Genomic DNA, 115,343 nt, shown 5'->3' on the forward strand with positions numbered 1-115,343 from the left:
CGTGGATCACGTGGATCACGTGGATCACGTGGATCACGTGGATCACGTGGATCACGTGGATCACGTGGATCACGTGGATCACGTGGATCACGTGGATCACGTGGAATACGGCATGCGAGATGTGACGCACTGAGTGGGGCGATGAGCGCCTTGCTGCACAAACGTGTCGATTTCGTGTCAGCGCACCGGAACCCGTGACATTCGGCGCTCCCGCAGCGCTGAACCCAGTGACCCCGGGCGGGGTCGGGCCGCCTGCTCTCCGGGGGGAGGTACGCGGGCGGCATCATGCAGGGGCAGGCTCGTTCGCACCCCCCCGTGGCGGGTCTGCCCCTGCTTCATCACTCGGCCGGCGCTCCATCACTTGGCCGGCCCGGCGGCCGCATGAGCCCGCCGCCGGAGCGCTTCCCGCGAATGTGCCTGGTCGTGGCGCTGCCGCGCGAGCCGGGGCGGATGGCGGCGACCGCCAGGACGTTCTTGGCCACGACCGCCCGCCCCCAGGAGGCCGTGATCGGCCCGGCGGCAATACGACGGCGCCTGAAGCAACCCGGTCCCCAACTGCTACCGTCTACCAATCTGTAGACGTTCATCCCTCGGACGGCCCGGCTTCACGAGGGTTCCACTTCTGCGTCCGCGTGTGTTCACACGCGTTCCCCGGAGCGCTCACGCACGTGGACCCATGGCCCGGAGATCCACCTGATGACGACTTCCTCCCCGCCCGCCACGGGGCTCGACGGCGCGGCCATCGACGGCGGCCTCTACACCGACGTCACCAACTTCGCTCGGGACACGCACTGGCTGAACGAGCCCGCCGCGCTCTTCTCCGACCTCGGCATGGGCCTGTTCGCGCTCTTCCTGCTGGTGGCCTGGTGGCGCGCCCGGCGCGAGGGGAACACGGTGATGGCCGCCGTACTGGCCACGCCGTTCGCCGTGGTCCTGTCGTACGTCGTCAACAGCGGGATCAAGAACGTCTTCGAGGAGCCGCGCCCCTGCCGGGCCCTCCCGCACGGCTTCCTCATCGAGGCGTGTCCCCCGGTCGACGACTACGCCTTCCCCAGCAACCACACCACGGTCGCCTTCGCGTTCGCGGTGGCCCTGCTCGTCATCAGCCGGTGGCTGGGGTCCATCGCCCTGCTCACGGCCGTGGCGATGGGTGCCTCGCGCGTCTACGTCGGCGCCCACTACCCCCATGACGTCGGCGTCGGCGCCCTGGTGGGGACCGTCGTCACCCTGATCGTCGTGCTGATGGCGCGCCGGTTCGCGCCGCCTCTGGTGGAGCGGCTGGGCACCGGGCCTCTCGGTCCGCTGCTCGTCGCCCGGACCGCGAAGCGGGCCCGGCCGACGGCGCGCTCGGGCCGGGCGGCGGCGCGGGCCCGGATCTAGCGCTGTGACCGGAAAGGTTCACCGGCTCGCGACGCCCGGCAAACCTTCCCGGCCACAGCACTAGCGCCTCTCTTGTTGCCCTGGCCGGTGTCGTAGCCGAAGGCGGGCCGGTCGCTCCTGCTGGACGCGGCCGGCCCTCCGGCGCACCTGGACGACGTGATCGGCCGGGTCGTACGGTCCCGTGGTCGCCGTCGTCGAGGCTCGCGCCGGGCCGGTGGGCGAGGCCGACGCCGGGACCGCCGGCGCGGACCGGGGAGCGGAGCCGGAAGGCGGCCCGCCGGCCGCGCGCACGGCGATGTTGGAGGCGGCGGCCAGGAGCACCACCGCCGGCCGACGCCGGCGCGACCGGGCACCGGTCATGTCCCGCCTTCTCCGCCCCGCTCCCCGGCTCCGCGGGAGCCGGTCACTCCTCGTAGTAGTTGTTGATCACCACGTCCGGCTCGTCGTCGTCGAACGCCTCGTTCAGCAGGGCCCCGCCGACCAGGCCGGCCGCGCCGGCGCCGATGAGCGCGCCGGTGCCGAAACGGCGACCGCCCTGCTGCTGGTCGCCCTGGGGAGCCGGGTAGCCCTGCTGCGGGTACCCCTGTTGCGGATAGCCCTGCTGGGCCTGGGGGTATCCGGGGCTCATCGGCTGGGGCGGGGTGTAGAACGGCGGCGCGGTGGTCTGGACGCGCTGCGCGCACTCGGCGCACGCCTGGACCGGCCGGGGCACGCCCCACTGCGGGTACCAGCTGACGCTCGTCGTGCCGGGGCCGTGGCCGGGGTCGAAGAAGCAGGTCATGTCGGGACTCCTCGTGGGCTGCGGTGGTGCGGCGACGATCGGCGGCTGGGGGGACACCAGGGTCGGCGTCGGTGTCACAGGGAGTGGGGGCGGGGGCGTGTGCGTGGGTGCGGGCGGGGCCGGCGGAGGCGGGCCGTACGCTCCCGCACCGGGGTCCGAGGCGGACGGGGCCGGGTCCGGGGCCGTCGTCTCCCGCAGGACGTCCACGCCGTAGTCGGCGGCGATGCCCGCGAGGCCCGAGGCGTACCCCTGGCCGACCGCCCGGAACTTCCACTCGGCGCCGTGCCGGTACAGCTCGCCGAAGACCAGCGCCGTCTCACCGGCCAGGCCGCCGGCCACCAGGTCGTACCGGGCGAGTTCGGCGCCGCCCTCCTGGTCGAGCACGCGGATGTGGGCGCGCTGCACCCGGCCGAAGGACTGCCCGCGGGCGGCTCCCTCGTAGAGCGAGACCGGGAAGACCACCTTCGTGATGTCGGCGGGCACACGGGTCAGGTCGACGTCGATCCGTTGGTCGTCGCCGCCGACGGGGCTGCCGCCGCCGCTGTGGCGGACCGAACCGTCGGGGCTGCTCAGGTTGTTGAAGAAGACGAAGTGCCGTTCGGACAGCACCTTGCCGGACGCGTCGCACAACAGCGCGCTGGCGTCCAGCTCGTATCCGGCATCCGCCTGCCAGCCCAGCCCGACCGTGACCGCCGTCAGGCCGGGAGCCTGCTTGCTCAGCGAAACGTTGCCGCCCTTGGTCAAGGGCACACTCATCGAACTCCTCCGCAGCTTTTCCGGTCCCCCGTGTTCACGGAGGTCAACGCGCGTGCCCTCCCCGGCAGTTCCGGGGTTGCGCAATAATGAAAATATGTGGCTGGATGCGGAGCGGCCAGGCAACCACGGGCCCCATACCTCGCGTCCTGGCCATAGCAGGCATCCGGAACCATGCGATCGGGCAACCAACACTCCTGGAGGACAGGCGACGTGAGCATCATCGGCTGGATCATCCTCGGGCTGCTAGCCGGGGCCATCGCCAAGATCCTTCTGCCGGGGCGGGACCCGGGCGGACTGATCGGCACCACTCTCATCGGCATTGCGGGCGCGTTCGTGGGCGGCTGGCTCTCCGCCAGGTTCCTCGACCGGCCCGTGGAGAGCAACTTCTTCGACCTCTACACCTGGGGTGCGGCCATCGGCGGCTCGCTCGTGCTGCTCATCGGCTACCGCCTCCTGTTCGGCAACTCGCGGAACTGATCCGGCGGCACCGCCCGGGAGGCGCTCACTCCTCCTCGGCCGGCGACGGGGACCGGTAGGCGTGGGCCCTGCGGCGGTCGCGGCGGACCAGAACGGTCGTACTGGCCGCCACGATCAGCGTGGCGGTGCTGAGCGGAACCAGGAAGGGCGTCATCAAGGCCATCGCCGCGATGACCGCCGTCATCGTCTCCATCGTCGTCACTCCTCCTTTGCGCGCTCGGCCGCGTGCCGGGCCCGGGAGCCGGTGCGGCCGGTCAGGGCGGCCTCGATGGCGCCCATCCGGTCGGCCAGCAGGGCAAGAGCGGCGGTCGCGCGCGTGAGGGGATCCCCGGCCGGACCGCCGAGGGTCTGCGCGCGGACGTGGGCCGACTTCACCTCGGCCCAGCGATCCGCCTGTTGTGGGGTCAGGGCGCCGCGCAGTTCGGCCAGTTTCAGCAGGTTGGCCTCGGCTCCCGTGGTGAGGGTCTGTGCCTCGGCGGTGAAGTGGTCGTCGAGGACGGCGGACAGTTCGGCGTCGTTCATGACGGGCCGCAGCCGCTGGGCGATCTTGTTCATGGTGCGGTAGGAGCCCTGGAGCCGGAACGGCGGCTCGGTGCGCGTCGCGTCGGACTGGGCGGCGGAGGCGATGTAGGCGGCGTTGACCGCGAGGACCGCCTCCCGCGCGCCGAGCAAATGGCGCAGCACGGACACGATCTGCTCGACCTCGGCGGGCGCGTAGGGGTGCTTCAGCCGGTCGGCGCGGGCCGCGGGGTCGTTGTCCGCGAGCCGGAGGAACAGGTCGAGGTCGCCGCGGTCGCGGCCGGCCAGCGGGGCCAGCACGGGGTTCGCGGTGAGCGCGTTCTCCAGGAAGCTGAGGGCGAAGACGTCCTCCTTGCCGGTCAGGACGTCGCCGAGGTTCCAGACGTCGGCGCGGTTGGCGAGCATGTCGGGGACGCGGAAGCGTTCGCCCGACTCGGTGTAGGGGTTGCCGGTCATGCAGACGGCGAACCGCTTGCCGCGCAGGTCGTAGGTGCGCGCCTCGCCGTTCCGGACGCCCTCGACACGGCGGGTGGCGTCGCACAGCGGGATGAACTTCTGGAGCAGCTCCGGTGAGGTGTGCTGGATGTCGTCCAGGAGGAGCAGGGTGTTGTTGCCCGCCGCCAGCGCGAAGTTGATCTTCTCGATCTCCTGTCGGGCCGTGGCGTTCGGGGCCTCGGCCGGGTCCAGCGAGGTGACGGCGTGGCCGAGCGCCGGGCCGCTGATCTTGACCAGCATCAGGCCGAGGCGGTCGGCGACGTACTCCATCAGCGTGGTCTTGCCGTAGCCGGGCGGCGAGACGAGCAGCAGCAGGCCGCCGGTGTCGGTGCGCTTGGTCTCGCCCGCGGTGCCGAGCTGGCGGGCGAGGCTGTCGCCGATGAGCGGCAGGTAGACCTCGTCGATGAGCCGGTTGCGGACGAACGCGGCCATGGAGCGTGGACGGTGGTCGTCCAGGCGCAGCCGGGCACGCTCGGTGTCGACCAGGGCGGTGCGGCGGCGCTGGTAGGCACGGAAGGCGGGTGCCTCCCGCGTCTCGAAGCGTTCGGTGCGGGCCAGGAACTCGTCGATCCGCAGGGTGAGGTTGCGGCCCTCGATGCGCGGGTGGGTGCCGAGCAGGCCCTCGACGGTGGTCACCGGGGAGACCTCGGACTCGTAGCGGGGCAGGTCCGGGCACAGCTCGGCGGCCACCGCCTCGGCCAGGTCGCCGGCGGTGATCTCGGTACCGGTGGAGGTGACGTACGCCGACAGCCACGCCTCGGCCAGCTGGCGGCGCGCGGCGAGGCCGTCGAGCGCGGCCAGGTCCTCGTCGTAGGCGGAACTGCCCACGGTGCGCCGGAACTTGTCGAGCAGGGTGCGGGTGGCGGCGCTGATGACGAACCCGTCGGGCCCGCTCGTCAGCTCCTGGAACAGATACGCCGCGGCGGCGGGCGCCAGGTCGCCCGCGCCCAGGGAGGCCGGTCCGTGGCCGCCCGGGGCGGCCGGCCAGGTCGCGAGGGCCGACGCGAGTTCCGCGGCGAGTTCGGCGATGGCGGGGGACGGGCCGAAGGCGTCGCGGGCGCGGGCCAGGGAGGCCGCTCGCCGGGTCCAGGCCGTGCGGGCCTCGGCGGTGGTGCCGTGCGCCCAGAACAGCTGGGCGGCGGCCCGCGCGGCGGGTTCGTGGCGCAGGGGCCCGGCCTGCTCGTACAGGGGGAGCAGGGCGGTGAGGATCGCCGTCGCGTCGTGATCGTGGACGCCGCGCTCGTAGCCCTCGTCGTACGCCTCCTCCGCGGCCCCGCGCACCAGGGCCGGCAGGTCGGCCTGTGCCGGCGCGGCCTCGCCGTGGCGGCGCAGCAGCCGGGCGGCGAGGTGTTCGGCGCGGTAGACCTCGGGCGACTCGGACGGCAGCCGCCGGTCCCAGTACGGGCGTGTGTCCGCGAAGCCCGGGTCGGTGACCGGGGCGCGGTAGTCGGTGCCGGACAGGGCGAAGGCGAGGCCGTCGCCGTGCGGGACCAGGGTGAGGTCGAGCGGCCGGGTGGTGACGGCGAAGCGGTGGGTTCCCAGGCGGAGGGTGCGACCGCCGTCGTCGTACAGGTCGGTGCGGTCGCGCAGCGCGCGGGCCGCCTCCTGGCGGGCGGACTTCAGGCGGCCGCTCAGTTCTTCCGCCCGTACCGGATCGCCGAGTTCGCGCAGTTCCCCGGTGGTGCGGCGGACCTTGGCGACCAGCGGGTCGGAGGCGAAGAAGGTGCTGACGGCGTCGGCGTCGGCGAGTGTGGCCGCACGCCGGGCGATCGTCTCCAGCACCCGGTCCGCGGACGCGGCGAGTTGTTCGGCGCGGCGGGCGCGGGCGTCCAGGAGGCCCTGCTTGCGGCCGGAGAAGGCCTCGTAGATCTCTGTGCGCTTGTCGGTCAGCTCGCCGAGGAAGTCGTCGAACTCCGCGAAGCGGGACTCCAGGTTCTCCAGCCGCACCAGCATGGACGCGAGTTGCTCGTCGCAGGCCTCGGGATCGTCCGCGGCCGCGAGCGCGCCGGTGACGGCCTGGCCGAGCAGCGCGAACTCGGCCGCGAACTCGGCGCGTCCCTCCTGGTCGCGCAGTTCACGGCGGCGGGCGTCGAGCAGGGCGCGGGCGCGGTTGACACCGCCCAGCACCTCGGCGATGCGTTCCAGGACGGAGGTGCGCACGGTGGCGTCGCCGATGTCGAGGCCGGCGACGACCTCGGTGACCGTGCGCAGCGAGCCGGCGAGGTCGTCGAGCCGGCCGGCGACCGGTGCCGCCTCGGCGACGCTGCCGATCGACTCGGCGTCGGAGGCGAGGCGTTCGACCTCCTCGTGGTGGTCGGCGAAGGCGTCCTCGCGGGCCAGGAAGGCGACCGCCCGCTGCCCGAACGTGGCGAGGTCGGCCTCCGTCCCGGCGGCCAGCTCGTCGATGCGGGCGGTGTCGGCGTACCGCATCTCCTTCAGGGTCAGCAAGTGACCCTGGGCCTGCCTCAGTTCGCTCAGGCCGCCGACCCAGGCGGCGGCGCCGCGCGGTGCCTCGCCGCGCAGCCGGCGCACCACCGCGGCGAGCCGGCCCACGGCCGCTTCGAGCGCGTCGGCGGCCTGCCGGGTCAGCGTCTGGACGGTGCGGAACTCCTCCAGCACCTGCTCGGCGGTGGCCCGTACGGCGTCCAGCGGGGTGCGCAGGTCGCCCAGTTCCTCCTCGCCCAGCCAGTGGTGGCTGTCGAGGGCGCGGACGCAGGCGGCGGCCAGCGCCTCGTACACCTCGGCGGTCGGCGTGGTCTCGGCGACGGCGCGGCTGATGGACAGGCAGTCGGAGATGCCGCGTACGAGGTCGGCGTTGCCGATCCGTCCGAGGGGTCCGGTGCCCGTGGCGCCCGCGTGGGTGTCGGAGACGTAGGGGGAGCTCCAGAGCTGGAGGGGGTGCACGCGGCCCGGCTCGTCGGGGCCGGCCGAGGGGTCCGTGCGCAGCGCCATCAGCGTGCCGTCGTCGAACAGCGCCCAGCCGTGGCAGGACAGCGGGGTGGCGACCTCCTCGCGGATGGTGTTGTACGACAGCAGCAGGCTGCGGCCCTCGGCGGGCGCGTGGAAGGCGTACAGCACGTCCTCGCCGTAGGGCGAACGCACCTCGCGCTCGAACTCCAGGCCCGTGCCGTCGAGTTCGTAGGTCTTGTGGACGCCCGTGGCCAGGCAGTAGCCCCCGGGGAACACGATGCCCTGGTCGTCGGGCAGGCGGCGGCAGGCCTGCCCGATGCCGTCGAGGCGGACCACGGCCCTGGTGAGGGTGTGGAAGACGAGGTAGCGGTGGGCCTGCTCCTTGTAGGGGCGGATCCGCAGCAGGATCAGCGGGCCCACGCTCGTGTGCGCGACGTCCGCGTCGGCGAGGGACTGGAGCGGTTCGTCGACCGGCTCGCTGTGGACGCCCTCGCCGGTCTCGGTGTCGTCCTCCGTCTTGACGGTGAGGTGGCCGCCGACGGTGGAGACGAAGATCTCGCCGCGCACGGAGACGTGCGGGTGGCGGCCCAGGACGTGGTCCTCGCGGCCGGTCGCGGTCCACTCGAAGTCGTGGGACGGCGGCGGCACATGGTCGCGTTCGCCGCGCCCGTCCAGGAACTCCGCCCGGCCGTCGGGGGTGATCGTCCAGCGCAGCACCCGGATGTCGCCGGGCTTCTCGCCGGTCCGGAAGACGGCGAGGAGCCGGCCCTCCACGCGGCGCAGGCTCAGCAGCCGGGCCTGCCGGTAGTAGCGGTGCAGAGCCCCGAACTCCCGCACGAAGGCGGGGTCGTCGAGGAGTCCGGGCACCGCGTCCTCGGGCAGCCGGTTCAGTTCCCGGTCGTGCAGCGCGAGGACGTCGCCGACCTCGGGTTCGGGCCGGTTGCCGTTGTATCCGAACAGCAGGCGGTCGCCGACTGCCACGACGTCGCGAGGCACACTGGGGTGCTCGGTGCGCAGCCGGCCGGTGCCGGTGAGGTCCAGGCGCGTGGCGCCGAACTCCTCGGCCCGTCGGGCGTTGAGTCGTTCGGCACCGCGGGCGAGCTCGGCGGCCTGCGCGGTCAGCCGGTCGCGCAGCACCTCGTACGTTCCGGTGTCCACGGAGTCGTACGAACCCGTCTCCAGGGCGGTGGCCATGGGTGGTGCGTCCCTTCGCGAAGAGGTGCGGGCCCGGGGCCCGGTCCGTCCGGCGGATCAGGCCGGCTCCCGTCGGCGGGGCTTTCCGGCCCCGTGATTCCGGCGTGTCCACGGGGCGGGCCCTCGACCGCCGTCTTTCCGACGGTGGGTTGGGGCCCGTCCCCGTGGTTCGTCAGACCCGGGCGGTGCCGTTGAGTGCGGTGAGCGGGGTGTCGGCGAGGCCCAGCTCACCGGCGCGGTCGAGGAGTTGCTGGAGCTGACCGGCGTTCGTGCCGCCCGACTGCATCATCTTCATCAGCAGCGCGGAGACCGTCAGGTTCTTGACGCCGGCCGTGTTGACCTGGCCGAGGATCCGGGCGAGGTCGTCGGTGAAGTTCGACGAGCCGTCCAGCCAGGGCCCCGCCAGGGCCTGCGCGGTCCGGGAGTTCTCCACAAAGCCGTCGACACCCTTGCCGAACGAGATGGCGCTCATCAGGCGGTCGAAGAAGACCGACTCGCCGCCGACGATGTCGATGTCGGCGTGCTCCAGGCCGGTCGCGATGACCGTGGCCTGCGCCTCGGCGACCTGCCGCTGCGCCTCCAGGCCGGCCAGCCGGATCTCCTTCTCCGCCTGGAGCCGCAGCCGGTACTCCTCGTGCTCGCGGGAGGCCTCGTCCAGGGCGGCCATCGCGGCCGCCTTCTCGGTCAGGCCCGCCGCCTCGGCCTTCAGCTTCTCGCCGATCGCGGCCGCCTCCGCGAGCGCCTTGGCCTGGGCTCCCTCGGCCTCCGCGCGCAGCCGGGCCTCGGTGCCCTGGGCCTCGGCGAGCGCCTTGGCCTGCAACGCCTCGGCCTCGGCGCGGCCGGCCTTCTCGATGACCTCGGCCTCCTGCTCGCGGACCTGGACGGCGGCCAGCCCCTCCGCGGCGGCCTCGGCCTTGACGGCCTCCGCCAGGCGCAGCTTGGCGCGGGCGTCGAGGTCGGCGGTCTTCAACCGGGCCTCGGCCAGGGTGAGTTCCTCGGCCGCGCGGTGGGTGGCGGCCTGCTCGGCGGCCTCGGCGGCCTTGATGTCCTTGACCAGCTTCTCCTGCGCCTCCGCCTCGGCGGCGATGATCACGGCCTGGCGCTCGCGCTCCGCCTCCTCCACGGCGCGCAGCTTCTTGATGGACTCCTCCTGCTCGGCGACCGTACGGTCCACCGCGACCCGCTCGCGGACGACCTCGGCGATCTCCCGCTTCTCCGCCTCGACCTCCTTGTCGGCGGCGATCCGGGTGAGCTGGGTCTCCCGCTCCCGGGCGATGACCTCCAGGAGGCGGTCCTTCTCGATGCGCTCGTTCTCGATGGCGATGACCCGCTCGCGGTTCTTCGCGGCGACCGCGACCTCACGGGCCTGGTTCTCGCGCTGGACGCCGAGCTCTTCCTCGGTGCGCAGGAAGGCGCTCTGCGCACGCAGCCGCTCCTCCTCCATCACGCGGGCGGTCTCGGCCTCCTCGCGGGCGCGGGAGGTCTCGATCTCCCGCTTCTGCTTGATCTCGGCGTCCGCCTGGCGGCGCTCCAGCTCCAGGATGGCCTCGCGCGCGTCGACGTTCTGCCGGGTGATCTCCTTCTGCTCGGTGCGCTGCGCCTCGTTGGTGCGCACGTGCTCCACGGCCGTCAGCTCGGTGATCTTCCGGATGCCCTGGGCGTCGAGGACGTTGCCCGGGTCGAGCTGGGTCAGCGGCGTCTGCTCCAGGTAGTCGATCGCCGCGTCCTCGAGGTGGTAGCCGTTCAGGTCGACACCGATGACCTCGATGATCTGGAACCGCAGTTCCTCACGCTTGGTGTAGAGGTCGGTGAAGTCCATCTGCTTGCCGACGGTCTTCAGCGCCTCGGAGAACTTGGCGTGGAACAGCTCCTGCAACGTGTCCCGGTCGCTGGCGCGGGCGGTGCCGACGGCCTGGGCGACCCTGACGACGTCCTCGACGGTCTTGTTGACCCGCACGAAGAACGTGATGCGGATGTCGGCGCGGATGTTGTCCCGGCAGATGAGCCCCTCGCGGCCGGTGCGCGTGATCTCGATGGCCTTCACCGAGATGTCCATGACCTCGGCCTTGTGCAGCACCGGCAGGACGACCTGGCCGGTGAAGGTCACGTCGACCTTGCGCATCTTGGAGACGATCAGGGCCTTGCCCTGCTCCACCTTCCGGAACAGCCGGGAGAAGGTGAACAGTACGAAGAGAACGAGGAGCAGGCAGGCCGCGACGAGTGCGCCGATGACATCCATGGCATACGTCCTTGACGGTAAGGAACGGTGAGTAAGGGAGAGACCGGGTGGCCGGGTCCGGCCCCCGCCGTGTCCCGGCGACTCGGGCGCCGGGACACGGCGGGCGGCGGGTGCGCCGCGGAATCGTCGAGCCCCCTCTTCCCCCTGCGACGCACCGGGCGGCGGTACTTCCCCCCTGCCGGCCCCGGCACCGGACATCTGCCGGTGTCCGGCACCGGAACCGTCCGCGGTGCTCCCCTCGCAACATCATGCCCGACCGGGCTCACCTGGCACATTGCCGGTTTCCGGCAGTGTTCGGCGGTCCTTCCTGCCGGTGACCTGACAGTGCAGCGTCAAGATCGGGGAACCGGGCTCGGAAAGTCCGGAGAGCGCCGCCGCCTTCGCGGGCCGTACCGGATGCGGCACGGCGCCCCCCCGCTGGCCGCCGGCACCCCGCGGTCACGGGGAGGGCGGCCAGCGGGGGGCCGTGCGGGCCCAGGCGCTGTCCCAGGCGGCCAGGTTGCGGCGGCGGAGCAGCAGGCCGGCGGCGCCGTACACCGCGGCGCCGGTGACCGGGACGGCCAGGGCGGCGAGGATCGCCCAGCCCGTGCTGTGGCTGCGGACCTGGGCGGTGGTCAGGGGCGGCTCGGTGATGCGTCCGTCGGTGTCGGCCCATATGTCGACGGAGCTGCCGGCCGGCAGGCCGGGCTCGACGTCGGTCCTGTCGGTGCGGGCGAGCCCGCCCGGGTCGGTGAAGCGCACCGGTACCGGATAGCGGGTCTTCTTCGCCTCCTCGGAGCCCGGCTCGGGATGGCGGGGTGCGGCGTGCAGGAGGACCGCGGTGGTCTGCCGCCGCGTCTTCTCCTGGTGCTCGGCCGCCTGTTCGTAGTGGCGCAGGGCGGTGGCGCCGACGAAGAACATGGCCACGGGTGTGCCGGCCAGTACGGCCAGCAGGACGCCGAGGCCGATCCACGCCTGGAGCAGGTCGCTGGGGCGGCGCACCGGGTTGCGCCGCAGGCGCCAGAGCATGCGGCTGGGGAGTTCGTCGGGAAGCGGGTCGTCGGGGAACAGCCCTTCGGGGGGCGGCTGGGCCCGAGGGATGCCGCCGGCCATGGTGCGGCCCTCCTTTCGTGTCCGCGTGGTCCTCGCAGTCCGCATGGGCCTCGTAGGCTTCGTGCTCCTCTTTTCCGTGCGCGGTGGGGACGGGCTTTTCCGTGCGCGGTGGGGACGGGGGCTGGCCTACGGGGTCTAGCGGGCGGGCGGCCCGGAGGACGCGCCCGCCGGGTCGTCGGGGTGGTCGTGCGCGGCCCGCAGCAGGGTGGCGGCGCCGCGGACGGCGGCGGTGTGCGGCGCCGCCACGGCCTTGAGGGGTGCGTGCAGCCTGCCGGCGAGGTGGTAGGTGATCTCCGGGCGCAGGGCTCCGCCCCCGGCCAGCAGGGCGCCCCGGCGCAGGGCGTCCACGGTGAGCGACGTACGGTCCTGCCGCAGCATCGCGGTCACCATGGTGGCCACCGCCTCGCAGATCTGCACCGGCGAGGCGGAGTCGAGGTCGCTGGTGCCCAGCGCGGTGCGGCGCGCGTCGACGACGGCGCCCTCCGACAGCAGCACCACCTCGGTCAGATGCGCGCCGATGTCCACCACGAGCAGCGGGCGGGACAGGTCCGCGCCCGCTGCCAGGGCGACGGCCCGCGCGCTGGGAATGGTCAGCACGCCGCGCGGCCGCAGCACCTCCACCGCCGTACGGGCCTCATTGCGGAAGGCCACCCCGTCCAGTACGGGGGCGGTGAGGACGACCAGGGGACGGGTGAAGCGGGGCAGGCGGTTGCCGAGAAGGCGGTCGAGCATCCGGGCCGTGCCCTCGGTGTCGATGATCGTGCCGCGCTGGATCGGGTACACCGCCCCGGAGCCGGGGAACGTCACCGTGGGGACGTCCAGGACCAGCCCCCGCCCGGCGACCCAGGCGCGGGTGCGGGCGCTGCCCATGTCGAGGGCGACGCCCCAGCCCTGCCGGCCCAGCGGCCACGGCCGGTGCCGGGTGGCCGCGGCGGCACGCGAACGCTGGGTGACGGTCACCGTCCGGCCTCCCTGACCTGCTGGCAGCGCGCGCAGTAGCGGGCCTGCGGCACGATCTCCAGCCGCTCCCGCGCGATGGGACGCCGGCACAGGTGGCAGGTGCCGTAGCCGCCCTCGTCCATGCGCGCCAGGGCCGCCTCGACGTCGGCGAGGACCATGCGGGCGGAGGCCGCGAGTTTCACGCGGACCTCCACCTGCGAGGCGGCCTGCTGCTGGAGCAGTGCGTCCGCGCGGGACGTCGCGGCGGCCGAGATCTGCTCCAGCTGTTCCTGGCGGAACATGCGCTGGTCGTCGAGGTTCGCGCGGAGCGCGGCGAGGTCCTCGGCCGTCAGGTACGTGTCGCGGTCGCCGATGATCTGGTTGTTCACCGTTTCACCCCTTGGGCAGGGCGGAGGACGAAGGCAGGACGGACGGGGCGGGCGGGGTCAGGCGGTACGGCGCCGGCAGGCGACGCAGTGCCCCGTGTACGGCAGGATCTCCAGGCGCTCCGCCGGAACCGGCTTGCCGCATTCCAGGCAGGTCCCGTAGGTGCCGTCCTCGATCCGGGCGAACGCCTCGTCGATCTCCTTCAGGACCCGCTGGATGGCCTCACGCTGGGAGGACATCAGGTGGTCGTCCGCCGTCTGCCCGGTCTCGCCGAGGGCTTCCAGCTGGACCAGCCGGGTCCCGCGGGCGTGTTCAAGGCGCCGGCGGGCCTCCTGAGCGGACAGGCGCTCGCGGGGTTCGGTCCGGGCGGCGTCGAGCGACATCGTCAGTGCCCTACTTTCTGCAACGGGGGACGGGGGTCGGTCACACCTCAACCCTGGTCGAACCCGCCGCGGTTTCCCATCGGGTCCAGAGCCCATTTGCGGCCGGTCCGGGGATCCACTCGACACGCGGATGGGTAGGCCGCACCCTGCGAAATGGGGACCGTGCCCCATCGATCCCGGCGGCCGGCGGGAGGCACACTGGCGGCAGGCCCGGTCGGGACCAGGGGGCCGCGGCTCGTCCAGGATGCGCGATGCCCGACAGTAGAGGCAGACCGCATCACGGAAGGAGGCTCAACCCTGGTGTCCCTGTTCTGGCGGATCTTCGGGCTCAACGCCGTGGTGCTGGGCACGGCCACCGCGCTGCTGCTCTGGGCCCCCGTGACCGTCTCGGTGCCGGTCGTGCTGACCGAGGCCGTCATCCTCGTGGGCGGCCTGGCCGTCATGCTGGTCGCCAACGCCGCCCTGCTGCGCTGGGGACTGGCCCCCCTGGACCGGGTGACGAAGCTGATGACCACCGTGGACCTGCTGCGCCCCGGCCAGCGACTGCCCGAGCAGGGCGGCGGCGAGGTCGCGGAGCTCATCCGCACGTTCAACGCCATGCTCGACCGACTGGAGAACGAGCGGGCCACGAGCAGCGCCCGGGTCCTGCTCGCCCAGGAGGCCGAGCGGCGCCGTATCGCGCAGGAGCTGCACGACGAGGTGGGCCAGAGCATGACCGCGATCCTGCTCGCGCTCAAGCGGGCCGCGGACGAGGCGGACGCGCCGCTGCGCGACGAACTGCTCCAGGCGCAGGAGATCACCCGGGGAAGCCTGGACGAGGTCCGCCGGCTGGTGCGCCGACTGCGGCCCGGGGTCCTGGACGACCTCGGCCTGGTCGCCGCGCTGACCTCGCTGACCACCGACTTCGCCACCCACACCGGGCTGCAGGTGGTGCGCCGCTTCGACACCGACCTGCCCGCCCTGGAGCCGGAGACGGAGCTGGTCCTCTACCGTGTCGCCCAGGAGAGCCTGACCAACGTGGCCCGGCACGCGGACGCCGAACGGATCGAGGTCAGCCTGCGGCACACCGACGGCGCCGTGGAGCTGGCCATCACCGACGACGGGCGCGGCATCAAGGCGGCGCACGAAGGCGCCGGCATACGCGGCATGCGCGAGCGGGCCCTGCTCATCGGGGCCGGCCTCGACATCGCCCCCGCCCCCGCGGCCGGAACCGAGGTCCGGCTCACCGCGCCCGTCGTCCCCAGGAAGCAGAGCTGATCATGTCCGACCCGACCACGATCCGCATCCTGCTCGCCGACGACCACGCGCTGGTACGACGGGGGGTGCGGCTCATCCTCGACCAGGAACCGGATCTGGAGGTAGTCGCCGAGGCCGGCGACGGCGCGGAGGCCATCGAGATGGCCCGCACCCACGACATCGACCTCGCCGTGCTGGACATCGCGATGCCGCGGCTGACCGGGCTCCAGGCCACCCGCGAGCTGATCGCGCTCAAGCCGGACCTCCGGATCCTGATGCTCACCATGCACGACAACGAGCAGTACTTCTTCCAGGCCCTCAAGGCCGGTGCCAGCGGGTACGTGCTGAAGTCCGTCGCCGACCAGGACCTGGTCGCCGCGTGCCGGGCGGCGATGCGGGACGAGCCGTTCCTGTACCCGGGCGCGGTGACCGCGCTCATCCGCAACTACCTGGACCGGGTCCGCCACGGCGAGGAGACCCCGGACCAGGTCCTGACGCCCCGCGAGGAGGAGGTCCTGAAGCTGGTCGCGGAGGGGCACTCCTCGAAGGAGATCGGCGAGATCCTCTTCATCAGCATCAAGACCGTCCAGCGGCACCGCGCCAACCTGCTCCAGAAGCTCGGTCTGCGCGACCGGCTCGAACTCACCCGCTACGCCATCCGGGCCGGTCTGATCGAACCCTGACGGCCCGCCCCACGACCGCCTGGGGTCCCGGCTGCCCACTCCCCGGCCGGGATCCCGGGTACGACACCCGCGTCCGCCACGAGTGCCACCACGAACACGAAAGGGGACGGTGCATGCACCCAGCGCCCAGCACCGCTCCCTCGTCCCGTGCCCTGGCCTTCCTGACGGCCGCGCTGCTCACTCTGCTGGCGGTCTTCACCACCGACAGCCCTCCGCCGCTGCCCGCGCCCGCCACCGCGGCGGCCTCCGTCGCGGACCTCGCGCCCGGACCGCGCCCCGGCTCCGCGCCCGGCGGCGGCCACTCCGGCTTCGACGAGCGTCCCGCGGACGCCCCGCACGCCGGACAGGGGTGCACCGTCGTCTGCTCCGGGCAGGACGGCACCCGGCAGGAGTTCCACGGGGACCGGCCCGTCGCGCACGGGCAGTTCGCCACCGCCGAGGACGTCACGGACATCCCCCTCCCCGCACCCGGGCGGACGCGACCGGTCCCGGTGACCGTCGCCGCCCGCACGGTGCACGTGGTGCAGGACGGCGGCCGGGCACCGCCGCGGGCCTTCGGCATCTGACGTCCCCCGTTCGCCCCTCGACCGCCGTGACCGCGTCGGCCGCAGTCTCGGCGTGCCTGCCGGAGGCCTCCGTTGAAACGTACGAAACCCAGTACTTCCCTGAACCGCACAAAACGCAGTACTTCCCGGGTGAGAGCGCTGTTCGCCCTCGCCGTGATCGCCCTGTCCGTGTACGTCACCGCCACCGTCCCCGTCCGTCTCGGACTCGATCTGCGGGGCGGCACCCAGATCGTCCTGGAGACCCGCTCCACCCCGACCGCCAAGGCCGACCGCGAGGCCACCGACCGCGCCCTGGAAGTGCTGCGCGGCCGGGTCGACGCGCTCGGCGTCGCCGAACCGACCCTCGTCCGCTCGGGCAGCAACCGGATCATCGTCGAGCTGCCCGGCGTGCAGGACCCCAAGAAGGCGGCCGACGTGCTCGGCCGTACCGCCCAGCTGACCTTCCACCCGGTGGTCGGCGTCGCCGACGGCACCGAGGACCCCGCCACGTCCAAGCCCGAGGCGTCCAAGGAACCCAAGGACCCCAAGGAGCCCGGCGCTTCGAAGGAACCCGAGGCGTCCAAGGGACCCGACGCGTCCAAGGAACTCGTCCTGCCCGACGAGTCGGGGCAGAAGCTGCGCCTTCAGGACAGCGCCATGACCGGCAAGGACGTCAAGGGCGCTCAGGCGCGCTTCGAGCAGGAGACGGGCGCCGGCTGGACCGTCACCGTCGACTTCGACAAGGCGGGCCGGACCTCGTGGGCCAAGCTGACCAGTGAGGCCGCCTGCCGTGAGGTGGGCGACCCCGCGCGCCGGGTCGCCATCGTGCTCGACGACCGGATCATCTCCTCCCCGCAGGTCGCCCCGTCCGTCGCCTGCGGCACGGGCATCGCGGACGGCTCCACGCAGATCACCGGCTCCTTCGACGACGCCGAGGCCCGCGAGCTGGCGCTGCTCATCAACGGCGGCGCCCTGCCCGTGCCGGTCGAGACGGTCGAGCAGCACACCATCGGCCCCACCCTCGGCGCCAGCGCCATCGAGGCCACCGCCTGGGCCGCGGTGATCGGCACCGCCCTGACGATCCTGTTCATCAGCATCGTCTACCGCCTCACCGGCTTCCTCGCGGCGGTGGCCCTGCTCTGCTACGGAGTGATCTCCTACGCCGCCCTGGCCGTCCTCGGCGCGACCCTGACGCTGCCGGGCCTGGCCGGTTTCGTCCTGGCGATCGGCATGGCCGTGGACGCCAACGTGCTCGTCTTCGAACGAGCCCGTGAGGAGTACGCCGGCATGCACCGGCCGAGCCCGCGCTCGGCCCTCACCGCCGGATTCCGCAACGCCTTCAGCGCGATCGCCGACTCCAACATCACCACGCTGATCGCGGCGGGACTGCTGTTCTTCCTGTCCACCGGTCCGGTGCGCGGCTTCGCGGTCACCCTCGCCATCGGTGTCGGCGCGTCCATGATCAGCGCGCTGGTGATCACCCGGGTGCTCGCCGAGTTCGCCGTGGACCGCGCCTGGGTGCGCCGCCGCCACCTGCTCACGGGTCTGGCGACCACCGGACGGGTCCGCGATCTGCTCGCGCGCCGCAACCCGGATCTGATGCGCCACCCGCGTCGCTGGCTGGCCGCCTCCGCGGTCCTGCTCGTGCTCGCCGGTTCGGGCATCGCGGCCCGGGGCCTGAACTTCGGCCTGGAGTTCACCGGCGGCCGGCTGATCGAGTACACCACCGCGACCCCCGTGAACCCCGACCGGGCCCGCACCGCCCTCGCCGACGCGGGCTTCCCCGGCGCGCTCGTGCAGTCGTCCAACGACAACGGCCTGACCGTGCGCACCGAGGACCTGACCGACGCCGAGGCCGCCAAGGTCACCGGGACCATCAGCGAACTCGGCGGCAAGACGGAGAAGATCCGCGACGAGCTGATCGGCCCGAGCCTGGGCGAGGAGCTGCGCCGCAACGCGCTCATCGCACTCGGCGTCGCCCTCGGCGCCCAGTTGCTGTACCTCGCGGCCCGCTTCCGATGGCTGTTCGGCACGGCGGCGGTCGCCGCGCTCGCGCACGACGTCGTCATCCTCGTCGGCATCTTCGCGTGGCTCGGCAAGCCCATCGACGGTGTGTTCCTGGCGTCGCTGCTCACCGTCATCGGCTACTCGGTCAACGACTCGGTGGTCCTGTTCGACCGCATCCGGGAACTGCTCGGACGCGACCGCAAGACACCGCTGGAGCAGATCACCAACAAGGGAATCCTGCAGACGCTGCCCCGCACGATCAACACGGGCATGGGCGCGGTGCTGATCCTGATCTCCCTGACGGTCTTCGGCGGGGACTCGCTGACCGACTTCGCGCTCGCGCTGCTCATCGGTCTCGTGGTCGGCACCTACTCCTCGGTGTTCACCGCCTCCCCGCTCGCCATCGAGCTGCACCGCCACCAGCGCGGCGGGCGGCGCCACGGCTCGGGCGGCGGCGCGGGCGGCGGCAAGCCCACCCGCCGGAGCGCACCGGCGCGGGTCTGAGGCCCTGACGGTGGGCGGCGGTGCACCCCGCCGCCCACCGGAAATGGGTACTGCGACCGATGGCCGCATCCCGCGCGCGCGGCCACGCTGGAGGGTCAGGAGGGGGCCGTACGCGGCCCCCTCGTCACCGGCTCTTTTGCCAGAAGGGACCGTATCGCCGATGTCGTGGGAGACCACCAGCAGTGCCTCCGCGGCCGAGCGCCTGAGCGCGCACGATGCCCGGCAGCGCCTCGAACACGAGCGCAACTCCCGCCTCGCCCAGCTGCGGGCCGTCCAGGAGACCGAGGACGGCGGTCAGGAGGCCGACGACCTCCTGACCGCGCAGAAGAACGCCCTGCAGCAAGCGCTGAAGGACATCGAGGCCGCCTTCGCCCGGCTGGACGACGGTTCCTACGGGAACTGCGAGGACTGCGCCAAACCCATCCCGGTGGAGCGCCTGGAGATCCTTCCGTACGCGCGCTGCTGCGTGCCCTGCCAGCAGCGCGCCGGCTGATCCGGCTCCCGCGCCCGACGGCGCCGCAGCGCGGCGCGGCCCGCGCCCGCGTCCCCTGTCCGAGGTGAAGGAGGCCGACCGGTGATCCTCGGCGACAGCACGTCGACCGCCGCCCCGGAGGGCCGCAGGCCCACCGGGGCGGTCCGCGGGCGCGGTCCGGGCATCGCCCTGGACCTGGGCAGTGCCCGGACCCGGGTCTGGGCGGAGGGCCTCGGAGGCATCCTCGACGTGCCCACGGTCACCCATCAGGGCTCCGCCGCCGCCCGCCCCGTCCGGCGCGGCACCGTCGTGGACCCGGCCGCCGCGACCCGGCTCGTCTGCCGACTGCTGGCCGACCGCGTCCCGCACGACGCCCGGCCCGTCGTCGTCCTCACCACCCCGGTCCTGAGCGGGCCTCGGTCCCGCGCCACCACCGTCGGCGTCCTTCAGGTACTGCGACCGCGGACCGTGCTGACCATCGACAGCGTCCGCGCCGCCGCGCTGGGCGCCGGCGCCGACCTGGCCGGCGCGCTGCTCGTCATCGACGTCGGCGCCCAGCTCAGCGAGGTGGCCCTGCTCACCGACGGCCGGGTGGCCGCCGCCCGCCGGGCCACCATCGGCACCGACGACGTGTGCGCCGCCACCCTCGGCGAACTGGTCACCGCCGTCACCACGCTGGTCACCGGGCTGCTCCGGGACGATCCCCGGCCCGCACTCGTCGACGCTCTCGACCGCGGTCCGCTGCTCGCCGGCGGCGGCGCCCTGCGCCCCGAGCTCACCTACCGGCTGTCCGCGCGGCTGCGCAGCCACGTCCGGGCCGTGCCGCGGCCGCAGACCGCCGCCGTGCGCGGCGCCGTCGAAGCCCTGCGCTCGGTCCTGCGCCATCCCGCCCTGAGCCCGCCGCTGCCTCTGCCGCCGCTGTGACGCCGTCTGTGGGAACGCGGCGGACTCGATTACGGTCCATACGGTTGTGCGCACGGTGGGGTGGGGGAACTGCTAAGGAGCCGAACGGCGGTGCAGCAGCGCAGCAGTACGCAGCCATGGACAGAGGAGCCGGGGGAGCCGGGGGGACCGGCGGACGACGAGTGGCGGGGCCGCGGACAGCGGAGCAGCCGACCACCGGACGCCGGACCGGAGGACGGTCGACCGGGGGACGGCCGACCGGAAGACGGCCGACCCGAAGACGGCCGACCCGAAGACGGCCGACCCGAAGACGGCCGACCCGAAGACGGCCGACCGGTGCGGGTGCGTGACGTGGCCGCACGGTTCGCGCGGTTCATCGGGCGGACGCTGCGCGCCGAGTGGCACGGCATCGTCGTCGACCCCGTTCGGCAACTGGCGCGACGGGGGCTGTCCGGGCTGGTGCTGGCCTTCGTGGCGGCCTTCGGCGTGATCTTCTTCCACGAGGTGGCGCAGCGGCCGGCCGGGGCGGCGGCGGTACGGATCCTCGGCGGCGTCCAGGCCGACCTGCCGCTGTGGCTGACCCTGCTGCGCACCCCGGTGTCGCTGTACGTCCCGGCGCTCGACCTGCCGGTGTGGGCCGGCATCACCCAGCTGTTCCTCGCGTTCGCGCTGGCCGAACTCACCCTGGGCCGGGGCCGGACGCTGTTCATCTCGTACGCGACCACCCTGGCCGGCACCCTCACCGTGCGGGTGATGATCGCGATCGGCCCCGGCTGGTGGGGACTGGGGCTGCCGTCCGAGGCCGGCCGGATCCTCGACACCGGGCCGTCCGCAGCCGTGGTGGGCCTGTTCACCTACCTGTCCGTGGTGCGGCGCGCCCCGGTCGTGTTCTTCCTCACCGGCGGCTCGATGGTGGTGGAGTCGGTGGTCAGGCCCAACCTGGCCGGCCGCGAGCACCTCATCGCGGTGGCCGCGGCGATCGTGCTCGCGCTCTTCCACGGCCGCGGTCCGGGTTGGCTGCCGGGCCGGGCGGCCCTACTGGATCGATGGCGGCGGGCCCCGGCCCCGGCCCCGGCGGGCCCGTATCCGCACCACCGGCCGCAGCGTCCGCGACGTCACCCGGCCCTGCCGGGCGCGAACGCCCGGGACTCCTCCTAAAATCACGATGGACTCCGCAGGGGGAAGGGTGAGGGCCGATGGGCTGGATCTGGTGGGTGCTGATCGTCTTCTGGACCGGCGGCTTCGCCTGGCTCGCCGACAACGTCCGCACCGCGCTGCGCAACCGGCACGAGCGCAAGCTCGAACTGATGGAGGCGGCGAAGGCCGAGCGGCTGGCGGTCGAGACGGCGCACAAGCCGCCGGAGCCGGTGTGCGGATGCACCCACCACCTGGCCAAGCACGACAAGAGCGGCCGGTGCCATGAGCGCGTCGAGGTGCCGACGGCCTGGGACGAGAACAAGAAGCCGCTGCGCTTCGAGCCGGGGCAGTGCAACTGCCAGCAGTACGTGGGGCCTCAGCCGCTGTCGCAGGTGTACGCCGAAGAGCTGACCGACCGCGCCTGACGGCCCGTCCGGACCCGAGTGGGCGTACTCGCTCGGGTCCGGGTGCCGGGAATCCGCGCAGGAGCGTCACACAGGCTGCACACAGTCCCTCACGAGCCTTGTTAGCGTGACTGGCCGCTCGGCAGGCCTAGTCAGGAAGACCGGATGGACTACTGCTCCACGTGCCGTAGGCACCTCAACGGCGCCCTTGTGTGCCCCGGTTGCGGTGCGTACGCGCCGGACATAGCACCGGACGTCACGGCGCCCCTCACGACCGATACCGCGATCGATTCCGCGACGGCTCGCACGACCCGCCTCGCGGCGGGCGGGGCCGCGGGCCTCGCCCCCGGCGGCGTCCCCGCCGATGTCCCCGGCGGCATCGTCGCCGATCTCGCCGCGGACGCGACGGACGTGCCGCCACCGCGGCAGCGCCCCGGGCGGGCGGCGCGGCGCCGTCAGCTGGCGCGCTGGAAGAAGACCCAGCGCAGGGCTCTGGTGGCGACCGCCGTCGCCCTCGTCGGGGGAGGTCTGACCGTCGCCTCGATGGACCGGCACTCCACCGACCGCGCGCAGGCGGCCCCGGCACCGGAGGCCCCGCACACGGGCACCGTGGGGGACAGCCGGCCGGCGCAGCACGGCGACCCGTCCTCGTCGCCCTCCGACACCCGGCAGTCCCCGCCCTCGGCCGGTGTCCCGCACCAGCGGTCGGCGCCGCGGGGCACCACGCCGCAGGACGTACGCCCGGACGCCGCCGCTCCCCGTACCGCGCAGGCCCCGTCGGCGCCCGCCGGCGCGCACGAGGCGCCGGCGCGGACGGTGCTGTCCGCACCGCGGCCGGACAACACGGCGCCGGCCACCGACGGCTCGGCCTCCGCCGCCCAGTCGGCCCCGTCCGCCCAGCAGGTTCCGGCGGGCCAGTCGAACCCATCGGGCCAGTCGGCGTCCCGGTCGTCCTCGACGGCGGCCCAGCGGACCGCGCCCGGGGCCGGCTCGTCCGACAGCACCGCCCAGCAGACCCCGCAGACGAGCCCCACGGACACGCCCACGTCGCCGTCCCACCTCTGCCTGCTGGTGATCTGCCTCGGCTGACCACCCGGCCCGCGCGGCTGCGGGCGGCTGAACGGTCAGGGCCCGGCGGGTCCGGCGGACTCGCCGGGCCCGCCGGAGTCGTCCGCGAAGCTGGCGAAGTACGCCGCGGCCATGTCCTCGTCGGCATGGCCCCCCGCGGCGGCGCGGGCGAAACGTTCGGCGCTCGCGGCGGCCACGTCCAGGCGGACGCCGTGGGCCTCGCCGGCCTGGACGATCAGGCGGGCGTCCTTCTCCGCGGTGGCCACCGCGAAGCTCGGGGGCAGGTACGCGCCGTCGAGGATGACGCCGGCCTTGGCGTGCAGGTAACCCATGTCGAGCGGGCCGCCGGCGATCAGGTCGAAGAAGCCCTGCGGGTTCACGCCGAGTCCCTTGGCCAGGGCCAGTGCCTCCCCGGTCGCCGCGGTGGCCGCGATGACCCAGCTGTTGGCCACCAGCTTCAGCCGGGTGGCGGTGGCCGCCGCGGCGTCCTCACCCGTCCACACCGTGTGGGCGCCGACCGCCTCGAACACCGGTGTCACCGTCTCCCGGCCCTCGGCCGGCCCCGCCGCCAGCACGGTCAGCCGGCCCGCCTCGGCGGGCTGCCGGGTACCGAGCACCGGGGCGTCGTAGAGGACCAGTCCGTGCTCACGGGCGAGGTCGGCCAGCTCAGCGGCCGCCTCCAGGCCGACCGTGGTCGACTGCGCCCAGACCGTGCCCGGACGCAGCGCGGGGGCGGCCTCGCGCATGACCTCCAGCACCGTGCCGCCGTCGTAGAGCATCGTCAGGACCACGTCGGCGTCGCGCACCGCCTCGGCGGGGGTGTCCGCGACGTGCGCGCCGTCGGCGGCCAGTGGTTCGGCCTTGGCCCTGGTGCGGTTCCACACCCGGACGGTGTGTCCGGCCTTCGCGAGGTTGCGAGCCATCGCGGCGCCCATGATCCCCGTGCCCAGGACGCCCACGGTACGGATGCCGGTCATGTCGTCCTCCTCCTGATCGATGCGTGAGTATCGCGCGGACCCCGGGCCCGGCGTCCGGCGAAGCGGCTGGGCCACGGGGCCGCACGGGTGACACGAAGGTGCGGGTACCCGTGCCCGGCGGTTCACTTGAGGGTGGCCGGCCCCTTTCTCCGCACGAGGGGCGGGCGAACGGGCAGTGGGAGGCGACATGGCCGGTCACCGGGCACGCTGGACGACGGGCGCGACACTCGCGGTGGCCGTGGCCGTGGCCCTCGGCACGACCGGCTGCTCCGGCGGCGCACCCTCCGGCAGCGCGAGCCAGGCGGCGTCCGCGGTCTCCTCGCTCGCCTCGCAGGCCGACGAGATGCTCTCCTCGGCCACCGCGGAGGCGAGCCGCAGGCTGGACGAGGTGAAGAACGGCATCGACGCCCGGAACGCCGTGACCCTGGGCACCCCGGCCACCGCCTCGGACGGGCACGCCACCGTCGCGGTCAGGGTGGAGAACAGGGCGGGCTCCGCCAAGTCCTTCGCCGTGCGGGTCGACTTCAAGGACAGCGGCGGCAACCTGCTCGACACGGTGGTCGTCACCGTCCCCGGCGTACCGGCCGGGAAGACCGCCACGGCCACCGCCCGCAGCATCCGCAAGCTGTCCGGCCCGGTCAGGGCGGAGGTGGGCACCGCGCTGCGGTACTGATCCGCCGCGCCGCGCGCCCCGGCCTCCCCGCCGGCCCCGGGCGGCGCCCCTGAGGAACCGGGTCAGGCCATCCAGAAGAAGACCGCCGTCATGCGCTTGTCCTCCAGGCTCCGACCGCAGTAACCGGTCGCGCTGTGCACGAGGTTGGCGTGGTAGAGGAGCAGCCGGTTGGCCTTGTGCGGCACGCGGACGTCCTCCTCGAAGGCGTCCGGCGCGACGAACCGCGTGCCGAGGGCCTCGACGAGGTTGTGGTGCGGAGGCTGCACGACGTTGCCGCCGAGCCGGCCGCCGGGCAGACGCTGGCGGTAGAAGCTGGTCCCGCGGTCCTTGGGCACCGAGGGGTTGAGGTAGAGCACGGCCGCGTACCGGCACAGCGCCCGCGAGTCGGTGTGCGGCCTCGGTTCGCTCTCGCCCGCGCCCACCACCTGGACGCAGTTGTGGTTGAGGGTGCCGCCGTCGGGTGCCTGCCGCACCCACAGCTCATTCGCCCCGGTCGCCCTCTTCACCAGCCGCTCGACGCGGGCGAGTTCGGACGGTTCCAGACCGGGCATGGTCCGCAGTCCGGGCCAGGTCTGGGAGGTGTACGGGTAGCCCTTCACCCAGTCGTCCTTGGCCAGGCAGCGCCGCCGTACGGCGTCCGCGTCGGGCAGGACGTCGTCCAGCACCCAGTAGTCACGGCCCTCGGTGGGCTTGCGGTAGGGCAGGACGGGGAGCGCGGTGGGCACACCGCGGGGCTGTGGGGGCATGCGGCCGAATGTAGGGCGGGCATCCACCAGGGCTCTCCCCAGAGCCGGTCAACGTTGCGTCAACCTTGCTGGCATTCAGGGAACTTGGACGCGGCGGCCGGGAAAGTGAGCCCAACTACCCGCGGCAGTGAGCAGTCTCACATCACGGTCGATTCTTTTTACCAAATCAAAAGGTTCTTCACGCTCCCCGGCCCGTACATGTGAGTGTCCGAACCGCCCACGGCGGGACCATGACCGGGCAGGAGGCACGGTGCGCTTTTCGCGGAACGCGACGGGAACTCTTTTTGTGGGCGGTGCCCTCAGCCTGACCCTGGTCGCGCTCGCCTACCCCAGCATGCTCGGCCTCGAGAAGGTCTCCAGCGACGGCTCCCGGGTCATCGCCCAGACCCAGTGGGGGCCGCTGACGGAGGCGGACCGGGACTTCGTGGTCAAGGTGCGCGCGGCCGGGCTGTGGGAGTACCCCGTCGGCGAGATGGCGGTGCAGAAGGGGACCACCAAGGAGGTCGTCAAGGCGGGCAAGCACCTGATCGACGGGCACGCGCAACTGGACGTGAGCTGCCGCAGGATCGCGCCCATGCTCAACATCACGCTGCCGAACGTGGCCAGCCCCCAGCAGCAGGGCTTCGTCACCCAGCTCGCCGGGGACACCGGCAAGCAGTTCGACTCCGACATGGCCAACATCCTGCGCGTGACGCACGGCTCGATCTTCAACACCATCGCGAAGATCCGCTCCACCACCAAGAACAGTCTGGTCCGCGAGCTCGCCAACCAGGCCAACGCCACCGTCCTGGACCACATCACGGTCATGGAGGAGACGGGCCTGGTCAACTTCGACCAGGTGCTCTTCATGCAGACGACCCCGCCCAAGCTGCCCAACTCGGACCTGACCCCGCCGCCGCCCTCCGGCGGGCAGCCCGAGGTCGTGCTCACCCCGCCGCCGAACGCCACGTCGAGCCCGCTGGTGCTGCCCGGCGACCCGAGCCCCAGCCCGGCGGCGGGCTGAGGCGGAACCCGCGCGCGGGGACTACGCGAGCCACACGGTGGTGTCGGGGTCCAGCCGGCGCCCCGTCAGGGGCGAACTGCTCAGCAGCACCTCCCCCGGCGGCAGCGGCACGGCCCGGCCCGACAGATTGGTGACGCACCGCCGGCCGCCGGAACGGGCGAACGCCAGCACCCCGGCCGGGCCGCCCTCCACCCAGGTCAGCAACTCGCCCTCCAGCAGCTTGCGGCGCAGCCGCAGCGCCGAGCGGTACAGCTCCAGGGTCGAGCCCTCCACTCCGTCCTGCGCCTCGACGGCGTACGCGGCGAAGCACGGCGGCTGCGGCAGCCAGGCGGCGCCCGGACCGAAGCCGTACGACGCCCCGGTGGTGGTCCACGGCAGTGGCACCCGGCAGCCGTCGCGCCCCTTGCGGGCACGGCCGGTCTGCTCCCACACCGGGTCCTGGAGGACCTCGGCGGGCAGGTCGGCCACCTCCGGCAGGCCCAGTTCCTCGCCCTGGTAGAGGTAGGCCGAGCCGGGCAGGGCCAGCATCAGCAGCGTCGCCGCGCGGGCGCGGCGCAGCCCCGCCGCCTCGTCGACGGCCGGGGCGCGGCCGCCGGACAGCAACCAGGCGTTCTCGTCGGTGCCGGGCGGGAGCGTCAGACGCGAGGCGTGCCGTACGACGTCGTGGTTGGACAGCACCCAGGTGGCCGACGCCCCCGCGGCCCGCGCGGTGGCCAGCGACTCGGTGATGACCTGCCGCAGTTGGCCGGCGTCCCATCCGGTCTGGAGGTACTCGAAGTTGAAGGCCTGGCCCAGTTCGTCGGGCCGGGCGTACAGCGCGCGCCGGTGACCCGGCACCCAGGCCTCGGCGACCGCCGTACGCGGCGGGGAGTAGGAGTCGAGGATCCGCCGCCAGTCGCGGTAGATCTCGTGCACCTCGTCCCGGTCGTAGTACGGATGGCTGCCGGGCGGCACGAGCGGCAGCGCGCCCTCGCCGGTGGCGCCGATGTCCCCGACGTCCCGCAGCGGCTCGTCGAGGTCCTTGGCCAGGGCGTGCGCCACGTCGACGCGGAAGCCGTCCACGCCGCGGTCGGCCCAGAACCGCAGCGTGGTCCGGAAGTCGGCGCGCACCTCCGCGCTGCCCCAGTTCAGGTCCGGCTGCTCGGGCGCGAACAGATGCAGGTACCACTGCCCGTCCGGCACCCGCCGCCAGGCGCTGCCGCCGAAGACCGACTGCCAGTCGGTGGGCGGGAGTTCGCCGTGCGACCCGCGGCCGGCGCGGAACACGTAGCGGTCGCGGGCGGGGGAGCCGGGGCCGGCCCGCAACGCCTCCTGGAACCAGGGGTGCCGGTGGGAGGTGTGGTTGGGGACGAGGTCCACGATCACCTTCAGGCCCAGGCGGTGCGCCTCGGCGGTCAGGGCGGCGAAGTCGTCCAGCGTGCCGAGGCGGGGGTCCACGTCGCGATGGTCGGCGACGTCGTAGCCGCCGTCGGCCAGTTCGGAGGGGTAGAAGGGGCTGAGCCACACGGCGTCCACACCGAGGGCGGCGAGGTGCGGCAGCCGCCCGGTGATGCCGCGGAGGTCGCCGAGTCCGTCGCCGTCGAAGTCGGCGAAGCTGCGGGGGTAGACCTGGTAGACGACGGCCAGCCGCCACCAGTCCGGGTTCCTGGACGACAGGTCGGGCGCGGTGTCCTGCGGGGAGTCCTGCGGGGAGTCGTGCGTGGGGGCGGTGTCGGTCACGCGGTCTCCTCTTCGGTGCGTACGGCGGACGTACGGATGACTACGGGCGACACGAGAACTCTGTCCACATCGCCCAAAAAGTGAACACCGCCCCCGTGACGGAGTGAGTCGCTCCCTATGTGGCACAAGTGTGCTGAAGGCGTGAAGTCCCTTTGTGTTCCGGCAGATTGACAGGCTCGGCCGCACACACGACCATGACCTCACACTGTGGCGCATGTGACCGATGGGCCCGTTGTTCCCTTCGGCCTTCCGTCGGCCCGTCCTGGTCCGTGCCGTTGCCCCGCGACCAGCCACCCCGCGCACAAGCAAGATGGGATCCGTATGTCCATAGCCAGTCGTGTCTCCGCCGCCCGCCTGCTGGGAACGGGCGCCGCGACGCTCGCCCTGTGTGCCGCCTCCGTCGCCGCCGCCTCCGGTGCCTGGGCCCATGGCGCGCCCGGCGGCGAGGGCTGGAAGGGCGGCGGCCGCTACCAGCCCGGTACGGGCGCCGGCACGGTCACCGAGAGCGACCGCTGCCAGTTCTCGCTCGACGGCAAGAACTTCTACGACGCCGTCAAGGTCGACGACCAGAACCTGCGGCCGACCGAGGACGGCAAGGTCCACATCACGGTCCGCACCGCCCGCGACGCCACGGCCTGCACCGCCTCCCTGGCCTCCTACCTCGCCCACGGCGCCACCTTCGCCACCTCCGGCGAGCAGGTGTTCGTCGACTTCGACACGGTGACGGTGAAGCGGGGCGAGACCGGCTCCCTCGACATCGCCGTCCCGGACGCGGGCTGCTTCGCCCAGATCGACCTGTACCGCGGCGCGGTCAAGTTCGACGGCAAGACGGACGCGAACGACGGCTTCGAGCATGGCGACCTGCCCAAGGGCCCGGACCGCCCGGTCATCAAGGACAAGCTGATCGCGGCCTGGAACGGCGGCACCAAGGACTGCACGGCCGCCGAGGAGCAGCCCCCGGCCACGACGCCGGCCCCGTCCGCCCCCGAGTCGTCGGCCCCGGCCGAGGAGCCGACGCTCCCGGCCACGAAGAGCCCCGCCGAGACGGAGAGCCCGTCGTCGGCCCCGGCGACGCCGCCGAGCGAGGCCCCGGCCCCGTCGGCCTCCGAGTCCACCACCGCACCGGCCCCTGCCCCGAACGGCGGCAGCGGCGACCTCGCCGAGACCGGCGGCGGCAGCGGCACCGGCCTCGTCGCCGGCGGCGCTGCGGTGCTGCTGGCGGGCGGCGCGGCGCTCGTCGTCACCACGCGTCGCCGGGCGGCGAAGCAGGCCTCCTGACCCCCGCGGATCGGCTCGCGGGGTGCCGGGGGTGCTGACCCGGGCGTTGACCTGGTGCTGTGGCCGGAAAGGTTTGCCGGGAAGCTCGCGGCGTCCGGTGCGGTGCCTCGTAAGGCGGAGCATTGCCCGCGTACGGGATGTACTCGGGTGATGCGACAACGCGGCGTGGGGGTACCCCCGGCCGAAGGCTGGGGGAGTGCCGTGCCGGGCGCCGCGAGCCGGTGAACCTTTCCGGTCACAGCACTAGGCACGGTCCCCGGTGTCCTCGACGGTGGTCAGGTACAGCCGGACGTACCGCTCGGCGTCGATGTCCAACGCCACGTCCACCAGGGCCTGTTCGCGGGCCTCTCCGTGCAGTTCCGCCTCGCCCGGACGCGGGCGGCGGTCGACGACCGTCTGCCCGCGGGCCGGGCCCGGCGCGAGGTTCACCTCCACCGGCAGCCGGTGGGTGGTCAACCCCTCCGGGTCGGCCACCGAGCACACCGTGCCCGCGTCGCCGAGGACGCCGTGCGGGGCGCCCTCGCCGGCGGCCGGGTCGGGGCGGGACAGCAGCAGTCCGGCCAGCCGGGCGCCGGGCTCGTCGCGCCCGCGCAGCCGCCGTACGTCCGCCTCCGGCACGAGCACCCGCTGGAACACGTCGAGCCCGTACATCGTGATCGGCACGCCCGCGGTGAGCAGGACGGCAGCGGCCTCCGGATCGTGCCAGACGTTGAACTCGGCGACGGGCGTGGCGTTTCCGGTGGCGACCGCACCGCCCATGAACACGATCCGCTCGATGTTGCGGGTGACCTCGGGGTGGGTGCGCAGCAGCAGGGCGATGTTCGTCAGCGGCGCGGTGGGGATCAGGGTGACCGGGCGGTCGCTGTCCAGGATCGCGTGGCGGAGCAGCGTCACCGCGTCCACGTCGGCGGGACGGCGGGCCGGCGCGGGCAGCCCGAGGTCGCCCATGCCGTCCCTGCCGTGCACATGAAGGGCGGTGCGCAGGGGTTCGAGCAGCGGCCGTTCGGCGCCCCGCGCGACCGGGACGGCGGGAGCGCGCGCCTGCTCCAGGACGGTCAGCGTGTTCCGTACCACCTGGTCCACGTCCGTGTTCCCGGCCACACAGGAGACCGCGCGCAGGTCGAGGGCCGGGTGGCGGACGGCGAACAGCAGGGCGAGCGCGTCGTCGACGCCGGTGTCGCAGTCGATGATCACAGGAGTGGGCCGCGAGGTCACAGGGCGCTCCTTCCGTCGTGCGGGGTCCGTCGTGGGGTCCCGCCGTACGAGTTCCGCCGTACGGGGTCCGTCGTGAGGTTCCGCCGTACGAGTTCCGCCGTACGGGGTCCGTCGTGAGGTTCCGCCCTACGAGTTCCGCCGTACGGGGTCCGTCGTGAGGTTCCGCCCTACGAGTTCCGCCGTACGGGGTCCGTCGTGAGGTTCCGCCGTACGGGTGCCACGTTCGGGTACCGCGTACGGGGCCATCACCATCGTCACTTGCCCCGCCCGGTGCCGCGCGCGCCCGCCCGCCGGCCTTCCCCCCTCCACTGCGCTCACCCGGACGGACCGGCGCGCTGGTGGGCGGGGCCGCCCGGTGGTGCCGTGGGAGGAGCGCCGCCGCCCGGACGCCAGGTCCGCGGCGCGCGTTCCGTCCGTCTGGAGGCATGCATGTCCCGTACCCCGGCCCGTGTCCTGGCCGCCTCCGCGCTCTGCGCGGCCGTCCTGCTGACCGGGGCCGCCTGCACCGCCGGGCAGTCCGGCCGGGCCGTCCACGCCTCCACGCCGGTGGCCACCCGCGGGCCCGGCCCCGCCGCCGCGCCGGCCGGCGCGCTCACGCCGGACCAGGCGCGGGCCGCGCTGCTGACCCAGGCCGACCTCGGATCGCTGTGGGCGCCGACCCAGGGCGCGGCGACCTGGCGGGACGGTGTGCTCAAGGCACAGGCCGACATCTCCGAGTGCGGGCGCCTCCTCGACGCCCTCTACACCGAGGAACCGTTCGGCACTCCCTCGGGCGCGCACGCGGTGGCCGCCTACGACGACGGCGACTACAGGGCCCAGTTGCGCCACCAGGTGCTCGCGCTGCGCGCCCCGGACGTGGACCGCACCCTCGCCTGGCTCAAGACCATGCCGCAGACCTGCGCGGACTTCACCGCCACGGCCACGAACTCCGACTTCCTGGACGTACGGGTCGCGGACCTCGCCCTGCCGGACGTCGGCGACGCCCGTCAGGGCCTGCGCCTCACCTTCACCACCGAGTCGTACGAGGACATCCTGACCACCCTCACCCTGGACCTCGCCACGGTTCGCGTCGGCGACGACGCGATCGTCCTCACCACCGGCGCCCCGGGCACCCTGCCGCGGGACGCCACCGCACAGGCGGTCCAGCACGCCGTGGACCGCCTGACGGCGGTGCACGGCAAGGCACGGACCTCGGCCTGATCCCGGTCGGCCGCCGTCGCCGGTCGCGTGTGAGCCGCGCCCGCAACCGCCGTGCGCACGCACGGATCTCGGCCACGGTGCACGGTCCGCGAGACCTCCAGTCACGGTCGAACCTCTTCCCTCGGCGCGGCCGTCGTCCCTGGCCCGCGCGCCCCGGGACCGGACGCACCCACACGCGCCGAACGGAGAACCGCACGAACGCGAGTCCCCGGCCCGGGGTGCGCGGCGGGTACCCCCCGCGCACCCCGGGAAACCGCCCCGCAAACCGTCCCCGGAAGCCACGGAATCCGCCCCCGGGGCCGCGCCCCGCCGCCGTCAGCGCGGCGGGCGGCCGTCACAGCGGAGGCTGCGCCGGGGCCGGGCCCAGGGTCGTGGTGCCGGGGGCGGTGCGGTGGCCGAGGCCGGTGCGGTAGGCGTCCAGGGCGGCCTCCACACGGCCGGTGCGGCGCAGCAGATCACCGAGGAGACGGCACAGGTCGGCCAGGTCGCCGGCCGCGCCCGCCCGCTCCAGCAGGCTCAGCGCACGTACGTAGTGCTCCTCGGCGGCCTCCGTGTCGCGGGCGTCCTCGGCGATGATGCCGAGCAGGCGGTGCGCGGCGGCGGCGTGCACGGCGCCCCGCTCGGGGGAGAGGTCGCCCAGGACGTTCCGCAGCAGGTCGGCTGCCTCCTCGGACTTGCCGCGCCGGTGCAGGACGTCGGCCAGCTCGACCGCGACCTGGCTGGTGTAGAGCGCGGCACGCTTGGCGGACAGCATGGCCTGGGCGGCCCGCAACTCCTCCTCGGCACGCTCCAGTTCGCCGTTCTGCGCGCACACATAGCCGCGCATCCAGTGGCAGTTGGCGAGTTCGGTGCGCAACTGGAGGGCGCGGTAGAGCTCGGCGGCCTTGGCGAGCGAGGCGTCGGCCTCGGCGATCCGGCCCTCGGCGAGCAGGGTGCGGGCCACCGACCGGTGCATCCGGGCCACCAGCGCGGGATCACCCGCCTGCGGGGCCAGCGCGAGCGCGAACTCGGCCGCCTGGGCCGCCCGGGCGTGCGCCCCCATGTCCATGTACGGCCCGATGACTCCGGCGTAGAGCAGCAGCAGCGCGTCCGGGTCGTGCAGCCCGCCCCGGTTGAGCTCGTCGAGGGTGGACTCCATCAGATAGACGGCGTACCGCAGCTCCCCCGCCAGGTAGTGGGAGACGGCGCGGCCGCGCAGCGCGGGGACCCGGGCGGGCAGCGGTGCGTCGGCGAGGGCCCGCTCGGACCGTTCGAAGAACTGCCGGCCGCTCTCCAGTTCGCCGGTCTCCAGGGCGCATTCACCGAGCCCCAGCAGCGCCTCGGCCTGGACGTCGACGAGTTCGTGCTCCTCGGCCTCCGCCAGCAGCCGGGTGTACTGCTCGGCCGCCTTCACCGACTCCCCGGTGGCGAGCGTGCGCCGGGCCTCGGTCAGTCTGAGGCGCAGGTCGGTGGCGAGATGGGCGGGGCGTCCGGTGGCGAGCTCGTCGAAGGCGACCCCGAGCCGCTCGGCGACGTGCTTGAGCGCCTCGTCGGAGGGCCGGACCCGTCCCGCCTCGAGCGTGGAGATGTACGCGGGGGTGTACGCCGGCTCCGCCAGCTGCCGCTGGGTCAGGCCCCGTTCACGCCGTAGCCGCTGAACCCTGCGCCCGATGGTCTCCGGGTCGTCCCGCTTCGCCATGCGGTTCATCATGCCAGTAAGCCGAGTTGCGGCGAGCCGTCTCCACTGACCGGAGGTCAGCACCGGACCTTATGCGCAGTGGACCCCAACTCGCCCTGGCGCCCTTTTCGTTCGGCCTCCTCACCCCCTACGTTGGAGAGTGCGTTAAACGCGCTTAATCCATCACTGTCGTTGCGAGGTCGGTTGCCGTGCTCGGACGCACTGTCGCGCGCCAAGGACACTTCTCCGCACGTTGCGTCAGAGGATTCGGCGCGGCCGTCATAGCCGTGGCCGCCCTGGTCGCGGCGGCCAACGCCGGACCGGTGCCCGCGGCCGACCCGGTACCCGCCCCGCAGGCGGTCCAGACCCGCTAGTGCTGTGACCGGAAAGGTTCACCGGGTCGTGCTCAGCCCGGCAGCGCTCGGCGCAGTGCCTCGTCCAGCCGGTCGGCCAGCACCGCGTCACTGGGCGGGTCGTCGGTGAACAGGGCACCCAGCTGAGCGGTGAAGGTCTGGGTGAACGCCCCGTAGAGCGGGGTCCGCGGTCGGGAGACCGCCCGCTGGAGGGCGGGCAGCAGGATGCCGCGGGCGTAACCGGGACGGCCGGCCGCGTCGCGGGGCATGCGGTCGGTGCTCTCCCCGGTGGGCGCCCGGCTCAGATAGTCGCGCCGGTAGTAGAGCAGACCGACGTCGCTGTTGAACGGCACCGCGTACACCTGGCCCTTCCAGCGGGCGGTGTCGGCCACGGACGCGATGACGTCGTCGTCGACGGCCTCGTCGGCCACACCGGACCCGTACGAACCTCGGGGAACCCGGGTCAAATCTGCACCAGACCCGCACCAGACCTGCGTCGGACCCGCCTCGGACCCGCGCCGGATCTGCGCCGGCCCCGCCTCGGACCCGCGCCAGATCTGCGCCGGCCCCGCCTCAGACCTGCGTCTGCAGCTGGCTCAGCTGGCGGCGCACATGGTCCAGCGCGCCCTCTCGCCGGCCCGGCACCCGGCCGCGCAACTCCGCGAGCACCGAGCCGAGTTCGCGGGCCCGTTCGGGATCGTGGATCAGCCCCCACTGGTGGTGGGCGCGGTCGACGGCGGCCTCGACGGCCACGGCGTCGGCGGCCTGGCCCATGGCCAGGCGGGTGCTGGCCACGGTCAGCCAGGCCCGGCAGCTGCGGGCGGCGTCGCCCGCGAACATCGCCAGGTCCGCGCGGACCTCGGCCCAGTGCAGCGCGTCCTCGGAGGCCGCTCCGTGGGCGAGGGCGGCGGCCCGCTCCCAGCGGGCGGCGAGCGCGTCGGCGTCGCCGTGCCGGCCCGCCTGCACACAGGCGGCGATGGCCGTGTGCGGGTCGGCCGGCCCCGGCCCGGGCGCGGTGAGCACGAGGCCGGGACCGCCGTACTCCTCGGTCAGCCGCGACAGCGCCTGCTCGTGCAGCTCCACCGGGGGCGGCCGGTGCCCGCTGCGCAGGATCGTCGCCACCGCCCTCATGTACGCCGGTGCCGCCACCGTGCGCCGGGCCGGCGGCGGCGCGATCCGGCCGTACAGGGCGATGTTGCGCCCACAGCCCAAGGGGCGCCCGCGCAGCAGTTCCCAGCTCTCCGCGTCCGCGTGCAGATCGGCCACGACCGTGGTGGTGCCGTCCGGTCGCAGCCGGAGTTCCTCGCGCAGCCAGTGCCAGGGCAGGGCCGTGTAGCGGACGGTCGCCGGGGTGGTGCGGGCGAGCGCCAGGTGGGGCAGGTGCTGGCGGCGGTCCAGCTGGAGCTGGCCGGTGAGGAACACGGTGAGCGGGCCGGGCGCCGCCGCGGCCGCGCGCAGCCGGGTGAGCACGGCCTGCGGCTCCAGCGGGTCGACGAGCTCCACCACGGTCGCGGTGTCCGTGCCGGACAGCACGGAGGGCGCCACGGCGGCCAGCACCGGCAGCACGGACGCGGCGTCCACCAGACGTCCCCTGCCCACGGGCGCGGCCGCGAGCAGCAGCACGGTTCCGGGCATCGTCCCCCCGTGTCGTGATCCGGTCGGTCGCGTACGTCAGCACGTTAACCGCTCCACCGACTTGCCAGGGCCCCTTCCCCGGTGTGCTCTGGTAGGCGGGGGCGAGGAGAGAGAGGAGCGCTCTCATGGCTCACGCGGCACCCGTGTCCGGTATCACCACCCGCACCACCCGCCCACCGAACCTGTTCAGCGCCCGGGCCCATGCCATCGGCCGGTGGGCGGGACCGCTCGCACTGGGGCTCGTCTACGGCTACTGGGCCGCGGCCGACCGGCGCGACGGCGGACCGATCACGGGCTGGAACGTGCTGTTCGGCTTCGTGACCACGATCGTGTTCACGCTGGTCCTGGCGGGCGTCCTCATGCTCGGCCCCCGGCTGCGGCGGGAGCGGCACGCGGCGCTGTGGTTCGCCTTCATCGGCGTGGCGTTCGGCTTCCTCTACAGCCAGAGCGGCCGTGCGCTCGTGTCGACGGTCGGCCTGTCGCTGGGCATCGCGATCGTCGCGGGCCTCTTCTGCTTCTACTGGTTCTACACGCACGAGGACGCGGCGGGCCATCGCGTGAGTTGACCCGCTGATCCGCTGACCCGCTGACCCGCGTCGGTCGCCCCGGACCGACCTGACCTACCTGACCGACCGGACCGACCGACCCGCTCTCCCGGTCACCCGAATGCCGCCCCTCCGCTCGCGGAGGGGCGGGTGACGGCCTTGGCTGAGAACGTGTCCCGACGTATGCGAAGCGGCCTGTCGGCCGTGCTCATCGCGCTCTCGTGCCTGATCGTGCCGTTCGGCGTGCTGTCGGCCTGGGCGGCGTACGGGCTCTCCGACACCGGTCGCTACGTCACCACGATGGCGCCGCTCGCCGACGACCCGGACGTCCGCGACGCGATCGCGGACACCGTCGGGGACGGGATCGTGCAGGAGATCGGCCACGGGCTGGACGCCCGCGTCCGCCCCGGCACCATCACCCCCTTCGTGCACGACGCCGTCCGCTCGTTCACCCGGACCGAGGCCTTCCGCACGGCGTGGAACGAGGGCAACCGGGCCGCCCACGACGCCGTGCTGCGGGCCCTGCGCGACGAACGCGCCCCCCTCGAACGCCCGGTCACCGTCGACCTCGCGCCCGTCACCGCCCAGGTCAAGGCCCAGCTCGCCCAGGACCACGTACCGCTCGCGAACCGCATTCCCGTCCAGCACACCGAGGTCGATCTGCTTCCGGCCCAGCAACTGGGCCGCCTGCGGAAGGGGTTCCACGTGCTCGAAGTCGCCGGTTTCTGGCTGCCGGTCGCGGCCGTCGCGTTCGCCGTCGCCGGGCTCGCCCTGGCCGCCCGCCGCCGCCGGGCGCTGACCGCCACCGCGCTCGGCACCGCCCTCGGCGGCGCGCTGCTCGCCCTCGCCGTCGCCATCGGCCGCAGCCTGACCCTCGCCGACCTCCCCGCCGAGGTCTCCCAGCCGGCCGTCGGCGCCGTCTACGACGCCCTCACGGCCACCCTGCGCACCGCCTCGTGGATCCTGGTCGCCCTCGGTCTGACGGTGGCCGCGCTGACCTGGCTCTCCCGTCGCCCACGCCGGCCCTTCCGCCGCCGCCGGGCGGCCGAGGCCCCCACCACCCGAACCCGCCCCGAGCAGCCGCCGCCGCGCGTGCGCGTCTGATCCCGCTGCTCCCGCGCGCAGGACGCCCGGAGTCCATGGCGACCCCGTAGGCTCGGCGTCGTGACCAAGCAGGGGGGACGGTTCGCGAGCTGGTGCGCCGGGCTGATGTTCGCGGGGGTGAGCGTCGTCGTCGGGTGCCGGCTGGCCGACAGCGACGGCATCACGCCCGTACCGCAGCTCCTCGCCTTCCTGCCGTGGCTGCTCGTGCCCACCGGACTGGGCCTGGCGTTCACGCTGCGCGGACGCTGGTGGGCGGGGGCGGTGTGGGGCGTGGCGCTGCTGGGGCTGCTGGCGTGGTTCATCGAGCCGTACGGCAGGGTCTCCGCGCCGGCCGGCCATGCCGTGGCCGAAGTGCGGGTGCTGACCTCGAACGTGCAGTTCGGGCGTGGCGCCCCGGCCCTCGTCCCGGCCATCCGCCGCGAGCGGCCCGACATCGTCTTCGTCGAGGAGTGCGAGTACACCTGCCAGGCGACGCTGGACCGGGAGGTCGGCGGCGACTACCCGTACCGGCGGGCGGTCCGGGCGGGAGGTTCGCAGGGGTCGCTGATCCTCAGCCGCTACGCCCTGCGCGGCACCGCCGGAGTCCGCGGCACGATGGGCATGCCGGGCGCGGTCGCCGACGTCCGCGGGCACGCGGTGCGCCTCCAGCTCGTGCACCCCATGCCACCGCTGCCCGGCCAGGTCGCGCTCTGGCACCGGGAACTCGCCCGGCTGCGCGCCTTCGCCGCGGCGGACCGTACGACCCCGACCGTGCTGGCCGGCGACTTCAACGCCTCCCAGGACCACGCGGCCTTCCGCCGCATCATCGACACCGGACTGCGCGACGCCGCCCGCCTGGCCGGCGCCGAGCGCGCTCCCAGCTGGCCGGCCCGCACCGCGCCCACCCTCGGCGCCCAGATCGACCACGTGCTCGTCTCACCGGACTTCTCCGCGACCGGCGCCCGCTTCCTCGCCCTGGCCGACACCGACCACCGCGCGCTGCTCGTCGACATCACGCTGCACGACGGCCGAGGATCACGTTGACACGGCCCGCCTGCCGGTACTCGCCCCTGCCCAAGATCACCACTCGGGGCCGCTAACCTTACGTGTCCGTCCTGGCCAGGGATTGACGGGCATCAACTCACGAAGGGTTGCGCACATGGGCATTCTCACTCTCCTGCGGAACGCGTTCGGCCGGTCACGCAAGGGGCGTACGGCCGAGGCAGAGGGTGCGGAGCAGACTCCAACCCAGGAGCCGACCCCCACCGCTGCCCAGCAGCCGGAGCCGAAGGTCCCCGCCCCGGCGGCCGAGTCCGCCCCGGAACCCCCCGCCACCGTCCACGTCCCGGACCCGCGGCCCTCCACCGGCGACGAGCACGATCTGGTCTCGGCCGCCTTCGACAACATCACCGTCCCCAAGCCGGCCACCCCCGTGGACCCGACCGGCTCGGCGACGGAGGAGCCCACCCCGAACCCCGAACCAACTGCTGCAGAACCTGAGTCGGAGCCCGGGGCAACCCCGGCCCCGGCAGCCGAGGAGCCGACCCCGGCCCCCGAACAGGCAGCCACGGAACCGGAGTCGGAGCCCGAGCCGACCCCCGAACCGGCAGCGGCGGAGCCGACCCCGGCAGCCACGGAGCCGGAACCGGCAGCCGAACCGGCGTCTGCGACCTCCGACCCGGTGGTTGAGGACCCGACCCCGGAACCCGCAGCCGAACCGGCAGCGGCGGAGCAGGAGTCGGAGCCCGAGCCCACCCCCGAACCGCAGGCCGAGTCCGAGGCAGCGACCGAGCCCGAGGCGGAGCCGGAGGCCGACACGCCGCAGGCCGCCGACGGCGAGGAAGCCCCACAAGGGCCACTCGCACCCGCCGACGACACCCGCACGGGTGATGCGGGTGGAAACGAACCGGCCGAAAACGAAGCCGAGTCCGAGCCCACCCCCGAACCCGCAGCCGAACAGCCGACCACGGAGCCGGAACCGGAGCCCACGGCTGAGCAGTCGCCCTCACAGGCCGAAAGCGAAACCAAGCCGGAGCCGGACGCCGAGTCCGATACTGAGCCGGCCGCCGAAACCGAGGCGGAGACGGCCGCCCAGTCCGAGCCGAAGCCGGCCGCCGAACCCAAGGCGGAGCCGCACGCCCAGTCCGAGGCGGAGAACACGGGCGCCGAGCCCGCCACCCCCCTCGCCCACATCCACTCGCACGCCCCCGCCCTCACCACCGCCTACCAGTCCGCCGCCTCCGCCCTCGCGAAGCACGACCTCACCGGCGCCCGCGCCAAGGTCTACCTCGTCCTCGACCGCTCCGCCTCCATGCGCCCGTACTACAAGGACGGCTCCGCCCAGGCCCTCGGCGAGCAGACCCTCGCCCTCGCGGCCCACCTCGACCCCGAGGCGACGGTCCAGGTCGTGTTCTTCTCCACGGAGGTGGACGGCACCGGCGAGCTGACCCTCGCCGCACACGAGAACCGGATCGACGACCTGCACGGCTCCCTCGGCCGCATGGGCCGCACCAGCTACCACGCCGCAGTCGACGCCGTACTGGCGCACCGCGCGGAGTCGGCCGACGACCCGGCGACCCCCGCCCTGGTGATCTTCCAGACGGACGGCGCGCCGGACACCAAGACCCCGGCCACCCAGTCCCTCACCGACGCGGCGCAGAAGCACCCCGCCGTCTTCTTCTCCTTCGTCGCCTTCGGCGAGCACGACAACAAGGCCTTCGACTACCTCCGCAAACTGAAGACCGACACCGCGTCCTTCTTCCACGCCGGCCCCACCCCCCGCGAGCTCACGGACCAGGAGCTCTACGAGGGCGTACTGGCGAACTGGCGCCCGTGACCCACCGGGCCACACGCCCGTAACCCACCGGCCCAGGGCCGCCCCTTCCCACACCTCAAAACGGGAAGCGGGCGGCCCACCCGTGTCGGCTACGATTTCAAGGTTCCGTAGACGACCCGCACCCGACGAGATCGTCACCCCACGTAGCGACTTGGGAGCAGCCCGCGATGGCTCGACACCTCATCACCAGCGCCCTTCCGTACATCAACGGGATCAAGCACCTGGGCAACATGGTGGGGTCCATGCTCCCGGCGGACGTGTACTCCCGCTATCTGCGCCAGCGCGGCCACGACGTCCTGTACATCTGCGCGACGGACGAGCACGGCACCCCGGCGGAGCTCGCGGCCAAGGAGCAGGGCCTCCCGGTCGACGAGTTCTGCGCGCAGGCGCACGACGCGCAGAAGGCGGTCTACGACGGCTTCGCGCTGGCCTTCGACTACTTCGGCCGCAGCTCGTCCCCGCAGAACCGGGAGATCACGCAGGAGATCGCCCGCGAGCTCAAGGCGAACGGGTTCATCGAGGAGCGGGCCATCCGCCAGGTGTACTCCACCGCCGACGGCCGCTTCCTGCCCGACCGGTACATCATCGGCACCTGCCCGCACTGCGGCTACGACAAGGCGCGCGGCGACCAGTGCGAGAACTGCACGCGGGTCCTGGACCCGACCGACCTGATCGAGCCGCGCTCCGCGATCAGCGGCAGCAGCGACCTGGAGGTCCGCGAGACCAAGCACCTCTTCCTCCTCCAGTCCGTGCTGGCCGGCGAGGTCGAGGCGTGGGTCGACGAGCGCGCCGACGACTGGCCGGTGCTGGCCTCCTCGATCGCCCGCAAGTGGCTCACCGAGGGCCTGCACGACCGTGCGATCACCCGCGACCTGGACTGGGGCGTCCCGGTCCCGGCCGACACCTGGCCGGACCTGGCCGCCGAGGGCAAGGTCTTCTACGTCTGGTTCGACGCCCCGATCGAGTACATCGGCGCCACGAAGGAGTGGGCGGACCAGGACCCGGAGAACCGGGACTGGCGTTCGTGGTGGTGGGAGTCGGACGCGGACGTCCACTACACGCAGTTCATGGGCAAGGACAACGTGCCCTTCCACAGCGTGATGTTCCCGGCGACCCTGCTGGGCACCCGCGCGCCGTGGAAGAAGGTCGACGTCATCAAGGCCTTCAACTGGCTCAACTACTACGGCGGCAAGTTCTCCACGTCGCAGCGGCGCGGTGTCTTCACGCACGACGCGCTGGAGATCCTCCCGGCCGACTACTGGCGCTACTTCATGATGGCGAACGCGCCGGAGTCCGACGACTCGTCCTTCACCTGGGAGCACTTCACGGCCACGGTGAACAAGGACCTGGCGGACACGCTGGGCAACTTCGTCAACCGGGTGCTGTCCTTCTCCCGCAAGCGCTTCGGCGACGCGGTCCCGGAGGGCGGCGAGCCGGGCGAGGCCGAGGCCAGGCTCGGGGAGGAGATCGTCCGTCTCCTCGCCGAGTACGAGGAGCACATGGAGGCCATCCAGTTCCGCAAGGCGGCGGCCTCCCTGCGCGCCCTGTGGTCGGCGGGCAACTCCTACCTGGAGGAGAAGTCCCCCTGGCTGGAGATCAAGACCGACAAGGACGGCGCGGCCCTCACCCTGCGCACCGCGATGAACCTGATCCACCTCTACGCGGTGGTCTCGGAGCCGTTCATCCCGACCTCGTCGGCGGCCATGCGCTCGGCGTTCTCCCTGGACGGCGACACGGCGACCTGGGTGACCCCCGCCGAGGCGGCCTCCCTGTCCACCGTCCCCGCAGGCACCCCGTTCACGGTGCCCCCGGTCCTCTTCGCCAAGCTCACGGACGACGACCTGGAGACGTACAAGGAGCGCTTCGGCGGCGAGCCCGCGTAGGAGCGGGAGAGCACCGAGCGCCACAGCGCCCCTGACCGGACGTCCGGTCGCGGGGAGTCACTCCCCCCGCGACCGGTGGTGTCCTCGGTACGCGTCGTCGTGTTCGTGGAGCAGGTGGGGGGCTCGCCGTCCGGCTCGCAGGTCCGCGCGTCGATCACCTTGAGCCTGAGAGTGCTCGCGGGAGAAAGTGCCGGGCGCCCCCACTCGTATCGCCTCCCTCCGCGGCTTCTTCACGTTCCGGCATCGCGAAAAGAGCTGGAAAACTCCTGGTAAAGTCCGCTCACTTGTGCGAGGGCAGGGGACCTTCGCCGGGAGGGATCCTCACGTGGGCAGACACGCCCTGAGGCGGGGTGGACTGGCCGCCACCGTCACCACACTCGCGGTCGCCGTCGCGGCCGCGTCCGTCACCGTCCTGACGGGAACCGGTGGCCCCGCTCGAGCCGCGGGTGCGCAGAGCGCGGCCGGGACCTCCGAGATCACGCTCACCGACCCGGCCTCGGCCCAGCCGCGCTTCGACCAGCCGTTCGCGGCCGGCCCCGGCGGCTTCCTGCACGGGCAGTCCGGGATTGCCGGACTGCTGTGGACGAGCCACGCCGACGGCACCACCGTCAGTGTGCGGACCCCGGACGGCCTCTTCACGCCGACGGGGCCGTGCAGTACCTTCGGCTCGACCTGCCAGCAGGCCTGGTACGGCTCGGACGGTGACCTCGTCGCCCTGCCGACGAGCACGTCCTCCACGACCGTCACCCTGTGGGATCCGGCCACGCGCAGGACGTCGACCGTGACGTCCGCGTACCCCTACCGGGCGCTGGCCGGGAACACCGTCCTCACCAGCCGTACCCTCATCGACACCGTGGACGGCGAGCGCCGTGAACGCCCCTTCAGCCCGGCCGAGGTGACCGTCAACAACGGTTACGTCATGGCCGCCGACGCGGCCGGGGTGCTGGTCAGGTGGGGCACCAGCCTGTACTACATCGACATCGAGTCGGCCGTCGTCACCAAGGCGTTCAGCAACGTCTCCGCCACCGTTCCCGTCGTCCTGAGCGAGGGCCGGATCGGCTATTACGGCGACGGCGGTCTGCACGTCAAGCCGCGCACCGACCCGGGCGGCGACGAGGAGTTCGTCGCGCTGCCCGGTCCCTACCAGTTCGCCAAGCCCGTCCTGACCGGCGACTGGCTGCTGCTGCCTCCGCAGACGGGCGCCGGCACCAGCACCGCCGGTCTGACGGCCCTCTCCCTCGTCGACGGCTCGTCCCGCACCCTGCTGGACAAGGCCGGCAAGTCCGCGGTCCACGGGCCCGGCGACACGGCTCTCGTCACCGGCGGCACGAGCGCCGCCGACTGGTGGGTGCAGCGCGTGAGCCTGGCAGCGGACGGCACGCCGAAGCTGACGAAGCTGTACCAGGTGCCCGCCCCGGAGAACGCCAAGACCGGCATCGCCCTCAGCCGCGGCAGCCTGCGGCTCGCCCAGGCCGACCCCGCCGACGCCAACGGCTTCGACACCACCTCCGTACGGACCCTGACAACAGACGGCGGTACGGTCCTCACCGCGTCCCCGGCCACCGGGAGAACGAAGATCCGCCCGAAGTGCCCCTACCCGGGCACCACGTGCTCGGCGCTGTGGGGCAACACGGTCACCTCGCCTCAGGACGTCTACCTGGAAGGGGCCTCCGACGTCTACGAGGACGGCCCCGTGCCGGGCTCGGACCGGCTGGTCCCGATCGGCTACCATTCCATGGGCTTCAACACCACGGGCGGCAGCATCGTCGACGTCTCCGACGACTACGCGGTCTACGACTCCGGCGGTTCCGCCCCGGCCCAGTACGTCGGCCGGTTCGGCCACGGCCAGTTGCTGAAGCGCTCGGTCCAGGCAGCCGCCCTCAACGGCCCCGTCCTGTGGAGCGCCGCCGGCGCCGGCCGGGTCACCTCCTACAGCCTGACGGAGAAGAAGACCCTCACCACGGTCACCGTCCCGGGCTTGGGCTGCGTCCCCGGTGAACTCCAGGCGGCGGGCCGCTGGCTGTACTGGTCCTGCGGCACTGCCTCGGCTGGCGTGTACGACACCAAGGCCGGCACCTCCCGAGCCGTCACCCCGGGTGACGTACTGCTCGGCGACGGCTTCACGGTCCGTCACGACCACGCGGCCGGCACCCTCGTCCTGACCGACGCGGCCACCGGCGCCACCCGCGTACTGGCTTCCGAGGTGCCGGACACCGGCCTGGCCGCCGACCGCCGCTACCGCTGGACCGTGGACGAGTACACGGGCCTGGTCGCCTGGTTCGACCTCCACGAGCGCACCCACGTCGCCACGACTGGCTTCGCCCCGTCGGCCCCGGCCGCGTTCCTGACGGACGCCGCCACTCAGGCGAACCTGAAGACCTCGACCCCCTGGACCGGCACCTGGCTGCTGTCCCGTCCCGTCACCTCGTGGTCGCTGACGTTCACGTCGGTGGAGAGCGGCGAGACCGGCAAGGCCACCCGCACCCTCACCGGCGGCGCGGCCACCGCGCGGGTGACGGCCCCTTGGGACGGCAGGACGGCGGGCGGTGTCCCCTTCCCCAACGGGCAGTTCAAGTGGAGCCTGAAGGCGACCGGCCTCGGCACCTCCACGGCCGTGGCCATCGGCGGCGGCAGCGGCACTCTGACCGCGGGCTCGCCCGTACGCCACGACTACGGCGGTCCCGACGGCATCGGCGACCTGCTCACCATGAACTCCACGGGCTCCCTGACCATCCACCTGGGCACGGCCAAGGGCACCCTCTCGACCAAGGTGACCGGTACCGGCTGGCCGAAGGGGACCACGGTCGTGCCCTTCGGCGACCTGAGCGGCGACCGCTGCAACGACGTCGTCGTACGGCCGGGCAACGGCTCGCTGCGGCTCTACAAGCCGAAGTGCGGCGCCGCGCTGAAGGCGTCGACGCCGTACACCACGCTCGGTACGAGCGGCTGGAATCAGTACGACGTCATGGTCTCGACCGGTGACATCACCGGGGACGGACGGCCGGACCTGGTCGTCCGCAAGGCGTCCACCGGGGACATGTACCTCTACAAGGGCACCGGCGCGGGCAAGCTCTCCGCCCGCGTCAAGATCGCGAGCAACTGGAAGACGTACAAGAGGATCGTCGCCGTCGGCGACATCACCGGTGACGGCATCGGCGACCTGATCGCCCAGGACAAGTCCAACAACCTCTACCGCTACAACGGCACACGCACCGGCGCCTTCAAGGCCCGCGTCAAGATCGCCACCAAGTGGGGAGCCTCGTACAACGCCTGCGTCGGCGTCGGCGACCTCAACCGCGACGGCATCGGCGACCTGATCTGCCGGGACACCTCCGGCAAGCTGTTCCGCCACTACGGCAGCGCAAAGGGCGGCTTCGGCGCACGGACGCAGATCGGCACCGGCTGGGGCGGGTACAAGGCCCTGTACTGACCTCGTCCGAACAACAAAAGCGGCTCGGAACCGGACACCGGTTCCGAGCCGCCTTCATGCTGCGGCCGCGGCCTACTTCGGCTGCGGCTTGCGTACCGACAGGTGCAGTTCCCTCAGGCGGGACTCGTCCAGTTCGGTCGGGGCACCCATCATCAGGTCCTGGGCGTTGCCGTTGAGCGGGAAGGCGATGGTCTCGCGGATGTTGGGCTCGTCCGCGAGCAGCATGACGATGCGGTCGACGCCCGGCGCGATGCCGCCGTGCGGCGGGGCGCCGAAGCGGAACGCGCGGAGCATGCCGGCGAACTTCTCCTCGACGGTCTCGCGGTCGTAGCCCGCGATCTCGAAGGCCTTGAGCATGATGTCCGGCTCGTGGTTCCGGATGGCGCCGGAGGACAGCTCGACACCGTTGCAGACGATGTCGTACTGCCAGCCCAGGATGTCCAGCGGGTCCTGGGTCTCCAGGGCCTCCAGGCCGCCCTGCGGCATCGAGAACGGGTTGTGGGAGAAGTCGATCCCGCCCGTCTCCTCATCCCGCTCGTACATCGGGAAGTCGACGATCCAGCAGAAGCGGAAGACGTTCTCCTCGAACTGGCCGGCGCGCTTGGCGGCCTCCACCCGCACCGCGCCCATGATCTTCGAGACCTCGTCGAAGTCGCCCGCGCCGAAGAACACCGCGTGACCGGGGGCGAGCGACAGCCGCTTGGTCAGCTCCGCGACGTTCTCCTCGGTCAGGAACTTCGCGATCGGGCCGCTCAGCGCGCCGTCCTCGCCGACCCGCACCCACGCCAGGCCCTTCGCGCCCTGCTCGACCGCGTACTCGCCGAGCTGGTCGAAGAACTTGCGGGGCTGCCCGGCGGTGTCCGGCACCGGCAGCGCGCGGACGTGCTTGCCCGCGAACGCCTTGAACTCCGAGCCCGCGAAGATGTCGGTGATGTCGACGAGCTCCAGCTTGGCGCGCAGGTCCGGCTTGTCGGAGCCGTACTTCAGCATCGCCTCGCGGAACGGGATCCGCGGGAAGGGGGAGGTGACGTGGCGGCCGTCCCCGAACTCCTCGAAGAGCTCCGTCATGAGCTTCTCGATCGGCTGGAAGACGTCCTCCTGCTCGACGAAGCTCATCTCGACGTCGAGCTGGTAGAACTCGCCCGGCGAGCGGTCCGCGCGGGCGTCCTCGTCACGGAAGCAGGGGGCGATCTGGAAGTAGCGGTCGAAGCCCGAGATCATCAGCAGCTGCTTGAACTGCTGCGGGGCCTGCGGGAGGGCGTAGAACCTGCCCGGGTGGACCCGGGAGGGGACCACGTAGTCGCGGGCGCCCTCGGGGGAGGTGGCGGACAGGATCGGCGTCGCCATCTCGTTGAAGCCCATCGCCGACATCTTCTGGCGGATGGCGGAGATGACCGCCGTGCGCAGCAGGATGTTGCGGTGCATGCGCTCGCGGCGCAGGTCCAGGAAGCGGTACTCCAGGCGCCGCTCCTCGTTGACCCCGTCCTCGGCGTTGATGGTGAAGGGGAGCGGGGCCGCCGCGCCCAGCACCTCGACCTCGCCGACCTCGATCTCGATCTCGCCAGTGGGCAGCTCGGGGTTGACGTTGTCGGCGCCCCGGGAGACGACCTTGCCGTCGACGCGGACGACGGTCTCCTTGGAGAGCTTGTCGAGGGCCTCGTACGCGGGCGTGCCGGGACGGGCGACGAGCTGCGTGATGCCGTAGTGGTCGCGCAGATCGATGAAGAGGATGCCACCCAGGTCGCGCCGATTGTGCAGCCAGCCACTCAGCCGGACGTCGGTGCCGACGTCAGAGGCGCGGAGCTCGCCGCAGGTGTGGGACCTGTACCGATGCATCGTCGTTCATCCAGTCTTCGCGGATCGGGGATCACCGGGCGGGCACGGCCCGGACCTACCAAGCGTACCGGGCACCTCAAGATCGGCTCCCCACCATTAAGAGAGGTCCTGGGCGGCAACGGGGCAGCGCCGAAGTCCGCACGGCCGTACACCTTCGGTGGCAGTGTCCGATCGCCTCTTCTTACAGTGGGGCAATGCGCACTGGTGAGCCCCTGCCCGCCGTGGGGGACGTACTCGCCGCCCTCGCGACCGGGATGTGGCACTGGGACACGGCCACCGGCCTGGTCTCGGTCGACGCCGAGGCGGCCCGGCTGCTCGGGCTGCCCGCCGAGGAGGCCACGCTCAGGGAAGCCCAGGTACGCGCCCGCCTCCACCCGGTCGACTGGAACGAGATCACCGGCGTCGTGCAGCTGGCCGTCGCCGAGGGCACCCTCGCCGAGGTGCGCATCCGCATCATGGACGAGCGCAACCGGATCGTCCGCGTCGTGCGCAGCCGCTCCAAGCCGACCTTCGACGCCCGCAAGAAGGCGTACAAGCTGATCGGCACCCTTCAGGAGGTCGCCGAGCCGACGCCCGGTTCCCCCGCCGGGCGAAGAGCGGTCACCGGGGACTGGCGGCGCTCGCGGGAGGCCTTCCTGCTCGACGCCGGCCGGGCGCTGGCCGAGGCCCGCTCCACGGCGGAGGTGCTGCGGGTGGCGGCCGGCCTGTCGATGCCGGGGTTCTCGCCGGACGGGCTGGCGGTCTTCGGCATCCAGGGCGACCGGCTGACGATCATCGGCCACCACGGGCAGCGGCCCGGCGACGAGGGCCCCTTCGTGCACATGGCGCTGGAGACGGACTACCCGGCCGCCGAGGTGGTCCGCACCGGGCGGGCCGTCTACCTCTCCTCCCCGGGGCAGTACAAGTCCCGCTACCCGCTCACCTGGCCGCTCGCCGAGCGCTTCCACCGCCACTCCTGGGCGTTCCTGCCGCTGACCGTCGCGGGCCGCACGATGGGCGCCTGGATGGCCGCCTTCACCTACCCGGTGGCCTTCACCCCGGACGAGCGCTCGGTGCTGACCACGGTGGCCCGCATGCTCGCCCAGGCCCTGTCCCGGGCCGGGACCGCGGAGACCGAGCGGGAGCTGAGCGAGGGCCTGCAGCGCGCGATGATGCCGACGGTGGGCCCCGGGGTCCCCGGCATGGACGTGGCCGCCCGCTACGTCCCCACCGGCGGCGGCCTCCAGATCGGCGGCGACTGGTACGACATGATCCCGCTGCCCGGCGCCACCTCGCGGTCCCGCACGTCCGCCGGGCCGGGACGCTTCGCCCTGGTCATGGGGGACGTCCAGGGCCACGACGTGCGTGCCGCGGGGCTCATGGGCCAGCTGCGCATCGCCCTGCGCGCCTACGCCTCCGAGGGGCACCGCCCGGACGCGGTGCTCTCCCGCGCCTCCCGTTTCCTGCACGGCGTCCTCGCCGCCGGCGCCGACGCCGAGGACGCCGAGGACACTGACGGGGTCGCCGACCTGCGCTTCGCGACCTGCCTGTACGCCGAGGTCGACCCGCGAACCGGGGTCCTGGAGGTGGCCCGCGCGGGCCACCCGGACCCCGTGATACGGATGGCGGACGGCACGCTGCTGCAACGCCCGACGGCGGGCGGGCTGCCGCTCGGCATCGACCCGGACTCCGACTACCCGACCACCCGGTTCACCCTGGAGCCGGGCGAGACGATGATGATCTGCACGGACGGCCTGATCGAGACCGGCGGCCACGACCTGGACACCGGCTGGCAGCGGATCCGTACGGTCCTGGAACGGCACGGCGGCGACGCCGAGGAACTCGCCGACGCGCTGGTGCAGGCCGTGCACGGACCCTCCTCGCACCACACCACCGGGCCCCTGGCCGACCGGCGCGAGGACGACATCGCCGTGCTGCTGCTGAGCCGGCGCCGCGACGGCCGGGCGGTCCGCCCCAGGCTGCGGCACACCCTGATGACGGTCGCCCAGGCCGAGCCCGAGCGGGTCTCCGTGGCCCGCCGGCAACTGCGGGAGCTGCTGCACGACTGGTCGAGCGAGGAGCACGTGGACACGGCGGTGCTGCTGCTGTCGGAGACCCTCGCCAACGTCCTGCTGCACACCGACGTCGACGCGCTGGTGCTGGCCGAGGTCAGTGGCGAGAGGGGCGAGCGGCGTCTGCGGGTGCAGGTCACCGACGCCGGCGACGATCTGCCGCACAAGCGCCGGCCCGGCGAACTCGCCTCCTCCGGGCGCGGGCTGGTGCTGATCGAACTGCTCGCGGACGCGTGGGGCGTCGTGCCGCGGGGCCAGGGCAAGAGCATCTGGTTCGAGCTGTACGAGGCCTCGGTGGCCAGGTGAGCCGTTCCCCGGCATGAGCCCTACGGCGAAGCCGCGTACCGTTCCCGCAGCTCGTGCGCGGTCCCGAAGGCCGCCGCGGTCAGCGGCACCGCCAGCAGCATCCCCACGATCCCGGCGACCGACGCGCCCCCGGTGATCGCCAGCAGCACCACGGCCGGGTGCATCTGCACGGTCCGGCTCTGGATCAGCGGCTGGAGCACGTGCCCCTCCAGCACCTGTACCGCCAGCACCACCCCGAGCGCCCACAGCGCGATGACGAACCCGCGGTCGGCGAGCGCGACCAGCACGGAGACCGCACCGGAGAGGAAGGCGCCCAGGTAGGGGATGTAGGCGCCGACGAAGACCAGCGCGCCGAGCCCGACCGCGCCGGGCACCTTCAGCACGAGCAGGCCGACGGTGATGCAGACGGCGTCGATCAGCGCGATGAGCGTCGTGCCGCGCATGAAGCCCTCCACGGCCGCGAAGGCCCGCCGGGCCATGGCCTCCGCGGTGTCGCCGGTCCCGCGCGGGGCGAGCGTGCGCAGGGTGGCGGCGGCCTTGTGCGAGTCGCGCAGGAAGAAGAACACGAGCAGCAGGGCCAGTACGGCCATGGCGAGCGACTCGCCGACCACGCTGACCCCGCTGATGACGTTGGAGGCGGCCGTTCCGCCGAACTTCTCCAGGAGTCGCCTGCCGTTGGAGGCGAGGTCGTCCAGTGAGGTCCCGGCCGCCCCGAAGTGGGTGGTGAGCGACTGCGCGGCCTTCTTGAGCGAGGTGAGGATCTGGTCCCCGCTGTCGATCAGCGCGGCCACCACGATGTACACCGCACCGCCGACGACCACGACGACCGCCACACAGGTGATCCCGGCGGCGAGCGACCGGTTCACCCCGGCTCCCGCGAGCCGCCGGAACAACGGCCGCAGCAGTGCCGTCCCCAACAGCGCCAGCAGCACCGGGATCACCGCGGTCCGGAACACCACGCACAACCGCGCCCCGATCCACACCACCCCGGACACCAGCAGAACGGCGGCGCACCAGGCGGCGAGACGCCGGACGGGCTCGGGCAGCAGAGGAGCGGGGGCCTGCACACGTCCAGACGATCACACGCCGGACGTGCTGTCCCGTGCGGACGGCCCACCCGGGTGACACGGCGTCAGCCACCGGCGCTCCGGCCGGTGGCGCGGTCCGCGTCCCGCCCGGGGCCCGGCAGGAACGCGAAAGGGCCCCGTCCACCATCGGACGGGGCCCTCGCGCCCAGCGGCCGGGAGGGCCTACAGCCCTTCCTCGGTCATCCCGTGGATCGCCGGGACGGTGCCGAGGCGGCCCTTCTTGAAGTCCTCGAAGGCCTGCATGAGCTCGTCCCGGGTGTTCATGACGAAGGGGCCGTAGTGCGCCATCGGCTCGCGGATCGGCTGCCCGCCGAGGAGGACGACCTCCAGGTCGGGCGTATGCGCGTCCTGCTTCTCGTCCGCGCGGACGGTCAGCGAGGAACCGGCGCCGAAGATCGCGGTCTGGCCGAGGTGGATCGGCCGGCGTTCGGCGCCCACGGTGCCGCGTCCCGCCATCACGTACGCCAGGCCGTTGAAGTCCTCCCGCCAGGGCAGGGTGACCTCCGCGCCGGGCGCCACCGTCGCGTGGACCATCGTGATCGGCGTGTGCGTGACGCCGGGGCCGGCGTGGCCGTCCAGCTCACCGGCGATGACCCGCAGCAGCGCGCCGCCGTCGGGGGAGGTGAGCAGCTGGACGCTGCCGCCGCGGATGTCCTGGTAGCGCGGCGCCATCATCTTGTCCTTGGCCGGCAGGTTCACCCACAGCTGGAGGCCGTGGAAGAGGCCGCCGGACACGACCAGCGACTCCGGCGGGGCCTCGATGTGCAGCAGTCCGCTGCCCGCCGTCATCCACTGGGTGTCGCCGTTGGTGATGGTGCCGCCACCGCCGTTGGAGTCCTGGTGGTCGAAGACTCCGTCGATGATGTACGTGACGGTCTCGAAGCCGCGGTGCGGGTGCCAGGGGGTGCCCTTGGGCTCGCCCGGCGCGTACTCCACCTCACCCATCTGGTCCATCATGATGAACGGGTCGAGATGGCGGTAGTTGATCCCCGCGAACGCCCGGCGCACCGGGAAGCCCTCACCCTCGAATCCGCTGGGCGCGGTCGTGACGGTGAGCACGGGACGAGCCACGGCATCGGCGGGCGCGGCCACACGGGGCAGCGTCAACGGGTTCTCGACGGTCACTGCAGGCATGTCGGTTCCTCCTTGTGCGACCACTTTAGTTGAGCGTTGAACTTTCTGCCACCCCCAACAGAGGAAGCCCGGAGGGAATTCCCTCCGGGCTCCGAGCGGTGGCGTCCACGGCCGGTCCTAGTGCTGTGACCGGAAAGGTTCACCGGCTCGGCAAACCTTCCCGGCCACAGCACTAGCCGTACATCCGGCGCATCGCGAAGTCGACCATCTGCTCGACCGCCTTGGCGTCGAACACCATCCGGTGCTCGCCCTCCATGTCGAGCACGAAGCCGTAGCCGGTCGGCAGCAGGTCGATCACCTCGGCACCGGTGATCACGAAGTACTTGGACTCCTTGCCCGCGTACCGGCGCAGCTCCTTGAGCGAGGTGAACATCGGGATCACCGGCTGCTGGGTGTTGTGCAGCGCCAGGAAGCCGGGGTTGTCGCCGCGCGGGCAGTACACCTTGGAGGTCGCGAACACCTGCTGGAAGTCCTCGGCGGCCAGCTGCCCCGTGGTGAAGGCGCGCACCGCGTCCGCGAGCGAGGGCGGCGAGGGCTCGGGATAGGCGGGAGCCTGCTGGCCGTACCCGCCGACACCGCCGGGCATCTGCTGCTGCGGAGGGACGTACCCCTGCTGTGCCGCCCCGCTGTCCATCGGCTGGCCGTATCCGTACATGGCCCACAGCGTACTGACCCGCACGAGGGCTCGGTCACACATGGCGGGATCGGGGTTGCTTCTTATTACCGGCGGGTAGCATCATCGGAGCTACTAGTTGGTACGTGAACCAGATGCGAGGAGACAGTGCCTCGCCGAGCCCTCGACGGGAGCCGTGGCCATGGGGCACTACAAGTCGAACCTCCGCGACATCGAGTTCAACCTCTTCGAAGTGCTCGGACGCGACAAGCTGTACGGCACCGGTCCGTTCGAGGAGATGGACGCCGACACCGCCAGGAGCGTCCTGGAGGAGCTGACCCGCCTGGCGGAGAACGAGCTGGCGGAGTCCTTCGCGGACGCCGACCGCAACCCGCCGGTGTTCGACCCCGAGACGAACACCGCGCCGGTGCCGGAGACCTTCAAGAAGAGCTACAAGGCCTTCATGGACTCCGAGTACTGGCGCCTGGGCCTGCCCGAGGAGATCGGCGGCACCACCGCGCCCCCGTCCCTGATCTGGGCCTACGCCGAGCTGATCCTCGGCGCCAACCCGGCGATCTGGATGTACTCCTCCGGCCCGGCGTTCGCCCGCATCCTCTTCGAGGAGGGCACCGAGGAGCAGCGGAAGATTGCCTCGGTCGCGGTCGAGAGGACCTGGGGCTCCACCATGGTGCTCACCGAGCCCGACGCGGGCTCGGACGTCGGCGCCGGCCGCACCAGGGCGGTCCCGCAGGAGGACGGCTCCTGGCACATCGAGGGCGTGAAGCGCTTCATCACCTCCGGTGAGCACGACATGGAGGAGAACATCCTCCACTACGTCCTCGCCCGCCCCGAGGGCGCCGGCCCCGGCACCAAGGGCCTGTCCCTCTTCCTCGTGCCGAAGTACCTGTTCGACTGGGAGGCCGGCGAGCTGGGCGAGCGCAACGGCGTCTACGCCACCAACGTCGAGCACAAGATGGGCCTGAAGGCCTCCAACACCTGCGAGATGACCTTCGGCGACCGCCACCCCGCCAAGGGCTGGCTGATCGGCGACAAGCACGACGGCATCCGCCAGATGTTCCGCATCATCGAGTTCGCCCGCATGATGGTCGGCACGAAGGCGATCTCCACGCTGTCCACCGGCTACCTGAACGCGCTGGAGTACGCCAAGGAGCGCGTCCAGGGTCCCGACCTGGCGAACTTCATGGACAAGTCCGCGCCCAAGGTCACCATCACGCACCACCCCGACGTGCGCCGCTCGCTGATGACGCAGAAGGCGTACGCCGAGGGCATGCGCGCCCTCGTCCTGCACACCGCCGCGGTCCAGGACGCGATCGCGGTCAAGGAGGCCAACGGCGAGGACGCCTCGGCCGACCACGCGCTCAACGACCTGCTCCTGCCCATCGTCAAGGGCTACGGCTCGGAGAAGGGGTACGAGCAGCTCGCCCAGTCGCTGCAGACCTTCGGCGGCTCCGGCTTCCTCCAGGAGTACCCGGTCGAGCAGTACATCCGGGACGCCAAGATCGACACCCTGTACGAGGGCACCACGGCCATCCAGGGCCAGGACTTCTTCTTCCGGAAGATCGTCCGCAACCAGGGCGCCGCGCTGAACTCGATCGCCGAGGACATCAAGGAGTTCCTGGCCCTCGGCACCGGCGGTGAGGACCTGGCCGGCGCCCGCGAGCACCTCGCCAGGGCCGCCGCCGAACTGGAGGCCCTCGTCGGCCTGATGCTGACCGACCTCGCCGCCACCGAGAAGGACGTCAAGAGCATCTACAAGGTGGGCCTGAACACCACCCGTCTGCTGCTCGCCTCCGGTGACGTGATCGTCGGCCACCTGCTGCTCAAGGGCGCCGCGATCGCCGCCGAGAAGCTGGAGACGGCCTCCTCGAAGGACCGGGCGTTCTACCAGGGCAAGATCGCGGCGGCGAAGTTCTTCGCGGCCAACGTCCTGCCGGGCGTCACCCTGGCCCGCAAGGTCGCCCAGAACGTGGACCTGGACCTGATGGAGCTGGACGAGGCCGCCTTCTAGGACGGTCCCCACCCCACCTCCGTCCGTCTCCACCCCCCAACTGCGCTGCCCCACCCCCCACCCACGAGGGTCCACTCCCGGCACCGGGAGTGGACCCTCGTGACGTCGTTAAGGTGAACCCATGAGTACAAGCCAGCGCTTCGACCGCGGCCACACCGACGACCTGATGTCCTTCCTGGCGGCGAGCCCGTCGCCGTACCACGCCGTGGCGAACACGGCCGAGCGGCTGGAGAAGGCCGGCTTCCGCCAGGTCTGCGAGACGGACGCATGGGACGGCACGGCGGGCGGAAAGTACGTGCTGCGCGGCGGGGCGATCGTGGCCTGGTACGTCCCCGAGAGTGCCGCGCCGCACACCCCCTTCCGCATCGTCGGCGCGCACACCGACTCCCCCAACCTGCGGGTCAAGCCGCTGCCCGACACCGGGGCGCACGGCTGGCGCCAGGTCGCCGTGGAGATCTACGGCGGCCCGCTGATGAACTCCTGGCTCGACCGCGACCTGGGCCTGGCCGGCCGGCTCACGCTGCGCGACGGCTCCACCCGCCTGGTCAACGTCGACCGCCCGCTGCTGCGCGTCCCCCAGCTGGCGATCCACCTGGACCGCCAGGTCTCGGCGGAGGGTCTCAAGCTGGACAAGCAGCGGCACCTGCAACCGGTGTGGGGCCTGGGCGACGACGTCCGCGACGGCGACCTGATCGCCTTCCTCGCGGCGGAGGCGGGACTCGACGCGGGCGAGGTGGCCGGCTGGGACCTGATGACGCACTCCGTGGAGCCCCCCGCCTACCTGGGCCGGGACCGGGAGCTGATGGCCGGCCCCCGCATGGACAACCTGCTGTCGGTGCACGCCGCGGCGGCGGCGCTCACGGCCGTCACGGCGGGGACGCCGGAGCTGCCGTACATCCCGGTGCTGGCCGCCTTCGACCACGAGGAGAACGGCTCCCAGTCGGACACCGGAGCGGACGGCCCGCTGCTCGGATCGGTGCTGGAGCGCTCGGTGTTCACGCGCGGTGGATCGTTCGAGGACCGGGCGCGCGCCTTCGCCGGCACGGTCTGTCTGTCCTCCGACACCGGCCACGCCGTCCACCCCAACTACGCCGACCGGCACGACCCGACCCACCACCCGCGTGCGGGCGGCGGTCCGATCCTCAAGGTCAACGTCAACAACCGCTACGCGACGGACGGTTCGGGTCGCGCGGTGTGGGTGGCGGCCTGCGAGAAGGCCGGGGTCCCCTTCCAGTCCTTCGTCTCCAACAACTCGATGCCGTGCGGCACGACCATCGGCCCGATCACCGCGGCCCGGCACGGCATCCGCACCGTCGACATCGGCGTGGCCATCCTGTCGATGCACAGCGCCCGTGAACTGTGCGCCGCCGACGACCCGTTCCTGTTGGCGAACGCGCTGGTGGCGTTCCTGGAGGGCTGAGCGGCACGGCCTCCCCCAAGCTCTCGGCTTCGCTCGAGCAGGGGGACCCCCATGGCCCATGAGCGGCCGCCTCCGCATGGTCACCCGGCTTGCGGGTACCCGGAGTTGACCGGAAGGGACCGGAACCGACCGGAACCACCGGACCCGACACCGGACAGGGAGGCGACACTCATGGGCCTCGGCGGCTGCATCATCCTCATCGCCGTGGGAGCCATTCTCACGTTCGCGACCGACTGGCACATGCAGGGGGTCGACCTGCACGTGGTCGGCGTCATCCTGATGATCGTCGGTCTGATCGGCGTCACGACGTTCAGCAGCATCTACCGGCGCCGCCGCGTCATGGTGCCCCCCACCACGGTCGTCGAAGAGGACCGCCACCACCACGCACGCGACGGCTACGGCGACGGCTACGGCATCTGAGCACGTGCCGAGCCGGTCCCGCGGCCGCGGAACATGACGGACAGTCGCCAACAAGATTGAGCATTCCGTTACGCGCACCTCCTTGTCGTGTTGTGTGAATATCGTGAAGACTTGGTGCCCTTGAGCCCGTAGGGGAGAAACCGGGCACCAAGCAGCCATCACGACGGGGGACTCTGCCGTGCTCGACTTCGCCGCACCCGGCGGCTCCCTGGGCGCTGCGCCGGCAGCGCGGCCCCGACCCACGGGCCGGCACGCCGCCCGCCGCGCGCACGCCGCAGAGGAGGAGCCGGCCGGCAGACCCCGGCTCGCGGTCCTGATCCCCGCCCACAACGAGCAGGACCGCGTCGCCGCCGCGATCGAGGGTCTGTGGCGGCAGAGCCGGCGGCCGGACCTGATCGTGGTCGTCGCCGACAACTGCACGGACGACACCGCCCGGATCGCCGTCGCGCACGGCGCGCAGGTCTTCCACACCCAGGGCAACACCCACAAGAAGGCGGGCGCCCTCAACCAGGCCATCGCCTGGATGCTGCCCCACCTCGACGACCGGGACCTGCTGCTGGTGCAGGACGCCGACACCGTGCTCAACCCGTGGTTCGCCGAGACCGCCCTGGCCACCTTCAACCGCAAGGTCGGCGCCGTCGGCGGGGTCTTCTACGGCGAGGAGGGCGGCGGCCTGCTCGGTCTGCTCCAGCGCATGGAGTTCCACCGCTACGCCTGGGAGCTGGAACGCACCGGGGGCAAGGCCCAGGTGCTCACCGGCACCGGCACCATGTTCCGGGCCCGGGTGCTGCGCGAGGTGCGGGCGGCCCGCCGCGCCGGCGTCATCGGCGGCGGCAACGGCTACTACAGCCTCGCCTCCCTCACCGAGGACGACGAGATGACCAAGGCGGTCAAGACCCTCGGCTACCGCGCCATGTCCCCGGCGGGCTGCGCGGTCACCACCGAGGTCATGCCGACCCTGGGCAAGCTGTGGCACCAGCGGCTGCGCTGGCAGCGCGGCGCCCTGGAGAACCTCCGCGACTACGGCTGGACCCGCGTCACCGCCCGCTACTTCCTCCAGCAGTTCCTCATGGGGTTCGGCGCGCTGTCCTTCCTCGTCTACCTGACCTTCATGATCACGTCCATCACCCTGTACGGCCCGCCGGGCCTGTCACCGGTGTGGACCTCGATCGGCCTGATCTTCGTCGTCGAGAAGGTCGTCTCCGTACGCCGCGCCGGTCCCCTGCCGATGCTGGTGGCGCTGCTGATGATCCCGGAGATGCTCTACGACCTCTTCCAGCACGCCGTCTACTTCTGCTCGCTGTGGGGCCTGCTGCGCCGCAGCGAGGAGAAGTGGGTGGCCACCTGAGCCCCCCCACTCCGCGCCGCACCCGCGGCGCGACCTCTTCACACCCGCACCAGAGCAAGGAGAACGACATGTACGGACGAGTCGTCGGCGCCGGCACCACCGGCGCCGGAGGCGCCACGCTGGCCGCCACCGGCGTGTGGATGAACAGCATGGCCATGATGGTCGCGGCCACCACCCTGGTGGCGGCGGGAGTGGCCCTGTTCAAGCTGGCACCGCGCCCGCGGCGCCGCTAGTGCTGTGACCGGAAAGGTTCACCGGCTCGCGACGCCCGGCACGGCACCTCGCCGCGTTGTCGCATCACCCGAGTACATCCAGTACGCGGGCAATGCTCCGCCTTGCGATGTACCGCACCGGACGCCGCGAGCTTCCCGGCAAACCTTCCCGGCCACAGCACTAGGGCCTCTCGGCGATCAGCCTGCCGCGGTCTCGTCCATCCCGGCCAGGACGAGCGGCAGCCGGTCCGTCGCGCCCTCGGTGAGGCGGACCGGAACGCCCCAGTCCTGCTGGTGCACATGGCAGGCGGGGTACTCGTTCGCGGGGTCGTCGTCGCACGAGGCCGCCATCGCGGAGACGTGCAGGACACCCTCCGAAACGGCGGGGTTCAGCTCCAGTTCGCGGCACAGGTCGGTGTCCGCACCCTCGCCCTTCAGCAGCAGCTCGGGCGGGGTCGAGGAGACCAGCAGCCGGGTCGACGGTCCGTACCGGGTGTCGAGCTTCTGGCCCGCCGGGGCCTGGAAGATCACGTCCAGACGGAGGCGGCCGGGGGCGACCTCCGTGGCGGCGCGCCGGGTCCGGTGGGCGACGGCCTCGACCCGTACCGCCTCCTCCGGCAGCCGCAGCCGGGTCAGCCGGTGCCGGGCCGACTCCACGACCACGATGTCCTCACCGACCAGCACGGCGTCGCTGGGCTCACGCAGATCGGTGGCGAGCGTCGTGACCTCGCCGGTCGCCGGGTCGTAGCGGCGCAGGGCGTGGTTGTAGGTGTCGCTGACGGCGACCGAGCCGTCCGGCAGTGCGGTCACGCCCAGCGGGTGCTGGAGCAGCGCCTGTCCGGCGGCTCCGTCCCGGTGCCCGAAGTCGAACAGCCCGGTGCCGACCGCCGTGTGGACGGCGCCGTCGAGATCCACCCAGCGCAGGGCGGACGTCTCGGAGTCGGCGAGCCACAGCCGGTCGGGCGTGGCCGCGAGCCCGGAGGGCTGCGCGAACCAGGCCTCCGCGCCGGGCCCGTCGACGAGCCCCTCGTTCGTGGTCCCGGCGGTGACGGCGACGGTAGCCGCGACCGGGTCGTAGGCCCACAGCTGGTGCACGCCCGCCATGGCGATCCACACCTTGCCGTTCCACCAGGCCACGTCCCAGGGCGAGGACAGCTTCACGTCCAGCGCGGGACCGGACGTGGCCTCGCCCTGCATCCACTGGTGTCCGGTGCCGGCCAGGGTCGTGGTCCCGCCCGTCTCCGGGTCGAAGCGCCGCAGGGCGTGGTTGACCGTGTCGGCGACCACGACGGTGCCGTCCGGCAGGAGTGCGAGCCCCTGCGGCTCCTGGAACCGGGCCCGGTCCGGGCCACCGTCGGTCATCCCCCGGCCGCCCTGGCCGATCCGTCGCACCACGGTCTCGCCGTCCTCCGCCAGCTCCACCAGCTGGTGCCGGGTGGTGTCGCTGACCAGGAAGTTCCCGGACGGCAGCAGCACTGCCTTGCCCGGGAAGCGCAAGGTGGTGGGCTCCGGCTCCGGCGGCACGTACGGCCCGTCGCCGCGGCGCAGGGTGCCCTTCGCCCCGTGCTCGGCCTCCAGCTCCTCCACCAGCCGCTCGATCGCGTGCGCGTGCCCCTCGCCGGCGTGCTGCGCGACGACGTAGCCCTCCGGGTCGATGACGACCAGCGTCGGCCAGGCCCGAACCGCGTACTGCTTCCAGGTGGCGAGCTCCGGGTCGTCGAGCACCGGATGCTCCACGCCGTACCGCTCCACCGCGTCGACCACCGCATGGTGCTCCGCCTCGTGCACGAACTTCGGCGAGTGCACCCCGACGACCACGACCGTGTCCCGGTGCTTCTCCTCCAGCTCCCGCAGCTCGTCCAGGACGTGCAGGCAGTTCACACAGCAAAACGTCCAGAAATCCAGCACGACGCACTTGCCTCGCAGGTCGGCGAGCGTGAGGTTCTTGCCACCGGTGTTGAGCCAGCCGCCCTTGCCGATCAGCTCGGGGGCGCGTACGCGGGCTCGTCGGGGTGCCGTGTCGTTCATGGGACCAAGGGTGCCACCCGCCGGCGGCGGCCCGCCCGGCGCGGTGCCGTACTGGTCCCGTCGGACCACCGGCGGCGTCGCCGGGGCAAAGCCGGGGAAGCGGTGAGGACATGAGATTCCTCGTACGCGACCGGATTTTCGGCATCGGTGACGACTACTGGATCGAGGACGAGCACGGCCGCAAGGTCTTCCTCGTCGACGGCAAGGCGATGCGGCTGCGGGACACCTTCGAGCTGAAGGACGCCCACGGCCGGGTCCTGATCAACATCCACCAGAAGATGCTCGCGCTGCGGGACACGATGGTGATCGAGCGGGACGGGGAGGCCCTGGCGAAGATCAGGCGCAAGCGGCTGTCGCTGCTGCGCAACCACTACCGGGTGTCCATGGTGGACGGCACCGAGCTCGACGTCAGCGGCAAGATCCTCGACCGGGAGTTCGCCGTCGAGTACGACGGCGAACTGCTCGCGGTGATCTCCCGGCGCTGGCTGAGCGTCGTGGAGACCTACGGCGTCGACGTCGTGCGCGAGGACGCCGACCCCGCGCTGGTGATCGCGGTGGCGGTGTGCGTGATCCACCTGGCGGAGAAGGAACGCGAGGAGCGGTAGGCGCCGAGGAAGGAGCCGTAGGCGCTAGGAGCCGTCCTGACGGCGCGGCGGCTCCAGGCCGAGGACCCGGTCCTTCAGGGCCGGGAACTGGTCCCGGGTGGCCGGCACCCTCGCCGGATCGAAGTCGACCGTGAGGACCTCCTCGCCGGGGCCGGCCTCGGCCAGCACCTCGCCCCAGGGGTCCACCACGATCGAGTGACCCGCCTGCGGAACTCCCGCGTGCGTCCCGGCCGTTCCACAGGCGAGCACGAACGCCTGGTCCTCCACCGCCCGCGCCCGGGCCAGCAGCGTCCAGTGCGCACGCCGGCGCTCGGGCCAGCCCGCCGGGACCACCAGGGTCTGCGCCCCGGCGTCGACGAGCCCGCGGAAGAGTTCGGGGAAACGGAGGTCGTAACAGGTCGCGAGGCCCAGGACGGTGTCCGGCAGAGGGACCGTCACCAGTTCCCGCCCCGCGCTCATCAGCACGGCCTCGCCCTTGTCGAAGCCGAAGCGGTGGATCTTGCGGTAGACGGCGGCCAGCTCGCCGGAGGGGGAGAAGACCAGGGAGGTGTTGTAGAGGGAGCCCGCGGCCGAGTCGCCGTCGGACACGGCGCGTTCGGGGATCGAGCCGGCGTGCAGCCACACGCCCGCGTCGCTCGCCGCCTTGGCCATCGCCTCGTAGGTGGGACCCTCCAGCGGTTCGGCCTCGCGTTCGAACTCCTCGAAGGCGAAGGCCCCGGTGGTCCACAGCTCCGGCAGCACCACGAGGTCGGCCCCGGCCTGCTCGCCCACCAGCGCGGCCACCCGCCCACGCCGTGAATCGACCGATTCACCCTCGTTCACGGCAATCTGGATCAGCGAGGCGCGCACACTACCACCGTCCTGGCACTCGAGTCGTCCGGACAGGCCTACGATCGTCACACGAAAGCACTGCCGGGCTGCCTCACAGCAGCGTAACTTAGCGTTCCAAGACACCCGCCGACCGCAGCCACCTCCCACTGGCAATGCCATCACATCCGCCCGTGTACCGACCGCCGAGGGGTCCCGTTCCGTGAGTCTGCATCCCACCCTCCAGCCCTACGCCGATGCCTGGACCCACTCCGTCGAGGCGATATCGGAGCTGATGCAGCCCCTGGTGGAGGCCGATTGGAACCGGCGCACCCCGTGCCCGGGCTGGTCGGTCCGCGACGTCGTCTCGCACATCATCGGCATGGACTGCGAGATGCTGGGCGACCCGCGGCCCATCCACGCGCTCCCGCGCGACCTGTTCCACGTCACCAACGAGCACCAGCGCTACATGGAGATGCAGGTCGACGTCCGCCGCCACCACACGTCGCCGGAGATGACCTCCGAGCTGGAGTACACGATCATCCGCCGCAACCGCCAGCTGCGGAACGAGTCCCGCGACCCCGGCACCAAGATGCGCGGACCGCTCGGCGCGGAGATCAGCCTCGAAGAGGCCATGCGCTACCGCGCCTTCGACATCTGGGTGCACGAGCAGGACCTGCGCGCGGCCCTCGGCCGCCCCAGCGACCTCGACTCGCCCGGCGCCCACGTCGCCCGGGACTACCTGCTGGCCGCCCTCCCGGACGTGGTCGCGGTCAAGGCGGACGCCCCGCGCAGCTCGGCGATCGTCTTCGACGTGCACGGCCCGGTGGAGTTCCTGCGCACGATCCGCGTCGACATCCAGGGCCGCGGCACCCTGGAGACGGCCCCGGCCCTCGGTCCGGCGGCGACCCTCGCGCTCGACTGGGAGACCTTCGTCCGCCTGGCCTGCGGCCGGGTCACCCCGGAAGCGGTCGCGGACCGTGTGAAGACGGAGGGCGACCTGGACCTGGCGGCGGCGATCCTGCGGAACTTCGTGGTGACGGCCTAGGGTCGTGGCCGCGGACAGACGTGCCTCCCCGGGGGCGAGCCGGATCCCCCCTGCTCCAGGAGCCGGGGGGAGGCGCGTGTCGGCCGCGGCGAGCGCACCGGACCCGGACCCGTCTCGCGACGGAGCAGGGCACCGTCACGCCGGCACGTGCACCGTCTCCACCCGGCTGGCGACCAGCCGCTCCCGCTCCCGCCGGGCCGCCCGCTTCCGCAGCCGCAGGATCTGGCTCACGCCCAGCGCCTGGAGCACGAACACCGCCGAGAAGGCGATCCGGTAGTCGTCGCCGGTCGCGTCCAGCAGCACGCCGATCGCGAACAGCGTCGTCATCGAGGCCACGAAGCCGCCCATGTTGGTGATGCCCGACGCCGTTCCCTGACGCTCCGCCGGATTCGCCGGCCGCGCGAAGTCGAACCCGATCATCGAGGCCGGACCGCACGCGCCGAGCACCAGGCACAGCACGATCAGCAGCCACATCGGCGCCCGCCCGCCCGGATACGCCAGCGTCACCGCCCAGATGCCCGAGGTCGCCGCCACCGTGCCGAGCGCGAGCGGCAGCCGCGCCGCGTGGTGCCGGGCGACGATCTGCCCGTACACGAGCCCGACGGCCATGTTGGACACCACGACGAGCGTGAGCAGTTCACCCGCGTCCGCCCGCGAGAGGCCCTGGGCCTCGACCAGGAACGGCAGCCCCCACAGCAGCAGGAACACCATCGCCGGGAACTGCGTGGTGAAGTGCACCCACAGCCCGAGCCGCGTCCCGGGCTCCCGCCAGGACGCGGCGATCTGCCGGCGTACGTACGCGGCGCCCAGGTGGGGCAGCGGCTCCGGTTCGTGGCCCTCCGGGTGGTCCTTGAGGAACAGCACCAGCAGCACCAGCACCACCGCCCCGGCCAGCGCGCTGCCCGCGAAGGCCGCCGTCCAGCCCACGCCGTGCAGCAGCCGGGCCAGCACCAGCGTGGACACCAGGTTGCCGGCCATCCCGGCCAGCCCGGCCAGCTGGGCGACCAGCGGCCCGCGCCGGACGGGGAACCACCGGGTGCCCAGCCGCAGCACGCTGATGAACGTCATGGCGTCCCCGCAGCCGAGCAGCGCCCGCGAGGCGAGCGCGGTGCCGTACGACGGGGAGAACGCGAAGCCGAGCTGGCCGGCCGTGAAGAGCACGGCGCCGATCGCCAGCACCTTCTTGGTGCCGAGCCGGTCGACCAGCAGACCGACGGGTATCTGCATACCGGCGTAGACGAGGAGCTGGAGGATCGAGAACGTCGACAGCGCCGAGGCGCCCACGTGGAAGCGGTCGGCGGCGTCGAGACCGGCGACGCCCAGGGAGGTGCGGAAGATGACGGCGACGAAGTAGACGGCGACGCCGATGCTCCAGACGGCGACGGCGCGCCGGCCGCCGGGCGGATCACCGGGCAGGGAGGCCGGCGAGGACGAGGAGCTCACCGGACCTCCCCCCGGGCGAGGTGGGAGAACCAGTTGACGTGCCGGTGCACGACGTCGACGGCCGCCTCCGCGTCCCCCGAGCGCAGCGCGTCCAGGATCTGCTCGTGCTCGGCGAGCGTCTTGGCGAGCCGGTCGGGGTGGGAGTGCATGACGGCGACGCCCATGCGCAGCTGCCGGTCGCGCAACTGGTCGTAGAGCCGGGACAGGATCTCGTTGCCGCCGCTGCGGACGATCTCGGCGTGGAAGCAGCGGTCGGTGACGGCGGCCGCCGCGAAGTCACCGGCGGCGGCCTGCTTCTTCTGCTTCTGGAGCAGTTCCTCGAGCCGCTCGATGAGCCCCGGCGACGCGGGGACGGCCTTCCGGGCCGCGTACTCCTCGACCAGCTGCCGGGTCTCGACCACGTCGGCGATCTCCTGCGCGGAGACCGGCAGGACGAGGGCCCCCTTCTTCGGGTAGAGCTTGATGAGCCCCTCGACCTCCAGCCGCAGCAGCGCCTCGCGCACGGGCGTGCGCGAGACCCCGACGGCCTCGGCCAGTTCCCCCTCGGTCAGCAGGGTGCCGCCCTCGTAACTGCGGTCCAGGACAGCTTGCTTGACGTGTGTGTACACGCGATCGGCGGCGGGGGGCTGTTTCACGGCCAGGCTCATGCCCACAGCATAGATACAACACGTACCCAAGGCCCGCCCCATCCAGCATGCGGACCATACGGGCCCGATGGCCGAATCCACCCCGTAAACCGTGCAACCATCCACCCCACCCATGAGTCAGACAGGTGCGGCCCCACTTTGTGGGCTCTCAACTCTGCCGCACCGCCGAGGAATACAACATAATCGGGGTACCTCACTTGAAAACCGGCATCCAGGGCATCCGTATCCGCAGAGCCGCCGCAGTCGCCGTGACCACGAGCGCCGTGCTCGCCGCCGGGGCCCTCACCGCGGCACCCGCGCAGGCCGTCACCACGCCGACGATCGTGGCCAAGGGCGGCTACGTGATGGACGACGCGACCGGCAAGTCCCTCTACGGCAAGGCCGCGGACACCAAGCGCTCCACCGGCTCCACCACGAAGATCATGACCGCCAAGGTCGTGCTGGCCCAGCCGAATCTGAACCTCGACGCCAAGGTCACCATCCAGAAGGCGTACAGCGACTACGTCGTCAAGAACAACGCCTCCCAGGCCCACCTGATCGTCGGCGACAAGGTGACCGTCCGTCAGCTGCTGTACGGCCTGATGCTGCCCTCGGGCTGCGACGCCGCGTACGCGCTGGCCGACAAGTACGGTTCGGGCTCGACGCGGGACGCGCGCGTGAAGTCCTTCATCGGCAAGATGAACAGCACCGCCAAGAGCCTCGGCATGACGAACACGCGCTTCGACTCGTTCGACGGCATCGGCAAGGGCAGCAACTACTCGACGCCGCGCGACCTGACGAAGCTGGCGCGCAGCGCGATGAAGAGCTCCACGTTCCGTACGATCGTGAAGACGAAGTCGTACACCGCCAAGACCGTCACCAAGACGGGCAGCACCCGCACGATGGGCAAGTGGACGAACACGAACACCCTGCTCAGCAGCTACAGCGGCGCGATCGGCGTGAAGACGGGCTCCGGTCCCCAGGCCGGGGCCTGCCTCGTCTTCGCCGCCACCAGGAACGGCAGGACCGTCATCGGTACGGTCCTGGCCTCGTCCACGTACGCGCAGCGCGCGACGGACGCGACGAAGCTCCTGAACTACGGGTTCGCCAAGAAGGTCTGACACCCGCCCACCAGGCCGAAGGGCCCGCCGCTGACCTCAGCGGCGGGCCCTCGGTTCAGACGCGTGTGTCCCGGTGGGGCCTGGAGGTGGCCGAGGTGGCCTTCGGCCCGCTCGACGCACTGCGCAGCCACCGGCCGAGCTGACCCTCCCGGCCCGTCACACCCCCTGGACCACCGCATGCGCCGGGGCGGCGCACCTCCGTGAGAGGTGCGCCGCCCCGTTTCGCCACGGGCTGCTACGCCCAGGTGATCAGTCGCTTCGGCTGTTCCAGGATCGCGGCCACGTCGGCCAGGACCTTGGAGCCGAGTTCGCCGTCGACCAGGCGGTGGTCGAAGCTGAGCGCCAGCGTGGTGACCTGGCGGGGCTTGACCTTGCCCTTGTGGACCCACGGCTGGAGCTTGATCGCGCCGACCGCGAGGATCGCCGACTCGCCGGGGTTGAGGATCGGCGTGCCGGTGTCGACGCCGAAGACGCCGACGTTGGTGATCGTCACCGTGCCGCCCTGCATGGCCGCCGGGGACGTCCTGCCCTCGCGGGCCGTGGCCACCAGCTCGCCGAGCGCCTCCGCGAGCTGCGGCAGCGTCTTGGCGTGGGCGTCCTTGATGTTCGGCACGATCAGGCCGCGCGGGGTCGCCGCCGCGATGCCCAGGTTGACGTAGTGCTTCAGGACGATCTCCTGAGCCGCCTCGTCCCAGGACGCGTTGATCTCCGGGTTGCGCTTGATGGCGACCAGCAGGGCCTTGGCGATCAGCAGCAGCGGGTTGACCCGCAGCCCCTGCATGTCCTTGTCCTGCTTGAGCTCCTCGACCAGCTTCATCGTGCGCGTCACGTCCACCGTCACGAACTCCGTGACGTGCGGGGCCGTGAACGCCGAGCCGACCATCGCCGCCGCCGTCGCCTTGCGGACGCCCTTGACGGGGACCCGGGTCTCGCGCACCCCGTCGTAGCTCACGGCGGGAGCCGCGGCCACCGGCGCCGGCGCAGCCGCGGGCTCGGGGGTCGTGGGTGCGGCCGGTGCCGCCACCGCCGCGTGCACGTCCTCGCGCGTGATGATGCCGTCCGGGCCGGACGGCACGACCGTGGCGAGGTCCACGCCCAGGTCCTTGGCCAGCTTGCGCACCGGCGGCTTGGCCAGCGGGCGGGGCCCGGCGGGCGCCGCGACGGCCGCCGGGGCCACGGTGCCGTGGCCGTTCAGCTCCGGCCGGGGTGCCGTCGCCGCCGGGGCGGCCGCGGCCTCCGGGCCCTTGCGCGGACGGCGCTTGGTGGAGGACACCGAGACGCCGTAGCCCACCAGCACCGGCTGGCGGCCCTGCGGCTTCTCCTCCCCGTCCGGGTCCGGCTCGGTCTTCGGCTCGGCCACCGGAGCGGCCTGCGCCGGTACCTCGGCCGGGGCCGCGCCCGCCACCTGCACCGCGATGATGGACGTGCCCACGTCCACCGTGGTGCCCTCGGCGAAGTGCAGCTCGCGCACCACCCCGTCGTAGGGGATGGGCAGTTCGACGGCCGCCTTGGCGGTCTCGACCTCGCAGACCACCTGGCCGTCGGTGACCGTGTCACCGGGCTGGACGTACCACTTGAGGATCTCCGCCTCGGTCAGACCCTCGCCGACATCCGGCATCTTGAACTCACGCACGGACGCATCGGTCATCGTCGTCACGAACCTCTCCCTCAGTACGCCAGCGAGCGGTCGACGGCGTCGAGCACGCGGTCCAGGTCCGGCAGGTAGGACTCCTCCAGGCGGGCCGGCGGGTACGGGGCGTGGTAGCCGCCGACCCGCAGCACGGGGGCCTCCAGGTGGTAGAAGCAGCGCTCGGTGATCCGGGCGGCGATCTCCGCGCCGGAACCGAAGAACACCGGCGCCTCGTGGACGACGACGAGGCGGCGCGTCCGCTCCACCGAGGCCTGGATGGCGTCGAAGTCGATCGGGGAGACCGAGCGCAGGTCCAGGACCTCCAGGGACTTGCCCTCCTCGGCGGCCGCGGCGGCGACCTCCTGGCAGAGCTTCACCATCGGGCCGTAGGCCGCCAGGGTCAGGTCCGTGCCCTCGCGGACGACCTGCGCCTTGTGCAGCGGGTTCGGGATGGCCTCCGTGTTGACCTCGGCCTTGTCCCAGTAGCGCCGCTTGGGCTCGAAGTAGATCACCGGGTCGTCGCTCTGGATGGCCTGCTGCATCATCCAGTACGCGTCCGACGCGTTGGAGGGGCTGACGATCTTCAGACCCGCCACGTGCGCGAACAGCGCCTCGGGGGACTCCGAGTGGTGCTCGACCGCGCCGATGCCACCGCCGTAGGGGATGCGGATGACGACCGGGAGCTTGACCTTGCCCAGCGAGCGGGCGTGCATCTTCGCGAGCTGCGTGACGATCTGGTCGTACGCCGGGAACACGAAGCCGTCGAACTGGATCTCGACCACCGGGCGGTAGCCGCGCAGGGCGAGGCCGATCGCGGTGCCGACGATGCCGGACTCGGCGAGCGGGGTGTCGATGACGCGGCTCTCGCCGAAGTCCTTCTGGAGGCCGTCCGTCACCCGGAACACGCCGCCGAGCTTGCCGACGTCCTCGCCCATGATGAGGACCTTGGGGTCGGTGTCCAGGGCGCGGCGCAGCGACTCGTTGATCGCCTTGGCCAGGGCCATCTTCTCAGCAGCCATGATCAGACCCCCTCTGCGTCCGCGAACGACGCCTGGTAGGCGGCGAACTGGGCGCGCTCCTCGTCGACGAGCGCATGCCCGTCCGCGTACACGTTCTCGAAGATGGCGAAAAGGTCCGGGTCGGGCATGGCACGGACCGCTTCGCGCACTCGTTTGCCCAACGCCTCGCTCTCGGCCTCGAGTTCCTCGAAGAATCCCTCGTCCGCGTGGTGTGCGGCCTCCAGGTGGCGGCGAAGGCGCAGGATCGGGTCCTTCGCCTCCCAGGCCAGGCGCTCCTCGTCCCCCCGGTAGCGGGTGGGGTCGTCGGAGGTGGTGTGGGCGCCCATGCGGTAGGTGTACGCCTCGACCAGGGTGGGGCCCTCGCCGTTGCGGGCGCGCTCCAGGGCCCACTTGGTGACGGCGAGGCAGGCCAGTACGTCGTTGCCGTCGACGCGGACGCCGGGGAAGCCGAAGCCCGCCGCGCGCTGGTAGAGCGGGACGCGGGTCTGCTTCTCGGTCGGCTCGGAGATCGCCCACTGGTTGTTCTGGCAGAAGAACACCACGGGGGCGTTGTAGACCGCGGAGAAGGTGAAGGCCTCGGCCACGTCGCCCTGGCTGGAGGCGCCGTCGCCGAAGTAGGCGATGACCGCGGAGTCGGCGCCGTCCTTGGCGACGCCCATCGCGTAGCCGGTGGCGTGCAGCGCCTGGGAGCCGATGACGATCGTGTAGAGGTGGAAGTTGTTGCCGTTGGGGTCCCAACCGCCGTTGTTCACACCCCGGAACATGCCGAGCAGGTTGGTCGGATCCACCCCGCGGCACCAGGCGACGCCGTGTTCACGGTAGGTCGGGAAGACGTAGTCGTCCTCGCGGGTGGCGCGGCCGGAGCCGATCTGGGCGGCCTCCTGGCCGAGCAGCGAGGCCCACAGACCCAGTTCGCCCTGGCGCTGCAGGGCGGTGGCCTCGGCGTCGAAGCGGCGGGTGAGCACCATGTCGCGGTACAGGCCGCGAAGCTCCTCGGCGGTGATGCCGGCGACGTACTTGTCGTACTCGGCGTTCTTGACGCGCTTGCCCTCGGGCGTCAGCAACTGCACGAGTTCGGGGTCGGCGCTCTTCTTGGCGCCGGTACGCCGCCTGGTGTCTGCGGCTTTCGTGCCGGTCGCGCCGGCCTTGCTTCCGGCGCTGCGTCGCGGTGTGCGCGCGGCAGTGCTCTCCACGGTCACGTGTGCTCCTCCGTCGGTCCGGCCCCGGGGTTGCCGGTAGCCAGTGCGGCTCACCTGTTCCGGACCACCGGGCACGGGGTGGGTGCCACTCGGCCGGGAACAGGCGTGACAGGTGCCCCGGCGAGCGCCCTGCAGCAGTCACGTTACCCAGTGCTCCACATTTCTGGGAAACCCCCCTGACCTGGGCGTTTCCTTGGATTTCCAAGTATTTCCACTTGGACGTCCAAGTACCTCGCCGGACAGTCGGGGCAGCCGCTGGTCACAGCCGTGCAGGGGGCCGGAACACCGGCACGTTATCCCGGCCACCCCTGAGTCGGGAAGGGTCGGCGAATGGCCGGAACTGCTCTTGATGGATGACCCCGCACGGGGGAAGGCGAAACGGGACCCGCCGGGCGGCGGCAAGGGACGCCTCCGAGGGCGTACCGGCGCACGGCGGGCGGTGTCGGGACGGCATCACGACCTCATGTGACCGAAAGCGACCATCGACGACTGTCTGTGACAAGGCCCAGCTCACGGCCTCCGCCGGTGCCCTAGCATCTGGCGCGTGCCGCGCCCATGTGTACCACCCCCTGTGCCCCACGCGCCCCCTCTGAGCGCCTTGCTGCGCCAGTACGCAGCCGGTTCCGCCCTCACTTGCGAGCCGGTCGACCAGGGCCTGCTCAACCGCGGCTACCGGCTGTGCACGACCCGCGGCCGTTATTTCCTCAAGCACCACTTCGATCCGGACACCGCCGATCCCACCGCCATCGCGCGCCAGCACCGGGCCACCCAGCGCCTGGCCGACCTCGGCGTCCCGGTGGCACCGCCGCTCACCGGCCGCGACGGGCGCACGGTCGCCGTCGTCGGCGGCCACTCCTACGCCCTGCACCCCTGGATCGACGGCCGGCACCGGCACGGCGGGCAGCTCACCACCAAGCAGTGCGCCCGTCTGGGAGCACTGCTGGGAGCCGTGCACGCGTGCCTGGAGCAGGTGATGCCGCCCAAGTGCCGCACCCGCCCCGCCGCGAGTCCCCACCCCGTGGAGAGCGCCGATCCCGCCGACACCTTCACGCTGATCGACGACCTGCTCGGGCACGTACGCCGCCACCGGCCCCCGGACGTCTTCGACGAACTGGCCCGGCACCGGCTCCTGGAGCGGCGCGCGCTCCTGGAACGGCACGCGGACCGGCGTCCGCCGCCCGGCGGGCCCGTCGGCTGGGTGCACGGCGACTTCCACCCCTTCAACCTGCTCTACCAGGGGGACGCCCCCGCCGCGATCGTCGACTGGGACCGGCTCGGAGTGCAGCCCCGCGCGGAGGAGGCGGTGCGCGCCGCCGCGATCTTCTTCGTCCGGCCCGCCGGCACCCTGGACCTGCCGAAGGTCAGGGCGTACGCGCGCGCGTACCGGCTGGCGGCCGGCGCCACCCCCTCGGAACTCGCGGCGGCCGTGCACCGCGTGTGGTGGGAGCGCCTGAACGACTTCTGGATGCTGCGCTGGCACTACGAGCGCGGCGACACCCGCGCGGACCCGCAGTTCCCGGCCGCCTCGGCGCTCGCGGTGTGGTGGACAAGGGAGTACGGCGCGGTGTGCGGCGCGTTCGCGGAGTGACGCCGAGGGAGCCGGACGGAACACCACGCGCGCGTGAGGGCCCGTACGGCCTCACGCGCGCGTGAAGGATGCTCGGTTCGCGGCGGGACTTAGTTGCCTCCGACGGGGTTCCCCGCCGCGCCCGCGGCGGTGCCGGCGGCGTCGCCACCGCCACTGTCCCCGGAGCCGTCGCTCGGCGGGACTCCCGGGTCCTGGGAGGTCGACGGAGGCCCGGGGTCGGTCGGTTCGTTGGAGGTCTGCGGGTCGGACTGCTCGTTGGAGGGCTGCTCACCGGACGGCTCCGACGGGGTCCACGACGGCCGGTACGACGGCGTGTACTTCCAGTTGCCCCCGCCCGAGCCGTGGCCCCGGTCCGTCGACGTGTCCGACGGCTGCTCGTCCGACGTGTCGCTCGGGCTGGTGCTGGGCTGCGCGTCGTCGGTGGACTGCGTGTTCGACGGCGACTTGCTGGTGTCGACGCCGGTGCCGGTGTCACCGCCGGTGTTCTGCAGTGCCAGTGCCACGCCCGCGGCGATGGCGATCACCGCGAGGACGGCCAGGATCCACAGCTTGCCGCGGCCGCTGCCCTTGTTGCCGTGCCCCTCGAAGCCGCCGTCGTCCGGGTTGCCGTACCCGGCGGGCAGGATCGGCTGAGGGATCTGCGTGGTGCCGGAACCGAAGTCGGCCTGGTGCGGCATCACGGTCGTGCCCGCGTAGCCCGCCGCCGGGGTGTGCCGGCCGTCGTGCGCCTCGACCGGGCCGGTGTTCCAGGTGCCGGTGTGGCCGCCCTGGTCGTACAGCATCTGCAACCCGTACTGGATCAGCCCGCGCATCTCCTCGGCGGTCTGGAAACGGTCGTCGGGCTCCTTGGCCAGCGAGCGCATGACCAGGCCGTCGAGCTCCGGCGGGCAGGTGCCGCCGGCGACCTGCGACGGCGGCACCGGCATGTCCTGGACGTGCTGGTAGACCACCGACAGCGGGGTCTCGCCGGTGAACGGGGGCCGCAGCGCGAGGAGTTCGTACAGCAGGCAGCCCGTGGCGTACAGGTCGGAGCGGTAGTCGACGGCCTTGCCGAGGGCCTGCTCCGGGGAGAGGTACTGCGGAGTGCCCATGACCATGCCGGTCTGCGTCATCGTCGTGGACGCCCCGTGCAGGGCGCGGGCGATGCCGAAGTCCATCACCTTCACGGCGCCGTTGTCGGTGATGATGACGTTGGCCGGCTTGATGTCGCGGTGCACGATGCCGTGCTGGTGCGAGTAGGCCAGCGCCTCCAGCACACCGGAGACGATGATCAGCGCCTGCTCCGGGCCGGGCGCCTCGGCGTTGAGCAGCAGATCGCGGATGGTGCGGCCCTCGACCAGCTCCATCACGATGTACGGCACGGCCTGGCCGCCCGCCTGGTCCTCGCCGGAGTCGTACACGGCGACGATCGCGTGGTGGTTGAGCCCGGCCACCGACTGGGCCTCACGTGTGAACCGGGCCTTGGAGACAGGGTCCTCGGCCAGGTCTGCGCGGAGCAGCTTGACCGCCACGGTCCGCCCGAGGCGCACGTCCTCGGCCGCGAACACCTCGGCCATGCCGCCCCTGCCGAGTCTGTGCGTCAACCGGTACCGGCCGTCGCCGACCAGGCCGTTGTTGCCCCACATCTCCGGCGCGTCCGACATACCGCCGCCAGTCGCCTCGGGGTCGGACGGGCCCTGGGCGCGATGCTGCTGTGCCATCAGTCCTCGCCGTCGTTTCTGCCCGCGGTGCGCGCGGTGTTGTCACGGTCTCCGTCGGCCACGCTACAGGCTCCGCGGGGGCCGCCGGTCCAGGATCGTCGCGGCGAGCACCGCCGGGACCGGCCCGAGACGGACCGGCCATGAAACCCCCTGCGGGTGCCGTGGTGCAAATTCCGTGGACCGGCCGTACGCCTGCTGTAACGCTTCCGCGACGCTTCTTTCGCGTACGGTCACGGAACGGGCACCGAGCTTGACGTGTCAGTGCCCTCGGGCAGACTTGGCCGGGAATGACTCATTCGATCAACGAGGGCGCCTGACGGCCTAGTGGGGGACGCGGAGACATGAGCCAGGACGGCGCACACGGCCAGTACGCGGGACGGGCGCTGGCCGGCGGCCGCTACCAGCTGCGCGACCTGCTCGGCGAGGGCGGCATGGCCTCGGTGCACCTCGCCTACGACTCCGTGCTCGACCGCCAGGTCGCGATCAAGACACTCCACACCGAACTCGGCCGCGAACAGGCCTTCCGCGAGCGGTTCCGCCGCGAGGCCCAGGCAGTGGCGAAGCTCACGCACACCAACATCGTCTCGGTCTTCGACACCGGCGAGGACGATGTGGACGGCATGACGACGCCGTACATCGTCATGGAGTACATCGAGGGCCGCCCCCTCGGCTCGGTGCTGGAGGAGGACATCCGGCAGTTCGGCGCGATGCCCGCCGACAAGGCGCTGAAGATCACCGCGGACGTGCTCGCCGCGCTGGAGATCAGCCACGAAATGGGCCTGGTCCACCGCGACATCAAGCCGGGCAACGTGATGATGACCAAGCGCGGCGTGGTCAAGGTCATGGACTTCGGCATCGCCCGCGCCATGCAGTCCGGCGTGACGTCGATGACGCAGACCGGCATGGTCGTCGGCACCCCGCAGTACCTCTCGCCGGAGCAGGCGCTCGGCCGGGGCGTGGACGCGCGGTCCGACCTGTACTCGGTCGGCATCATGCTGTTCCAACTGGTCACCGGGCGGCTTCCGTTCGACGCGGACTCCCCCCTGGCCATCGCGTACGCGCATGTGCAGGAGGAGCCGGTGGCGCCCTCCTCGATCAACCGCTCGCTTCCTCCGGCGGTGGACGCGCTGGTCGCCCGCGCGCTGAAGAAGAACCCCAACGAGCGTTTCCCCAGCTCCGAGTCCATGCGCGACGAGTGCCTGCGCGTGGCGGCCTCCTTCCAGGCGGCCGCGCCCAGCATCGTCCCCGGCGCCCACACGCCGAGCGGCGCGGGCGTCGGCTCGGCCGTCTTCCCGCCCGTCGACCAGACATCCCCGGTCCCCCAGGGCCATGTGCAGACGCCGTACCAGCCGGCCCCGACGCCCAATCCCTACAGCACCGGCGCCCCCACACCCGCGAGTTACGGCTACCCGCAGCAGCCCGGCTACCAGACGCCCGTCGCGTCGCCGTACGCGCAGCAGCAGGCGCCGACCCCGCCGCCGTACGCCGTGTCGCCCCAGCACACGCCCCCGCCGGGCGGCGGCAGGAGCACCAGGCCCGTGGTCATCGGGTCGATCGCCGTCGCCGCCATCGCGGTGGTCGGCCTGCTCGTCGCGCTGACCCTGGACACCGGTGGCAGCGGAGACGAGGCCAAGGGCGGAGGCGGCGGCGCGAGCGCGTCCACCTCGGTGGTCGAGGGCCACCGCGGGCCGGACACCTCGAAGACGATCGACCCCGACGACTGCAAGGAGCCGCGGGAGGCGTACAACGACCCGGACAAGGTCAGGCTGCCGGACTTCCGGTACAAGAACCTCGGCTCGGTCAAGGAGTGCCTCCAGGCCGCGGGCTGGAAGCTGAAGCCGATCGACGTCAACGAGAACACGTACGGCCAGGACACGGTCATGAACCAGTTCCCCGCGGCCGACACGGACGTCGACCCGAAGAACATGCCGGTGATCCAGCTCTACGTCTCGACCGGCAACCCCGAGTCGTCCTGACCTTCACCGTCCCCTCCGGCTCCCGTCGAGCACGGCGAGCGGTCCCGTGAGAAGCGCGGTCCCGGTAGGAAAAGGGCCCCGGCGGTACGGTTGCCGGGGCCTTTTCCTGTCCGCGCCACGAGGACAGGTGCGGGCGGGGGCGCGGCATACGGCCCGCGGACCCGGCGCCCGCGGGCAGGACACCTGCGCGTACGGACGCCTACAGGTACGGCCCGCCCGAGCGGCCGCCCGTGCGGGGGTCGTCGCCGCCGTCGTGCCCGATACCCGGGGGCAGGGCACGACGCATCTGCTCCAGCTGGGCGCGGGCGGCCATCTGCTGGGCGAACAGAGTCGTCTGGATCCCGTGGAAGAGACCCTCCAACCAGCCCACCAACTGCGCCTGCGCGATGCGCAGTTCGGCGTCACTGGGGGTTCCCTCGTCGGTGAACGGCAGGGAGAGCCGCTCCAGCTCCTCGACGAGTTCCGGCGCCAGGCCGTCCTCCAGCTCCTTGACCGAGCTCGTGTGGATCTCCTTCAGCCGGACCCGGCTGGCCTCGTCCAGGGGAGCCGCACGCACCTCTTCGAGAAGCTGCTTGATCATGCTGCCGATCCGCATGACCTTCGCGGGCTGCTCCACCTGCTCCGTCACCGGGGTCTCACGGGAGTCGTCGTCCCCGCCGCCGCCGAGCGCCATTCCGTCCTGGCCCACGACCAGGATCTGCGGATTCTCCGGCGACCGTTCGTTCCTCGGCATCTCCATGCCGCCATTGTCGCGCACCCGTACATGCCACTTCCGTGGCGCCCCCGCGGAAAGCGGTCCACCGCGTCATTTCCCCGCGTCGTCGGCCCGGGGGAGGTCCAGCCGGAGCAGACGGGCCTCGCAGTGGTCCAGCCAGCGGGACTCCGCCTCGGCACAGCAGATCAGGCGCTCCACGACCAGCAGCCGGGCCACCTCGCCCGGCCCCCTGAGCGAGCCGGCCAGGACCTCGGCGCGCCGCCGCACGTAGTCGTGCAGCGACTCGGAGACATGCCGGCGCTGTACCTCGACGACCTCGCGCACATCGACGCCGGGCGCCGCCACCGCCAGCAGCAACTTGATCGCCAGCTCGTCGCACGGCGGATCCGTCCGCTCCACCGGCCGCGCGTACCAGGCCCGCAGCTCGGCGCGGCCCGCCTCGGCCAGTGCGTAGACCACCCGGCCGGCCCCGTCCACGCCCTCCCGGGTGACCAGGCCCTCGTGCTCCAGCCGGCCGAGCGCGGCACAGACCCGGCCGATGTGCAGCGGCCGGACCGCCCCCGTGCGCGCCTCGAACTCGGCGCGCAGCCGGGAGCCGTGGCGGGGGCCGTCCGCCAGGAGCGCCAGCAGTCCATGACGTATCGCCATAACCGGATTGTGCAGTGGGTTGGACCCGGTGGCCGATCCTGGAATGCCGGATTGATCCAGTGATGTGACTGTTGTTGCAGAAATGACCTGATCCGCTACCGGGCACCGCGAGGGGGTCCCCGACGTGACTCCATGGCTGCGCGCTCAGCTGCGCGCGACGGGACTGCTGATCGCGCTGGCAGCGGCCGTCCCGGCCAGTGGCTCCGCCCCGGCGCACGGCGCCGCGCGGGCGCCCTCGGCGCCCTCGGCCTCCGCCGCGCCGCACGACATCGCGTCCGGGGCCGCCACGGACGCCTCCGGCGCCGTTGCGTCCGGCACCCCTGCCCCGGGCACCGCCGCCCCCGGGAAGGCCGCCGGCTCCCGCTCCTCACCGGTCCACGGGCCCCCGCCCTCGACGCCGTCGTCCCCAGCCTCGCACCCGGCCTCGTCACCCTCCTCCCTTTCCTCCTCGCCTTCCTCCTCGTCCTCCTCGCCTTCCTCCTCGCCGTCCCCGTCCTTGTCGTCCTCCGACCCGTCGCGGGCCGGGAACGACCCCGGTGGGGGGCGGCATCGGCCGGTACGGCCGCACTGGTGGGAGAGGGAGCGGGACCACGACGACGGCAACGAGGATTCCGAGAGCGCGAGCGCGACGCCGGAGGCGACGAGCGCCTCGCCCTCGGGTCAGGAGGCCGCTCCCGTGCCGTCCGGGCCGCAGGACAGTCCCGGCGCCCTGCCCGTCGCGCAGACCGAGAACGGACCCGTGCTGCGGACCCTGTCCCTGGGCGGCGGGCTCGTCCTGATCGGCCTCGGCCTCGGCCTGGCGTTCATCGCCCTGCGGTTGCGCCGGAGCTAGTGCTGTGACCGGAAAGGTTCACCGGCTCGCGACGCCCGGCACGGCACTAGTGCCTGTCGGGGCACTGGATCCGGCGCAACCGGTACGGCGGCGGAGGTGCGGGGATCAGGACGTCACCAGGAGCACCTTGCCGATGTGGCCGCTCTCCTCCAGGATCCGGTGGGCGGCCGCGGCGTCGCTCATCGGGAGCTCCTGGTCGACCACCGGCCGGACGTGCCCGTCGGCGAACAGCGGCCAGACGTGTTCGCGCACGGCGGCGACGATGGCCGCCTTCTCGCCGAGCGGGCGGGCGCGCAGCGAGGTCGCGCTGATCGCGGCCCGCTTGCCGAGCAGGGTGCCGATGTTCAGCTCGCCCTTGACCCCGCCCTGCATACCGATGATCGCGAGCCGGCCGTTGACGGCGAGGGCCTGGACGTTGCGGTCCAGGTACGTGGCGCCCATGTTGTCGAGGATCACGTCGGCGCCGTTCCCGTCCGTGGCCCGTCGGATCTCCTCGACGAAGTCCTGCTCGCGGTAGTTGATCAGGATCTCGGCGCCCAGTTCGGCGCAGCGCTCGAGCTTCTCCTTGGTGCCCGCGGTCACGGCGACCTTCGCGCCCACGGCCCGGGCGAGCTGGATCGCCATCGTGCCGATGCCGCTGGAGCCGCCGTGCACGAGCAGCGTCTCGCCGGGGCGCAGCTGGGCGACCATGAAGACGTTGGACCAGACGGTGCAGGTCACCTCCGGCAGCGCCGCGGCCTGCCTCAGGCCGACGCCGTCGGGCACGGGCAGCAGCTGACCGGCCGGAACGGCGACCTTCTCGGCGTAACCACCGCCCGCGAGCAGCGCGCACACCTCGTCGCCGACGGACCAGCCGGACACCCCGGGACCGAGCGCCGCGATCCGCCCGGAGCACTCCAGACCGGGGTACGGGGAAGCACCGGGCGGCGGGTTGTAGAAGCCCTGCCGTTGCAGGATGTCGGCCCGGTTGACGGCGCTCGCCGCCACCTCGACCAGCACCTCCCCCTCGCCGGGCACGGGATCCGGTACCTCGTCCCACACCAACGCCTCGGGCCCACCGGGTTCGGGAATCGTGATCGCATGCATGGGCCCGACGCTACTGCTTCGCGGTGCCGTCGTCAGTCCTGGGGAAGCGGCCGTGTGTCAGGGGTGACCTTCGTTCCCGGTGTGGCCCGGACGATGGTGATCAGACGGTCGGTCAGCTCCAGTTCCCGTACGGACGGGTCGTCGTAGCCCAGCACCCGGTGTCCGCGCAGCACACTCACCACCAGGTCGTCCATGTCCCGTGGGTCCTGGCCCACCTCGGCCTTTATGACGGGCCGTTCGATGATGTCCAGGCCGCTGCCCTGCTGGATGAGGTCCTCCAGGACCATGCTCGCGGCCGGACTGAGCACGGACAGCCCGAGCAGCCGCCCCGCCGCGCTCGCGCTGGTGACGACGGCATCGGCCCCGGACTGCTTGAGCAGCGGCGCGTTCTCCTCCTCCCGCACCGCCGCGACGATCTTCGCCGCCCGGTTGATCTGCCGGGCCGTCAGCGTGACCAGCACGGCGGTGTCGTCCCGTTGGGTGGCGATGATGATCTGCCGTGCCCGCTGCACCTCGGCCCGCATGAGCACCTCGCTGCGGGTGGCGTCTCCGACCACGCCCGCGTAGCCCTCCGCCGTGGCCGCGTCGACCACCTTGGCGCTGGGGTCGACCACGACGACCTGCTGCTTCTTCAGCCCTGCCGCACAGACGGTCTGGAGCGCGGACCTCCCCTTCGTGCCGAATCCGACCACGACGGTGTGATCGCGCAAAGTGGACCTCCAGCGATTCAGACGCCATTCCTCACGGGTTCGCTCGGTGAGGACTTCGAGTGTGGTGCCGACCAGGATGATCAGGAAGATCACACGCAGCGGGGTGATGACGAAGATGTTGGTGAGACGCGCGCTGTCGCTGACGGGGGTGACGTCGCCGTATCCGGTGGTGGAGAGGGTCACCGTCGCGTAGTACGCCGCGGCGATGAGGTCCATCGGGGCTTCTTTGGCACTGTCCTGGTATCCCTCACGGTCGGCGTAGACGATCACGACCGTCACGAGCAGCACCAGCACCGCCAGAAACAGCCGTTTGCCGACCTGACGTATCGGGCGCTCCACGACTTTTCGAGGGAGCTTCACCCGATGGGTCACGAGATGCTCGTCCGCCTGGCGGGCGATCGCGTCATGGCCCGGAAGTTTCACGTGAAACACACCCCGATTCCGGCAGCGGCCCAGGGCAGGTCGAGGAGTTCGGCCTCCCGACCCGGCCGGGCACCACCCGGTGGTACGACGGCGAGGGCATCGGCCGCCGCGACGCCGCGCAGCATGGCGGGGCCGTTGTAGTGCAGCGGAACGGCGCGGTCACCGCGCAGCACCACGGGCACGAGCCGGGTGTCGTCCGGGTGCCCGTGCACCGCGTCCGTCAGCGGCAGCGTGTACGGCTCCGGGGCCGGGCGCGCGGCCAGCGTGCGCAGCAGCGGCTCGGCGAGCGTCAGCAGACCCGAAACGGCCGCGAGCGGATTGCCGGGCAGGCCGACGAGGTGCTGGTTCTCCTTGGTACGGGCCAGGAGCATGGGGTGGCCGGGGCGCACCTGGACGCCGTCCACCAGCAGTTCGGCGCCGATGCGGCGCAGGGTGGGGTGGACGTGGTCGACCGGTCCGGCGGCGGTTCCCCCGGTGGTGACGATCACGTCGGCCTGCGACCCGGTGACCGCCTTGTGCAGGGCCTTGGCGTCGTCGCCGATCCGGCGCACACGGGTGACCTCGGCGCCCAGCGCGCGCAGCCAGGGCGGCAGCATCGGGCCGAGCGCGTCCCGGATCCGTCCGTCGTGCGGCAGGCCCTCGATGAGCAGTTCGTCACCGAGCACGAGGACGTCGACGCGGGGGCGGGGGACCGTGGTGAGGGTGTCGTACCCGGCGGCCGCGGCCAGACCGAGCACCACCGGGGTCACCAGGGTGCCGACAGGCAGCAGCTGGTCGCCACTGCGGCACTCCTGCCCGCGCGGGCGGATGTCCTTGCCGTGCCCGGACTCCTCGGTGGCGTACAGCCGGTCCTTGGCATCGGTGCGGCCGTGTTCGCTGCGCAGCACGGCCGTGGTGTCCTGCGGGACGCGGGCGCCGGTCGCGACGCGTACCGCCTCGCCGTCGGTCAGCGGTTCGGGCTCGTCGTGCCCGGCCAGGACGCCCTCGTCGCGTACGTCCCAGGGGCCGGGGCCGGCGACCGCCCAGCCGTCCATGGCGGAGGTGTCGAAGGAGGGCAGGTCGCACAGGGCGGTCAGGGGTGCGGCCAGGACCAGTCCCAGGGCGGCCTCGAGGGGTACCGGGACGGGGGCCCGGCGGGCACCGGCACGGGCCGCGCGGGCGGCGGTCTCGCGGGCCTGCGGCCAGGCGATGGCCTGGTGGCGGGCCTCCTGGGAGTGCGCGGGGTGCGGGGTCCCGTGACCTGCACCGGCGCTCCCGTGGTCCTCGAAGGAGGCGGAGCCGGATACGGGGGTGCCGCCGCGTCCCGCCCGGCCCCGGCCGGGCTCGGGGGCACGCCGGCTGCTGCCTTCGTTCACCAGGGCGAGCGCCTCCTCCACGTCGAAGTCCTCGGCGTCCTCGGCGTTCTTGGCGTTCTTGGCGTCCTCGGCGTTCTCGCCGACCCGCGTGCCACGGCCGGACATCAGACGTCCGGGCGGGTGTCGGGCGTGGCGTCGGGCGCCACGTCGGGCGTGCCGGTGCCGCCGGTGGTCTCGTCCGCCCAGCGCTGGGCGAGGGCCGCGGCCTTGCGGGCGGCCTCGGCGACGGCTTCGGGACCGCCCTTGGCCTGCGCGGCCGCATAGCCGACGAGGAAGGTGGTCAGGGGTGCCGCGGGCCGGGCCACGCCGTGGGCGGCGTCGCGGGCGAGGTCGAGCAGCGCGCGGGTGTCGACGTCCAGATCGATGCCCAACTCGTCCTTGACTGCGGAAATCCATTCATCCAACACGTGCCCATGCTCCCTGATACGTGCTCTGGCGATGACGATGTCGTCCCAGGTGTCGCAGTCGAAGGACGCGACGTCGTCGGGGACGCGGGTGAGATCGAGCGCGGCGGTGAGCCGGCGCAGCGGCAGCCCGGTGAGGGCGCCGTCCCGGGCGGAGCCGTCCTCGGAAGCGGCGCGGGCGAGCGCGGCCAGCGCGCGGCGCAGCGCCTGCGCGCGATAGGCGGCCACGAGCGGCTGGTCGCGCCCGTCGGCGTCGGTGAGCAGCACGCCGTCGGCCCGGCCGGCCCTCAGGGCGGTCAACAGCCGCCGTACCGTGTCGCGTTCGAGGAACGGCAGGTCGGCGGAGAGTACGACGACATGGTCCGCCGTGGTGTGGCGCAGTCCGGCGTCGAGCGCGGCGAGCGGGCCGGCGCCGGCCGGTTCCTCGCGTGCCCAGCGCACGGGCCGCGCGGTGGGGCGGGGGTCGGCGACCACCACCGTCGTGTCCGCGTCGGCGCAGGCGGCGAGCACGCGGTCGAGCAGCGCGCGGCCGCCGACGCGCAGGCCGGGCTTGTCCGCGCCGCCGAGCCGCCGGGCGGCTCCTCCGGCGAGCACGACGGCGTCGTGGGCGAGGGGCTCGTAGGAGGTCACCCCCCGAGTATGCGTCCCGCCCGCGATCAAGGGGAACGCGGGCGGGACACTGCCGTCACAGCGTGCGCAGCAGCACCGCCGGCTGTTCCACGCAGTCGGCCACATACCGCAGGAAACCGCCTGCCGTGCCGCCGTCGCACACCCGGTGGTCGAAGGTGAGCGAGAGCTGGACGACCTGCCGCACCGCCAGCTCGCCCTCGTGCACCCACGGCTTGGGGACGATGCGGCCGACGCCGAGCATGGCGGCCTCGGGGTGGTTGATGATCGGTGTGGATCCGTCGACGCCGAACACTCCGTAGTTGTTCAACGTGAAGGTGCCGCCGGTGAGTTCGGCCGGAGTGAGGGTGCCGGCGCGGGCCGCCTCGGTCAGCCGGGCGAACTCGGCGGTCAGGGACTCCGCGTCGCGCGTGTGCGCGTCCCGTACGACCGGGACGACGAGCCCGCGTTCGGTCTGTGCGGCGAAGCCGAGGTGGACGGCGTCCAGCCGGACGATCTCCCTGGCCTCCATGTCGACCCGCGAGTTGAGCTCGGGATGGCGGGCGAGCGCGGCCGTGCAGATCCGGGCCAGCAGCGCGAGCAGGGAGATCTTCTGTCCCCCGGCCGCGTTCATGGCGGCCCGGGCGCGCATCAGCTCCGTGGCGTCGGCGTCCACCCAGCAGGTCGCGTCCGGAATCTCCCGGCGGCTGCGGGACAGCTTGTCGGCGACGGCTCCGCGCACCCCCTTGAGCGGAACGCGGGAGCCGGAGGACTGCGCCGGCCCGGGCGCGGTCGCGGGAGCCGCCGGTGCGCCGGCACCGCGGCCCCGTGCCGCATCGGCCCTGAGCACGTCCTCGACGTCCGCGCGCAGGATCAGCCCCTCGGGCCCGGAGCCCGACAGCTGCCGCAGGTCCACGCCGTTCTCCCGCGCGAGGCGGCGCACGAGCGGCGAGATGACGGGGACGGGACCGTCGACGGACCGCTCGGCCACCGCGGTCGCGTGGGCCGCCGACGGAACGCCCGCCGTACGCGCGGACCCGTTGGCGGCCGGTGCCGCGGCCGCGACGGGCGCCGCCGCTTCCACGCCACCACTCGTGTCGCGCGAGCCCGACGCCATCGGTGTCGGGCGCACCCTGCGGCGGCGCGCCGGAGGCGCCCCCGTGCCGTAGCCGACCAGGACGTTGCCGGAGCCCTCGGTGTCGTCGGCCGCGGCACCCGCGGCACCGGCGTCCTGCTCCCCGACCGCCACCGTCAGCAGCGGCGCTCCCACGGGCAGTTCCGTGCCCTCCTCGCCGAAGCGGGCGGTGACCACGCCGGCGTAGGGGCAGGGCACCTCGACCATCGCCTTGGCCGTCTCGACCTCGACGACCGGCTGGTCGATGGCGACCACGTCACCCACCTCGACCAGCCAGCGGACGACCTCCGCCTCGGTGAGCCCCTCCCCGAGGTCGGGGAGCCTGAACTCCAGCACCTGTGCCATCAGCTCCCCGCCTCCCACTGCAGACGCGCCACGGCGTCCAGGATCCGGTCGACGCCGGGCAGGTGGTGCCGCTCCAGCATCGGCGGCGGGTAGGGGAGGTCGAACCCGGCCACGCGCAGCACCGGTGCCTCCAGGTGGTGGAAGCAGCGCTCCGTGACACGGGCGGCGATCTCCCCGCCCGGGCCGCCGAACCCGCCCGACTCGTGCACGACGACCGCGCGTCCGGTGCGCCGCACCGACGCGCACACCGTCTCGTCGTCGAACGGCACCAGCGAGCGCAGGTCGACGACCTCCAGCTCCCAGCCCTCGGCCCGCGCCGCCTCGGCGGCTTCGAGGCAGACGGGCACGGACGGGCCGTACGTGATCAGCGTGGCGCTCCTGCCGGTGCGCCGCACCACCGCGCGGCCCACCGGCTCGACGGTCTGCGGGTCGTCCGGGTTCCAGGTGTCCTTCGACCAGTACAGCCGCTTGGGCTCCAGGAAGACGACCGGGTCGTCGGAGTCGATGGCGGCCCGCAGCAGCCCGTAGGCGTCGGCGACGGTCGCGGGCGTGACGACATGGAGCCCCGGAGTCGCCATGTAGTACGCCTCGGAGGAGTCGCTGTGGTGCTCCACACCGCCGATGCCGCCGCCGTAGGGGATGCGGATGGTGATCGGCAGGGGCATTTTGCCGCGGGTGCGGTTGCGCATCTTCGCGACGTGGCTGGCCAGTTGCTCGAACGCCGGGTAGGCGAAGGCGTCGAACTGCATCTCGACCACCGGGCGCAGCCCGTACATGGCCATGCCGACGGCGGTGCCGAGGATGCCGGCCTCGGCCAGCGGGGTGTCCGTGCAGCGGTCCTCGCCGAACTCCTTGGCGAGGCCGTCGGTGATGCGGAAGACGCCGCCGAGGGGGCCGACGTCCTCGCCCATGACGTGCACGGTGGGGTCGGCGGCCATCGCGTCGCGCAGCGCGCGTGTGAGGGCCTGGGCCATGGTGGCCGGCTTGAGTGCGACGGTGGTCATCGGGCCGTACCCTCCTCCGACTCGGCCTGGAGCTCGGCGACCAGTTGGGCGCGCTGTTCGCGCAGCTGCGGGGTCGGCTCCGCGTACACGTGGGCGAACAGATCCATGGGGTCGAGCGGAGCGTCCTGGTTCATGCGCTCGCGCAGCCGGGCGGCCATCGCCTCGGCGTCCTCGCGGGCGGCGCGGACGCCGTCCTCGTCGAGCAGGCCGCGCCCGGTCAGCTCCCGCTCCAGCAACTGGATCGGGTCGTGCTCGCGCCAGGCCTCGACCTCGGCGTCGCCGCGGTAGCGGGTGGCGTCGTCGGCGTTGGTGTGGGCGTCGATGCGGTAGGTCACCGCCTCGATCAGGGTGGGCCCGCCTCCCGCGCGCGCCTGTCGCACGGCGTCGGCGAGCACCTCGTGCACGGCGGCGGCGTCGTTGCCGTCGACCAGGCGGCCCGGCATGCCGTACCCGACGGCCTTGTGGGCCAGGGACGGTGCCGCGGTCTGCTTGGCGAGCGGGACGGAGATCGCGAAGCCGTTGTTCTGCACGAGGAAGACGACGGGTGCCTGCCAGACGGCGGCGAAGTTCAGCGCCTCGTGGAAGTCGCCCTCGCTGGTGCCGCCGTCGCCGATCATCGCCAGCGCGACCACGTCGTCGCCCTTGAGGCGGGCTGCGTGGGCGAGGCCGACGGCGTGCGGCAGCTGGGTGGCCAGCGGCGTCGACAGCGGTGCGACACGGTGCTCGTAGGGGTCGTAGCCGGTGTGCCAGTCGCCGCGCAGCAGCGTCAGGGCCTCGACGGGGTCGACGCCGCGGGCCACGACGGCGAGCGTGTCGCGGTAGCTGGGGAAGAGCCAGTCGCGCTCCTCCAGGGCGAGCGCCGCGGCGACCTCGCAGGCCTCCTGGCCGGTGCTGGAGGGGTAGACCGCCAGGCGGCCCTGCTTGGTCAGGGCGGTGGCCTGCGTGTTGTAACGGCGGCCCAGGACCAGCTGCGCGTACAGACGGCGCAGCAGCTCCGGATCGGCCTTCGCGGCCGCCTCCGTCCCCAGGACGCGGTAGGGCTCCGCGTCGGGCAGCAGCGGCGCGGGGTCGGTACGGGGCTGCCAGGCGGGCGGCGGCGATGGCCGGTACGCGCCCCGCTGCTCCATGACCGTCATGACGGCACCTCCTCGTGGGAGCGGCTACGAGGGGCGCGTCGGCTGTGACGCGCCCCACCTACCGATTGTTCGGTCGTCGGCACATTTTGGCTACAGGCGGGCCCAGGCTGTGGACAAACGGTTCTCCACAACCTGAGATGGACGCACTACGTCCACGAGGGAAAGGCGGGGGGACATGGCACCTGAACAAATGGCCGAGGAGCCGGCCGGCGCCGTGCCGCCACCGCGTCCGCTGGACGCCATCGACCAGGACATCCTGCGCATGCTCCAGACGGACGGGCGCGCGTCGATACGGTCGGTCGCCGAACAGGTCCACGTCTCGCGTGCCAACGCCTACGCCCGGATCAACCGGCTCATCGAGGACGGCGTCATCCGCGGCTTCGGCGCCCGCGTCGACCACGAACGGGCGGGGCACGGCACATCCGCGTACATCACGCTGAAGATCGTGCAGAACACCTGGCGCACGGTGCGCGAGCAGCTCAGACAGCTGCCCGGCGCCCACCACATCGCGCTGGTCGGCGGCGACTTCGACGTCCTGCTGCTGGTGCACACCCCGGACAACCGGGCGCTGCGTGAGCTGGTCCTCACCCGGCTCCAGGCCATCCCCGAGGTGCTCAGCACGCGCACGCTGCTGGTGTTCGAGGAGGAGGACCTGGAGCCGCAGGGGTGAGGCGGTGCGGGGGTCAGTCCTTGCGCAGCCCCGAGAAGACCAGCCGCGTCACCGCGTCGGCCACCTCGCGTTCCCCCATGCCGCGCCCGTCGGGCCGGTACCACTCCACGATCGAGTTGATCATCCCGAAGACGAGCCGGGTCGCCAGCCGCACCTCCACGTCGGCGCGCACGTCCCCCTCCTCGGCCGACGCCCTCAGCAGATCGGCCACCCGGTGGTCGAAGTCGCGGCGCCGCTCCAGCGCCCAGCGCTCGGTCTCGGTGTTGCCGCGCACGCGCAGCAGCAGCGTCACATAGGGCAGTTCGGTGATGAGCACCTCGACCATGCGCCGCACCACGTGCTCCAGGCGCTCGACGGCGCGCCCCGTGCGCGCGTGCTCCTCGTCGAGGATCCCGAACAGCTCGTCCAGCGCCCGGCTGACCGCCCGGCGCAGCAGCTCCTCCTTGCCGGCGACGTGGTGGTAGATCGACGACTTGGAGATGCCGGCCGCCCGGGACAGGTGCTCCATGGAGGTGCCGTCGTAGCCGCGTTCGATGAAGACCTGAACGGCCACGGACAGCAGCGTCTCCGGGGTGTACGTGTCGCGCCTGGCGGTGGTCATGAGGTGCCCTCCCGCTTGTCGGTGGCGTAGGCGTGGCGGTGGAGCGCGAGCGACGGCGCGTAGCGGCCGGACGGATCGCATTCGTGCAGGTTGTCCAGCAGGGACCAGGCCCAGGTGCCGCCGAGCCTGCGGCTCCACTCGAAGGGCCCGAGCGGGTAGTTGACGCCCAGGCGCATCGCGGTGTCGATGTCCTCCTCGGTGGCCACCCCCTTGGCGACGGCGTCGTGCGCCAGGTCGACGATCCGGGCGACCGTGCGGGCGACGATCATGCCGGGGACGTCCCCGATGACGCTGACCTTCTTGCCGAGCGCCTGGAACAGGCCGGTGGCCTCGGCGACGGTCCGCGGCGAGGTGTCCTGGGAGGCGGACAGGGCGATCCGCGTGGCCGCGCGGTAGTCGAGGGCGAGGTCGAAGCAGACCGCGTCCCGGAACTCCACCGAGGTCTGCCCGTCGGCGAGGACCAGCCGGCCACCGCCCGGCAGCACCAGGCGGGTGCCGTGGTCCTCGTTCTCCTCGCGCACCTGGATGCCCGCCTCCCTGATCAGGGCGAGCAGGTCCGAGGCGGGCCCGAGGCCGCCCTCGGCGACCACGTACGCGGGCGGCGCCTCCTGTTCCGCGGTGTGCGGCTCGGGGCGCTCGGCGCCCTCGCGGTAGTCGTACCAGCCCCGGCCGCTCTTCCTGCCGTGCCGGCCGGACTCGACCAGACGGCGCTGGGCCAGCGAGGGGGTGAACCGCACGTCCTGGAAGAACGACCGCCACACCGAGTGGGTGACCGACTCGTTGACGTCCTGCCCGATGAGGTCGGTCAGTTCGAAGGCGCCCATCCGGAAGCCGCCCGACTCGCGCAGGACCGCGTCGATGGTGGCGGGGTCGGCGCCCTGGGACTCGTACACCGCGAAGGCCTCGGCGTAGAAGGGCCGGGCGATGCGGTTGACGATGAAGCCGGGGGTGTCCGCGCAGGCCACGGGGGTCTTGCCCCAGGCGCGGGCCGTCTCGTACGCGCGCGTGGCCGACGTGACGTCGGTGGCGAACCCGGAGACCACCTCGACCAGCGGCATCAGCGGGGCCGGGTTGAAGAAGTGCAGGCCCACGAGGCGGCCCGGGACGCGGAGCGCGCCGCCGACGGCCGTCACCGACAGGGAGGAGGTGTTGGTGGCGAGCAGGCAGTCGTCGCCGACGACGCCCTCCAGCTCCTTCAGCAGTTCCTGCTTGACGTCGAGCCGCTCCAGGACGGCCTCGACGACCAGCGCGCAGTCGGCGAGTTCGGTCAGGCCGTCGGCGGCCAGGAGCCGGGCGCGGGCCGCGTCCCGCTCGGCGCCGGTCAGCCGGTCCTTCTCGACGAGCCGGTCGAGCCGGGCGCCGATCGCGGCGGCCGCCTCCCGGGCCCGCCCGGGCACGGCGTCGTACAGGCGTACGGTGTGGCCCGCGACCAGCGCGACCTGGGCTATGCCCTGGCCCATGGTGCCGGTGCCGACGACGGCCACCGGACTGCTGAGGTCGAGTGCTGTCATGTGCGCGATCCTCCCGCACGGCGCTGTCCACGGATGCGGCGGACCCCTTGTACCGACCGATCGTTCGGTTACTCTAACTCTGACCGCCTGTTCCTGCCCATGGCCGTGACCATGGAGATGCCAGATCACGGGCTCGACGAGGAGCTCTTGAGACGAGGAGTTGGTCCCGCATGGCCGCCGAACTGACCGCACACGAGCTGATCGCCAGGCATCGGCCCACCCTGGACCAGGCGCTGGAGGCGATCCGCACCCGCGCGTACTGGTCGCCCCACCCCGAGCACCCCAAGGCCTACGGGGAGAACGGCAGCCTCGACGCGGCCGCCGGCAAGGCCGCCTTCGACGCCGTCCTGGGCACCCGCCTCGACCTCGGTCAGCCCGGCACGGACGACTGGGTGGGCGGCGAGGTCTCGCCGTACGGCATCGAACTGGGCGTGAGCTACCCGCACGCGGACATCGACGTCCTGCTGCCCGCCATGCAGGCCGGCCAGCGGGCGTGGCGGGACGCGGGCGCGGAGGCGCGCGCCGTGGTGTGCGTGGAGATCCTCAAGCGGATCAGCGACCGGACGCACGAGTTCGCGCACGCGGTCATGCACACCTCCGGCCAGGCCTTCATGATGGCGTTCCAGGCGGGCGGCCCGCACGCCCAGGACCGCGGCCTGGAGGCGGTGGCGTACGCGTACGTGGAGCAGGTGCGCACCCCCGACACCGCCGAGTGGACCAAGCCGCAGGGCAAGCGCGACCCGCTCGCCCTCACCAAGCGGTTCACCGCCGTCCCGCGCGGGATCGCGCTGGTCATCGGCTGCAACACCTTCCCGACCTGGAACGGCTTCCCGGGCCTGTTCGCCTCCCTCGCCACCGGCAACGCCGTCCTGGTCAAGCCGCACCCGCGCGCGGTGCTGCCGCTCGCGCTCACGGTGAGGACCGCCCGCGAGGTGCTCGCCGAGGCAGGCTTCGACCCGAACCTGATCGCGCTCGCCGCCGAACGTCCCGGCGAGGGCATCGCCAAGACGCTCGCCACCCGCCCCGAGATCAGGATCATCGACTACACCGGCTCGACGTCGTTCGGCGACTGGCTGGAGGCCAACGCCCGCCAGGCGCAGGTCTACACGGAGAAGGCCGGCGTCAACACGGTGCTCGTGGAGTCCACCGGGAACTACAAGGGGATGCTCGCCAACCTGGCCTTCTCGTTGTCCCTCTACAGCGGCCAGATGTGCACCACCCCGCAGAACCTGCTGATCCCCCGCGACGGCATCCGCACCGACGAGGGCCCCAAGTCCTTCGACGAGGTGGCGGCCGACCTCGCCAAGGCCGTGGACGGCCTCCTCGGCGACGACGCCCGCGCCAACGCGCTGCTCGGCGCGATCGTCAACCCGGACGTCAAGGCCCGACTGGAGGCCGCCGCGGGCCTCGGCGAGGTCGCCCTCGCCTCCCGCGAGATCATCAACCCGGACTTCCCCGGCGCGGTCGTCCGCTCGCCGGTGATCGTGAAGCTGGACGGCGCCAAGCCGGACGCCGAGGCCGCCTACATGAACGAGTGCTTCGGCCCCGTCTCCTTCGCCATCGCCGTCGACTCGGCCGCCGACGCGGTGGAGCTGCTGCGTCGCACGATCCGCGACAAGGGCGCGATGACGGTGGGCGCGTACACGACCGACGAGGAGGTCGAGCAGGCGGTGCAGGAGGTGTGCCTGGAGGAGGCCGCCCAGCTGTCGCTGAACCTCACCGGCGGGGTGTACGTCAACCAGACCGCCGCCTTCTCCGACTTCCACGGCTCCGGCGGCAACCCGGCGGCCAACGCGGCCCTCACCGACGGCGCGTTCGTCGCCAACCGCTTCCGCGTGGTGGAGGTCCGCCGGGAGGCGTAGGTCCCTCGGTCCCTCAGGATGCGGCCGCGCCCCCGGTGGCGCTCCAGTGGTACAGCGTCATCGCCACACTGGTGGCGAGGTTGTAACTGGAGACCTGGGGGCGCATCGGCAGCGCCACCAGATGGTCGGTGCGCGCGCGCAGCTCGGCCGACAGGCCGCTGCGCTCGGAGCCGAAGGCGAGCACGGCGTCGTCGGGCAGTTTCACCCCGCGGATGTCCTCGCCCTCCGGGTCGAGCGCGAACAGCGGCCCGCGGGGCAGCTCGTCGACGTCCAGCCGCTCCACGGCGGTCGCGAAGTGCAGCCCCGCCCCGCCGCGCACCACCGTCGGGTGCCAGGGGTCCAGGGTGCCCGTGGTGACCACTCCGGTCGCCCCGAAACCGGCGGCCAGGCGGATCACCGCCCCCGCGTTGCCCAGGTTGCGCGGCTGGTCCAGGACGACGACCGGCGCGCTGCGGGGCGTGTGCTCCAGCGCCCGCAGATTGGCCTCGCGGGACGGCCGTACGGCGAGGGCCGCCACGGCCGTGGGATGCGGGCGCGGCACGAGGGAGGCGTACGTCTCCCGCGGCACCTCGTTCAGCAGGGCGTCCAGCGTGTCCCGTACGTCGGGGGCCAGTTCGTCGGCGAGGGCGAGCGCCGCGTCCCGGTCGGCGGTGACGGCCACCGGCACCTCGGCCCCGAAGCGCAGGGCGTGCTTGAGGGCGTGGAAGCCGTCGAGCAGCACGGTGCCGCCGGCCAGCCGGTGCCAGTCGCGTACGGGGTCGCTCATGCCGGGAAGCCTACGCGGGCGGGCCCGGCGTCCTCCGGGGAGCGCGGGTCCTTCTCCTGGGCCCGGTCCCCGCCCCGCCGCAGTCGCGCACGCGCGCGTGCCGCGAGGCCGCCCAGGCGGCGCAGCAAGGGCGTCGGCAGGAACACCGAGTCCGCCGCGATCATCGCCAGCGAGAAGAACGGCAGCCCCAGCACGACCGCGATCACGGCGTGCTCGGCCATCATGACCGCCAGCAGGACGTTCTTCACCCGCCGGTTGAACAGCGTGAACGGGAACGCGACCTGCGCCATCACCGTCCCGTAGGTCACCAGCATCACCATCGTGCCGCTGGTGGCCAGCAGACCGGCCAGGGCCGGCCAGGGTGAGAAGTAGTCCAGGTGGAGCGGGTAGTAGACGGCGGTGCCGTCCTGCCAGCGCGAGCCCTGGACCTTGTACCAGCCGGCCGTGGCGTAGATCAGGCAGGCCTCGGCCATGATCACGAGCAGGGCGCCGTTGTGGACGATGTCGGCGACGACGTTCAGCAGCATCCGCGGCTGCGCCGAGCGCGCCCGGCGCCCGGCCGCCCACCACAGGGCCAGGCCCAGCCAGACCGTCCACAGGAGGACGGGCACGAACACCTCGCCCTGCATCCGGCCCGCCGCGGTGATCACGGCCAGGAACAGCCCCAGCACGCTCCACAGGGCGGGACCGGCCCGGTCGGGGACCCGCTCCCCGCGTGCGTGTGCCGCCCGTGCCCGCGCGGCCCGGCGCGCGTCGAGCGACCAGACCTGGCCGCAGCGGGTGAACACCAGGTACAGCGACATCAGGTGCAGCACGTTGTCGCCGCCGTCGCCCACGAAGACGCTGCGGTTCTGCAGGGAGAGCACGCCGACCATGAAGAGCACGGACGTGGTGCGGGTGCGCCAGCCCAGCGCGAGCAGCAGGCTCGCCAGCACGGCCAGCGCGTAGCACGTCTCGAACCAGAGGTCGCCGCGGAACCACAGCAGGGCGGTGAAGGCGCCGTTGTCCGAGGTCAGCTGCTGGGCCAGGTTCCAGCTCCACGGGCCGTCGGGGCCGTAGAGCTCGTGGCGGTGGGGGAACTCGCGCAGCAGGAACAGCAGCCAGGTCAGCGAGAAGCCGATGCGTATGACGGCGGTCTGGTAGGGGCCGAGGGCCGTCTCGGTGACCCTCGCGATCCCGCGCGAGACCGAGAGCGCGAGGCGGTTCACCGTACGCCTCCCCGGGTCTCGCCGGCCGGCACCGTCCACCACTGCAGCGAGCGGTAGGACGGCTTGCCTGTCGCCTTCTCGTTGCTCCACGGGGGCGGGGGCACGTTGCTGGTGCGGCTGCGGATCTGGACGCGTTCGAGGACGCCGCCCGCGCCGGCCGCGTCCCCGCGTTCCAGCCGCAGCACCGCGATACGGCGCAGGTACTGCTCGGCCAGGGTGCCGCGCAGGCCCACCGGCCGGTTGTCGGCGTCGTGGGCGGCGCCGTAGAAGTCCCAGGCGCGGCGCAGTTCGTTCTGCTGGGTGTGGCTGGGCAGCAGATTGCCCTCGATGGCCCGGCCGTCCTCGGCGGACAGGTCGTACCAGCCGGTGGTACGGGTGCCGCCGTCCGCCGTGCGGACCTCCGCGCGCACCTGGACGGCGACGTTCTGCTGGAGCGGGTTCGGCGCGAACAGCTTCCAGTTCTGCTCGAACTCCGGGTAGACCCACCCGTCGACGGCCTCGGCGTGCTCCCTGTTCACCGTGTTCGACGGCGTGACGTGCAGGAACACCATCCCGAGATGCACACACACCACGACGGCGACCACCGCGAGCACCAGCACCGCACCCACCTGATGCGGCAGGGACAAGGCAGCGACACCACCACGAGACGCCGACCCGCCGGGAGCAAGAGCGGAGGCAGGTACGGGGGCAGGAGCAGGTATGGGGTCTGGAGCGGTGCCAGGAGCAGGTACGGGGGCGGGGGCGGATATGGGAGCGGGAGCCGCGAGCGCGGCGGGCCCAGGACCGGGGCCGGGGCCGGGGCCGGGGCCAGGGCCAGGGCCAGGAGCGAAACCGGGGCCAGGGCCAGGGCCAGGAGCGAAACCGGGGCCAGGACCGGGGCCGGGGTCGGGTGCGGGGTCGGGTGCGGGACCGGTGCTGGAGTCGGAAGCCGGGACTGTGGCCGGGCCGCGACCGGGGGCAGAACCGGGGCCAGGAGTAAGGCCGAGGTCAGGAGCGGGACCGGTGTCAGGACCGGGAGTGGGAGCGGGACCGGGGCTGAGGTCGGGACAGGGGCCAGGAGCGGGGCTGGAGTCGGAAGCCGGAACTGCGGCCGGGCCGCGACCAGGACCAGGAGCGGGACCGGTGCCAGAACCAGGAACGGTGCCGGTGCCAGGACCAGGAACCGTGCCGGTGCCAGGACCAGGAACCGTGCCGGTGCCAGGACCAGGAACCGTGCCGGGGGCTGAGCGGGGAGCAGGAACCGGGACGGGCGCGGGGGCCGGCGCGTTCTCGTCCGGCCTGTCAGCGGCCCCGGCGTTCTCGTCCGGGCCGGCAGCGGACTGCGGCCCGTCAGCGGACCCGACGGAGGTCCGGGAGCCCTCGTCCGGCCGGGCGCCCGGGCGGCTGGGGGCACGTGAGGCGGTCGAGTCGTCGTCGTGCGCGTTCATCCCGCCCCGTTTCCGATCCCGGTCCGTCCTGCGGCCGCCACCCGGCCACGGGGCGCCGTACCGCCCGCGCGCACCACTTCCCGGCGCCGCACCGGAACGGTACTCAGGGCCGCCCTCCGGGCACACCCCCGGGGCGTACCGGGCGCCGCGCCGGACTGAACCGGCAGTCGTCCGGCGGCCGTCCGGCAGAGGGGGCCACCCTACGGCGGTCCGCCGCAACATGGAATCGGCCGGGCACACGGGATCAGTCGGCCGTCCGGCCGCGCCCATCCTCCCCAGCCCACCACACTTCTGACGCTCTGTCAGAAACATTTCGGCACTGGGGAGTCCAGGGCCCCGCCCCGGTGTCACACCACCTGGCCGGGCCGCCCCTCGTCGGTCACGACGGGCCGCCCCGAGGCGGCCCACACCTGCATGCCGCCGTCGACGTTCACCGCGTCGACGCCCTGCTGGACCAGGTACATCGCGACCTGCGCCGACCGCCCGCCGGAGCGGCAGATCACATGGACCCGCCCGTCCTGGGGCGCCGTCCCGGTCAGTTCGCCGTACCGGGCCACGAACTCGCTGAGGGGAATGTGCAGCGCCCCCTCGGCGTGACCCGCCCGCCACTCGTCGTCCTCGCGGACGTCCAGCAGGAAGTCGCCGTCCTCGAGGTCCTGGACCCCGACCGTGGGCACACCAGCTCCGAAATGCATGAGTCGACGCTACCCGAAGCGCACCGGAGGGTTCCGGTCCGGACCGGCACGGATCCGGACCGGATCCGGCACCCGGCCAGTCAGGGGTGACGCAGGTCACGCGGGGGCAGGCAGATCAAACGGGGAGGGCCACACGAGTCACGCGCGTCACTCCTGGCTCAGCAGCTCGGCCAGTTCCGCCTCGCGCTCCGCGACCTCCTTGCGCAGCTGCTCGGCGATCTCGTCGAGGAGGCGGTCAGGATCGTCGGGGGCCAGCCGGAGCATCCCGGCGATCGCGCCGTCCTCCAGCCCCTTGGCGACCACCGTGAGCAGCTCCTTGCGCCGGGCGAGCCATTCGAGGCGGGCGTAGAGCTCCTCGCTGCGGCTCGGCCCCTGCTCCTTGGGCTTCGGGCCCGCCGCCCACTCCGCGCCCAGCTCCCGCAGCTGGTCCTCGTCGCCGCGCGCGTAGGCGGCGTTGACCCGGGTGAGGAAGTCCTCGCGCCGCTTGCGCTCGTCGTCCTCCTGCGCCAGGTCGGGGTGGGCCTTGCGGGCCAGCTCGCGGTACAGGCGGCGGGCCTCCTCGCTGGGGCGCACCCGCTGCGGGGGCCGCACGGGCTCGTCGGTGAGCATCGCGACGGCCTCCGGGTACAGACCGTTGGAGTCCATCCAGCCGTTCAGCAGCTCCTCGACCCCGGGGATCGGCTGCAGATCGGCCCGCGCCTCCCGCGCCTTGCGCAGGTCCTCGGGGTCACCGGTGCGCGCGGCCCTGGCCTCGGCCGTCAGCGCCTTCAGCTCCTCCAGCCGGGCGTAGAGCGGTCCGAGTCTCTGCTCGTGCAGCCGGGCGAAGTTCTCGACCTCCACCCGGAAGGTCTCCACCGCGATCTCGTAGTCGATGAGCGCCTGTTCGGCGGCCCGTACGGCCCGCTCCAACCGCTCCTCGGGCCGCGCAGAGGCGCCCTCGGACGTCGCCCGGTCCGCCCCGGCGACGTCACCCTGTTCAGCTTCCGGGGTCGTCACCCGACCAGACTAGCGCCGCACGGGCCGGGCCCCGCCCACCGCCGCGACGACCGTGCCCCGGCTCCAACGCCCCCTGTCCGCCGGGCCGCCCACAACGCCGGACAGCGAGACGCAACGGCATCTCCTCGGGCACGAACGGCGCGATGACCGTCGGCGGCTGTCCCACCGGAGAAGGTCCCTGCTTCAAGCCGAACTCACCGCTGCGCACCGTCCTGGTGACACCCGGCACCCCGGCCGACCGTCAGCGGCCATGTCTTCGGCCACACCTGCGTCCCGCTGTCCGGCGTCCCGCCCGGCTCCTGGCAGGCCGACGACGCCGACGCCCACGGCATAGGGGGATACGCCTTGCGGGGCTCCCAGTTCACGGACTCCGCCGGCGCGTACGCGCCGAGCAAGATCGTGCCAGGCCTCCACCCCGGCCGCACCCGGCACCTCCACGTCAAGGCACAGGCGCCCGGCCGTCCGGCACTCACCACCCGGCCGTACTAACGGCACCGACGCCCTCTTCGACCCGGCCCTGCTGACGAACGTCCGCGGACGGCACACAACGGGTCCCATGCGTGAGATACCTCACGCTCCGGGGCCCGTTGTCCATCGGCCGAGTTGTGCGATGGCCCACATGTGCCGGCACAACGAGAAACGGGCCCCCGCCGTGACTTCCGTCACTGGCGGAGACCCGTTTCATCGGTATCTCATGGTGCGCGAGGGGGGAGTTGAACCCCCACGCCCTTGCGGGCACTGGAACCTGAATCCAGCGCGTCTGCCTATTCCGCCACCCGCGCATTGGGTGTGTCCTCCGGCTCCGTCCCCCTGGGGGGCTGGCGCCTTCCGACATGCAGAACATTAGCACGCCCCGAAGGGTGGATTCACATCGCTTTCCCAGGGCAGAAGCCCCGCCCCGGCCGCACCGCGTCCGCCCGCCGAGGCAGGCCGCCGGCCCCGGGCCGCGCCGCCCGGACGGAGTCGCTTTCCGTGTCGGAGCGCGCCCGTTCACGTATCAACCTCGTACCGGTCACGCCCGTCTGCCCAGGAGCCGGACGAGGACCACAGTCGGGTGCGGGACACTGGTCTGCGACCCCCTCTACGATCCTGGGCAGAAGTACCGAGCGACACCGGGTACGCGACAGGCGTCGACAGGGCCGACAGGGGGAACCAGCCGATTCACCGGCGCGTGGATACGATCAGTAAGCAGTACCAGGCAAGCAATACGCAGCACGACGGCACGACCCGCAGCGACGGCAACGATGGAGGAGGTGCCCCATGGGAGTCCTGAAGAAGTTCGAGCAGCGTCTCGAAGGTCTGGTCAACGGCACCTTCGCCAAGGTCTTCAAGTCCGAGGTCCAGCCCGTGGAGATCGCGGGTGCGCTCCAGCGCGAGTGCGACAACAACGCGACCATCTGGAACCGCGACCGCACCGTCGTACCCAACGACTTCATCGTGGAGCTCAGCGCGCCCGACTACGAGCGTCTGAGCCCCTACTCCGGCCAGCTCGGCGACGAGCTCGCCGGCATGGTGCGCGACTACGCGAAGCAGCAGCGCTACACCTTCATGGGGCCGATCAAGGTCCACCTGGAGAAGGCGGAGGACCTGGACACCGGCCTGTACCGGGTGCGCAGCCGTACGCTCGCCTCCACCAGCAGCCAGCAGGCGCCCCAGGCACCGTCGGCCGGCCCGGGCGGCCGCCCCGCCGCCCCGGGCGGGTACGGCTACCCGCCCGCGGCCGGCCCCTCGGCAGCGCCCCCCATGCCGTCCGCGCCGCCGCCCGGCGCCCGCCCCGGCGGCTACGGCTACCCGCCGCCCGCCGCCCAGCGGCCCGCGCCCGCCCCGGCGAGCGGCGGCCGCACCCGCTACTGGATCGAGATCAACGGCACCCGCCACCAGATCTCCCGCCCGACACTCGTGCTCGGCCGCAGCACCGAGGCCGACGTGCGGATCGACGACCCCGGCGTCTCCCGCCGGCACTGCGAGATCCGGACCGGAACGCCCTCGACGATCCAGGATCTCGGGTCCACCAACGGCATCGTGGTGGACGGGCAGCACACCACCCGCGCTACGCTCCGCGACGGCTCGCGGATCGTCGTGGGCAGCACCACCATCATTTACCGGCAAGCCGAAGGGTGAAGCGGGGGCAATGTCAGAGCTGACCCTCACGGTCATGCGGCTGGGTTTCCTGGCCGTACTGTGGCTGTTCGTGATCGTGGCCGTGCAGGTCATCCGCAGCGACCTGTTCGGTACGCGCGTCACCCAGCGGGGGGCCCGCAGGGAGACAGCCCGGCCGCAGCAGGCCGCGCGCCAGACGGCGCCGCCGCCGCAGCGCGGACAGCAGGGCGGTGGCCGCCAGCGGCGCAACGCCCCCACCAAACTCGTGGTGACCGAGGGCATCCTCACCGGCACCACCGTCGCGCTGCAGGGCCAGACCATCACCCTGGGCCGTGCGCACGACTCCACGATCGTGCTGGACGACGACTACGCCTCCAGCCGCCATGCCAGGATCTACCCGGACCGCGACGGCCAGTGGATCGTCGAGGACCTCGGATCCACCAACGGCACATACCTGGACCGGACCCGGCTGACGACCCCCACACCGATGCCGCTGGGCACGCCGATCCGCATCGGCAAGACCGTCATCGAGCTGCGGAAGTAGTACGACTAATGAGCGAGCGGAGCGAGCACGCAACGGCGGCCGGCACCCCGGGCCCCGGCGCGCTCCCGACCGGAGGGTGGGCACCGTGCGGATGTACCCGGAGCCGACGGGCGAGGTGCGCATGAGTCTGTCACTGCGCTTCGCCGCCGGATCGCACAAAGGCATGATCCGCGAGGGCAACGAGGACTCCGGTTACGCCGGTCCTCGCCTGCTCGCGATCGCCGACGGAATGGGCGGCCAGGCCGCCGGCGAGGTCGCCTCCTCCGAGGTGATCTCCACCATCGTCGCCCTCGACGACGACATCCCCGGCTCCGACATCCTCACCTCGCTCAGCACCGCCGTACAGCGCGCCAACGACCAGTTGCGCGCCATGGTCGAGGAGGACCCGCAGCTGGAGGGCATGGGCACCACGCTCACCGCCCTGCTGTGGACCGGCCAGCGACTCGGCCTGGTGCACGTCGGCGACTCGCGCGCCTACCTGCTGCGCGACGGCGTGCTGACCCAGATCACCCAGGACCACACCTGGGTGCAGCGCCTCGTCGACGAGGGGCGCATCACCGAGGAAGAGGCCAGCACCCACCCGCAGCGCGCCCTGCTCATGCGCGCCCTCGGCAGCGGCGAACACGTCGAGCCCGACCTGTCCATCCGCGAGGTGCGCGCCGGCGACCGCTACCTGATCTGCTCCGACGGCCTCAGCGGCGTCGTCTCCCACCAGACGATGGAGGAGACCCTCGCCGGCTACCAGGGCCCGCAGGAGACCGTGCAGGAGCTGATCCAGTTCGCGCTGCGCGGCGGCGGTCCCGACAACATCACCGTCATCGTCGCCGACGTCCTGGACCTGGACACCGGCGACACCCTCGCCGGACAGCTGTCCGACACCCCGGTCGTGGTCGGCGCGGTCGCCGAGAACCAGCACCACCTGCACGACAACGGCATCATGCAGACCCCCGCCGGACGCGCCTCGGGCCTCGGCCGCCAGGTGCCCGGACAGGGCGGCGGTGGCGGCGAGTTCGGCCCGCCCGGATCCGGCGACACCGACGGTTACGCCCCCGCGGCCGGCTTCGGCGACTACGGCGACGAGGACTTCGTCAAGCCCCGCAAGAGCCGCAGGTGGCTCAAGCGCTCCTTCTACAGCGTGCTCACGCTCGCCGTCCTCGGCGGCGGCCTGTACGGCGGCTACCGCTGGACGCAGACGCAGTACTTCGTCGGCGCCAACGAGGAGCACGTCGCGCTGTACCGGGGCATCAGCCAGGACCTGGCCTGGCTGAAGCTGTCGAAGCTCCACACGGACCACCCCGAGATCGAACTCAAGTACCTGCCGCCCTATCAGCAGCAGCAGGTCAAGGCGACGATCACGGAGGGCGGCCTGACCAACGCCCAGAAGAAGATCGACGAGCTGTCCGTGCAGGCCTCCGCGTGCAAGAAGGAGTCCCAGCGCCGTACCGCCGAGGACAAGAACGGCGCCAAGACGGAAGAAGGCCAGGCGGGCGGTACCACCGGCGCCAACGCCACCACGGGAACCACCCGCACCTCCTTCACGTCCAAGGCGACGCCGACGCCGAACCCGTCGACGACCACGTCCCCGTCCTCCCCGTCCACGTCCGCCACCGCGTCCACTCCCAGCCCCGGCCCCACTCTCTCGGAGGAAGAGCAGAAGGTCGTCTCGCTGTGCGGTAAGCAGTAGGCAAGCCGTGAGAGGCCCTGTCACACGATGAGCAGCACTACCAACCCGTCGACGCACCACACGTCCACGATCGGCGCAATCGGCGCGCCCAGCCGCCGCAACACCGAGCTGGTGCTGCTGGTCTTCGCCGTCGCCATCCCGGTGTTCGCCTACGCCAACGTGGGCCTGGCCATCAACAGCCAGGTGCCCGCGGGCCTGCTGAGCTACGGCCTGGGCCTCGGTCTGCTGGCCGGCGTCGCGCACCTCGTCGTCCGCAAGTTCGCCCCGTACGCGGACCCGCTGCTGCTGCCGCTGGCCACGCTGCTGAACGGGCTCGGACTGGTCGTCATCTGGCGGCTGGACCAGTCGAAACTGCTCCAGGCCATCAACCAGGCGGGAACGGCCGCGCCACGGCAGCTGCTGTACACGGCACTGGGCATCGCCCTGTTCGTGGTGGTGCTGATCTTCCTCAAGGACCACCGCGCCCTTCAGCGCTACACCTACATCTCCATGGTCGGCGCGCTGATCCTGCTGCTGCTGCCACTCGTGCCGGGCCTCGGCGCCAACATCTACGGCGCCAAGATCTGGATCTCGGTCGCCGGATTCTCCATCCAGCCCGGTGAGTTCGCCAAGATCGCGCTCGCCATCTTCTTCGCCGGCTACCTCATGGTGAAGCGGGACGCGCTCGCCCTGGCAAGCCGCCGCTTCATGGGCCTGTACCTGCCCCGCGGCCGCGACCTCGGACCCATCCTGGTCGTCTGGGTGATCTCGATCCTCATCCTGGTCTTCGAGACCGACCTCGGCACCTCGCTGCTGTTCTTCGGCATGTTCGTCGTCATGCTGTACGTCGCCACCGAGCGGACCAGCTGGATCGTCTTCGGTCTGCTGATGTCCGCCGTCGGCGCCGTCGGCGTGGCCAGCTTCGAAACGCACGTCCAGCAGCGCGTCCAGGCCTGGCTCGACCCGATGAAGGAGTACAAGCTCAGCCAGGCGGGCGTCTCCGGCCACTCCGAGCAGTCGATGGAAGCGCTCTGGGCGTTCGGCTCCGGCGGCACCCTCGGCTCCGGCCTCGGCCAGGGCCACTCCGACCTCATCAAGTTCGCCGCCAACTCCGACTTCATCCTCGCCACCTTCGGCGAGGAGCTGGGCCTGGCCGGCCTCATGGCCATCCTGCTGGTCTACGCCCTGATCGTGGAACGCGGCGTGCGCACCGCGCTGGCCGCCCGCGACCCCTTCGGCAAGCTGCTCGCCATCGGCCTGTCCGGCGCCTTCGCGCTCCAGGTCTTCGTCGTGGCCGGCGGTGTGATGGGCCTCATCCCGCTCACCGGTATGACGATGCCGTTCCTGGCGTACGGCGGTTCCTCCGTGATCGCCAACTGGGCCCTGATCGGCATCCTGATCCGGATCAGCGACACCGCCCGCAGACCCGCGCCCGCGCCCGCCTCCAACCCCGACGCCGAGATGACCCAGGTGGTCCGCCCGTGAACAAGCCCTTGCGCCGAATCGCGATCTTCTGCGGCCTCCTCGTCCTCACGCTGCTCGTCCGCGACAACTGGATCCAGTACGTCAAGGCCGACACCCTCAAGGACGACAAGCACAACCGCCGCGTCACCATCGCGCGTTACGCCACCCCGCGCGGCGACATCATCGTCGGCGGCAACCCGATCACCGGGTCGGTCGAGACCAAGAGCAACGGACTCAACGACCTCAAGTACAAGCGCACGTACAAGGACGGCCCGATGTGGGCGCCCGTGACCGGGTTCACCTCCCAGGCCTACGGCGCCACCCAGCTGGAGAGCATCGAGGACGGCATCCTCACCGGAAACGACGACCGGCTGTTCTTCCGCAACACCCTGGACATGATCACGGGCAAGCCCAAGCAGGGCGGCAACGTGGTCACCACGCTCAACGAGGCCGCGCAGAAGGCGGCCTTCAACGGCCTGAAGAAGGTCGGCGGCAAGGGCGCGGCGGTGGCCCTGGACCCCTCCACGGGCAAGATCCTCGCCCTGGCGTCCTACCCGTCCTACGACCCGTCGTCGTTCGCCGGCACCTCCGACACGGACGCCAAGGCCTGGAACAAGCTCCAGAAGCAGTCCGACCCCAACGACCCGATGCTGAACCGGGCACTGCGCGAGACCTACCCGCCGGGCTCCACCTTCAAGGTGGTCACCGCGGCCGCCGCGCTGGAGAACGGGCTGTACAAGTCGGCGGACGAAGCCACCGACTCGCCGCTGCCGTGGACCATGCCCGGCACCACCACCGTGCTGCCGAACGAGGGCAACATCCCCTGTAAGGACGCCACCATGCGCGAGGCGCTGCGGTGGTCCTGCAACACCGTCTTCGGCAAGATCGGCGCGGACCTCGGCAACGACAAGATGCTCGAGGAGGCGAAGAAGTTCGGCTTCGACAGCGAGCAGTTCACGCCGGTGCGCGCCAACGCCTCGGTGTTCTCCAACGACATGAACAAGTCGCAGACCGCGCTGTCCTCCATCGGCCAGTTCAACACCGCCGCCACCCCGCTCCAGATGGCCATGGTCGCCTCCGCCGTCGCCAACGACGGCAAGCTGATGAAGCCGTACATGGTCGACAAGCTCCAGTCTCCCGGCGTGGACACCCTGGAGCAGACCCAGCCGCAGGAGCTGAGCCGGCCGCTCAGCTCGCAGAACGCCCAGATCCTGCAGTCGATGATGGAGACCGTCGTCAAGGACGGCACGGGCAAGAACGCGCAGATCAACAACGTCACGGTGGGCGGCAAGACCGGTACCGCCCAGCACGGCGTCGACAACAGCGAGAAGCCCTACGCCTGGTTCATCTCCTACGCCAAGCTCGCCGACGGCAGCTCGCCGGTCGCCGTGGCGGTGGTGGTCGAGGACAACAACGCCAACCGCGACGACATCTCCGGTGGCGGCCTCGCGGCGCCCATCGCGAAGAACGTCATGGAGGCGGTCATCAACTCCAGGCAGTGAGTCCTGTCACGCCCCCCTCACATCGGTGCACGTTGCGATACCGGTCCTGTATCGGGTGACGGGCTTGGCCAGGTCACACAGAGCGAGCCGGGTACGGTAGGCCCGGACAGCAGCCTCCGGCGGCACAAGCGGTGCCGGTCGGGACCGACGGAGAGGGCTGGTAGGTAGCTATGGAAGAGCCGCGTCGCCTCGGCGGCCGGTACGAGCTGGGCCATGTGCTCGGCCGTGGTGGCATGGCGGAGGTGTACCTCGCACATGACACCCGGCTGGGACGCACCGTGGCGGTGAAGACGCTGCGCGCCGACCTGGCGCGCGACCCTTCCTTCCAGGCCCGGTTCCGCCGGGAGGCCCAGTCGGCCGCCTCGCTCAACCATCCCGCGATCGTCGCGGTCTACGACACGGGCGAGGACTACATCGACGGGGTCTCGATCCCGTACATCGTGATGGAGTACGTCGACGGCTCCACGCTCCGTGAACTGCTGCACAGCGGCCGCAAGCTGCTGCCCGAGCGGTCCATGGAGATGACCATCGGCATCCTCCAGGGCCTGGAGTACGCCCACCGCAGCGGCATCGTCCACCGCGACATCAAGCCGGCCAACGTCATGCTGACCCGCAACGGCCAGGTCAAGGTCATGGACTTCGGCATCGCCCGCGCCATGGGTGACTCCGGCATGACCATGACCCAGACCGCGGCCGTCATCGGCACCGCCCAGTACCTGTCTCCCGAGCAGGCCAAAGGCGAGCAGGTCGACGCGCGCTCGGACCTGTACTCGACGGGTTGCCTGCTCTACGAGCTGCTGACGGTCCGCCCGCCCTTCGTGGGCGACTCCCCGGTCGCGGTGGCCTACCAGCACGTCCGCGAGGAGGCGCAGCCGCCGAGCGTCTTCGACCCGGAGATCACGCCCGAGATGGACGCGATCGTGATGCGGGCGCTGGTCAAGGACCCCGACTACCGCTACCAGTCCGCCGACGAGATGCGCGCCGACATCGAGGCCTGCCTCGACGGCCAGCCGGTCGCGGCCACGGCGGCCATGGGCTCCGTCGGCTACGGCGCCTATCCCGACGACCAGCCGACCACCGCGCTGCGCCCCGACGCCGGCCCCGCGGCCGCGACGACGATGCTGCCGCCCATGAATCCGGACGACGGCGGCTTCGGCTACGACGACCGCCCCGACCGGCGCCGTCAGAAGAAGTCCAACACCTCGACGATCCTGCTGATCGTCGCCGGCCTTCTGGTCCTCGTCGGCGCGATCTTCATCGGCATGTACGCCTTCGGCGGGAAGGGCGCCAACAACGACACGGTGCCCGTGCCCAACTTCGTCGGCCAAACGAAGGTCGCCGCCGAGAAAATGGCCCTGAACGGCAGCGTCGAAGTGGCCTTCACCCAGGACACCTGCGAGGACCAGCCCAAGGGCAAGGTCTGCTCACAGGACCCCAAGGACGGCGAGGTCAAGAAGGGCGACACGGTCAACCTGGTGCTGTCCACCGGGGCGCCGAAGGTGACGGTTCCCGATGTCCGCGGCGTGACCTTCGAGAAGGCGCAGTCCCAACTGAAGGACAGGGGCTTCGCGGTCGAGAAGAAGACCCAGGAGTCCGACCAGACCCCCGACGTGGTCATCAGCCAGGACCCCGAGGGCGACACGGAGCTGGAGAAGGGCTCCACCATCACCCTCACGGTCGCCAAGCCGGTAGCGAAGTCGACGGTCCCTGATGTCACCAACGCGACCTGCGACGATGCCCTGGCCCGGATGCGGGAGAACAACCTCCAGGGCGAGTGCGTCGAAAGCCCCGTGAACGACCCCAATCAGGACAACAAGGTCATTTCAACCGTTCCGGGCCCCAACCAGTCGGTCGACAAGAACTCCAAGGTGACCATCAACATCGGCAAGCTCCAGCAGCAGAAGACACGGGTGCCGAAGGTTCAGGGCATGCGTCTGGGGGATGCCAAGCAGGTTCTGGCGCAGAACGGCTTCACCAACATCCAGTTCGCCGAGGGAAGCAGCCAGGACGACAACGCGTTTGTCGTCAGGCAGGACCCGAACGAGGGCCAAGAGGTCGACGACCCCAACACGCCGATCACGCTGACGACCTTCGGCGGCGGTGGCAACAACGGGAACGGCAACGGCGGCTTCTTCGGCGGCTGACCCCGCCCCTGACGCTCAGAGCCCCGGTTCCCCTCGCAGGAGGGGAACCGGGGCTCCGTCGTACCGATCACCTCACCGCAGTTCCGTCGGCGGAGTCCGCTTGGCATCCACCTTTTCCGTGCGGACCAGTTCGCCCCAGACCACGTAGCGGTAGCGCGAGGTGTACACCGGTGTGCAGGTCGTCAGGGTGATGTAGTGGCCGGGCTTCTTGACGCCCGACTCCTCGGGGACCGAGGACAGGACCTGGACGTTGTACTTCGACGTCTCGGGGAGGATGTCGTAGACCTTGTAGACGTACCACGTGTCCTTGGTCTCGAAGACGACCGGATCGCCCACCCGCACCTTGTCGATGTTGTGGAACTTCGCGCCGTGACCGTCCCGGTGGGCGGCGAGGGTGAAGTTGCCGGACTTGCCGGACGTCGGCAGGGTCGCCTTGGCGGGGTCCACGTAGTAACCGGCCACGCCGTCGTTCAGCACCTCGGCCGACGTGCCCTTCCTGATCAGGACCTCGCCGTTGTGCATGGACGGCACGTGCAGGAAGCCGATGCCGTCCTTGGTGTCCAGCGCTCCGGGGCCACCCTCCACGGACTGGGCCCACTCGTCGCGGACCTTGCCGCCCTCCTGGCCGGCCTTGCGGTCCGCCAGGACGTTCGTCCACCACAGGGAGTAGACGACGAACAGGCCGAGGACCAGACCCGCCGTGATGAGGAGTTCACCGAAGACGCTGACGGCGAGGGCCAGCGGGCCGGTACCCCGGCGGCGCCGCGCCCGGCCGGGGCCCGACGCGTCACCGTGCCCTTCGCGGCCGTCGGTGTGCCCTGCCGTGTCGTCCGTGGTCGCTGCCACTGTTCTTCCGCCCTTTAACTGACGAGCGCATCCGGCTTGCCCTTGCTGCGCGGCCGTTCCTCGACCATCTTGCCCCAGACGATCATCCGGTACTTGCTGGTGAACTCCGGTGTGCAGGTGGTCAGCGTGATGTAGCGGCCGGGCCCGGTGAAGCCCGATCCCTTCGGGACGGGATCGAGGACACTGATGTTGGCCGGCGAGGTCACCGGCAGAATCGACGCCATCTTGTAGACGAAGTACGTGTCCTGCGTCTCCACGACGATCGCGTCGCCCGGCGAGAGCTTGTTGATGTAGCGGAACGGCTCACCGTGCGTGTTGCGGTGGCCCGCGAGCCCGAAGTTGCCCGACTTCGCGTCCGGCATCGCCGTGTTGAGGTCGCCCTGCCCGTAGTGCCCGACCATGCCCTTGTCCAGCACCTTCGGCTTGCTGGTGCCCTCCGCGATGGGCACCACCACGTCCAGCTTCGGGATGTGCAGGAGGGCGAATCCCTGCCCCGGCTCGAACGTCCCGGGGTTGCGCTTGCCGCTCGCCCAGTCGTCCTGCAACTGGTGCGCCTCACTGCCCGCCTGCGCGTGCGCCCGGACGTTCGTCCACCACAACTGGTAGGTGACGAAGAGCAGCATCACCACACCGGTGGTGATGAACATCTCGCCGATGACCCGGCTGGCGATCACGGCCGGGCTCGCCCGGCGTGCCCGCGCCTGCCGGCGCGCCTCCACGCGGGACAGCGGCGCGGACGCCCGGTCGGCCGGGCCGTCCTCCTCCGAGGGCGCGCCCGCCTCGGCCCCAGCACGGCCGTGACGGCGCCTGGCGGCCTTTCTGCGGGCCGCGCGCCCACCCGGTGGGGGTGCGGGGGCCCGCACGGCGGAAGACGCGTCAGGCGGCGGATCCGGGATCCGCAGCGCCATCGTCTCGTCGTCGACGGGGGGCAGATGGGCCGTCGCGTCACCCGCGGGCCCGTACGGCACCCCCGCAGCGCTCTGCTGAGGCTCCGCGTGCTGCTGGGGCGCGCTCTGCTGGGGCGCCGCCCCGGGAGAGCCGTAGGACGCCGCGTAGGGGTCCTGGGGCGTGCCCTGCGCCCCGCCGCCGTACCACTCCTCGAACGCGTCCGGCCCCCCGTACGACTGCTGCCCGTACGAGGTGTCCGTCTCGCGCTCGGGGCGCAGCGCGGTCACGCCGTGGCCCTGCCCACCACCGGGGCGAGCCCCGCCGACCTCGCCACGGCCTCCTTGTCGCCGCACTCCGCCAGCCAGTTGGCCAGCATCCGGTGCCCGTGCTCGGTCAGCACCGACTCGGGATGGAACTGCACGCCCTCGACGGGAAGTTCACGGTGCCGCAGGCCCATGATGATGCCGTCGTGCGTGCGCGCCGTGACCACCAACTCGTCGGGCACGGTCGCCGGCTCGGCGGCCAGGGAGTGGTAGCGGGTCGCCGTGAAGGGGGAGGGCAGGCCCGCGAAGACGCCCGTGCCCTCGTGCTCCACCAGCGAGGTCTTGCCGTGCAGCAGCTCGGGCGCGCGGTCCACCACGCCGCCGTAGGCCACCTGCATCGACTGCATGCCCAGGCACACGCCGAAGACGGGAACGCCGGTCGCGGCGCAGTGCCGGACCATCTCCACGCAGATGCCGGCCTGCTCGGGCGTGCCCGGCCCCGGCGAGAGCAGCACGCCGTCGAAGCCGTCCTGCGCGTGCGCCGTCGACACCTCGTCGTTGCGCAGCACCTCGCACTCGGCCCCCAGCTGGTACAGGTACTGGACCAGGTTGAAGACGAAGCTGTCGTAGTTGTCGACGACGAGAATCCGCGCACTCACTGGTTGTCCACCGTCACATCGTTGAAGGGAAGCAGCGGTTCGGCCCACGGGAAGACGTACTGGAACAGGGCGTAGACCACGGCCAGGACCAGCACCAGTGAGATCAGCGCCTTCACCCACGCGTTCCCCGGCAGATGCCGCCAGATCCAGCCGTACATGCCGTCCCTTCCGTCTCCCACGGCACCAGATTCACGCCGTGCGCCACCAGACTAACGGCGCGGCGCCCGAGGTTTCCCGGCCTCCGCCAGCTGTGCGAAAACCGCGTGCGACCGGACGTACGTGGCACAGCGTCGATCACCTCAACGATCGCGGACACGGTTTTGTACGGCCCTTTGTCGATCCGATACGCGAATCAGGCCGTTCCGATCACCAGTACGGGGCCGGGGCGCCCGCACCGGGGTGCCGGCGCCCTGGCGTCCGTGCCTACTTCACGGGCTGCGCGTGGTGCAGGTCCACCGTGCCGGAGTAGCCGGGCAGCGTCACCGTTCCGTCGTCGGTGACCTTCCAGCCGAGGCCGTAGACGTTGACGTACACCATGTAGTTCTGGATCGCCGGGGAGCCCGCGAGCGCCTTCTGGAGCTTCCCCGGATCACCGACCGCCGTGATCTTGTACGGCGGCGAGTAGACGCGGCCCTGGAGGATCAGCGTGTTGCCCACGCAGCGCACCGCGCTGGTGGAGATCAGCCGCTGGTCCATCACCTTGATGCCCTGGGCGCCGCCCTTCCACAGCGCGTTGACCACGGCCTGAAGGTCCTGCTGGTGGATCACCAGGTAGTCGGGCTGCGGCTCGGGGTAGCCGGGGAGCTTCGCGGTGGCGTCGGGCGGGGCGTCGTCGAGCGTGACCGTGATCGCCTTGCCCGTGAGCTTCTGGGTGCCCGCGCTCTTCTCCAGGCCGGTCAGCCTGCCGTCCTGGGGCTTGCCGCCGTCGTCGCGCGCGGCGAGGGACTCGATGTCGGCGCGCAGGGCGGCGTTGGACTCGTCCAGCTCCTTGTTCTTCCGGCTGCGCTCCTGGACGAGGTCGGACAGCTTCAGAAGGGACGCGTCCGTGCGGATGTTGGTGCCCTTGGCCGTGTTGAAACTGGTGAAGAAGATCAACCCGGCGAGTGCGAAGACGGCCACGGTCATGATCCGCACGGGCCTCGGGCGGCGCGTGCGGTCCGGGCCGGCACCCGTCCCCGGGAAGTCGGCAGAATTGCTCAACGTACCCTTATCTCCTTCGGCGCCGCGGAAGCACTACGCTAACGGACGTCCGGGGGAGTGCTCAGTGTGCCCTTGTACGCTGCTCCGGAGCCAGCCCAGTTCCCTGCGCGGCCACCAGCGCATCGACAGGAGAGACCCTCGTGCCGAAGTCACGTATCCGCAAGAAGGCCGACTACACGCCACCGCCGGCCAAGCAGGCCACGAGTATCAAGCTCGAGGGCCGCGGCTGGGTGGCGCCCGTCATGCTGGCGCTCTTCCTCATCGGCCTGGCCTGGATCGTCGTCTTCTATGTGACCGACGGCTCCCTGCCCATCCACGCCCTGGGCAACGTGAACATCGTCGTGGGCTTCGGCTTCATCGCGGCCGGATTCGCCGTCTCCACGCAGTGGAAGTGACGTCGGCCTCCCGGTGAACACAGCTCTGCCCACGGGTATCCGCTGAGTTATCCACAGGCCGGAGGAATTTCCACATGCGGCCTGGGGAAAACGCTGATGATCTGTGGATAACCAGTGCGCCGTTGACACCGGTACGACTGTCACAGCGCTCATCCAAAGTACGCACGCCCCCTGCCTGACCTGCGACAACACAAGTCGATGGCAGGGGGCACACGTGTTCCCGCACGCTATGCACAAGATCGGACACCAACTGTGGACAACAGGCGCTCTCAGGTGAGCTGAACCGTTCTGAGCAGCGTCAACACGACGACGACCACCAGCACCAGCGCACAGGTGCCGTACTGCACCAGGTCCCGTCGCTCACGCGGGGCGTGCACCATCGCGTACCCCACCACCACACCGGCGACCAGACCGCCGATGTGCGCCTGCCAGGCGATGCCGCTCCAGCTGAAGGTGAAGATCAGGTTGATCACCAGCAGGACGATGATCGGCCGCATGTCGTAGTTGAGCCGGCGCATCAGCACCGCGGTGGCGCCGAACAGTCCGAAGATGGCGCCCGAGGCGCCGAGCGTGGCCTGACTGGGCGAGGCCAGCAGGTACGTCAGCGCTCCGCCCGCGAGCCCGGAGACGAAGTAGAGCGACAGATAGCGCAGCCTGCCCAGGGCCGCCTCCAGGGGGCCGCCCAGCCACCACAGGCTCAGCATGTTGAAGCCGATGTGCCAGATCTCCTGGTGCGTGAACATCGAGGTCACCAGGCGGTACCACTCGCCGTCCGCGACACCCGCGGTGGGGGTGAAGGGAGCCGGCGGCCAGGCACCGATCAGGACCAGGTCGCCCAGGAGCGACGAGTCGGCGCTGACCGCGATGAACACCGCGATGTTGATCCCGATGAGGATCTTGGTGAGCAGGCGGGGGTCGGCTGTCATGGTGCCGCCGGCCAGCGTGCGGGGCCGCGACGCCGCGGGCGGGTGGCCGGTGCCGGAGCCGCCGCGGACGCAGTCCGGGCACTGGAAGCCCACCGAGGCGTCGACCATGCACTCGGGACAGATCGCCCGGTCGCAGCGGGCGCAGCGGATACCGGTCTCGCGGCCCGGATGGCGATAGCAGGTGGGCAGGCGGTGGGCATCCGGCGGGCCGTGGTCCGCCGGGTCCTGGCCCGCCGGGCCCTGCGGGCTGCCTGGTGCCTGGTCCATGGGGTTCCCCTCGATTCGTCCTGCGCGGAGCACGGCTGCGGCTGCTCGCTGGCAATGCACCGCCCCGCCCATCCTTACGGACAAGCGGGGCGTTTGGTTCCCTGGGGGAGGTGTCGGGACGGGCCCTTCACTCAGCCTTCGCGGGTCTCGACGACGACCGACTCGATGACGACGTCGTTGAGCGGGCGGTCGGTGCGCGGGTTGGTCTGCGCGGTCGCGATGGAGTCCACGACCTTCTGGCTGGCCGCGCCGGTGACCTCGCCGAAGATGGTGTGCTTGCGGTTCAGCCAGGACGTCGGGGCGACGGTGATGAAGAACTGCGAGCCGTTGGTGCCCGGGCCCGCGTTGGCCATCGCCAGCAGGTAGGGCTTGTCGAAGGAGAGGTCCGGGTGGAACTCGTCCTTGAACTGGTAGCCGGGACCGCCGGTGCCGTTGCCCAGCGGGTCACCGCCCTGGATCATGAAACCGCTGATCACCCGGTGGAAGACCGTGCCGTCGTAGAGCTTCGCCGAGGACTTCTCTCCGGTGGCGGGGTGGGTCCACTCGCGCTCGCCCTGGGCGAGTTCGACAAAGTTCCGGACCGTCTCGGGAGCGTGGTTCGGCAGGAGCCGGACCTCGATGTCGCCGTGGTTGGTCTTCAGGGTGGCGTAGAGCTGCTCAGCCACGATCTGCCTTCCGTTGTCTTCCTGTGACTCCCCGATCCTCGCACGGCCCGCGCCGTGCGTCGCCCAGCGGTCGCTTCCCGGGGGAGATCCGCCGGATTCGGTTGCGGAAAACCGGGCGAGTCCTCCCGGACGGGAGCGCGGCACGGCGATCCGTGGCATTGTCGACGACAAGCTCCTGTTGCTCCGTATTCATCCCCTATCGCACGTGATCGTCTCCCGGCGGACTCCCGATCGGCAGGGCCACCGCGGTGACCGCGGTCGTCACCCGTGACCCGGATGCCCGTTCGCACATGCCGCCGGGCCCGTTGGCAGGCATGATCCGTAAAAGGGTGGAAAGTCGAATTACCGTACGCCACCGAGGAGGAGGAACCCGTGACCCGCATCGACAGCGTGCGCGCCGCGACCGGCTCGGCGAGGGACAGCGTGCTGCACGCCGCGGAAGTGGTGGCGCCCTACGCCGACACGGCCAGGGAAAGGGCCGCGCACTACGCACACGAGGCACGCGTACGGCTCGCGCCGAAGGTGACGCTGGCCGCCGACCAGGCCCGCGTCCAGTACGGCGCCCATGTCGCACCCCGGCTGGAGCAAGCCCGTACGCAGGCCATGGCCCATGTGCCGCCCAAGGTCGACCAGGCCGCCCAGGAGGCCGCCGAGCGGACGCGCCGGGCCGCGCGGCAGGCCGCCGAGTACTCCCGGCCGCGGATCGAGCAGGCGATGGCCGTGGCGGGGCCGGTCGCGGACGAGGCCGCCGCGCGCGGTGCCGCCGCGCTGGTGGCGCTGCGCGGTCAGGTCCCGGCCCGGAAGATCCAGAAGCTGGCCCGCACACAGCAGCGGCGGGCGCGGGCCGGGCGCGTCGTGAAGCTGCTCGCGCTGGCGGGCACGCTCGCCGGCGGTGCCTTCGCCGCCTGGAAGTGGTGGGACAAGCAGGCCAACCCCGACTGGCTGGTGGAACCGCCGGCCGCGACCGAGGTACCCGATTCGGGCCGGCTGACGTCCGTGGACGGCACCGGCCAGTCCGTGCTGGACCCCGAGGTCCAGGCGAAGGAGGCCGAGGAAGCGGCGGACCGCGACGAACAGGGCTGACCGCCGGCGACGGAAGAGCCCGCCCGACCGCTGTTTCCACAGGTCAGGCGGGCTTTTGTCGCGTGCACGTGGTTCCCGGTCCGCGAGCGGGTAGGTTGAGGTTGCCTGAGGCACCAACAGGGATCGAAGGGGGACCATGCTCGACGGAATCACGGCACCCATGGCCATCGGCGTCATGGTGGCGTTGGCAGTCGTCGGCGACCGTGCCTCGAAAAAGCGCAAGAAGGCTTTCTGGGAGCGCTATGGGTCCTTCGAAGGGTTCCGGAGCCAGGTCGACGAGGAGAAGATCCAGCGGGTGCGCAGGGAACAGGGCGATGTCGTCGCCATCAAGGTGGTACGGCAGACCTACCCGTACGTCCCGCTCCTCCTCGCGAAGCGCTACGTGGAGGAACTCCCGGCGTAGCCGAGGGACCCCTGCCCGGAGGTGTCGGGGCGCGCTCCGAAGGCGGACGGACAAACGCGCACACGCCGACGGCCTGCCCGGGCGCACCGCGTGCGGCACGAAAAACGCCCCCTGACACTGCGTCTCCGCAGGTCAGAGGGCATTTCACCGGTGGAGCCTAGGGGAGTCGAACCCCTGACATCTGCCATGCAAAGACAGCGCTCTACCAACTGAGCTAAGGCCCCGGACGACAGCATCCGGCCGGAAGATCCGCTCACCGGTCGGTGCCGCAGACCAGAGTACCGGGTGACCCCCCGGATCTCGCAAAAAGATGGGGGCTCCCCGCGGCCGACCACTCTCCGTAAGATGCTCCGCGTGGTTCGCTACAGCGAACCGCAGTACTTGGGGCAGCGATGGGGAGACGCAATGGACGCCGCACAGCAGGAAGCCACCGCAAGAGCGCGGGAACTGCAGCGGAACTGGTACGGGGAGCCGTTGGGGGCGCTCTTCCGCAAGCTCATAGACGACCTCGGGCTCAACCAGGCCCGACTGGCGGGGGTACTGGGACTGTCCGCCCCGATGCTGTCGCAGCTGATGAGCGGCCAGCGCGCGAAGATCGGCAACCCTGCGGTGGTCCAGCGGGTGCAGCTGCTCCAGGACCTGGCGGGCCAGGTGGCGGACGGCAGCGTCAGCGCGGCCGAGGCGACCGAGCGCATGGAGGAGATCAAGCGGTCGCAGGGCGGCTCGGTGCTCAACAACACCACGCAGACGACGAGCACTTCAGGGGCGCCGACGGTCAAGCGGGTGGTCCGCGAGATCCAGTCGCTGCTCCGCTCGGTCGCGGCGGCCGGTGACATCATCGATGCCGCGAACACCCTCGCCCCGACCCACCCCGAACTGGCGGAATTCCTCCGGGTGTACGGCGCCGGCCGCACCTCGGACGCGGTCACGCACTACCAGTCCCACCAGAACTGACGCCGCGGGGGTCATATCGCGCGTCGAGGGGGATGCGAGGGGGGCAACCGCAGGGGGAGGAGCGACGCACAGCCATGGGTGAGGTCTTCGCCGGCCGGTACGAGCTGGCCGACCCGGTCGGACGCGGGGGAGTCGGCGCGGTCTGGCGGGCCTGGGACCACCGCCGTCGCCGGTACGTGGCCGCCAAGGTCCTCCAGCAGCGCGACGCGCACTCGCTGCTGCGCTTCGTGCGGGAGCAGGCGCTGCGGATCGATCACCCCCATGTGCTCGCACCGGCCAGCTGGGCCGCCGACGACGACAAGGTCCTGTTCACGATGGATCTGGTGGCCGGCGGCTCGCTCGTCCACCTGGTCGGGGACTACGGCCCGCTGCCCCCGGCGTTCGTCCGCGCCCTGCTCGACCAGTTGCTCTCCGGCCTCGCCGCGGTGCACGCGGAAGGTGTCGTGCACCGCGACATCAAGCCCGCGAACATCCTGCTGGAGGCCACCGGGACCGGCCGGCCCAGGCTGCGGCTGTCGGACTTCGGCATCGCGATGCGGCTGGGCGAACCGCGGCTGACGGAGACCAACCTGGTGGTGGGGACACCGGGTTACCTCGCTCCCGAGCAGATGATGGGCGCCGAACCGGACTTCCCCGCCGACCTGTTCGCTACCGGTCTGGTCGCCCTCTATCTGCTCCAGGGCGCCAAGCCGGACGCCAGGGCACTCGTGGAGTACTTCGCGGAGCACGGAACTCCCGGTGCGCCCCAGGGTGTTCCCGAGCCGCTGTGGCAGGTCGTGGCCACTCTGCTGCAACCCGATCCGCAGGCCAGGTTCCGCACCGCGACGGGTGCGCGCAAGGCCCTCGCCGCGTGCGCCGAGCTGCTGCCGGAGCCGGGCCCCGACGACGAGCTGATCGAGATCTTCGACCAACTCGGCCCGCTGCCACCGGGGTTCGGGCCCGAGGGACCGCTCACCCGGAGCCCTGGGGTGACGGTCGGGCGTACGGCCGCGTCCGCCTCCGCCTCCTCCGGTTCGGCCACCGGGTCTGTGGTTCCCGATACCGGGGCCGGTACCGCCGCTTCCGGTACCGGCTCCGTGGCTTCGGGTTCTGGTACCGCTTCCGGTACCGGGGGTGTGCCGGACCCGCGCCTCGATCCACGGGAGGGGACCGGGTCGGCTCCGAGGACGGACGGCAGCGGCTCGTCGACCGGACCACCCCAGCCCTCCACCATGTCCGACACGGGCAGCTTCCACCTGCCGCCGCCCCGGACCGCCGCCCCGGAGCGGGACGTCCCACGGCACCGGGCCGCTCCCCCACAGGCTGTTCCACCCCCCACCGCGCCCCCGCAAGCCGTCCCCCGGGCACCGGCAGCCCCGCCCTCCGGCGACGTGCCGCTCGAACCCGCGGTCCGGCCCGCGACCCAACCCCCGGTCCAGCCTCCGCTCCAGCCCGCGGTCCAACCCGCGGCCCAGCCCGTGGTCCACGTCTCCCCTCACGACCCCACCCATGTGCTGTCCTCCCCCGATCCACGGCAGCGTGCTGATGTCTCTACTGCTTCGTACACCGCCCAGTCCCCGCAGGTTCCCGTTCCAGGGCGGGGAATCTCACGCCACCGCGCCGGGCGCCCGCGCCGCCCGGGCCCACCCGCGACAGTGGCGGTCCCGCTCCTGCTCCTCGCGCTGGCCTGCTACGCAGTCGGCTTCTGGGCACTGAGCCGTCTGTGAGACCCCGCCGGGCCGATCCCGGCCGGGTCCCGGTCCCCCTATTCCCTCCCGCCCCTCCCCTCACTTTCCAGTCCCTCCCACCCCTCCCGTCCCTCCCGCCGCCCTACCGGGCTTCGGCCCTGCGCCGGGCAAGCACGGTCCACACCCCGAGGACGGCCAGCACGACCGTTCCCGCGCCGATCCCGCCGACGGCGAGCGCCCGGAGTGCCGCGGAGCCGTCCGCCGCCCCGGCCGGGGTCGCAGCGGCCCGGTCGTGGGCGGTGACCTCGAAGATCCGGCCGGGCTCGGACCGGCCCGCGTAGTCCGGCCCCGGCTGTGCCGTGCCGTCCACCCGCACACGCAGGATCAGTCCGTAGGGCCCCTCGCCGAAGGAGTCGGCGGTCTGGGCGGCGAGGTGCACGACCAGGTAGTGGAGGCCGGCGAACCGCATCCCCTTGACCTGGTCGGCGAAGCCGTGACGGTTGGCGTGGTCGACGGGCGGCAGGGGAGCGAGGGTGGCGGACGTCTGCCGGCCGGTGTATCCGGCGTACGCCTCCTCGACGTATCCGCGTCCCGGGTTGTAGAGCGACAGGGTCAGCGCTCCGCTCACGTAGCCGCTGCCACCGCTGGAACTGCCCAGCTCGACGATGGCGTTCGGCTGCTGTCCCCAGTCGACCGGGACCTTGTAGAAGAGCGTCTGGCCGGGCCGGATCCGGGTCCGCCACACGCCTTGCCCGACCGTGCTCGCCGCGGCGAACCCGGCGCCGCCGGCCCGTTCGACCGCCTGGCCGGTGACCGGTTCGGGCGAGGCGGAGTTCCAGGCCTCGGGCGCGCTGGTGGCCCCGGTGCGTTTCAGCGGCGGTTCCGAGAAGGCGGCGAGCTCCAGGGGCCAGGCGTCGGACGAGGATCCCTTGGCGCCGACGCGTTCGACGAGCACGTAGTACGCCCCGGCGCCCTGGCACAGGCTGCGCCCGGAGGGGACCTCGCGCGCGCCCCACGCGGCGATGGGGTGCGGACTGCGGCTCGGGCCGAAGCGAACAGCCTGCGAGGAGCAGGGGGTGCCCTGGGCGCTCTGCACCGAGATCCTGAGGCCGTCGGTGGCGGCGACCGTGGTGCCGGGTCCGGGCACCGCCGTGACGGAGACGTAGGCGGTGGAGGTGGCGTCCAGGTCGAGGCGGTAGTAGAGCTTGCCGCTGCCCGGCAGGGAACTCCTGTAGGTGTGGCCGGGCTCGAGGCGTGCGGCGTCCGTGGTGCTCGCGGCTCCGGTGACGGACCGGGCGCCTTCGGTGAAGGCGTACGGGTCCGGTTCACCGGCCGCGAACGCGCGCGGGCCGGGGACGGCCGCCGCGAGGCACAGCGCCGCCGCGGCCGCGCCCAGGCGCCCGGCGAGCTTGTGCGAGGGATGCCGGTCGCGCCGGAGGCGCCCTGTCCTCGCCTGCCGTCCCGCCCCACGCCGTACCATGCCGCGCCACCCCTCGCGTTCCATCGCTCCGGACGTCGCCCATCCTGCCCCGAGGGCCGCTACGCCATCCGCGCATTCCCCAGGCACGTGCGCAACACCGGCCT

97 protein-coding genes, 2 tRNA genes and 2 pseudogenes are annotated in these 115,343 nt (G+C 72.1%); 47 read left to right on the forward strand and 54 right to left on the reverse strand.

Annotated elements, in window-relative coordinates:
* The first annotated feature begins 696 nt into the window (after positions 1-696).
* Positions 697-1,380, forward strand: a complete 684-nt coding sequence (locus tag ACIQMV_RS17130) for a phosphatase PAP2 family protein (protein WP_141359762.1) — start codon at positions 697-699, stop codon at positions 1,378-1,380.
* Between the two features lie 979 nt (positions 1,381-2,359).
* Here the strand turns inward: ACIQMV_RS17130 and ACIQMV_RS17135 are convergent.
* A pseudogene (locus ACIQMV_RS17135) lies at positions 2,360-2,917 on the reverse strand (TerD family protein); the annotation flags it as partial.
* A gap of 210 nt (positions 2,918-3,127) precedes the next feature.
* Here ACIQMV_RS17135 and ACIQMV_RS17140 point away from each other — a divergent pair.
* Positions 3,128-3,394, forward strand: a complete 267-nt coding sequence (locus ACIQMV_RS17140) for a GlsB/YeaQ/YmgE family stress response membrane protein (protein ID WP_141359764.1) — start codon at positions 3,128-3,130, stop codon at positions 3,392-3,394.
* 25 nt (positions 3,395-3,419) lie between these two features.
* Here ACIQMV_RS17140 and ACIQMV_RS17145 read toward each other — a convergent pair whose 3' ends face one another.
* The 7 genes from ACIQMV_RS17145 to ACIQMV_RS17175 form a co-directional block, all read right to left on the reverse strand.
* Complete coding sequence (locus tag ACIQMV_RS17145; RefSeq protein ID WP_172632903.1) at positions 3,420-3,587, reverse strand: hypothetical protein; 168 nt, start codon at positions 3,585-3,587, stop codon at positions 3,420-3,422.
* A gap of 5 nt (positions 3,588-3,592) precedes the next feature.
* A complete protein-coding gene (locus tag ACIQMV_RS17150) occupies positions 3,593-8,512 on the reverse strand; it encodes a DNA repair ATPase (RefSeq protein ID WP_402593560.1) in 4,920 nt (1,639 codons plus the stop codon).
* Positions 8,513-8,684: 172 nt separating this feature from the next.
* Positions 8,685-10,751 (reverse strand): SPFH domain-containing protein, encoded by a 2,067-nt coding sequence (locus ACIQMV_RS17155; protein WP_402593562.1) that lies wholly within the window; start codon positions 10,749-10,751, stop codon positions 8,685-8,687.
* A 438-nt stretch (positions 10,752-11,189) separates the two neighbouring features.
* Entirely contained in the window at positions 11,190-11,843 is a 654-nt protein-coding gene (locus ACIQMV_RS17160) for a hypothetical protein (protein WP_141359767.1), read from the reverse strand.
* Between the two features lie 135 nt (positions 11,844-11,978).
* A complete protein-coding gene (locus ACIQMV_RS17165) occupies positions 11,979-12,803 on the reverse strand; it encodes a rod shape-determining protein (protein ID WP_402593565.1) in 825 nt (274 codons plus the stop codon).
* Positions 12,800-13,171: a TraR/DksA family transcriptional regulator gene (locus ACIQMV_RS17170; protein WP_401775811.1), complete on the reverse strand. Its 372-nt coding sequence runs from the start codon at positions 13,169-13,171 to the stop codon at positions 12,800-12,802. The genes ACIQMV_RS17165 and ACIQMV_RS17170 overlap by 4 nt, the downstream gene beginning before the upstream one ends.
* Before the next feature lie 57 nt (positions 13,172-13,228).
* Positions 13,229-13,552, reverse strand: coding sequence for a TraR/DksA C4-type zinc finger protein (locus tag ACIQMV_RS17175; protein WP_225076525.1), 324 nt, complete (start codon positions 13,550-13,552; stop codon positions 13,229-13,231).
* A 300-nt stretch (positions 13,553-13,852) separates the two neighbouring features.
* Here ACIQMV_RS17175 and ACIQMV_RS17180 point away from each other — a divergent pair, with 300 nt between their 5' ends.
* The 9 genes from ACIQMV_RS17180 (at position 13,853) to ACIQMV_RS17220 (ending at position 22,532) form a co-directional block, all read left to right on the forward strand.
* Entirely contained in the window at positions 13,853-14,809 is a 957-nt protein-coding gene (locus tag ACIQMV_RS17180) for a HAMP domain-containing sensor histidine kinase (protein WP_402593567.1), read from the forward strand.
* A 2-nt stretch (positions 14,810-14,811) separates the two neighbouring features.
* Positions 14,812-15,471, forward strand: a complete 660-nt coding sequence (locus ACIQMV_RS17185) for a response regulator transcription factor (RefSeq protein ID WP_362350478.1) — start codon at positions 14,812-14,814, stop codon at positions 15,469-15,471.
* A 113-nt stretch (positions 15,472-15,584) separates the two neighbouring features.
* The gene (locus ACIQMV_RS17190; RefSeq protein WP_402593569.1) at positions 15,585-16,037 is read left to right on the forward strand and encodes a hypothetical protein; all 453 of its coding nucleotides are present in this window, start codon (positions 15,585-15,587) and stop codon (positions 16,035-16,037) included.
* Between the two features lie 72 nt (positions 16,038-16,109).
* Entirely contained in the window at positions 16,110-18,527 is a 2,418-nt protein-coding gene (gene secD, locus ACIQMV_RS17195) for a protein translocase subunit SecD (protein WP_402593570.1), read from the forward strand.
* 160 nt (positions 18,528-18,687) lie between these two features.
* The gene (locus ACIQMV_RS17200) at positions 18,688-19,020 is read left to right on the forward strand and encodes a TraR/DksA C4-type zinc finger protein (protein WP_141359775.1); all 333 of its coding nucleotides are present in this window, start codon (positions 18,688-18,690) and stop codon (positions 19,018-19,020) included.
* An 81-nt stretch (positions 19,021-19,101) separates the two neighbouring features.
* Positions 19,102-19,923 carry a rod shape-determining protein gene (locus ACIQMV_RS17205; RefSeq protein ID WP_402593572.1) on the forward strand — a complete coding sequence of 274 codons (822 nt, stop codon included), beginning with the start codon at positions 19,102-19,104 and terminating at the stop codon, positions 19,921-19,923.
* A gap of 330 nt (positions 19,924-20,253) precedes the next feature.
* A complete protein-coding gene (locus ACIQMV_RS17210; protein ID WP_402593574.1) occupies positions 20,254-21,060 on the forward strand; it encodes a hypothetical protein in 807 nt (268 codons plus the stop codon).
* Positions 21,061-21,098: 38 nt separating this feature from the next.
* Complete coding sequence (locus ACIQMV_RS17215) at positions 21,099-21,464, forward strand: hypothetical protein (RefSeq protein ID WP_141359776.1); 366 nt, start codon at positions 21,099-21,101, stop codon at positions 21,462-21,464.
* Positions 21,465-21,608: 144 nt separating this feature from the next.
* Entirely contained in the window at positions 21,609-22,532 is a 924-nt protein-coding gene (locus ACIQMV_RS17220) for a hypothetical protein (RefSeq protein WP_402593576.1), read from the forward strand.
* A 35-nt stretch (positions 22,533-22,567) separates the two neighbouring features.
* Here ACIQMV_RS17220 and ACIQMV_RS17225 read toward each other — a convergent pair whose 3' ends face one another.
* Complete coding sequence (locus ACIQMV_RS17225) at positions 22,568-23,488, reverse strand: NAD(P)-dependent oxidoreductase (protein ID WP_402593578.1); 921 nt, start codon at positions 23,486-23,488, stop codon at positions 22,568-22,570.
* 187 nt (positions 23,489-23,675) lie between these two features.
* Here ACIQMV_RS17225 and ACIQMV_RS17230 point away from each other — a divergent pair, with 187 nt between their 5' ends.
* Entirely contained in the window at positions 23,676-24,161 is a 486-nt protein-coding gene (locus ACIQMV_RS17230) for a hypothetical protein (RefSeq protein WP_402593580.1), read from the forward strand.
* A 62-nt stretch (positions 24,162-24,223) separates the two neighbouring features.
* On the opposite strand, the gene ACIQMV_RS17235 is transcribed toward ACIQMV_RS17230, so the two are convergent.
* A complete protein-coding gene (locus tag ACIQMV_RS17235) occupies positions 24,224-24,907 on the reverse strand; it encodes a DUF6445 family protein (RefSeq protein ID WP_402593582.1) in 684 nt (227 codons plus the stop codon).
* Positions 24,908-25,193: 286 nt separating this feature from the next.
* On the opposite strand from ACIQMV_RS17235, the gene ACIQMV_RS17240 reads away from it, so the two are divergent.
* Positions 25,194-25,910, forward strand: coding sequence for a DUF4142 domain-containing protein (locus ACIQMV_RS17240; protein WP_141359781.1), 717 nt, complete (start codon positions 25,194-25,196; stop codon positions 25,908-25,910).
* A 21-nt stretch (positions 25,911-25,931) separates the two neighbouring features.
* Here the strand turns inward: ACIQMV_RS17240 and ACIQMV_RS17245 are convergent, their stop codons facing one another.
* Complete coding sequence (locus ACIQMV_RS17245) at positions 25,932-27,629, reverse strand: glycoside hydrolase family 13 protein (protein ID WP_402593583.1); 1,698 nt, start codon at positions 27,627-27,629, stop codon at positions 25,932-25,934.
* Between the two features lie 321 nt (positions 27,630-27,950).
* On the opposite strand from ACIQMV_RS17245, the gene ACIQMV_RS17250 reads away from it, so the two are divergent.
* Positions 27,951-28,907: an LAETG motif-containing sortase-dependent surface protein gene (locus ACIQMV_RS17250; protein ID WP_402593585.1), complete on the forward strand. Its 957-nt coding sequence runs from the start codon at positions 27,951-27,953 to the stop codon at positions 28,905-28,907.
* A 243-nt stretch (positions 28,908-29,150) separates the two neighbouring features.
* On the opposite strand, the gene ACIQMV_RS17255 is transcribed toward ACIQMV_RS17250, so the two are convergent.
* Positions 29,151-30,122, reverse strand: coding sequence for a nucleoside hydrolase (locus ACIQMV_RS17255; protein WP_402593587.1), 972 nt, complete (start codon positions 30,120-30,122; stop codon positions 29,151-29,153).
* Between the two features lie 429 nt (positions 30,123-30,551).
* Between ACIQMV_RS17255 and ACIQMV_RS17260 the strand changes: the two genes are divergently transcribed.
* Entirely contained in the window at positions 30,552-31,322 is a 771-nt protein-coding gene (locus tag ACIQMV_RS17260; protein ID WP_402593588.1) for a hypothetical protein, read from the forward strand.
* 334 nt (positions 31,323-31,656) lie between these two features.
* Here ACIQMV_RS17260 and ACIQMV_RS17265 read toward each other — a convergent pair whose 3' ends face one another.
* Positions 31,657-33,000, reverse strand: coding sequence for a tetratricopeptide repeat protein (locus tag ACIQMV_RS17265; protein WP_402593590.1), 1,344 nt, complete (start codon positions 32,998-33,000; stop codon positions 31,657-31,659).
* A 188-nt stretch (positions 33,001-33,188) separates the two neighbouring features.
* On the opposite strand from ACIQMV_RS17265, the gene ACIQMV_RS17270 reads away from it, so the two are divergent.
* A complete protein-coding gene (locus tag ACIQMV_RS17270; protein WP_172632905.1) occupies positions 33,189-33,353 on the forward strand; it encodes a hypothetical protein in 165 nt (54 codons plus the stop codon).
* A gap of 32 nt (positions 33,354-33,385) precedes the next feature.
* Here ACIQMV_RS17270 and ACIQMV_RS17275 read toward each other — a convergent pair whose 3' ends face one another.
* Together ACIQMV_RS17275 and ACIQMV_RS17280 are read right to left on the reverse strand one after the other, a co-directional pair.
* On the reverse strand, positions 33,386-33,763 hold the full coding sequence (locus ACIQMV_RS17275) for a hypothetical protein (RefSeq protein ID WP_402593592.1): 378 nt from the start codon (positions 33,761-33,763) through the stop codon (positions 33,386-33,388).
* Positions 33,764-33,905: 142 nt separating this feature from the next.
* Positions 33,906-34,967: a hypothetical protein gene (locus ACIQMV_RS17280; protein WP_402593593.1), complete on the reverse strand. Its 1,062-nt coding sequence runs from the start codon at positions 34,965-34,967 to the stop codon at positions 33,906-33,908.
* Between the two features lie 125 nt (positions 34,968-35,092).
* On the opposite strand from ACIQMV_RS17280, the gene ACIQMV_RS17285 reads away from it, so the two are divergent.
* From ACIQMV_RS17285 to ACIQMV_RS17310, 6 genes are all read left to right on the forward strand, one after another.
* On the forward strand, positions 35,093-35,533 hold the full coding sequence (locus tag ACIQMV_RS17285) for a hypothetical protein (RefSeq protein WP_402593595.1): 441 nt from the start codon (positions 35,093-35,095) through the stop codon (positions 35,531-35,533).
* A 150-nt stretch (positions 35,534-35,683) separates the two neighbouring features.
* Positions 35,684-36,616: a hypothetical protein gene (locus ACIQMV_RS17290; RefSeq protein WP_402593597.1), complete on the forward strand. Its 933-nt coding sequence runs from the start codon at positions 35,684-35,686 to the stop codon at positions 36,614-36,616.
* A 105-nt stretch (positions 36,617-36,721) separates the two neighbouring features.
* On the forward strand, positions 36,722-37,639 hold the full coding sequence (locus tag ACIQMV_RS17295) for an endonuclease/exonuclease/phosphatase family protein (RefSeq protein WP_141366428.1): 918 nt from the start codon (positions 36,722-36,724) through the stop codon (positions 37,637-37,639).
* 115 nt (positions 37,640-37,754) lie between these two features.
* Positions 37,755-39,431, forward strand: a complete 1,677-nt coding sequence (locus tag ACIQMV_RS17300) for a VWA domain-containing protein (RefSeq protein WP_402593598.1) — start codon at positions 37,755-37,757, stop codon at positions 39,429-39,431.
* Positions 39,432-39,598: 167 nt separating this feature from the next.
* On the forward strand, positions 39,599-41,314 hold the full coding sequence (metG, locus tag ACIQMV_RS17305; RefSeq protein ID WP_402593599.1) for a methionine--tRNA ligase: 1,716 nt from the start codon (positions 39,599-39,601) through the stop codon (positions 41,312-41,314).
* A gap of 325 nt (positions 41,315-41,639) precedes the next feature.
* Entirely contained in the window at positions 41,640-44,744 is a 3,105-nt protein-coding gene (locus tag ACIQMV_RS17310; RefSeq protein ID WP_402593602.1) for an FG-GAP repeat domain-containing protein, read from the forward strand.
* Between the two features lie 72 nt (positions 44,745-44,816).
* On the opposite strand, the gene aspS is transcribed toward ACIQMV_RS17310, so the two are convergent.
* Positions 44,817-46,580: an aspartate--tRNA ligase gene (aspS, locus tag ACIQMV_RS17315; RefSeq protein ID WP_141359794.1), complete on the reverse strand. Its 1,764-nt coding sequence runs from the start codon at positions 46,578-46,580 to the stop codon at positions 44,817-44,819.
* 194 nt (positions 46,581-46,774) lie between these two features.
* On the opposite strand from aspS, the gene ACIQMV_RS17320 reads away from it, so the two are divergent.
* Positions 46,775-48,937 carry a SpoIIE family protein phosphatase gene (locus tag ACIQMV_RS17320; protein ID WP_402593604.1) on the forward strand — a complete coding sequence of 721 codons (2,163 nt, stop codon included), beginning with the start codon at positions 46,775-46,777 and terminating at the stop codon, positions 48,935-48,937.
* Positions 48,938-48,957: 20 nt separating this feature from the next.
* Here ACIQMV_RS17320 and ACIQMV_RS17325 read toward each other — a convergent pair whose 3' ends face one another.
* The 3 genes from ACIQMV_RS17325 to ACIQMV_RS17335 all read right to left on the reverse strand — a co-directional run bounded on the left by ACIQMV_RS17325 (position 48,958) and on the right by ACIQMV_RS17335 (position 51,814).
* Positions 48,958-50,004, reverse strand: a complete 1,047-nt coding sequence (locus ACIQMV_RS17325; protein ID WP_172632906.1) for an AI-2E family transporter — start codon at positions 50,002-50,004, stop codon at positions 48,958-48,960.
* Between the two features lie 183 nt (positions 50,005-50,187).
* A complete protein-coding gene (locus ACIQMV_RS17330; protein WP_402593606.1) occupies positions 50,188-51,159 on the reverse strand; it encodes a pirin family protein in 972 nt (323 codons plus the stop codon).
* Between the two features lie 172 nt (positions 51,160-51,331).
* A complete protein-coding gene (locus tag ACIQMV_RS17335) occupies positions 51,332-51,814 on the reverse strand; it encodes an SseB family protein (protein ID WP_141366432.1) in 483 nt (160 codons plus the stop codon).
* Positions 51,815-51,974: 160 nt separating this feature from the next.
* On the opposite strand from ACIQMV_RS17335, the gene ACIQMV_RS17340 reads away from it, so the two are divergent.
* The 5 genes from ACIQMV_RS17340 (at position 51,975) to ACIQMV_RS17360 (ending at position 57,222) form a co-directional block, all read left to right on the forward strand.
* Complete coding sequence (locus ACIQMV_RS17340; RefSeq protein WP_402593608.1) at positions 51,975-53,801, forward strand: acyl-CoA dehydrogenase; 1,827 nt, start codon at positions 51,975-51,977, stop codon at positions 53,799-53,801.
* Between the two features lie 121 nt (positions 53,802-53,922).
* Positions 53,923-55,221, forward strand: coding sequence for a M18 family aminopeptidase (locus ACIQMV_RS17345; RefSeq protein ID WP_401775869.1), 1,299 nt, complete (start codon positions 53,923-53,925; stop codon positions 55,219-55,221).
* Between the two features lie 171 nt (positions 55,222-55,392).
* Positions 55,393-55,641, forward strand: a complete 249-nt coding sequence (locus tag ACIQMV_RS17350) for a DUF6458 family protein (protein ID WP_141359799.1) — start codon at positions 55,393-55,395, stop codon at positions 55,639-55,641.
* A 313-nt stretch (positions 55,642-55,954) separates the two neighbouring features.
* A complete protein-coding gene (locus ACIQMV_RS17355; protein ID WP_141366434.1) occupies positions 55,955-56,989 on the forward strand; it encodes a glycosyltransferase family 2 protein in 1,035 nt (344 codons plus the stop codon).
* A gap of 68 nt (positions 56,990-57,057) precedes the next feature.
* The gene (locus ACIQMV_RS17360; RefSeq protein WP_172632907.1) at positions 57,058-57,222 is read left to right on the forward strand and encodes a hypothetical protein; all 165 of its coding nucleotides are present in this window, start codon (positions 57,058-57,060) and stop codon (positions 57,220-57,222) included.
* A gap of 177 nt (positions 57,223-57,399) precedes the next feature.
* Here ACIQMV_RS17360 and ACIQMV_RS17365 read toward each other — a convergent pair whose 3' ends face one another.
* Entirely contained in the window at positions 57,400-59,229 is a 1,830-nt protein-coding gene (locus tag ACIQMV_RS17365; RefSeq protein ID WP_402593610.1) for an NHL domain-containing thioredoxin family protein, read from the reverse strand.
* A gap of 110 nt (positions 59,230-59,339) precedes the next feature.
* Between ACIQMV_RS17365 and ACIQMV_RS17370 the strand changes: the two genes are divergently transcribed.
* Positions 59,340-59,834: an LURP-one-related/scramblase family protein gene (locus ACIQMV_RS17370; protein ID WP_141359801.1), complete on the forward strand. Its 495-nt coding sequence runs from the start codon at positions 59,340-59,342 to the stop codon at positions 59,832-59,834.
* A 24-nt stretch (positions 59,835-59,858) separates the two neighbouring features.
* On the opposite strand, the gene ACIQMV_RS17375 is transcribed toward ACIQMV_RS17370, so the two are convergent.
* On the reverse strand, positions 59,859-60,683 hold the full coding sequence (locus tag ACIQMV_RS17375) for a carbon-nitrogen family hydrolase (RefSeq protein ID WP_401775876.1): 825 nt from the start codon (positions 60,681-60,683) through the stop codon (positions 59,859-59,861).
* 181 nt (positions 60,684-60,864) lie between these two features.
* Between ACIQMV_RS17375 and ACIQMV_RS17380 the strand changes: the two genes are divergently transcribed.
* Complete coding sequence (locus ACIQMV_RS17380; protein WP_402593612.1) at positions 60,865-61,689, forward strand: maleylpyruvate isomerase family mycothiol-dependent enzyme; 825 nt, start codon at positions 60,865-60,867, stop codon at positions 61,687-61,689.
* A 135-nt stretch (positions 61,690-61,824) separates the two neighbouring features.
* Here the strand turns inward: ACIQMV_RS17380 and ACIQMV_RS17385 are convergent, their stop codons facing one another.
* On the reverse strand, positions 61,825-63,132 hold the full coding sequence (locus ACIQMV_RS17385; protein ID WP_141359804.1) for a nitrate/nitrite transporter: 1,308 nt from the start codon (positions 63,130-63,132) through the stop codon (positions 61,825-61,827).
* On the reverse strand, positions 63,129-63,779 hold the full coding sequence (locus ACIQMV_RS17390; RefSeq protein WP_141359805.1) for a GntR family transcriptional regulator: 651 nt from the start codon (positions 63,777-63,779) through the stop codon (positions 63,129-63,131). The genes ACIQMV_RS17385 and ACIQMV_RS17390 overlap by 4 nt, the downstream gene beginning before the upstream one ends.
* A 197-nt stretch (positions 63,780-63,976) precedes the next feature.
* Between ACIQMV_RS17390 and ACIQMV_RS17395 the strand changes: the two genes are divergently transcribed.
* Positions 63,977-64,879 carry a D-alanyl-D-alanine carboxypeptidase family protein gene (locus tag ACIQMV_RS17395; RefSeq protein WP_141359806.1) on the forward strand — a complete coding sequence of 301 codons (903 nt, stop codon included), beginning with the start codon at positions 63,977-63,979 and terminating at the stop codon, positions 64,877-64,879.
* A 235-nt stretch (positions 64,880-65,114) separates the two neighbouring features.
* On the opposite strand, the gene ACIQMV_RS17400 is transcribed toward ACIQMV_RS17395, so the two are convergent.
* From ACIQMV_RS17400 to pdhA (ACIQMV_RS17410), 3 genes are read right to left on the reverse strand one after another with little or no spacing between them, the layout of a single operon-like run.
* Positions 65,115-66,536 carry a dihydrolipoamide acetyltransferase family protein gene (locus ACIQMV_RS17400; protein ID WP_402593615.1) on the reverse strand — a complete coding sequence of 474 codons (1,422 nt, stop codon included), beginning with the start codon at positions 66,534-66,536 and terminating at the stop codon, positions 65,115-65,117.
* Between the two features lie 11 nt (positions 66,537-66,547).
* On the reverse strand, positions 66,548-67,528 hold the full coding sequence (locus ACIQMV_RS17405; RefSeq protein WP_141359808.1) for an alpha-ketoacid dehydrogenase subunit beta: 981 nt from the start codon (positions 67,526-67,528) through the stop codon (positions 66,548-66,550).
* A gap of 2 nt (positions 67,529-67,530) precedes the next feature.
* Positions 67,531-68,727 (reverse strand): pyruvate dehydrogenase (acetyl-transferring) E1 component subunit alpha, encoded by a 1,197-nt coding sequence (pdhA, locus tag ACIQMV_RS17410; protein ID WP_402593617.1) that lies wholly within the window; start codon positions 68,725-68,727, stop codon positions 67,531-67,533.
* Between the two features lie 571 nt (positions 68,728-69,298).
* Here pdhA (ACIQMV_RS17410) and ACIQMV_RS17415 point away from each other — a divergent pair.
* Positions 69,299-70,315 (forward strand): phosphotransferase, encoded by a 1,017-nt coding sequence (locus ACIQMV_RS17415; protein ID WP_402593619.1) that lies wholly within the window; start codon positions 69,299-69,301, stop codon positions 70,313-70,315.
* An 89-nt stretch (positions 70,316-70,404) separates the two neighbouring features.
* Here ACIQMV_RS17415 and ACIQMV_RS17420 read toward each other — a convergent pair whose 3' ends face one another.
* Positions 70,405-72,015, reverse strand: coding sequence for a protein kinase (locus tag ACIQMV_RS17420; protein WP_402593621.1), 1,611 nt, complete (start codon positions 72,013-72,015; stop codon positions 70,405-70,407).
* Between the two features lie 341 nt (positions 72,016-72,356).
* Between ACIQMV_RS17420 and ACIQMV_RS17425 the strand changes: the two genes are divergently transcribed.
* A complete protein-coding gene (locus ACIQMV_RS17425) occupies positions 72,357-73,991 on the forward strand; it encodes a protein kinase (protein WP_402593623.1) in 1,635 nt (544 codons plus the stop codon).
* A 199-nt stretch (positions 73,992-74,190) separates the two neighbouring features.
* Here ACIQMV_RS17425 and ACIQMV_RS17430 read toward each other — a convergent pair whose 3' ends face one another.
* The 3 genes from ACIQMV_RS17430 to ACIQMV_RS17440 all read right to left on the reverse strand — a co-directional run bounded on the left by ACIQMV_RS17430 (position 74,191) and on the right by ACIQMV_RS17440 (position 75,957).
* Positions 74,191-74,730, reverse strand: a complete 540-nt coding sequence (locus tag ACIQMV_RS17430; protein ID WP_141359811.1) for a bacterial proteasome activator family protein — start codon at positions 74,728-74,730, stop codon at positions 74,191-74,193.
* Between the two features lie 66 nt (positions 74,731-74,796).
* Positions 74,797-75,354: a PadR family transcriptional regulator gene (locus ACIQMV_RS17435; protein ID WP_402593624.1), complete on the reverse strand. Its 558-nt coding sequence runs from the start codon at positions 75,352-75,354 to the stop codon at positions 74,797-74,799.
* 144 nt (positions 75,355-75,498) lie between these two features.
* Entirely contained in the window at positions 75,499-75,957 is a 459-nt protein-coding gene (locus ACIQMV_RS17440) for a hypothetical protein (protein WP_402593626.1), read from the reverse strand.
* Positions 75,958-76,030: 73 nt separating this feature from the next.
* Here ACIQMV_RS17440 and ACIQMV_RS17445 point away from each other — a divergent pair, with 73 nt between their 5' ends.
* The gene (locus ACIQMV_RS17445; protein ID WP_172632911.1) at positions 76,031-76,186 is read left to right on the forward strand and encodes a hypothetical protein; all 156 of its coding nucleotides are present in this window, start codon (positions 76,031-76,033) and stop codon (positions 76,184-76,186) included.
* Between the two features lie 105 nt (positions 76,187-76,291).
* Here the strand turns inward: ACIQMV_RS17445 and ACIQMV_RS17450 are convergent, their stop codons facing one another.
* The 7 genes from ACIQMV_RS17450 to pdhA (ACIQMV_RS17480) are packed head-to-tail and all read right to left on the reverse strand — an operon-like array spanning position 76,292 to position 84,390.
* Entirely contained in the window at positions 76,292-77,272 is a 981-nt protein-coding gene (locus tag ACIQMV_RS17450; protein ID WP_401775893.1) for an NAD(P)H-quinone oxidoreductase, read from the reverse strand.
* Positions 77,273-77,304: 32 nt separating this feature from the next.
* Positions 77,305-78,405, reverse strand: a complete 1,101-nt coding sequence (locus ACIQMV_RS17455) for a TrkA family potassium uptake protein (RefSeq protein WP_141359814.1) — start codon at positions 78,403-78,405, stop codon at positions 77,305-77,307.
* A complete protein-coding gene (locus tag ACIQMV_RS17460) occupies positions 78,402-79,865 on the reverse strand; it encodes a molybdopterin molybdotransferase MoeA (RefSeq protein ID WP_402593629.1) in 1,464 nt (487 codons plus the stop codon). Before ACIQMV_RS17460 ends, ACIQMV_RS17455 begins: the two co-directional genes overlap by 4 nt.
* Positions 79,865-80,794, reverse strand: a complete 930-nt coding sequence (locus ACIQMV_RS17465; protein ID WP_402593631.1) for an NTP transferase domain-containing protein — start codon at positions 80,792-80,794, stop codon at positions 79,865-79,867. The genes ACIQMV_RS17460 and ACIQMV_RS17465 overlap by 1 nt, the downstream gene beginning before the upstream one ends.
* Before the next feature lie 55 nt (positions 80,795-80,849).
* Entirely contained in the window at positions 80,850-82,250 is a 1,401-nt protein-coding gene (locus ACIQMV_RS17470) for a dihydrolipoamide acetyltransferase family protein (protein ID WP_402593633.1), read from the reverse strand.
* Positions 82,250-83,254, reverse strand: coding sequence for an alpha-ketoacid dehydrogenase subunit beta (locus tag ACIQMV_RS17475; protein WP_141359817.1), 1,005 nt, complete (start codon positions 83,252-83,254; stop codon positions 82,250-82,252). The genes ACIQMV_RS17470 and ACIQMV_RS17475 overlap by 1 nt, the downstream gene beginning before the upstream one ends.
* Complete coding sequence (gene pdhA, locus ACIQMV_RS17480; protein WP_141359818.1) at positions 83,251-84,390, reverse strand: pyruvate dehydrogenase (acetyl-transferring) E1 component subunit alpha; 1,140 nt, start codon at positions 84,388-84,390, stop codon at positions 83,251-83,253. Before pdhA (ACIQMV_RS17480) ends, ACIQMV_RS17475 begins: the two co-directional genes overlap by 4 nt.
* Positions 84,391-84,580: 190 nt before the next feature.
* Here pdhA (ACIQMV_RS17480) and ACIQMV_RS17485 point away from each other — a divergent pair, with 190 nt between their 5' ends.
* Positions 84,581-85,060, forward strand: coding sequence for an Lrp/AsnC family transcriptional regulator (locus ACIQMV_RS17485; protein ID WP_402593999.1), 480 nt, complete (start codon positions 84,581-84,583; stop codon positions 85,058-85,060).
* 13 nt (positions 85,061-85,073) lie between these two features.
* On the opposite strand, the gene ACIQMV_RS17490 is transcribed toward ACIQMV_RS17485, so the two are convergent.
* Positions 85,074-85,661, reverse strand: a complete 588-nt coding sequence (locus ACIQMV_RS17490) for a TetR/AcrR family transcriptional regulator (RefSeq protein WP_141359819.1) — start codon at positions 85,659-85,661, stop codon at positions 85,074-85,076.
* Positions 85,658-87,172 (reverse strand): 3-hydroxyacyl-CoA dehydrogenase, encoded by a 1,515-nt coding sequence (locus ACIQMV_RS17495; protein ID WP_402593635.1) that lies wholly within the window; start codon positions 87,170-87,172, stop codon positions 85,658-85,660. The genes ACIQMV_RS17490 and ACIQMV_RS17495 overlap by 4 nt, the downstream gene beginning before the upstream one ends.
* A 170-nt stretch (positions 87,173-87,342) precedes the next feature.
* On the opposite strand from ACIQMV_RS17495, the gene paaN reads away from it, so the two are divergent.
* Positions 87,343-89,034 carry a phenylacetic acid degradation protein PaaN gene (gene paaN / locus ACIQMV_RS17500; RefSeq protein ID WP_402593636.1) on the forward strand — a complete coding sequence of 564 codons (1,692 nt, stop codon included), beginning with the start codon at positions 87,343-87,345 and terminating at the stop codon, positions 89,032-89,034.
* 13 nt (positions 89,035-89,047) lie between these two features.
* Here paaN and ACIQMV_RS17505 read toward each other — a convergent pair whose 3' ends face one another.
* From ACIQMV_RS17505 to ACIQMV_RS17530, 6 genes are all read right to left on the reverse strand, one after another.
* Complete coding sequence (locus ACIQMV_RS17505; protein WP_402593637.1) at positions 89,048-89,800, reverse strand: TrmH family RNA methyltransferase; 753 nt, start codon at positions 89,798-89,800, stop codon at positions 89,048-89,050.
* A complete protein-coding gene (locus ACIQMV_RS17510; protein WP_402593639.1) occupies positions 89,797-91,008 on the reverse strand; it encodes an HTTM domain-containing protein in 1,212 nt (403 codons plus the stop codon). The genes ACIQMV_RS17505 and ACIQMV_RS17510 overlap by 4 nt, the downstream gene beginning before the upstream one ends.
* The gene (locus ACIQMV_RS17515; protein WP_402593641.1) at positions 91,005-91,634 is read right to left on the reverse strand and encodes a DUF5819 family protein; all 630 of its coding nucleotides are present in this window, start codon (positions 91,632-91,634) and stop codon (positions 91,005-91,007) included. The genes ACIQMV_RS17510 and ACIQMV_RS17515 overlap by 4 nt, the downstream gene beginning before the upstream one ends.
* Before the next feature lie 1,148 nt (positions 91,635-92,782).
* Positions 92,783-93,112: a rhodanese-like domain-containing protein gene (locus ACIQMV_RS17520; RefSeq protein WP_401776092.1), complete on the reverse strand. Its 330-nt coding sequence runs from the start codon at positions 93,110-93,112 to the stop codon at positions 92,783-92,785.
* Between the two features lie 165 nt (positions 93,113-93,277).
* Positions 93,278-94,126, reverse strand: a complete 849-nt coding sequence (locus tag ACIQMV_RS17525) for a hypothetical protein (RefSeq protein ID WP_401775915.1) — start codon at positions 94,124-94,126, stop codon at positions 93,278-93,280.
* Between the two features lie 695 nt (positions 94,127-94,821).
* Positions 94,822-94,908: transfer RNA gene (locus ACIQMV_RS17530), tRNA-Leu, on the reverse strand.
* A 478-nt stretch (positions 94,909-95,386) separates the two neighbouring features.
* Between ACIQMV_RS17530 and ACIQMV_RS17535 the strand changes: the two genes are divergently transcribed.
* From ACIQMV_RS17535 to pknB, 6 genes are all read left to right on the forward strand, one after another.
* A complete protein-coding gene (locus ACIQMV_RS17535; protein ID WP_376544307.1) occupies positions 95,387-96,247 on the forward strand; it encodes an FhaA domain-containing protein in 861 nt (286 codons plus the stop codon).
* Positions 96,248-96,257: 10 nt separating this feature from the next.
* On the forward strand, positions 96,258-96,770 hold the full coding sequence (locus ACIQMV_RS17540) for an FHA domain-containing protein (RefSeq protein ID WP_141359827.1): 513 nt from the start codon (positions 96,258-96,260) through the stop codon (positions 96,768-96,770).
* Positions 96,771-96,891: 121 nt separating this feature from the next.
* Positions 96,892-98,454, forward strand: coding sequence for a Stp1/IreP family PP2C-type Ser/Thr phosphatase (locus ACIQMV_RS17545; RefSeq protein ID WP_402593643.1), 1,563 nt, complete (start codon positions 96,892-96,894; stop codon positions 98,452-98,454).
* 27 nt (positions 98,455-98,481) lie between these two features.
* Positions 98,482-99,918, forward strand: a complete 1,437-nt coding sequence (locus ACIQMV_RS17550; RefSeq protein WP_402593645.1) for an FtsW/RodA/SpoVE family cell cycle protein — start codon at positions 98,482-98,484, stop codon at positions 99,916-99,918.
* A complete protein-coding gene (locus ACIQMV_RS17555; RefSeq protein ID WP_402593647.1) occupies positions 99,915-101,399 on the forward strand; it encodes a peptidoglycan D,D-transpeptidase FtsI family protein in 1,485 nt (494 codons plus the stop codon). Before ACIQMV_RS17550 ends, ACIQMV_RS17555 begins: the two co-directional genes overlap by 4 nt.
* Before the next feature lie 170 nt (positions 101,400-101,569).
* The gene (gene pknB / locus ACIQMV_RS17560; protein WP_402593649.1) at positions 101,570-103,543 is read left to right on the forward strand and encodes a Stk1 family PASTA domain-containing Ser/Thr kinase; all 1,974 of its coding nucleotides are present in this window, start codon (positions 101,570-101,572) and stop codon (positions 103,541-103,543) included.
* Positions 103,544-103,615: 72 nt separating this feature from the next.
* Here pknB and ACIQMV_RS17565 read toward each other — a convergent pair whose 3' ends face one another.
* The 5 genes and pseudogenes from ACIQMV_RS17565 to ACIQMV_RS17585 form a co-directional block, all read right to left on the reverse strand.
* Positions 103,616-104,389, reverse strand: coding sequence for a class E sortase (locus ACIQMV_RS17565; protein ID WP_402593650.1), 774 nt, complete (start codon positions 104,387-104,389; stop codon positions 103,616-103,618).
* A gap of 14 nt (positions 104,390-104,403) precedes the next feature.
* Positions 104,404-105,564, reverse strand: a complete 1,161-nt coding sequence (locus ACIQMV_RS17570) for a class E sortase (RefSeq protein ID WP_402593652.1) — start codon at positions 105,562-105,564, stop codon at positions 104,404-104,406.
* Entirely contained in the window at positions 105,561-106,199 is a 639-nt protein-coding gene (locus tag ACIQMV_RS17575) for an aminodeoxychorismate/anthranilate synthase component II (protein ID WP_141359834.1), read from the reverse strand. The genes ACIQMV_RS17570 and ACIQMV_RS17575 overlap by 4 nt, the downstream gene beginning before the upstream one ends.
* Positions 106,196-106,392 (reverse strand): annotated as a pseudogene (locus ACIQMV_RS17580) (hypothetical protein). Before ACIQMV_RS17580 ends, ACIQMV_RS17575 begins: the two are co-directional and overlap by 4 nt.
* A 230-nt stretch (positions 106,393-106,622) precedes the next feature.
* The gene (locus ACIQMV_RS17585; protein ID WP_402593654.1) at positions 106,623-107,399 is read right to left on the reverse strand and encodes a DUF881 domain-containing protein; all 777 of its coding nucleotides are present in this window, start codon (positions 107,397-107,399) and stop codon (positions 106,623-106,625) included.
* Between the two features lie 140 nt (positions 107,400-107,539).
* Here ACIQMV_RS17585 and crgA point away from each other — a divergent pair, with 140 nt between their 5' ends.
* A complete protein-coding gene (gene crgA / locus ACIQMV_RS17590) occupies positions 107,540-107,794 on the forward strand; it encodes a cell division protein CrgA (RefSeq protein ID WP_402593656.1) in 255 nt (84 codons plus the stop codon).
* 269 nt (positions 107,795-108,063) lie between these two features.
* On the opposite strand, the gene ACIQMV_RS17595 is transcribed toward crgA, so the two are convergent.
* Positions 108,064-108,987, reverse strand: a complete 924-nt coding sequence (locus ACIQMV_RS17595) for a rhomboid family intramembrane serine protease (protein ID WP_141359837.1) — start codon at positions 108,985-108,987, stop codon at positions 108,064-108,066.
* 131 nt (positions 108,988-109,118) lie between these two features.
* Positions 109,119-109,652, reverse strand: coding sequence for a peptidylprolyl isomerase (locus ACIQMV_RS17600; protein ID WP_141359838.1), 534 nt, complete (start codon positions 109,650-109,652; stop codon positions 109,119-109,121).
* A 372-nt stretch (positions 109,653-110,024) separates the two neighbouring features.
* On the opposite strand from ACIQMV_RS17600, the gene ACIQMV_RS17605 reads away from it, so the two are divergent.
* On the forward strand, positions 110,025-110,735 hold the full coding sequence (locus ACIQMV_RS17605; RefSeq protein WP_141359839.1) for a DUF5324 family protein: 711 nt from the start codon (positions 110,025-110,027) through the stop codon (positions 110,733-110,735).
* Between the two features lie 136 nt (positions 110,736-110,871).
* Complete coding sequence (locus ACIQMV_RS17610) at positions 110,872-111,138, forward strand: hypothetical protein (protein WP_141359840.1); 267 nt, start codon at positions 110,872-110,874, stop codon at positions 111,136-111,138.
* Positions 111,139-111,289: 151 nt separating this feature from the next.
* Here ACIQMV_RS17610 and ACIQMV_RS17615 read toward each other — a convergent pair.
* Positions 111,290-111,362: transfer RNA gene (locus ACIQMV_RS17615), tRNA-Ala, on the reverse strand.
* Between the two features lie 181 nt (positions 111,363-111,543).
* Here ACIQMV_RS17615 and ACIQMV_RS17620 point away from each other — a divergent pair.
* Both ACIQMV_RS17620 and ACIQMV_RS17625 read left to right on the forward strand, forming a co-directional pair.
* On the forward strand, positions 111,544-112,092 hold the full coding sequence (locus tag ACIQMV_RS17620; RefSeq protein ID WP_402593659.1) for a helix-turn-helix domain-containing protein: 549 nt from the start codon (positions 111,544-111,546) through the stop codon (positions 112,090-112,092).
* Between the two features lie 74 nt (positions 112,093-112,166).
* Positions 112,167-113,798, forward strand: coding sequence for a serine/threonine-protein kinase (locus tag ACIQMV_RS17625; protein WP_402593661.1), 1,632 nt, complete (start codon positions 112,167-112,169; stop codon positions 113,796-113,798).
* A gap of 103 nt (positions 113,799-113,901) precedes the next feature.
* Here ACIQMV_RS17625 and ACIQMV_RS17630 read toward each other — a convergent pair whose 3' ends face one another.
* Complete coding sequence (locus tag ACIQMV_RS17630; protein ID WP_402593663.1) at positions 113,902-115,239, reverse strand: hypothetical protein; 1,338 nt, start codon at positions 115,237-115,239, stop codon at positions 113,902-113,904.
* Positions 115,240-115,343 lie beyond the last annotated feature (104 nt).

Origin of the sequence: Streptomyces sp. NPDC091412, from assembly GCF_044756885.1 — a bacterium.
Taxonomy (GTDB): Bacteria; Actinomycetota; Actinomycetes; order Streptomycetales; family Streptomycetaceae; genus Streptomyces.

Bases quoted from the DNA above. Each gene is read 5' to 3' on its own strand.
- ACIQMV_RS17350 (WP_141359799.1), top strand. From the start codon at position 55,393: ATGGGCCTCGGCGGCTGCATCATCCTCATCGCCGTGGGAGCCATTCTC.
- ACIQMV_RS17260 (WP_402593588.1), top strand. From the start codon at position 30,552: ATGTCCCGTACCCCGGCCCGTGTCCTGGCCGCCTCCGCGCTCTGCGCG.
- ACIQMV_RS17185 (WP_362350478.1), top strand. From the start codon at position 14,812: ATGTCCGACCCGACCACGATCCGCATCCTGCTCGCCGACGACCACGCG.
- ACIQMV_RS17630 (WP_402593663.1), bottom strand. From the start codon at position 115,239: ATGGTACGGCGTGGGGCGGGACGGCAGGCGAGGACAGGGCGCCTCCGG.
- ACIQMV_RS17215 (WP_141359776.1), top strand. From the start codon at position 21,099: ATGGGCTGGATCTGGTGGGTGCTGATCGTCTTCTGGACCGGCGGCTTC.
- ACIQMV_RS17365 (WP_402593610.1), bottom strand. From the start codon at position 59,229: ATGAACGACACGGCACCCCGACGAGCCCGCGTACGCGCCCCCGAGCTG.
- ACIQMV_RS17220 (WP_402593576.1), top strand. From the start codon at position 21,609: ATGGACTACTGCTCCACGTGCCGTAGGCACCTCAACGGCGCCCTTGTG.
- ACIQMV_RS17250 (WP_402593585.1), top strand. From the start codon at position 27,951: ATGTCCATAGCCAGTCGTGTCTCCGCCGCCCGCCTGCTGGGAACGGGC.
- ACIQMV_RS17160 (WP_141359767.1), bottom strand. From the start codon at position 11,843: ATGGCCGGCGGCATCCCTCGGGCCCAGCCGCCCCCCGAAGGGCTGTTC.
- aspS (WP_141359794.1), bottom strand. From the start codon at position 46,580: ATGCATCGGTACAGGTCCCACACCTGCGGCGAGCTCCGCGCCTCTGAC.
- ACIQMV_RS17405 (WP_141359808.1), bottom strand. From the start codon at position 67,528: ATGGCTGCTGAGAAGATGGCCCTGGCCAAGGCGATCAACGAGTCGCTG.
- ACIQMV_RS17545 (WP_402593643.1), top strand. From the start codon at position 96,892: ATGAGTCTGTCACTGCGCTTCGCCGCCGGATCGCACAAAGGCATGATC.
- ACIQMV_RS17155 (WP_402593562.1), bottom strand. From the start codon at position 10,751: ATGGATGTCATCGGCGCACTCGTCGCGGCCTGCCTGCTCCTCGTTCTC.
- ACIQMV_RS17460 (WP_402593629.1), bottom strand. From the start codon at position 79,865: ATGTCCGGCCGTGGCACGCGGGTCGGCGAGAACGCCGAGGACGCCAAG.
- ACIQMV_RS17330 (WP_402593606.1), bottom strand. From the start codon at position 51,159: ATGCCTGCAGTGACCGTCGAGAACCCGTTGACGCTGCCCCGTGTGGCC.
- pknB (WP_402593649.1), top strand. From the start codon at position 101,570: ATGGAAGAGCCGCGTCGCCTCGGCGGCCGGTACGAGCTGGGCCATGTG.
- ACIQMV_RS17235 (WP_402593582.1), bottom strand. From the start codon at position 24,907: ATGCCCCCACAGCCCCGCGGTGTGCCCACCGCGCTCCCCGTCCTGCCC.
- ACIQMV_RS17475 (WP_141359817.1), bottom strand. From the start codon at position 83,254: ATGACCACCGTCGCACTCAAGCCGGCCACCATGGCCCAGGCCCTCACA.
- ACIQMV_RS17370 (WP_141359801.1), top strand. From the start codon at position 59,340: ATGAGATTCCTCGTACGCGACCGGATTTTCGGCATCGGTGACGACTAC.
- ACIQMV_RS17550 (WP_402593645.1), top strand. From the start codon at position 98,482: ATGAGCAGCACTACCAACCCGTCGACGCACCACACGTCCACGATCGGC.
- ACIQMV_RS17200 (WP_141359775.1), top strand. From the start codon at position 18,688: ATGTCGTGGGAGACCACCAGCAGTGCCTCCGCGGCCGAGCGCCTGAGC.
- ACIQMV_RS17625 (WP_402593661.1), top strand. From the start codon at position 112,167: ATGGGTGAGGTCTTCGCCGGCCGGTACGAGCTGGCCGACCCGGTCGGA.
- ACIQMV_RS17335 (WP_141366432.1), bottom strand. From the start codon at position 51,814: ATGTACGGATACGGCCAGCCGATGGACAGCGGGGCGGCACAGCAGGGG.
- ACIQMV_RS17470 (WP_402593633.1), bottom strand. From the start codon at position 82,250: ATGGCACAGGTGCTGGAGTTCAGGCTCCCCGACCTCGGGGAGGGGCTC.
- metG (WP_402593599.1), top strand. From the start codon at position 39,599: ATGGCTCGACACCTCATCACCAGCGCCCTTCCGTACATCAACGGGATC.
- ACIQMV_RS17490 (WP_141359819.1), bottom strand. From the start codon at position 85,661: ATGACCACCGCCAGGCGCGACACGTACACCCCGGAGACGCTGCTGTCC.
- ACIQMV_RS17420 (WP_402593621.1), bottom strand. From the start codon at position 72,015: ATGGCACAGCAGCATCGCGCCCAGGGCCCGTCCGACCCCGAGGCGACT.
- ACIQMV_RS17345 (WP_401775869.1), top strand. From the start codon at position 53,923: ATGAGTACAAGCCAGCGCTTCGACCGCGGCCACACCGACGACCTGATG.
- ACIQMV_RS17145 (WP_172632903.1), bottom strand. From the start codon at position 3,587: ATGGAGACGATGACGGCGGTCATCGCGGCGATGGCCTTGATGACGCCC.
- ACIQMV_RS17320 (WP_402593604.1), top strand. From the start codon at position 46,775: ATGCGCACTGGTGAGCCCCTGCCCGCCGTGGGGGACGTACTCGCCGCC.
- ACIQMV_RS17285 (WP_402593595.1), top strand. From the start codon at position 35,093: ATGGCTCACGCGGCACCCGTGTCCGGTATCACCACCCGCACCACCCGC.
- ACIQMV_RS17485 (WP_402593999.1), top strand. From the start codon at position 84,581: ATGGCCGAGGAGCCGGCCGGCGCCGTGCCGCCACCGCGTCCGCTGGAC.
- paaN (WP_402593636.1), top strand. From the start codon at position 87,343: ATGGCCGCCGAACTGACCGCACACGAGCTGATCGCCAGGCATCGGCCC.
- ACIQMV_RS17535 (WP_376544307.1), top strand. From the start codon at position 95,387: ATGGGAGTCCTGAAGAAGTTCGAGCAGCGTCTCGAAGGTCTGGTCAAC.
- ACIQMV_RS17360 (WP_172632907.1), top strand. From the start codon at position 57,058: ATGTACGGACGAGTCGTCGGCGCCGGCACCACCGGCGCCGGAGGCGCC.
- ACIQMV_RS17390 (WP_141359805.1), bottom strand. From the start codon at position 63,779: ATGAGCCTGGCCGTGAAACAGCCCCCCGCCGCCGATCGCGTGTACACA.
- ACIQMV_RS17175 (WP_225076525.1), bottom strand. From the start codon at position 13,552: ATGTCGCTCGACGCCGCCCGGACCGAACCCCGCGAGCGCCTGTCCGCT.
- ACIQMV_RS17450 (WP_401775893.1), bottom strand. From the start codon at position 77,272: ATGCATGCGATCACGATTCCCGAACCCGGTGGGCCCGAGGCGTTGGTG.
- ACIQMV_RS17430 (WP_141359811.1), bottom strand. From the start codon at position 74,730: ATGGAGATGCCGAGGAACGAACGGTCGCCGGAGAATCCGCAGATCCTG.
- ACIQMV_RS17425 (WP_402593623.1), top strand. From the start codon at position 72,357: ATGAGCCAGGACGGCGCACACGGCCAGTACGCGGGACGGGCGCTGGCC.
- pdhA (WP_141359818.1), bottom strand. From the start codon at position 84,390: ATGACGGTCATGGAGCAGCGGGGCGCGTACCGGCCATCGCCGCCGCCC.
- ACIQMV_RS17225 (WP_402593578.1), bottom strand. From the start codon at position 23,488: ATGACCGGCATCCGTACCGTGGGCGTCCTGGGCACGGGGATCATGGGC.
- ACIQMV_RS17295 (WP_141366428.1), top strand. From the start codon at position 36,722: ATGTTCGCGGGGGTGAGCGTCGTCGTCGGGTGCCGGCTGGCCGACAGC.
- ACIQMV_RS17620 (WP_402593659.1), top strand. From the start codon at position 111,544: ATGGACGCCGCACAGCAGGAAGCCACCGCAAGAGCGCGGGAACTGCAG.
- ACIQMV_RS17495 (WP_402593635.1), bottom strand. From the start codon at position 87,172: ATGACAGCACTCGACCTCAGCAGTCCGGTGGCCGTCGTCGGCACCGGC.
- ACIQMV_RS17280 (WP_402593593.1), bottom strand. From the start codon at position 34,967: ATGCCCGGAACCGTGCTGCTGCTCGCGGCCGCGCCCGTGGGCAGGGGA.
- ACIQMV_RS17540 (WP_141359827.1), top strand. From the start codon at position 96,258: ATGTCAGAGCTGACCCTCACGGTCATGCGGCTGGGTTTCCTGGCCGTA.
- ACIQMV_RS17265 (WP_402593590.1), bottom strand. From the start codon at position 33,000: ATGGCGAAGCGGGACGACCCGGAGACCATCGGGCGCAGGGTTCAGCGG.
- ACIQMV_RS17435 (WP_402593624.1), bottom strand. From the start codon at position 75,354: ATGGCGATACGTCATGGACTGCTGGCGCTCCTGGCGGACGGCCCCCGC.
- ACIQMV_RS17595 (WP_141359837.1), bottom strand. From the start codon at position 108,987: ATGGACCAGGCACCAGGCAGCCCGCAGGGCCCGGCGGGCCAGGACCCG.
- ACIQMV_RS17190 (WP_402593569.1), top strand. From the start codon at position 15,585: ATGCACCCAGCGCCCAGCACCGCTCCCTCGTCCCGTGCCCTGGCCTTC.
- ACIQMV_RS17340 (WP_402593608.1), top strand. From the start codon at position 51,975: ATGGGGCACTACAAGTCGAACCTCCGCGACATCGAGTTCAACCTCTTC.
- ACIQMV_RS17300 (WP_402593598.1), top strand. From the start codon at position 37,755: ATGGGCATTCTCACTCTCCTGCGGAACGCGTTCGGCCGGTCACGCAAG.
- ACIQMV_RS17505 (WP_402593637.1), bottom strand. From the start codon at position 89,800: ATGAGCGACCCCGTACGCGACTGGCACCGGCTGGCCGGCGGCACCGTG.
- ACIQMV_RS17230 (WP_402593580.1), top strand. From the start codon at position 23,676: ATGGCCGGTCACCGGGCACGCTGGACGACGGGCGCGACACTCGCGGTG.
- ACIQMV_RS17130 (WP_141359762.1), top strand. From the start codon at position 697: ATGACGACTTCCTCCCCGCCCGCCACGGGGCTCGACGGCGCGGCCATC.
- ACIQMV_RS17150 (WP_402593560.1), bottom strand. From the start codon at position 8,512: ATGGCCACCGCCCTGGAGACGGGTTCGTACGACTCCGTGGACACCGGA.
- ACIQMV_RS17610 (WP_141359840.1), top strand. From the start codon at position 110,872: ATGCTCGACGGAATCACGGCACCCATGGCCATCGGCGTCATGGTGGCG.